Origin of the sequence: Bradyrhizobium icense (assembly GCF_001693385.1) — a bacterium.
In the GTDB taxonomy this organism is placed as follows: Bacteria; Pseudomonadota; Alphaproteobacteria; order Rhizobiales; family Xanthobacteraceae; genus Bradyrhizobium; species Bradyrhizobium icense.
Map to the genome: position 1 here is coordinate 6,872,195 of NZ_CP016428.1, position 111,812 is coordinate 6,984,006.

Annotated in this window: 113 protein-coding genes, 3 pseudogenes and 1 riboswitch (2 of these 117 running past the window's edge); of the genes and pseudogenes, 45 read left to right on the forward strand and 71 right to left on the reverse strand. The window is 62.4% G+C overall.

Annotated features, from left to right (window positions below; genetic code table 11):
* Both LMTR13_RS31745 and LMTR13_RS31750 read left to right on the forward strand, forming a co-directional pair.
* Positions 1–139 carry the 3' portion of a L,D-transpeptidase gene (locus LMTR13_RS31745; RefSeq protein ID WP_065731201.1) on the forward strand. 536 nt of this gene lie to the left of the window's left edge, so the window shows 139 of its 675 coding nt (coding positions 537–675); its start codon lies off the left edge, out of view; it ends in the stop codon at positions 137–139.
* A 150-nt stretch (positions 140–289) separates the two neighbouring features.
* Positions 290–1,858 carry a DUF4403 family protein gene (locus LMTR13_RS31750; RefSeq protein ID WP_065731202.1) on the forward strand — a complete coding sequence of 523 codons (1,569 nt, stop codon included), beginning with the start codon at positions 290–292 and terminating at the stop codon, positions 1,856–1,858.
* 128 nt (positions 1,859–1,986) lie between these two features.
* Here the strand turns inward: LMTR13_RS31750 and LMTR13_RS31755 are convergent, their stop codons facing one another.
* The 4 genes from LMTR13_RS31755 to LMTR13_RS31770 all read right to left on the reverse strand — a co-directional run bounded on the left by LMTR13_RS31755 (position 1,987) and on the right by LMTR13_RS31770 (position 3,754).
* Entirely contained in the window at positions 1,987–2,202 is a 216-nt protein-coding gene (locus LMTR13_RS31755; protein ID WP_065731203.1) for a dodecin family protein, read from the reverse strand.
* Positions 2,203–2,400: 198 nt separating this feature from the next.
* A complete protein-coding gene (locus LMTR13_RS31760) occupies positions 2,401–2,928 on the reverse strand; it encodes a PRC-barrel domain-containing protein (protein ID WP_065731204.1) in 528 nt (175 codons plus the stop codon).
* 97 nt (positions 2,929–3,025) lie between these two features.
* Complete coding sequence (locus tag LMTR13_RS31765) at positions 3,026–3,403, reverse strand: PRC-barrel domain-containing protein (protein ID WP_065731205.1); 378 nt, start codon at positions 3,401–3,403, stop codon at positions 3,026–3,028.
* A gap of 156 nt (positions 3,404–3,559) precedes the next feature.
* Complete coding sequence (locus tag LMTR13_RS31770) at positions 3,560–3,754, reverse strand: hypothetical protein (protein ID WP_057854958.1); 195 nt, start codon at positions 3,752–3,754, stop codon at positions 3,560–3,562.
* 352 nt (positions 3,755–4,106) lie between these two features.
* Between LMTR13_RS31770 and LMTR13_RS31775 the strand changes: the two genes are divergently transcribed.
* From LMTR13_RS31775 to LMTR13_RS31820, 10 genes are all read left to right on the forward strand, one after another.
* Complete coding sequence (locus tag LMTR13_RS31775; protein ID WP_065731206.1) at positions 4,107–4,625, forward strand: lytic transglycosylase domain-containing protein; 519 nt, start codon at positions 4,107–4,109, stop codon at positions 4,623–4,625.
* 227 nt (positions 4,626–4,852) lie between these two features.
* Positions 4,853–4,996: riboswitch (TPP riboswitch) on the forward strand.
* Complete coding sequence (locus LMTR13_RS31780; protein ID WP_065731207.1) at positions 4,984–5,997, forward strand: FAD-dependent oxidoreductase; 1,014 nt, start codon at positions 4,984–4,986, stop codon at positions 5,995–5,997. (Overlaps the previous riboswitch by 13 nt.)
* Positions 5,988–6,185 (forward strand): sulfur carrier protein ThiS, encoded by a 198-nt coding sequence (gene thiS / locus LMTR13_RS31785; protein ID WP_065731208.1) that lies wholly within the window; start codon positions 5,988–5,990, stop codon positions 6,183–6,185. The genes LMTR13_RS31780 and thiS overlap by 10 nt, the downstream gene beginning before the upstream one ends.
* Before the next feature lie 154 nt (positions 6,186–6,339).
* A complete protein-coding gene (locus LMTR13_RS31790) occupies positions 6,340–7,122 on the forward strand; it encodes a thiazole synthase (RefSeq protein WP_065731209.1) in 783 nt (260 codons plus the stop codon).
* On the forward strand, positions 7,109–7,717 hold the full coding sequence (locus tag LMTR13_RS31795) for a thiamine phosphate synthase (RefSeq protein WP_065731210.1): 609 nt from the start codon (positions 7,109–7,111) through the stop codon (positions 7,715–7,717). Before LMTR13_RS31790 ends, LMTR13_RS31795 begins: the two co-directional genes overlap by 14 nt.
* Before the next feature lie 232 nt (positions 7,718–7,949).
* Positions 7,950–9,848 carry a phosphomethylpyrimidine synthase ThiC gene (gene thiC / locus LMTR13_RS31800; RefSeq protein ID WP_065731211.1) on the forward strand — a complete coding sequence of 633 codons (1,899 nt, stop codon included), beginning with the start codon at positions 7,950–7,952 and terminating at the stop codon, positions 9,846–9,848.
* Between the two features lie 25 nt (positions 9,849–9,873).
* A complete protein-coding gene (locus tag LMTR13_RS31805; RefSeq protein WP_065731212.1) occupies positions 9,874–10,272 on the forward strand; it encodes a hypothetical protein in 399 nt (132 codons plus the stop codon).
* A gap of 276 nt (positions 10,273–10,548) precedes the next feature.
* Positions 10,549–10,830 carry a helix-turn-helix domain-containing protein gene (locus LMTR13_RS31810; protein ID WP_083219309.1) on the forward strand — a complete coding sequence of 94 codons (282 nt, stop codon included), beginning with the start codon at positions 10,549–10,551 and terminating at the stop codon, positions 10,828–10,830.
* Positions 10,831–11,368: 538 nt separating this feature from the next.
* Positions 11,369–11,911, forward strand: coding sequence for an SPFH domain-containing protein (locus tag LMTR13_RS31815; RefSeq protein ID WP_065731213.1), 543 nt, complete (start codon positions 11,369–11,371; stop codon positions 11,909–11,911).
* Positions 11,912–12,106: 195 nt separating this feature from the next.
* The gene (locus LMTR13_RS31820) at positions 12,107–13,207 is read left to right on the forward strand and encodes an alkene reductase (RefSeq protein ID WP_065731214.1); all 1,101 of its coding nucleotides are present in this window, start codon (positions 12,107–12,109) and stop codon (positions 13,205–13,207) included.
* Between the two features lie 211 nt (positions 13,208–13,418).
* Here the strand turns inward: LMTR13_RS31820 and LMTR13_RS31825 are convergent, their stop codons facing one another.
* The 8 genes from LMTR13_RS31825 to LMTR13_RS31860 form a co-directional block, all read right to left on the reverse strand.
* Entirely contained in the window at positions 13,419–15,161 is a 1,743-nt protein-coding gene (locus LMTR13_RS31825; protein ID WP_065733127.1) for an ABC transporter substrate-binding protein, read from the reverse strand.
* A 129-nt stretch (positions 15,162–15,290) separates the two neighbouring features.
* Positions 15,291–15,617, reverse strand: coding sequence for a DUF2160 domain-containing protein (locus tag LMTR13_RS31830; RefSeq protein WP_065731215.1), 327 nt, complete (start codon positions 15,615–15,617; stop codon positions 15,291–15,293).
* Between the two features lie 2 nt (positions 15,618–15,619).
* Positions 15,620–16,426: a carbohydrate ABC transporter permease gene (locus LMTR13_RS31835; RefSeq protein ID WP_065733126.1), complete on the reverse strand. Its 807-nt coding sequence runs from the start codon at positions 16,424–16,426 to the stop codon at positions 15,620–15,622.
* The gene (locus tag LMTR13_RS31840) at positions 16,426–17,328 is read right to left on the reverse strand and encodes a carbohydrate ABC transporter permease (RefSeq protein ID WP_065731216.1); all 903 of its coding nucleotides are present in this window, start codon (positions 17,326–17,328) and stop codon (positions 16,426–16,428) included. The genes LMTR13_RS31835 and LMTR13_RS31840 overlap by 1 nt, the downstream gene beginning before the upstream one ends.
* Complete coding sequence (locus LMTR13_RS31845) at positions 17,328–18,413, reverse strand: ABC transporter ATP-binding protein (RefSeq protein WP_065731217.1); 1,086 nt, start codon at positions 18,411–18,413, stop codon at positions 17,328–17,330. The genes LMTR13_RS31840 and LMTR13_RS31845 overlap by 1 nt, the downstream gene beginning before the upstream one ends.
* Positions 18,414–18,425: 12 nt before the next feature.
* Entirely contained in the window at positions 18,426–19,508 is a 1,083-nt protein-coding gene (locus tag LMTR13_RS31850; RefSeq protein ID WP_065731218.1) for an ABC transporter ATP-binding protein, read from the reverse strand.
* On the reverse strand, positions 19,505–21,049 hold the full coding sequence (gene glpD, locus LMTR13_RS31855) for a glycerol-3-phosphate dehydrogenase (protein WP_065731219.1): 1,545 nt from the start codon (positions 21,047–21,049) through the stop codon (positions 19,505–19,507). Before glpD ends, LMTR13_RS31850 begins: the two co-directional genes overlap by 4 nt.
* A gap of 180 nt (positions 21,050–21,229) precedes the next feature.
* Positions 21,230–21,613: a RidA family protein gene (locus LMTR13_RS31860; protein ID WP_065733128.1), complete on the reverse strand. Its 384-nt coding sequence runs from the start codon at positions 21,611–21,613 to the stop codon at positions 21,230–21,232.
* 128 nt (positions 21,614–21,741) lie between these two features.
* On the opposite strand from LMTR13_RS31860, the gene LMTR13_RS43245 reads away from it, so the two are divergent.
* A complete protein-coding gene (locus LMTR13_RS43245; protein ID WP_083219522.1) occupies positions 21,742–22,335 on the forward strand; it encodes a LysR family transcriptional regulator in 594 nt (197 codons plus the stop codon).
* A gap of 7 nt (positions 22,336–22,342) precedes the next feature.
* Here LMTR13_RS43245 and LMTR13_RS31870 read toward each other — a convergent pair.
* Positions 22,343–22,567, reverse strand: a pseudogene (locus LMTR13_RS31870) (DeoR family transcriptional regulator); the annotation flags it as partial.
* A 40-nt stretch (positions 22,568–22,607) separates the two neighbouring features.
* Complete coding sequence (locus tag LMTR13_RS31875; protein WP_065731222.1) at positions 22,608–23,534, reverse strand: DMT family transporter; 927 nt, start codon at positions 23,532–23,534, stop codon at positions 22,608–22,610.
* Positions 23,535–23,607: 73 nt separating this feature from the next.
* Here LMTR13_RS31875 and LMTR13_RS40045 point away from each other — a divergent pair, with 73 nt between their 5' ends.
* Positions 23,608–24,228 (forward strand): CGNR zinc finger domain-containing protein, encoded by a 621-nt coding sequence (locus LMTR13_RS40045; protein WP_156795873.1) that lies wholly within the window; start codon positions 23,608–23,610, stop codon positions 24,226–24,228.
* Here the strand turns inward: LMTR13_RS40045 and LMTR13_RS31885 are convergent.
* Positions 24,225–25,067 carry a DeoR/GlpR family DNA-binding transcription regulator gene (locus LMTR13_RS31885; protein WP_065731224.1) on the reverse strand — a complete coding sequence of 281 codons (843 nt, stop codon included), beginning with the start codon at positions 25,065–25,067 and terminating at the stop codon, positions 24,225–24,227. The two genes, LMTR13_RS40045 and LMTR13_RS31885, sit on opposite strands and share 4 nt — an antisense overlap.
* Positions 25,068–25,295: 228 nt before the next feature.
* Between LMTR13_RS31885 and LMTR13_RS31890 the strand changes: the two genes are divergently transcribed.
* Positions 25,296–25,751, forward strand: a complete 456-nt coding sequence (locus tag LMTR13_RS31890; protein ID WP_065733129.1) for a nuclear transport factor 2 family protein — start codon at positions 25,296–25,298, stop codon at positions 25,749–25,751.
* 24 nt (positions 25,752–25,775) lie between these two features.
* Here LMTR13_RS31890 and LMTR13_RS31895 read toward each other — a convergent pair whose 3' ends face one another.
* Entirely contained in the window at positions 25,776–25,964 is a 189-nt protein-coding gene (locus LMTR13_RS31895; protein ID WP_065731225.1) for a hypothetical protein, read from the reverse strand.
* 141 nt (positions 25,965–26,105) lie between these two features.
* On the opposite strand from LMTR13_RS31895, the pseudogene LMTR13_RS31900 reads away from it, so the two are divergent.
* A pseudogene (locus tag LMTR13_RS31900) lies at positions 26,106–26,405 on the forward strand (glycine zipper domain-containing protein); the annotation flags it as partial.
* Positions 26,406–26,543: 138 nt separating this feature from the next.
* Here the strand turns inward: LMTR13_RS31900 and LMTR13_RS31905 are convergent.
* From LMTR13_RS31905 to LMTR13_RS31930, 6 genes are all read right to left on the reverse strand, one after another.
* Complete coding sequence (locus LMTR13_RS31905; protein WP_065731227.1) at positions 26,544–26,972, reverse strand: acyl-CoA thioesterase; 429 nt, start codon at positions 26,970–26,972, stop codon at positions 26,544–26,546.
* Entirely contained in the window at positions 26,969–29,062 is a 2,094-nt protein-coding gene (locus LMTR13_RS31910; RefSeq protein ID WP_065731228.1) for a 3-hydroxyacyl-CoA dehydrogenase NAD-binding domain-containing protein, read from the reverse strand. Before LMTR13_RS31910 ends, LMTR13_RS31905 begins: the two co-directional genes overlap by 4 nt.
* A gap of 2 nt (positions 29,063–29,064) precedes the next feature.
* The gene (locus LMTR13_RS31915; RefSeq protein WP_065731229.1) at positions 29,065–30,348 is read right to left on the reverse strand and encodes an acetyl-CoA C-acetyltransferase; all 1,284 of its coding nucleotides are present in this window, start codon (positions 30,346–30,348) and stop codon (positions 29,065–29,067) included.
* Complete coding sequence (locus LMTR13_RS31920) at positions 30,348–32,615, reverse strand: acyl-CoA dehydrogenase (RefSeq protein WP_065731230.1); 2,268 nt, start codon at positions 32,613–32,615, stop codon at positions 30,348–30,350. Before LMTR13_RS31920 ends, LMTR13_RS31915 begins: the two co-directional genes overlap by 1 nt.
* A 254-nt stretch (positions 32,616–32,869) precedes the next feature.
* Positions 32,870–33,136, reverse strand: coding sequence for a hypothetical protein (locus LMTR13_RS31925; RefSeq protein ID WP_065731231.1), 267 nt, complete (start codon positions 33,134–33,136; stop codon positions 32,870–32,872).
* A 197-nt stretch (positions 33,137–33,333) separates the two neighbouring features.
* The gene (locus LMTR13_RS31930) at positions 33,334–34,572 is read right to left on the reverse strand and encodes an SMP-30/gluconolactonase/LRE family protein (RefSeq protein WP_065731232.1); all 1,239 of its coding nucleotides are present in this window, start codon (positions 34,570–34,572) and stop codon (positions 33,334–33,336) included.
* A gap of 374 nt (positions 34,573–34,946) precedes the next feature.
* On the opposite strand from LMTR13_RS31930, the gene LMTR13_RS31935 reads away from it, so the two are divergent.
* The gene (locus LMTR13_RS31935; protein WP_065731233.1) at positions 34,947–36,161 is read left to right on the forward strand and encodes a serine hydrolase domain-containing protein; all 1,215 of its coding nucleotides are present in this window, start codon (positions 34,947–34,949) and stop codon (positions 36,159–36,161) included.
* A gap of 16 nt (positions 36,162–36,177) precedes the next feature.
* Here LMTR13_RS31935 and LMTR13_RS31940 read toward each other — a convergent pair whose 3' ends face one another.
* The 9 genes from LMTR13_RS31940 to LMTR13_RS31980 all read right to left on the reverse strand — a co-directional run bounded on the left by LMTR13_RS31940 (position 36,178) and on the right by LMTR13_RS31980 (position 46,297).
* Positions 36,178–36,954 carry a potassium channel family protein gene (locus LMTR13_RS31940; protein ID WP_065731234.1) on the reverse strand — a complete coding sequence of 259 codons (777 nt, stop codon included), beginning with the start codon at positions 36,952–36,954 and terminating at the stop codon, positions 36,178–36,180.
* An 89-nt stretch (positions 36,955–37,043) separates the two neighbouring features.
* The gene (locus LMTR13_RS31945; protein ID WP_065731235.1) at positions 37,044–38,036 is read right to left on the reverse strand and encodes a L,D-transpeptidase family protein; all 993 of its coding nucleotides are present in this window, start codon (positions 38,034–38,036) and stop codon (positions 37,044–37,046) included.
* A 108-nt stretch (positions 38,037–38,144) separates the two neighbouring features.
* Positions 38,145–38,777: a flavin reductase family protein gene (locus LMTR13_RS31950; protein ID WP_065731236.1), complete on the reverse strand. Its 633-nt coding sequence runs from the start codon at positions 38,775–38,777 to the stop codon at positions 38,145–38,147.
* A 137-nt stretch (positions 38,778–38,914) separates the two neighbouring features.
* Positions 38,915–39,523, reverse strand: coding sequence for a TetR/AcrR family transcriptional regulator (locus tag LMTR13_RS31955; protein ID WP_065731237.1), 609 nt, complete (start codon positions 39,521–39,523; stop codon positions 38,915–38,917).
* 19 nt (positions 39,524–39,542) lie between these two features.
* Positions 39,543–42,695, reverse strand: coding sequence for an efflux RND transporter permease subunit (locus LMTR13_RS31960; protein ID WP_065731238.1), 3,153 nt, complete (start codon positions 42,693–42,695; stop codon positions 39,543–39,545).
* A 177-nt stretch (positions 42,696–42,872) separates the two neighbouring features.
* The gene (locus tag LMTR13_RS31965; RefSeq protein WP_065731239.1) at positions 42,873–43,979 is read right to left on the reverse strand and encodes an efflux RND transporter periplasmic adaptor subunit; all 1,107 of its coding nucleotides are present in this window, start codon (positions 43,977–43,979) and stop codon (positions 42,873–42,875) included.
* A 253-nt stretch (positions 43,980–44,232) separates the two neighbouring features.
* Positions 44,233–44,739, reverse strand: coding sequence for a hypothetical protein (locus LMTR13_RS31970; protein ID WP_065731240.1), 507 nt, complete (start codon positions 44,737–44,739; stop codon positions 44,233–44,235).
* 69 nt (positions 44,740–44,808) lie between these two features.
* Positions 44,809–45,987, reverse strand: a complete 1,179-nt coding sequence (locus tag LMTR13_RS31975; protein WP_065731241.1) for a winged helix-turn-helix domain-containing protein — start codon at positions 45,985–45,987, stop codon at positions 44,809–44,811.
* 79 nt (positions 45,988–46,066) lie between these two features.
* Entirely contained in the window at positions 46,067–46,297 is a 231-nt protein-coding gene (locus LMTR13_RS31980) for a hypothetical protein (protein ID WP_065731242.1), read from the reverse strand.
* Between the two features lie 716 nt (positions 46,298–47,013).
* Here LMTR13_RS31980 and LMTR13_RS31985 point away from each other — a divergent pair.
* On the forward strand, positions 47,014–47,646 hold the full coding sequence (locus LMTR13_RS31985; RefSeq protein ID WP_065731243.1) for an OmpA family protein: 633 nt from the start codon (positions 47,014–47,016) through the stop codon (positions 47,644–47,646).
* A gap of 89 nt (positions 47,647–47,735) precedes the next feature.
* On the opposite strand, the gene LMTR13_RS31990 is transcribed toward LMTR13_RS31985, so the two are convergent.
* Together LMTR13_RS31990 and LMTR13_RS31995 are read right to left on the reverse strand one after the other, a co-directional pair.
* Positions 47,736–48,995 carry a phospholipid carrier-dependent glycosyltransferase gene (locus tag LMTR13_RS31990; protein ID WP_065731244.1) on the reverse strand — a complete coding sequence of 420 codons (1,260 nt, stop codon included), beginning with the start codon at positions 48,993–48,995 and terminating at the stop codon, positions 47,736–47,738.
* Between the two features lie 546 nt (positions 48,996–49,541).
* Positions 49,542–49,973, reverse strand: coding sequence for a VOC family protein (locus LMTR13_RS31995; protein WP_065731245.1), 432 nt, complete (start codon positions 49,971–49,973; stop codon positions 49,542–49,544).
* A gap of 861 nt (positions 49,974–50,834) precedes the next feature.
* On the opposite strand from LMTR13_RS31995, the gene LMTR13_RS32000 reads away from it, so the two are divergent.
* The gene (locus LMTR13_RS32000) at positions 50,835–51,836 is read left to right on the forward strand and encodes an LAPAL motif-containing putative phage structural protein (protein WP_065731246.1); all 1,002 of its coding nucleotides are present in this window, start codon (positions 50,835–50,837) and stop codon (positions 51,834–51,836) included.
* Positions 51,837–51,847: 11 nt separating this feature from the next.
* On the opposite strand, the gene LMTR13_RS32005 is transcribed toward LMTR13_RS32000, so the two are convergent.
* The 5 genes from LMTR13_RS32005 to ggt form a co-directional block, all read right to left on the reverse strand.
* Positions 51,848–52,087: a transposase gene (locus tag LMTR13_RS32005; protein WP_065731247.1), complete on the reverse strand. Its 240-nt coding sequence runs from the start codon at positions 52,085–52,087 to the stop codon at positions 51,848–51,850.
* Between the two features lie 72 nt (positions 52,088–52,159).
* Positions 52,160–52,897 carry an enoyl-CoA hydratase/isomerase family protein gene (locus tag LMTR13_RS32010; RefSeq protein WP_065731248.1) on the reverse strand — a complete coding sequence of 246 codons (738 nt, stop codon included), beginning with the start codon at positions 52,895–52,897 and terminating at the stop codon, positions 52,160–52,162.
* A gap of 45 nt (positions 52,898–52,942) precedes the next feature.
* Complete coding sequence (locus LMTR13_RS32015) at positions 52,943–53,458, reverse strand: cupin domain-containing protein (RefSeq protein WP_028349528.1); 516 nt, start codon at positions 53,456–53,458, stop codon at positions 52,943–52,945.
* Between the two features lie 195 nt (positions 53,459–53,653).
* Entirely contained in the window at positions 53,654–54,055 is a 402-nt protein-coding gene (locus LMTR13_RS32020; protein ID WP_236843515.1) for an FKBP-type peptidyl-prolyl cis-trans isomerase, read from the reverse strand.
* Between the two features lie 199 nt (positions 54,056–54,254).
* On the reverse strand, positions 54,255–55,841 hold the full coding sequence (gene ggt / locus LMTR13_RS32025) for a gamma-glutamyltransferase (RefSeq protein WP_065733130.1): 1,587 nt from the start codon (positions 55,839–55,841) through the stop codon (positions 54,255–54,257).
* A 203-nt stretch (positions 55,842–56,044) separates the two neighbouring features.
* On the opposite strand from ggt, the gene trhO reads away from it, so the two are divergent.
* Positions 56,045–56,797, forward strand: a complete 753-nt coding sequence (gene trhO / locus LMTR13_RS32030) for an oxygen-dependent tRNA uridine(34) hydroxylase TrhO (RefSeq protein WP_065731249.1) — start codon at positions 56,045–56,047, stop codon at positions 56,795–56,797.
* Complete coding sequence (locus LMTR13_RS32035) at positions 56,790–57,005, forward strand: SlyX family protein (RefSeq protein ID WP_065731250.1); 216 nt, start codon at positions 56,790–56,792, stop codon at positions 57,003–57,005. The genes trhO and LMTR13_RS32035 overlap by 8 nt, the downstream gene beginning before the upstream one ends.
* Positions 57,006–57,071: 66 nt before the next feature.
* Here the strand turns inward: LMTR13_RS32035 and LMTR13_RS32040 are convergent, their stop codons facing one another.
* Positions 57,072–57,293: a hypothetical protein gene (locus LMTR13_RS32040; protein WP_065731251.1), complete on the reverse strand. Its 222-nt coding sequence runs from the start codon at positions 57,291–57,293 to the stop codon at positions 57,072–57,074.
* A 132-nt stretch (positions 57,294–57,425) separates the two neighbouring features.
* Here LMTR13_RS32040 and hemE point away from each other — a divergent pair, with 132 nt between their 5' ends.
* Positions 57,426–58,472 carry a uroporphyrinogen decarboxylase gene (gene hemE, locus LMTR13_RS32045; RefSeq protein ID WP_083219312.1) on the forward strand — a complete coding sequence of 349 codons (1,047 nt, stop codon included), beginning with the start codon at positions 57,426–57,428 and terminating at the stop codon, positions 58,470–58,472.
* A 128-nt stretch (positions 58,473–58,600) separates the two neighbouring features.
* On the opposite strand, the gene LMTR13_RS32050 is transcribed toward hemE, so the two are convergent.
* The 3 genes from LMTR13_RS32050 to LMTR13_RS32060 form a co-directional block, all read right to left on the reverse strand.
* Entirely contained in the window at positions 58,601–60,214 is a 1,614-nt protein-coding gene (locus tag LMTR13_RS32050; RefSeq protein WP_065731252.1) for a GMC family oxidoreductase, read from the reverse strand.
* Between the two features lie 108 nt (positions 60,215–60,322).
* A complete protein-coding gene (locus LMTR13_RS32055; RefSeq protein ID WP_065731253.1) occupies positions 60,323–61,096 on the reverse strand; it encodes an enoyl-CoA hydratase in 774 nt (257 codons plus the stop codon).
* Positions 61,093–61,533 (reverse strand): MarR family winged helix-turn-helix transcriptional regulator, encoded by a 441-nt coding sequence (locus tag LMTR13_RS32060; protein ID WP_065731254.1) that lies wholly within the window; start codon positions 61,531–61,533, stop codon positions 61,093–61,095. The genes LMTR13_RS32055 and LMTR13_RS32060 overlap by 4 nt, the downstream gene beginning before the upstream one ends.
* Positions 61,534–61,707: 174 nt before the next feature.
* Between LMTR13_RS32060 and LMTR13_RS32065 the strand changes: the two genes are divergently transcribed.
* Genes LMTR13_RS32065 through LMTR13_RS32100 form a run of 8 tightly spaced genes read left to right on the forward strand, consistent with a single transcriptional unit; the run spans position 61,708 to position 68,457 of the window.
* Positions 61,708–62,463, forward strand: a complete 756-nt coding sequence (locus tag LMTR13_RS32065; protein WP_236843205.1) for a GntR family transcriptional regulator — start codon at positions 61,708–61,710, stop codon at positions 62,461–62,463.
* Between the two features lie 50 nt (positions 62,464–62,513).
* The gene (locus tag LMTR13_RS32070) at positions 62,514–63,485 is read left to right on the forward strand and encodes an ABC transporter substrate-binding protein (RefSeq protein WP_065731256.1); all 972 of its coding nucleotides are present in this window, start codon (positions 62,514–62,516) and stop codon (positions 63,483–63,485) included.
* A gap of 10 nt (positions 63,486–63,495) precedes the next feature.
* The gene (locus LMTR13_RS32075) at positions 63,496–64,251 is read left to right on the forward strand and encodes an ABC transporter permease (RefSeq protein WP_065731257.1); all 756 of its coding nucleotides are present in this window, start codon (positions 63,496–63,498) and stop codon (positions 64,249–64,251) included.
* Positions 64,230–65,027: an ABC transporter ATP-binding protein gene (locus LMTR13_RS32080; protein WP_236843206.1), complete on the forward strand. Its 798-nt coding sequence runs from the start codon at positions 64,230–64,232 to the stop codon at positions 65,025–65,027. Before LMTR13_RS32075 ends, LMTR13_RS32080 begins: the two co-directional genes overlap by 22 nt.
* 7 nt (positions 65,028–65,034) lie before the next feature.
* Positions 65,035–65,835 (forward strand): ABC transporter permease, encoded by an 801-nt coding sequence (locus tag LMTR13_RS32085; protein ID WP_065731259.1) that lies wholly within the window; start codon positions 65,035–65,037, stop codon positions 65,833–65,835.
* Positions 65,836–65,846: 11 nt separating this feature from the next.
* Positions 65,847–66,512, forward strand: coding sequence for a polysaccharide deacetylase family protein (locus tag LMTR13_RS32090; RefSeq protein ID WP_065731260.1), 666 nt, complete (start codon positions 65,847–65,849; stop codon positions 66,510–66,512).
* Entirely contained in the window at positions 66,509–67,378 is an 870-nt protein-coding gene (locus LMTR13_RS32095) for a fumarylacetoacetate hydrolase family protein (RefSeq protein WP_065731261.1), read from the forward strand. The genes LMTR13_RS32090 and LMTR13_RS32095 overlap by 4 nt, the downstream gene beginning before the upstream one ends.
* 38 nt (positions 67,379–67,416) lie before the next feature.
* Positions 67,417–68,457, forward strand: coding sequence for a 5-methyltetrahydropteroyltriglutamate--homocysteine methyltransferase (locus LMTR13_RS32100; RefSeq protein ID WP_197520949.1), 1,041 nt, complete (start codon positions 67,417–67,419; stop codon positions 68,455–68,457).
* On the opposite strand, the gene LMTR13_RS32105 is transcribed toward LMTR13_RS32100, so the two are convergent.
* The 7 genes and pseudogenes from LMTR13_RS32105 to LMTR13_RS32135 form a co-directional block, all read right to left on the reverse strand.
* Complete coding sequence (locus LMTR13_RS32105) at positions 68,450–69,061, reverse strand: nuclear transport factor 2 family protein (RefSeq protein ID WP_065731262.1); 612 nt, start codon at positions 69,059–69,061, stop codon at positions 68,450–68,452. The genes LMTR13_RS32100 and LMTR13_RS32105 overlap by 8 nt on opposite strands.
* 111 nt (positions 69,062–69,172) lie before the next feature.
* Positions 69,173–69,442, reverse strand: coding sequence for a hypothetical protein (locus tag LMTR13_RS32110; RefSeq protein ID WP_065731263.1), 270 nt, complete (start codon positions 69,440–69,442; stop codon positions 69,173–69,175).
* Entirely contained in the window at positions 69,439–70,386 is a 948-nt protein-coding gene (locus LMTR13_RS32115; protein ID WP_236843207.1) for a DUF2778 domain-containing protein, read from the reverse strand. Before LMTR13_RS32115 ends, LMTR13_RS32110 begins: the two co-directional genes overlap by 4 nt.
* 242 nt (positions 70,387–70,628) lie before the next feature.
* The gene (locus tag LMTR13_RS32120) at positions 70,629–71,054 is read right to left on the reverse strand and encodes a DOPA 4,5-dioxygenase family protein (protein ID WP_065731264.1); all 426 of its coding nucleotides are present in this window, start codon (positions 71,052–71,054) and stop codon (positions 70,629–70,631) included.
* A 77-nt stretch (positions 71,055–71,131) separates the two neighbouring features.
* Positions 71,132–71,362, reverse strand: a complete 231-nt coding sequence (locus LMTR13_RS32125; protein WP_065731265.1) for a ferredoxin — start codon at positions 71,360–71,362, stop codon at positions 71,132–71,134.
* A gap of 4 nt (positions 71,363–71,366) precedes the next feature.
* Positions 71,367–71,834, reverse strand: a complete 468-nt coding sequence (locus tag LMTR13_RS32130; protein ID WP_065731266.1) for an SRPBCC family protein — start codon at positions 71,832–71,834, stop codon at positions 71,367–71,369.
* Positions 71,835–71,886: 52 nt separating this feature from the next.
* Positions 71,887–73,088: pseudogene (locus LMTR13_RS32135) on the reverse strand (cytochrome P450).
* Positions 73,089–73,194: 106 nt separating this feature from the next.
* Here LMTR13_RS32135 and LMTR13_RS32140 point away from each other — a divergent pair.
* Positions 73,195–73,881 (forward strand): GntR family transcriptional regulator, encoded by a 687-nt coding sequence (locus LMTR13_RS32140; RefSeq protein ID WP_065731267.1) that lies wholly within the window; start codon positions 73,195–73,197, stop codon positions 73,879–73,881.
* A 10-nt stretch (positions 73,882–73,891) separates the two neighbouring features.
* On the opposite strand, the gene LMTR13_RS32145 is transcribed toward LMTR13_RS32140, so the two are convergent.
* From LMTR13_RS32145 to LMTR13_RS32160, 4 genes are all read right to left on the reverse strand, one after another.
* Positions 73,892–74,452 carry a carboxymuconolactone decarboxylase family protein gene (locus LMTR13_RS32145; RefSeq protein WP_065731268.1) on the reverse strand — a complete coding sequence of 187 codons (561 nt, stop codon included), beginning with the start codon at positions 74,450–74,452 and terminating at the stop codon, positions 73,892–73,894.
* Between the two features lie 95 nt (positions 74,453–74,547).
* On the reverse strand, positions 74,548–75,081 hold the full coding sequence (locus tag LMTR13_RS32150) for a VOC family protein (RefSeq protein WP_065731269.1): 534 nt from the start codon (positions 75,079–75,081) through the stop codon (positions 74,548–74,550).
* A gap of 286 nt (positions 75,082–75,367) precedes the next feature.
* Positions 75,368–76,588 carry a cytochrome P450 gene (locus tag LMTR13_RS32155; protein WP_065731270.1) on the reverse strand — a complete coding sequence of 407 codons (1,221 nt, stop codon included), beginning with the start codon at positions 76,586–76,588 and terminating at the stop codon, positions 75,368–75,370.
* Positions 76,589–76,652: 64 nt separating this feature from the next.
* Positions 76,653–76,862 (reverse strand): ferredoxin, encoded by a 210-nt coding sequence (locus tag LMTR13_RS32160; protein WP_065731271.1) that lies wholly within the window; start codon positions 76,860–76,862, stop codon positions 76,653–76,655.
* 154 nt (positions 76,863–77,016) lie between these two features.
* Between LMTR13_RS32160 and LMTR13_RS32165 the strand changes: the two genes are divergently transcribed.
* Positions 77,017–77,655 carry a TetR/AcrR family transcriptional regulator gene (locus LMTR13_RS32165; protein WP_065731272.1) on the forward strand — a complete coding sequence of 213 codons (639 nt, stop codon included), beginning with the start codon at positions 77,017–77,019 and terminating at the stop codon, positions 77,653–77,655.
* A gap of 89 nt (positions 77,656–77,744) precedes the next feature.
* On the opposite strand, the gene LMTR13_RS32170 is transcribed toward LMTR13_RS32165, so the two are convergent.
* Positions 77,745–78,119, reverse strand: a complete 375-nt coding sequence (locus tag LMTR13_RS32170) for a hypothetical protein (RefSeq protein WP_083219524.1) — start codon at positions 78,117–78,119, stop codon at positions 77,745–77,747.
* 248 nt (positions 78,120–78,367) lie between these two features.
* Between LMTR13_RS32170 and LMTR13_RS32175 the strand changes: the two genes are divergently transcribed.
* Positions 78,368–79,306 (forward strand): hypothetical protein, encoded by a 939-nt coding sequence (locus tag LMTR13_RS32175; protein WP_236843208.1) that lies wholly within the window; start codon positions 78,368–78,370, stop codon positions 79,304–79,306.
* A 79-nt stretch (positions 79,307–79,385) separates the two neighbouring features.
* Here LMTR13_RS32175 and LMTR13_RS32180 read toward each other — a convergent pair whose 3' ends face one another.
* The 3 genes from LMTR13_RS32180 to nirB are packed head-to-tail and all read right to left on the reverse strand — an operon-like array spanning position 79,386 to position 84,846.
* Positions 79,386–82,043 (reverse strand): nitrate reductase, encoded by a 2,658-nt coding sequence (locus LMTR13_RS32180; protein WP_065731274.1) that lies wholly within the window; start codon positions 82,041–82,043, stop codon positions 79,386–79,388.
* An 11-nt stretch (positions 82,044–82,054) separates the two neighbouring features.
* A complete protein-coding gene (gene nirD, locus LMTR13_RS32185; RefSeq protein ID WP_028349497.1) occupies positions 82,055–82,390 on the reverse strand; it encodes a nitrite reductase small subunit NirD in 336 nt (111 codons plus the stop codon).
* Positions 82,387–84,846 carry a nitrite reductase large subunit NirB gene (gene nirB / locus LMTR13_RS32190; RefSeq protein WP_065731275.1) on the reverse strand — a complete coding sequence of 820 codons (2,460 nt, stop codon included), beginning with the start codon at positions 84,844–84,846 and terminating at the stop codon, positions 82,387–82,389. The genes nirD and nirB overlap by 4 nt, the downstream gene beginning before the upstream one ends.
* Positions 84,847–85,496: 650 nt before the next feature.
* Between nirB and LMTR13_RS32195 the strand changes: the two genes are divergently transcribed.
* The gene (locus LMTR13_RS32195) at positions 85,497–86,756 is read left to right on the forward strand and encodes an MFS transporter (protein WP_065731276.1); all 1,260 of its coding nucleotides are present in this window, start codon (positions 85,497–85,499) and stop codon (positions 86,754–86,756) included.
* A 33-nt stretch (positions 86,757–86,789) separates the two neighbouring features.
* Complete coding sequence (locus tag LMTR13_RS32200) at positions 86,790–88,502, forward strand: bifunctional protein-serine/threonine kinase/phosphatase (protein ID WP_065731277.1); 1,713 nt, start codon at positions 86,790–86,792, stop codon at positions 88,500–88,502.
* Between the two features lie 67 nt (positions 88,503–88,569).
* Here the strand turns inward: LMTR13_RS32200 and LMTR13_RS32205 are convergent, their stop codons facing one another.
* The 7 genes from LMTR13_RS32205 to LMTR13_RS32235 form a co-directional block, all read right to left on the reverse strand.
* Positions 88,570–90,006 (reverse strand): NAD-dependent succinate-semialdehyde dehydrogenase, encoded by a 1,437-nt coding sequence (locus LMTR13_RS32205; RefSeq protein WP_065731278.1) that lies wholly within the window; start codon positions 90,004–90,006, stop codon positions 88,570–88,572.
* 95 nt (positions 90,007–90,101) lie between these two features.
* Positions 90,102–90,761 carry an ATP-binding cassette domain-containing protein gene (locus LMTR13_RS32210; RefSeq protein WP_065731279.1) on the reverse strand — a complete coding sequence of 220 codons (660 nt, stop codon included), beginning with the start codon at positions 90,759–90,761 and terminating at the stop codon, positions 90,102–90,104.
* Positions 90,761–91,462 carry an ABC transporter ATP-binding protein gene (locus tag LMTR13_RS32215; RefSeq protein WP_065731280.1) on the reverse strand — a complete coding sequence of 234 codons (702 nt, stop codon included), beginning with the start codon at positions 91,460–91,462 and terminating at the stop codon, positions 90,761–90,763. Before LMTR13_RS32215 ends, LMTR13_RS32210 begins: the two co-directional genes overlap by 1 nt.
* Positions 91,459–92,202: an ABC transporter ATP-binding protein gene (locus tag LMTR13_RS32220; RefSeq protein WP_065731281.1), complete on the reverse strand. Its 744-nt coding sequence runs from the start codon at positions 92,200–92,202 to the stop codon at positions 91,459–91,461. The genes LMTR13_RS32215 and LMTR13_RS32220 overlap by 4 nt, the downstream gene beginning before the upstream one ends.
* A complete protein-coding gene (locus tag LMTR13_RS32225; protein WP_065731282.1) occupies positions 92,193–93,236 on the reverse strand; it encodes a branched-chain amino acid ABC transporter permease in 1,044 nt (347 codons plus the stop codon). Before LMTR13_RS32225 ends, LMTR13_RS32220 begins: the two co-directional genes overlap by 10 nt.
* 2 nt (positions 93,237–93,238) lie before the next feature.
* Positions 93,239–94,159 carry a branched-chain amino acid ABC transporter permease gene (locus tag LMTR13_RS32230; RefSeq protein WP_065731283.1) on the reverse strand — a complete coding sequence of 307 codons (921 nt, stop codon included), beginning with the start codon at positions 94,157–94,159 and terminating at the stop codon, positions 93,239–93,241.
* Positions 94,160–94,225: 66 nt separating this feature from the next.
* The gene (locus LMTR13_RS32235) at positions 94,226–95,521 is read right to left on the reverse strand and encodes an ABC transporter substrate-binding protein (RefSeq protein WP_236843209.1); all 1,296 of its coding nucleotides are present in this window, start codon (positions 95,519–95,521) and stop codon (positions 94,226–94,228) included.
* 124 nt (positions 95,522–95,645) lie between these two features.
* On the opposite strand from LMTR13_RS32235, the gene LMTR13_RS32240 reads away from it, so the two are divergent.
* Positions 95,646–96,482: a MurR/RpiR family transcriptional regulator gene (locus LMTR13_RS32240; protein ID WP_065731284.1), complete on the forward strand. Its 837-nt coding sequence runs from the start codon at positions 95,646–95,648 to the stop codon at positions 96,480–96,482.
* 28 nt (positions 96,483–96,510) lie between these two features.
* A complete protein-coding gene (locus LMTR13_RS32245; RefSeq protein WP_065731285.1) occupies positions 96,511–97,332 on the forward strand; it encodes an SDR family NAD(P)-dependent oxidoreductase in 822 nt (273 codons plus the stop codon).
* Positions 97,333–97,368: 36 nt separating this feature from the next.
* On the opposite strand, the gene ald is transcribed toward LMTR13_RS32245, so the two are convergent.
* Complete coding sequence (gene ald / locus LMTR13_RS32250; protein WP_065733136.1) at positions 97,369–98,484, reverse strand: alanine dehydrogenase; 1,116 nt, start codon at positions 98,482–98,484, stop codon at positions 97,369–97,371.
* Positions 98,485–98,626: 142 nt separating this feature from the next.
* On the opposite strand from ald, the gene LMTR13_RS32255 reads away from it, so the two are divergent.
* The gene (locus tag LMTR13_RS32255) at positions 98,627–99,100 is read left to right on the forward strand and encodes an Lrp/AsnC family transcriptional regulator (protein WP_197520950.1); all 474 of its coding nucleotides are present in this window, start codon (positions 98,627–98,629) and stop codon (positions 99,098–99,100) included.
* 563 nt (positions 99,101–99,663) lie between these two features.
* Here the strand turns inward: LMTR13_RS32255 and LMTR13_RS32260 are convergent.
* Positions 99,664–100,128 (reverse strand): YbhB/YbcL family Raf kinase inhibitor-like protein, encoded by a 465-nt coding sequence (locus LMTR13_RS32260; protein WP_065731287.1) that lies wholly within the window; start codon positions 100,126–100,128, stop codon positions 99,664–99,666.
* A gap of 329 nt (positions 100,129–100,457) precedes the next feature.
* Between LMTR13_RS32260 and LMTR13_RS43475 the strand changes: the two genes are divergently transcribed.
* A complete protein-coding gene (locus LMTR13_RS43475; RefSeq protein ID WP_335622054.1) occupies positions 100,458–101,792 on the forward strand; it encodes a phosphoribosyltransferase in 1,335 nt (444 codons plus the stop codon).
* A 333-nt stretch (positions 101,793–102,125) separates the two neighbouring features.
* Here LMTR13_RS43475 and LMTR13_RS32270 read toward each other — a convergent pair whose 3' ends face one another.
* Positions 102,126–103,007 carry a LysR substrate-binding domain-containing protein gene (locus LMTR13_RS32270; RefSeq protein ID WP_065731288.1) on the reverse strand — a complete coding sequence of 294 codons (882 nt, stop codon included), beginning with the start codon at positions 103,005–103,007 and terminating at the stop codon, positions 102,126–102,128.
* Between the two features lie 253 nt (positions 103,008–103,260).
* Between LMTR13_RS32270 and LMTR13_RS32275 the strand changes: the two genes are divergently transcribed.
* Positions 103,261–103,788 carry a nuclear transport factor 2 family protein gene (locus LMTR13_RS32275; RefSeq protein ID WP_236843210.1) on the forward strand — a complete coding sequence of 176 codons (528 nt, stop codon included), beginning with the start codon at positions 103,261–103,263 and terminating at the stop codon, positions 103,786–103,788.
* 51 nt (positions 103,789–103,839) lie between these two features.
* Entirely contained in the window at positions 103,840–104,649 is an 810-nt protein-coding gene (locus LMTR13_RS32280) for an MBL fold metallo-hydrolase (protein ID WP_065731289.1), read from the forward strand.
* Between the two features lie 135 nt (positions 104,650–104,784).
* On the opposite strand, the gene LMTR13_RS32285 is transcribed toward LMTR13_RS32280, so the two are convergent.
* Together LMTR13_RS32285 and LMTR13_RS32290 are read right to left on the reverse strand one after the other, a co-directional pair.
* Complete coding sequence (locus LMTR13_RS32285) at positions 104,785–105,234, reverse strand: hypothetical protein (RefSeq protein WP_065731290.1); 450 nt, start codon at positions 105,232–105,234, stop codon at positions 104,785–104,787.
* A gap of 72 nt (positions 105,235–105,306) precedes the next feature.
* Positions 105,307–106,461 (reverse strand): S1C family serine protease, encoded by a 1,155-nt coding sequence (locus tag LMTR13_RS32290; RefSeq protein ID WP_065731291.1) that lies wholly within the window; start codon positions 106,459–106,461, stop codon positions 105,307–105,309.
* 437 nt (positions 106,462–106,898) lie between these two features.
* On the opposite strand from LMTR13_RS32290, the gene LMTR13_RS32295 reads away from it, so the two are divergent.
* Together LMTR13_RS32295 and pdxR are read left to right on the forward strand one after the other, a co-directional pair.
* On the forward strand, positions 106,899–107,183 hold the full coding sequence (locus tag LMTR13_RS32295) for a hypothetical protein (RefSeq protein WP_065731292.1): 285 nt from the start codon (positions 106,899–106,901) through the stop codon (positions 107,181–107,183).
* Positions 107,184–107,407: 224 nt separating this feature from the next.
* Complete coding sequence (pdxR, locus tag LMTR13_RS32300; RefSeq protein WP_210184845.1) at positions 107,408–108,943, forward strand: MocR-like pyridoxine biosynthesis transcription factor PdxR; 1,536 nt, start codon at positions 107,408–107,410, stop codon at positions 108,941–108,943.
* Between the two features lie 24 nt (positions 108,944–108,967).
* Here pdxR and LMTR13_RS32305 read toward each other — a convergent pair whose 3' ends face one another.
* Positions 108,968–110,020 (reverse strand): methyltransferase, encoded by a 1,053-nt coding sequence (locus LMTR13_RS32305; RefSeq protein ID WP_197520951.1) that lies wholly within the window; start codon positions 110,018–110,020, stop codon positions 108,968–108,970.
* A 517-nt stretch (positions 110,021–110,537) separates the two neighbouring features.
* Here LMTR13_RS32305 and LMTR13_RS40060 point away from each other — a divergent pair.
* Together LMTR13_RS40060 and LMTR13_RS32310 are read left to right on the forward strand one after the other, a co-directional pair.
* The gene (locus LMTR13_RS40060) at positions 110,538–110,771 is read left to right on the forward strand and encodes a DUF1127 domain-containing protein (RefSeq protein ID WP_083219317.1); all 234 of its coding nucleotides are present in this window, start codon (positions 110,538–110,540) and stop codon (positions 110,769–110,771) included.
* Positions 110,768–111,133: a hypothetical protein gene (locus LMTR13_RS32310; protein WP_065731294.1), complete on the forward strand. Its 366-nt coding sequence runs from the start codon at positions 110,768–110,770 to the stop codon at positions 111,131–111,133. The genes LMTR13_RS40060 and LMTR13_RS32310 overlap by 4 nt, the downstream gene beginning before the upstream one ends.
* On the opposite strand, the gene LMTR13_RS32315 is transcribed toward LMTR13_RS32310, so the two are convergent.
* Positions 111,099–111,812, reverse strand: the 3' portion of a protein-coding gene (locus tag LMTR13_RS32315; RefSeq protein ID WP_065731295.1) for a transketolase family protein. The gene runs 312 nt beyond the window's last position; 714 of the gene's 1,026 nt are visible here — the last part of the coding sequence; its start codon lies beyond the right edge, outside the window; it ends in the stop codon at positions 111,099–111,101. The genes LMTR13_RS32310 and LMTR13_RS32315 overlap by 35 nt on opposite strands.

Consider the following 111,812-nt stretch of genomic DNA (forward strand, 5'->3'; position numbering starts at 1 on the left):
CACCCGCGTTTCCTCGGGCTGCCTGCGCCTCACCAACGAGGACGTCATTGACCTCTACTCGCGGGTCAGCGTCGGAACCAAGGTGATCGTGCTGCCGATGACGGATCGCCGCGCCGATCTCGGCCGGACCATCCGCTGAGAGATTAGCGTTATTAATGCGAGAAACGGCCATGGCGCTCGCCGGGGCCGTTTGCGTTGACCTAAGGTCGCGGCAATGTGCAGTGGCGTCCCCCTCCCCACCCCTGTAAAACGTTGTGGGGCAATTCATTGGGGTCCGGGGGGGGGGACAATGCGTCTGCCGGTGCGGGTCAGGACCATTGCGATCGCGCTTGCGGTCCTCGTCATCTCGTTTGTGGTCAGCCTGAAGGTGATGGACTTCGTCGCGCCGCGCGCCACGAACAGTGTGCCCGCGCTTGCCGAATTGCCGCCGCTGCCGCCGGCGGCGCGCGCATCCACGGTGATGGCGCCGATTGCGGTTGCGCTGTCGGCGATCCGCGATGCCGCCGATCGTGGCGCGCCGCGCAATTTCGCCGGCAAGGCCGACAATCCGATTTCGCAGATCCTGCAGAACGCCGACATCGGCTGGACCGCTTCGCGCGGGCCGATCGTAGCTACCGGCGCGCAGGACGTGCTGTCGCTGGCGACGCCGCTGACGGGCACGCTGAACGTCACCGGCTCGCTGTCGGCCAAGGCGACCGGTGCAGTCGGCGAAGCGCTGGGAGGCCTGCTCGGCGGCAACGTCGCCAAGCAGATCGGCAGCGTGAACATCAAGAACCTCAACGCCAGCGCCGAGATCAAGGGCAACGTCGTCATAACAGCGCGACCACAGATCGCCGCGAACTGGCGCATCGAGCCGAACCTCGCAGGCCAGGTCAATCTCGGCGACAGCAGCCTCAGCGTGGCGGGCGCGCGCGTCAACGTGCCGGCGCAGGTGAAACCGTTGATCGATCAGAACGTCGCCGAGCAGATCGCGCTGGTGCAGGCGCGCATGCGCAACGATCCGACCTTCGAGCGGAACGCACGGGTGCAATGGGCCAGGGCCTGCCGTTCGATTCCGCTGCAGGGCACGACAGCCGGTTCAACGATGCCGGCGCTGTGGCTGGAATTGCGCCCGACGCGCGCGATTGCCGCGCAGCCGCGCGTCGATGCCTCGAACCTCATACTGACGCTCGGGATCGAGGCGGAGACCCGGATCACTCCGAGCGAAACCAAGCCGTCCTGCCCGTTCCCCGCCACGATCGCCATGGTGCCGCCGACGCCGGGACGGGCAGCGATCGGCGTGCCCATCGATATGCCGTTTACCGAGATCAACAGGATCGTGGAGGCGCAGTTCGCCGGGAAGGCTTTTCCTGAAGACGGCTCCGGCGCGGTCGACGTCACCGTCAAGCGCGCCAGCGTGGCTGCGTCCGGCAACCGGTTGCTGATTTCGCTGCTGGTGACCGCCAGGGAGAAGAAGAGTTTTCTCGGCCTCGGCGGCGAGGCCAATGTGCATATCTGGGGCAAGCCTGTGCTCGATCAGGCCGAGCAGACGCTGCGGCTGACAGATACCGAGCTTGCCGTCGAATCGGAGGCTGCTTTCGGCCTGTTGGGCGCCGCGGCGCGCGCGGCCGTCCCGCATTTGCAGAAGACGCTGGCAGAGAAAGCTGTCGTCGACCTCAAGCCGTTCGCAAGCAACGCGCAGAAGAAGATTGCCGCCGCGATCGCCGATCTGCAGAAGAACGAGGACGGCCTGCGAGTCTCGGCCGAGATCCGCAAGCTGCGGCTCGCCGGCATCGCCTTCGATTCCAAAACGCTGCGCGTGATCGCGGAAGCCGAAGGCGCGATCAACGTCCATGTGACCGCGCTGCCGGCGCTGTGATGGCTGCACCCATTTCGATGCCGCAAGGGTAGGCAAAGCGAAAGCGTGCCCACCGTCGAGAGGCGAGCGCGGTGATAGATGGTGGGCACGGCGCAAGCGCCTTTGCCCACCCTACGCTATGCCGCCGGCTACGAACCCTCGAACTTGAACGAGACTTTCAGCTTGGCGCGGTAGGCTTCGACCTTGCCTTGGGCGTCTAGCTGCAGATCAAGCTGGACCACTTCGGCCACACGAAGATCCCGCAGGGTTTCTCCGGCGCGGCTGACCGCGCCCGCGGCGGCCTTCTCCCAGGATTCGCTGCTGGTGCCGATCAGCTCGATGACCTTGTAGACGCTCTCCGCCATGTCGTCCTCCCGTTGATGCCAGGATCCATGCAAGGCAGGAAGCAGGTGCTCCTGCCGCGACACAACCTATCATCGGGACGCGGACGCCGATAGGACATGCGGTACCATTGCACGAACGGGCATCCGCAAAATCAAATGGCCGGACGGCATCACGCCGTCCGGCCATTTTGAAGAAGCCTGGTCGCCAAAGACCGCGGCTTATTCGGTCGAGTACTTGAACTCGGGCATCGCCTTGAGCTGATCCTTGGTCGCGCTGAACACAGCGTGATCCGGATACCACGGATTCCTCTTGGGCGGAGTTGCAGCCGGCGCAGCACCCGTCGTGGTGCCTGCGCCTGTGCGTGCCCCACCGGTCGCGGGCGCGCTCGCGGTGCTAGAGGCAATCGGCTCATCGACGAACTTCACCTTGTCGATGGGCACCGCAACCAGATGCTCGCCGACGCCGAGGAAGCCGCCGACACCGATCACCGCGGCTTTGATATCGCCGCTCTTGTCGGTCAGGAGATCGTTGATCGACCCGAGGCTTTCGTTACTGTCATTGTACACGTTCAGGCCGACCATCTTCGAAGCCCGCCAGGTGCCCTTGAACGACGAGGTATCGGATGCAGCCGCAGGCGCGGCGGTCTTGGCGCTCTCAGTCGTTGCCGAAGGACTTTGTTGCGCAAACGCGACACTCGCCAGCAACGCGGACGCCGCGAGGCCGGCAACGGCAGTTTTAGCTAACATATCGGTTCTCCTCAGTTCAGAAACGCTTTGAGGAAAACCCGGCACTTCAACAAGTGTTCCACCCGTTTCGCGTGGAACACGCCGCTGCGACACTGCATCAGAAACCGCCCCAGTAGGGCGGCATGCCGTAATAGCGATGCAGTTCGGCTTCCTTTGCGCGATCGCCCCAGTCGAAATCCTTGTCCGCACTGAATGACGGCGCGCGCTTCAGCTCTTCGTCGTCGATATCGAGTTCGTAGGCTTCGAACCGTGTGCTGTAGCGAAGCCGTCCCCAGGGCAGCGGAATCAGATTGGCTCCGATGCCCAGAAACCCCCCGAAACTCAGGATTGCATACGATACTTTACCAGTGACCTTGTCGATCATCAGCCGTTCGATGTGGCCGATCATATCCCCGTTCGGCCGGCGTACCGCGGTCCCTTCGACACGGTCGCTCGCGATCAGCGGATGTGGCTTGGCCATGACCTCGCTTGCCATCGCAGCCTCCACCAATGAATGGGGAGTCAACGTGGCTGCGTCCGGCTGGTTCCGCTCTACGACAACCAGCCTGCCCCATTCGGAAAGGGCGAAACGCACGGGGCTCGGCCAACGCCGTCTGGCGATACCGGTGAAGCGTCAATGAAATGTGGGCGGTCAGGCCGCGAGCGCGTCGGGATCCGCTTCCTCGTAGATCGCGATCGCCTCGAACCGATAGTCGCAGGCGCGGCAGAACCAGAGGAAGGACGTGCGGCCCGGGCTGCTCTCGACCCAATCGGGTCTCGGGATCGGCTTGCCGCATTGGGCGCAGGGATTTCCGCGAGGCAGATAGCTGGAATCGAGTCGAGCCATGGCGCATCTCCCTTTGACTTCGGACGTCGTAACGACGCCTCGCTTTTTAAAATTCGTTGAATGAGACAGGATTGTTGTCGGAATGAATTGGTTTTGTCGCGGAAATCTTCTTTACACCTTGACTGCGTCATTTGCACGACATTCCTTGCGCGTCCGCGTGACGCAGTTTCGCGTTGGCAGACGCGATGCATCGCACGCACAACGTCAGCGTCACGCTGGCCCGCGTTTGCCAACACTGCGTCAGCCGCAGGTCTCGCCGCGATGTCGTCCGCTTTTCGCCACATCCTCGCCCGGTAATGGAACTACGCGAAAGCGCAATCGCTAACGCGCCGCTCGCCCAGAGATTGTTTTTATGAAAAGTTTATCGAAGTTCGTCTGGCTCGCCGCTGCGGCCGTGCTGTTGCTTTCACCTTCCGCAATGGCGCAGAGCCGCGCGCAATATGAAAGCATGGTCGCCGCCCATGCCGCCGCCAACAACGTGCCGGAAGCGCTGGTGCACAGGGTGATCGTGCGCGAGAGCAAGTATCATCCGAACCTCGTCGGACGCGGCGGCACCATCGGTCTGATGCAGATCAAGCTGCCGACCGCACGCGGCCTCGGCTACACCGGCGACGCCGCGGGCCTGCGCGATCCCAACACCAATCTCGTCTGGGGCATCAAATATCTTGCCGGCGCCTATCGCGCCGCCCATGGCGATCACAGCCGCGCCGTGCGTTACTATGCGAGCGGCTATTATTACGCTGCAAAGCGCCAGCGGCCGGAAAAGCCACTGCAGATCGCGCCGGTGCTGGCAAGCGGTGCGACACCGAAAATCGTCGCCAGCCCGGTCGGAACGCCGGCTGACGCGAACGCGCTGCAAGCGGCGAAATAGCTAAACCAAGACAGCAAACCTCGTGTCCCGGGGCGCGGTGCGGCGCCGTCCCGGCGATGCGAAGCATCGTCCGGTAGCGCTGCTCCGCAAAACGGGACCCTATTGCCAGCCGTCCTGGGCCCCGGCTCAGCAGCGCATCGCCAAGCGCTGCGCTGCGTCCAGAGCAAGGCAGCCTTGCAAGTTCCAGCAAAGCCGCGTTGACACCTTCGCCCAACCGCCTACATTAGCCCTGTTCCGAGGGGTGCTCCGACGAGGAGCTGAGATACCGCAAGCTTGGGCAGTTACCTCAAAAGGTGGCGTGCTGGGACCGCGGTGACCCTTTGAACCTGATCCGGGTCATGCCGGCGAAGGGACAGGGATGTACCAGAAGTCAGATCTGCACGGGGATTCCCCCGTTTCCATCATCGGCGCGGGCATTGCCGGCGCATGGCAGGCGTTGCTGTTCGCACAGGCCGGCCACGCCGTCACTTTGTATGAGCGCAGTGACGCCGATATGACGCTCTCCACCAGCCACTGGGCCGGCGGCATGCTGGCGCCCTATTGCGAGGCAGAAACGTCCGAGCCCGTGATCGGCCGGCTCGGCTTCCGCTCGCTCGATCTGTGGCGCGAACTTTTTCCCGACACCCCGTTCAACGGATCGCTGGTGGTGGCGCACCCGCGCGACCGCGCCGATTTCGAGCGGTTTGCCAAGCTCACCCGCGGCCATATCAGGCTCGACGCATCCGGCGTCGGCGAGCTCGAACCCTCGCTGGATGGCCGTTTTCGCGACGGCCTGTTCTATGCCGAGGAAGGCCATGTCGAACCGCGCAAGGTGCTGCCCGAGCTGCACGCGCGCATCGAAGCCGCCGGCGGCACGATCAAGTTCGATTGCGACGTCACTGCGGAAGATCTCGACGGCATCGTGATCGACTGCCGCGGGCTTTCGGCGCGCGCCGAGCAGCCCGAGCTGCGCGGCGTCAAGGGCGAGATGATCATCATCGAGACGGGCGAGGTCGAGCTGTCGCGCCCGGTGCGGCTGATCCATCCGCGCTGGCCGCTCTACGTCATCCCGCGCGGCGACGGCAAATTCATGCTGGGCGCGACCTCGATCGAGGCCGAGGACACCGGCGTCAGCGTCCGCTCGGCGCTGGAGCTGCTCGGCGCGGCCTATGCCGTCCATCCGGCCTTTGCCGAAGCGCGCATCGTCGAGTTCGGCTCCGGCTTGCGTCCCGCCTTCCCCGACAATCTGCCGCGGATCACGATCGGCAAGAGCAAGATCGCGGTCAACGGCCTTTACCGCCACGGTTTCCTGGTGGCGCCCGCGCTGGCCGAGCTGACGCTCGCCTATGTGCAGCGCGGCGCGATCGACAATGAGGTGATGCGATGCGTGTGACCGTCAACGGCGAAGTGCGCGAGATCGCCGCGGAGCGCGTCGACGCGCTGCTCTCCGAGCTCGACTACGAAGGCACGCATTTCGCGATTGCGCTGAATTATGACGTGCTGCCGAAAAGCCGCTGGGCGGAGACGCAGCTCAAGGCCGGCGACGAGATCGAGATCATCACCCCACGGCAGGGAGGGTGATGGGGATGATCACGCCGCACACTCCGCTGTCATCGCCCGGCTTGACCGGGCGACCCAGTACGCCGTGGCCTATCCGTTTGACTTCAGCCTTCCCGGCGTACTGGATCCCCGCCTTCGCGGGGATGACAGGATCATTTGAGGAAACACCGTGACCATGCTGAATTTCTACGGCAAGACCTTCCCCTCCCGTCTCCTGATCGGCACGGCGCTCTATCCCTCGCCGGCGATCATGCAGGAGGCGATCCGCGCCTCTGGCGCCAACATCGTCACCGTGTCGCTGCGGCGCGAGGCCGCCGGCGGCAAGACGGGCGACGCGTTCTGGTCGCTGATCCGCGAGCTCGATGTCACCGTGCTGCCGAACACTGCCGGCTGCCGCAGCGTGCGCGAAGCGGTGACCACGGCAAAGCTGGCGCGCGAACTGTTCGGAACGCCCTGGATCAAGCTGGAAGTGATCGCCGACAACGACACGCTGCAGCCTGACGTGGTCGGCCTGGTAGAAGCGGCCGGAATCCTGATCAAGGACGGCTTTGAAGTGTTCCCCTATTGCACCGAAGACCTGTCGGTCGCGATGCGGCTGGTCGAAACGGGGTGCAAGGTCGTGATGCCCTGGGCCGCGCCGATCGGCAGTGCAAAAGGTATCACCAACCGCGACGCCCTGAAACTGATGCGCGAGCGCCTGCCCGACATCACGCTGGTGGTCGACGCCGGCTTGGGTGCGCCCTCGCATGCCGCGCACGCGCTCGAACTCGGCTACGACGCCGTGCTGCTCAATACTGCAGTGGCAAAAGCTGCCGACCCTGTCGCGATGGCGAAGGCGTTTCGATCAGGCGTCGAAGCCGGCCGCACCGCGTACGAAGCCGGGCTGATGGAAGCCCGCGACTTCGCCTCGCCCTCCACCCCTGTGATCGGGACTCCGTTCTGGCATGCCGTATCCTGATCGATTCTATCCCGTCGTCGACAGCGTCGCCTGGGTGACGCGGCTGGCGCTGCTCGGCGTCGGCACCATACAGTTGCGCGCCAAGAACCTCGACGACGCCGAGGCGCTGCAGATCGTGACCGACGCCCTTGAAGTCATCAAGGGCACCGATGCCAAACTCGTCGTCAACGACTACTGGCGCGCGGCGATCGTCGCCGGCGCGAAGCACCTGCATCTCGGCCAGGAAGATCTCGTTGGTGCCGACCTTGCCGAAATCCGCAAAGCTGGACTGACGCTCGGCATCTCCACGCACGACGACGAGGAGCTGGCGACCGCGCTCGCCGCCAAGCCCGATTACATCGCGCTCGGTCCGATCTTTCCGACCACGCTGAAATCGATGCGTTTTGCGCCGCAGGGCATTCCAAAGATCACCGAATGGAAAAAGCGCATCGGCGACATCCCGCTGGTCGCGATCGGCGGCATCAAGTTTGAACAGGCGGCCGAAATCTACGCCGCCGGCGCCGACTCGATCGCCGTCGTCAGCGACGTCACCCAGAACACCGATCCGGATGCGCGGGTGCGGCAATGGCTGGGCCAGGGCGCGGAGGCGGCGTGATGTCCCACTGTTTCCCCGTCATTGCGAGCGCAGCAATCCATTGCCACCGCGCAATCGGTGACAATGGATTGCTTCGTCGCTTCGCTCCTCGCAATGGCCGAAGAAATTTCCACCGGCGTCATTCCGGGGCGCGCGCAAGCGCGAACCCGGAATCTCGCTCAATAACCTCGAGGTTCCGGATCGGTCCGCTTCGCGGCCCGTCCGGAACGACGCCCATAAAACGGAGGATTCCATGAACATTCGCTCCAACCCCGACACCACCCTGCCCGCCGTCACCACCGGCCCGCTGCCCTCGTCGCGGAAAATCTTTTCAACGCCCGACGCCGCGCCCGACCTGCGCGTGCCCTTGCGCGAAATCTTCCTCTCGGAAGGCGCGGGCGAGCCGAACCTCCCTGTCTACGACACCTCCGGCCCCTACACCGACCCCTCCGTCGTGATCGACGTCAACGCCGGCTTAGCCCGGCACCGTCTCGCCTGGGTCAAGGAGCGCGGCGGCGTCGAGGAATATGAGGGCCGCGCGATCAAGCCGGAAGACAACGGCAATGTCGGCGCCTCGCACGCCGCAAAGGCCTTCACCGCGTATCACAAGCCGATCCGCGGCCTCGACGGCCACAAGATCACGCAGCTCGAATTCGCCCGCGCCGGCATCATCACCAAGGAAATGATTTACGTCGCCGAGCGCGAGAACCTCGGCCGTAAGCAGCAGCTCGAGCGCGCAGAAGCGGCGCTTGCCGACGGCGAAAGCTTTGGCGCGGAGGTCCCCGCCTTCATCACGCCAGAGTTCGTCCGCTCCGAGATCGCGCGGGGACGGGCCATCATCCCCTCCAACATCAACCACGCCGAACTCGAGCCGATGATCATCGGCCGCAATTTCCTGACCAAGATCAACGCCAACATCGGCAACTCCGCCGTCACCTCGTCGGTGGAAGAGGAAGTCGACAAGATGGTGTGGGCGATCCGCTGGGGCGCCGACACCGTGATGGACCTCTCGACGGGCCGCAACATCCACACCACACGGGAATGGATCTTGCGCAACTCGCCGGTGCCGATCGGCACCGTGCCGATCTACCAGGCGCTGGAGAAATGCGAAGGCGATCCCGTCAAGCTGACCTGGGAGCTCTACAAGGACACGCTGATCGAGCAGTGCGAACAGGGCGTCGACTATTTTACGATCCACGCCGGCGTCCGCCTGCCCTACATCCACCTCACCGCCAACCGCGTCACCGGCATCGTCTCGCGCGGCGGCTCGATCATGGCGAAGTGGTGCCTGGCGCATCACAAGGAGAGCTTCCTCTATACCCACTTCGAGGAGATCTGCGACCTCATGCGCAAGTATGACGTCTCGTTCTCGCTCGGCGACGGCCTGCGGCCCGGCTCGATTGCCGATGCCAACGACCGCGCGCAGTTCGCCGAACTGGAGACGCTCGGCGAACTCACCAAGATTGCGTGGGAAAAAGGCTGCCAGGTGATGATCGAAGGCCCCGGCCACGTGCCGATGCACAAGATCAAGATCAACATGGACAAGCAGCTCAAGGAGTGCGGCGAGGCGCCGTTCTATACGCTCGGACCGCTGACGACCGACATCGCGCCGGGCTACGACCACATCACCTCGGGCATTGGTGCAGCCATGATCGGCTGGTTCGGCTGCGCCATGCTCTGCTACGTCACGCCGAAGGAGCATCTCGGCCTGCCCGACCGCAACGACGTGAAAACCGGCGTCATCACCTACAAGATCGCCGCCCACGCCTCTGACTTGGCCAAGGGCCATCCGGCCGCCCAGCTCCGCGACGACGCGCTCTCCCGCGCCCGCTTCGACTTCCGCTGGACCGACCAGTTCAACCTCGGCCTCGATCCGGATACCGCGAAGAGCTTCCACGACGAGACGCTGCCGAAGGAAGCCCACAAGGTCGCCCACTTCTGCTCGATGTGCGGCCCAAAGTTCTGCTCGATGAAGATCACGCAGGACGTGCGGGACTATGCGGCGACGCTGAACGATCCGGCGAGCGTCGGGATGTCGGTAAGTGGCACCATCGAGGACGGCATGGCGGCGATGAGCGCCAAGTTCAAGGAGATGGGGAGCAGTGTGTATCTGGATGCGGAGAAGGTGAAGGAGAGCAATCGGGTGTTGTGAGGGCTACGCACGCATCCGGGCCGCAATGACCGACAGTCTGACTGGTGTCTGGCACGGCACCTATGTTCAGCCGCAGGTTGGAATGGTCACGTTTCTGGCGACGCTCATCGAGTCCGGTGGCGCGCTCGGAGGAAACGTGACCGAGCCCTGCATAATGCGCGATTGCCCGTTGCGCACCCACAACGCCTCGATTGCGGGTCATCGATCCGGCAGCGCCGTATCGTTCGTCAAACGTTACGAGCCATCTGGCTGCGGCTATGACACGGTCTTTTATGAAGGCTTGGTCAATGCTGAGGTGACGGAAATCGATGGGCGCTGGAGGCTGCCAGGCACCACGCTCTCGGGAACATTTCTGATGGTCCGTTCGACGAAGACTGCAGAAGCGATCGCAACTGAAAAACGGGCCAAGGAGTCGGCGCGTTAGCCGCATAGCCCGGATGAACGAAGCAAGTAGCCCGGAAGAGCGCAGCGACATCCGGGATAAATCGTTCCGCATATCGCTGTGCAGGTGCGGTGCGCTCATGCGATCATCTGCCCACTGCTCAACATACCTCTAGGTGTGCGAACCCTACGTCAAAACTTTTCCGTGCCCATTAACCTTCCGTTAACCATTCGCGCCCACGCTTCCCTGCGGCAGGGGGTTGTGATTCCTGATGTTTCTGCTCCGCGTTTCGGAGCAAGCGTCGATCGGGAGGTGTTGATGCCCCGGGAGTATAGCGACCTTTACCTTGGCGTGGACCGTGTCCCCGTCCCCGAGATTCCGGTGTCGGATTCTCAGACGCCCTCACCCCACGATATCGTGCCGATGCTGATCGGCTCCACGGTCGAGGCGATCGAGCGCGAGCTCGTGCTGCAGACGCTGGCGAGTTGCCACGGCAATCGCACCCACGCCGCGCGCCTGCTCGGACTCTCGGTGCGCACGATGCGCAACAAGATCCGGCAGTACGCGACCGATGGGGCCGACATACCCGGACATGGCTAGCTAGCGGGTAGGCAAATCGACCTTGTCCCGCCGACTTGTCCGCCGTAGCTCGCCAGAGCGCAGGCGGAAGCTCGGCGAGCGAAGGCGGAAGCGTGCCCACCATCATGAGCGCGGCGCTAAGCTGGTGGGCACGGCGCTTTGCGCCTTTGCCTACCCTGCGGCGGTGTGCGCTGCGGACTGATTGGCCCTTCGTGCAAGCGCAATTCTGACTGCGCGCCTGCGACAAAACAAGCGAGTGGCTGGGTCCCTGCGTTCGCAGGGGCGACGGGGGCCGGCAATTCGTCGCCATGATGCGCCGATCGGAAATCCAAATAGCGGGGAAAGAGCCCCTGCTTTTTTCGATTTATCATTCTACTTCAGATAGCAATGACTTATTTTCGACGCAGGAAAAGCCAAGAGAAGAGCTGGTACCGCGGTATCCGCCAACGAGATAAAAACACGGCAGGGAAGGATAAAAGTGGGTGAACTTCTGGGCTCTATCGTTTTTTCTTTGATTGTAATCGCTCTAATCGCCGGGGCGTGGGCATGGCTCCAGTCGTTGTTCAGGAAGGGGATCACGGGGCTGCTCGGCTTCGATCGGGTCTGCGTTCAGCAGTTCGAAACCGTGCTGCTCTACCGGAACGGGCGTTTTGAAAAAGCCCTCACACCCGGCCGGCACCGGATCCGCGCCGGCAGCCGCCAACTGGCGCGGATCGATTTGCGGCCCGAGGTGTTTCGGTTCACGCAAGGCGCAGTCTCCGCGGACCGCTTTGCGGTCAACCTCATCTATGTCGCGCGCACCCAGATCGTCGATCCCCGGGCCGCTTTCGAAAGCACCCAGAACTATCGCGACGAGATCTACATCCGCCTGCAATCGATCGTGAAGGCGGTGTGCAGCCGAAAACCCCGCCTCGAAATTCAGATGGATCACCAGAGCTTCAGCAATAGCGTCCAGAAGGCCGCCAGCCAAGTGCTTCGCTCGATCGGTTGCGAATGCCTGACGTTCGAGCTGCTGCAGGTGGACTCCACCGGACCCGTCGCGGAGCTGGATAACCGGCGCATGGGATTTACGGCGCACCACAGCATGATGAAGGAAGCCTGAAGGGGGTTTGCCTATGCTGCGCCGGCGCCGATTTGGAAACAATTATCCTACGCCGGCGCGCGACCGCTACTGCTCGACACCGACGCGACCGGGACCGCGCGCAGCTCGTCTGCGCAAGCCGAATGGCTCGGGCATTGCGCAATCGGCGGCAACGCCCAACTCTTCCCTATCATCATCCACCCGGACGTCCCCGACATGAGCCAGACCAAACTGTTCGAGCCCTTCAAGCTTGGCCCGATTACGCTTCCCAACCGCCTCGTGATGGCGCCGCTGACCCGCAACCGCGCGGTGCCGCCCGGCATGGTGCCGAGCCCGCTCGCGGTCGACTATTACGGCCAGCGCGCTTCCGCCGGATTGCTCGTCACCGAAGCAAGCCAGGTCTCGCAGCAGGGTCAGGGCTATCAGGATACGCCCGGCATCTATTCGAAGGAGCAGGTCGAAGGCTGGCGCAAGGTCACCGACCGCGTCCATGAAAAAGGCGGGCGCATCTTCATCCAGATCTGGCATGTCGGCCGCATCTCGCACACCACGCTGCAGCCCGGCGGCGGCAAGCCGGTCGCGCCATCGGCGATCCGCGCCACGGGCAAGACGTTTGTGAACGGCATCTTCACCGAGATCTCCGAGCCGCGCGCGCTGGAGCTGTCGGAAATTCCAGGCATCATCGACGACTTCAAGCGCGGCACCGAGAACGCGCTGGCCGCCGGCTTTGACGGCGTCGAGATCCACGGCGCCAATGGCTACCTGCTCGACCAGTTCGCCAAGGACGGCACCAACAAGCGCACCGATGCTTACGGCGGAGGAATCGAGAACCGCGCAAAACTAATGCTGGAAGTGTCGCAGGCGGTGGCCGCGATCGCCGGCCCCGAGCGCACCGGCATCCGCATCTCGCCGGTGACCCCGGCCAACGACGTCTCCGACTCCAATCCGCAGCCGCTGTTCGATCATATCGTAGATGGGCTCGACGCGCTGAAGCTGACCTACATCCATGTCATCGAAGGCGCGACCGGCGGCCCGCGCGACAACGCGCCGTTCGATTATGCATCGTTGCGCAAGCGCTTCAGCGGAACCTATGTCGCCAACAACGGCTACGATTTCGATCTGGCGACAAAAGTGCTCGAGGCCGGCGCCGCCGACCTGATCGCGTTCGGCAAGCCGTTCATCTCGAACCCTGATCTGGTCGAGCGGCTGAAGAAGGGCGCGCCGCTGAACGAATGGGACAAGGCGACATTCTACGGCGGCGGCGCGAAGGGATATACGGATTATCCGACGCTGGCGGCGGCGCAAGCTGCGGAGTGAGGCGCGATGCTGACCTCCCTCTCCCCGCTCTTCGCGGGGAGAGGGTCGGGTGAGGGGCTCCTTCCACGCATCCGACTCGCGGAGAATCCCCCTCACCCGGATCGCATCTTCGATGCGATCCGACCTCTCCCCGCAAGCGGGGCGAGGTAAAAAAGAAAAAGGCCGGGATCGCTCCCGGCCTTTCGTCTGCATCACTCGGAACGCGCGAAGCTTACTTCGCCTCCGCCCGCTTGGGCGGAGTTGCCGGCCACGACTTGATCAGCGCGTCGTAGTCGACGGTTTCGCCCTTCGGTTTCTCGTTCGCCAGCTTGCGCTGCGGCGCGATGGACTTGTCTTTCTCGGCCTTGGCGAACCAGAACTCGGCCGTCTCTTTCTTGTTCAACTTCGGCCCGCACTCCTTCTGCACGCCGCTCTTCTCGAGACGTTCGAGCACCGAGTCCTGCGCTGCAGCCAGCGCATCCATCGCCTGCTGCGGCGTCTTTGCACCCGACGACGCATCGCCGATGTTCTGCCACCACAATTGGGCGAGCTTCGGATAGTCAGGCACGTTGTTGCCGGTCGGGGTCCACTGCACGCGCGCGGGCGAGCGGTAGAACTCGATCAGGCCGCCGAGCTTGGGCGCACGCTCGGTGAACGACTTGTCCCAGATGTCGGATTCACGCACGAAGGTGAGACCGACATGGCTCTTCTTCAGGCTCACCGTCTTGGAGTTGATGAACTGCAGATAGAGCCAGGCCGCCTTGCGGCGATCCGGCGGCGTCGACTTCAACAGCGTCGCCGAACCGGCGTCCTGGTAGCCGAGCTTCATGCCCTCTTTCCAGTACGAGCCGTGCGGCGACGGCGCCATGCGCCACTTCGGCGTGCCGTCCGCGTTCACGACCGCGATGCCAGGCTTCACCATGTCGGCGGTGAAGGCGGTGTACCAGAAGATCTGCTGGGCGATGTTGCCCTGCGCCGGCACCGGGCCTGCTTCGGAGAAGGTCATGCCCTGCGCCTGCGGCGGGGCATACTTCTTCAGCCAGTCGAGATATTTCGCGATCGCGTACACCGAGGCGGGACCGTTGGTGTCGCCCCCGCGCTCGACCGACGAGCCCACCGGACGGCAGCCGTCCATACGGATGCCCCATTCGTCGACCGGCTTGCCGTTCGGGATACCCTTGTCGCCGTTGCCGGCCATCGACAGCCAGGCGTCGGTGAAACGCCAGCCGAGCGAGGGATCCTTCTTGCCGTAGTCCATGTGGCCATAGACCTTGACACCGTTGATCTCCTTGATGTCGTTGGTGAAGAACTCGGCGATGTCTTCATAGGCCGACCAGTTCACGGGAACGCCGAGCTCGTAGCCATACTTCGCCTTGAACTTGGCCTTGTATTCCGGATTGGAGAACCAGTCGTAGCGGAACCAATAGAGGTTCGCGAACTGCTGGTCAGGCAATTGATAGAGCTTGCCGTCCGGGCCCGTGGTGAAGGACTTTCCGATGAAGTCGTTGACGTCGAGCTGCGGGTTGGTGACATCCTTGCCCTCGCCCGTCATGTAGTCCGACAGGATCACCGTCTGGCCGTAACGGAAATGCGTGCCGATCAGGTCGGAATCGTTGATCCAGCCGTCGTAGACGTTCTTGCCGGACTGCATCTGCGTCTGCAGCTTTTCGACGACGTCGCCTTCCTGGATCAGGTCGTGCTTGACCTTGATGCCAGTGATTTCGGTGAAGGCTTTCGCCAGCGTGCGCGCTTCATACTCATGCGTCGTGATGGTTTCCGACACGACGTTGATTTCCATGCCCTTGAAGGGCTCGGCGGCCTTGACGAACCATTGCAGCTCCTTCATTTGGTCCGCCTTCGACAGCGTGGAGGGCTGGAATTCGCTGTCGATCCACCTTTGATTGACGGCGTCGTCCGCACGCGCAGGTGCGGCAATGGTCACGGATGCGGCGATCAGCGCAGCCGCGCTGGTCATGGTCAGAAAGCTCTCCTTGGTCAAGGGACCGTTTCTTCCTCTCAAGCGTCGCATGTTGGATCCTCCGGTTGCAGCGACAAACACATATTCAGGCCCGGGTTGATCCCGGATCTGTCTTTTTCCGCCGTTTCAGACCGTGCGAAAGATCGCAACGGCCGAGACGAGCGAAATCAGGGTTGCGAGCCACAGGCTCGAAATTTCAACGCCCTCCCCGATCGGCAACGTCAGAAGCGGGTCGGTGCCGGCAAAGGCGATCCACAACAGATGGATGACGGCGGCGAGGATAAGCGAAATGAACAGCCGGTCGCCGCGCGTGGTCGGGATACGCAGGATGCCGACGCGCTCGGCTTCGGGATAAGCGACTCCAAGCCATGTCATCACGCCGAGCGTCAGCGCCAGCATGACAAAGAAGATCGCGGTCGGCAGCGTCCAGGCCATCCATGCGATGTTTTCCATGGCTACACCCTGCCCAGCGCAAAACCGCGCGCGATGTAGTTGCGGACGAACCAGATGACGAGCGCGCCGGGGATGATGGTGAGGACGCCGGCGGCGGCCAAGAGGCCCCAGTCCATGCCGGCGGCCGACACGGTGCGCGTCATGATGGCCGAGATCGGCTTGGCATTGACTGAGGTCAATGTGCGCGCCAGCAGCAGCTCGACCCAGGAGAACATGAAGCAGAAGAACGCGGCGACGCCGATGCCGCTCGCGATCAACGGCACCAGGATCTTGACGAAGAAGCGCGGAAACGAATAGCCGTCGAGGAACGCAGTCTCGTCGATCTCGCGCGGCACGCCCGAGACGAACCCTTCGAGAATCCACACCGCCAGCGGCACATTGAAGATGCAGTGCGCGAGCGCGACCGCCCAAGGCGTATCGAACAGGTTGAGTGCCGAATAGAGGTTGAAGAACGGCAGCGCGAATACAGCGGCCGGCGCCATGCGATTCGACAACAGCCAGAAGAACAAATGCTTGTCGCCGAGGAAACGATAGCGAGAGAAGCCGTAAGCCGCTGGCAGCGCCACCGCGATCGAGATCACGGTATTGATCAGCACATAGGTCAGCGAGTTGATGTAGCCGGAATACCAGCTCTCGTCGGTGAAGATGCGCCTGTAGTTTTCCAGCGTCGGCTGGTGCGGCCAAAGCGTCATCGTGGTGACGATCTCGGCATTGGTCTTGAAGCTCATGTTGACGAGCCAGTAGATCGGCAACAGCAGGAAAATCAAAAACAGAGAGATGATGAGGCGGCGGCCGGGAATCGAGTGCATCACGCGGCTCCCCTCTTCTCGGGACGCTCGGTCCCGACATTGGTCATGACGGTGTAGAACACCCAGCACACGATCAGGATGATGAGATTGTAGACGAGCGAGAGAGCGGCAGCCTTGCCGAGGTCGAATTGTCCGAGGGCGATCTTGACCAGTTCGATCGAAACGAAGGTGGTCGAGTTGCCCGGACCGCCGCCGGTCACGACGAACGGTTCGGTGTAGATCATAAAACTATCCATGAAGCGCAGCAGCACGGCAATCAGCAACACGCGGTTCATCTTCGGCAACTGGATTGCCTTGAATACCGCCCAGCGCGAGGCGCCGTCGATCTGAGCCGCCTGGTAATAGGCGTCCGGGATCGACTTCAGCCCGGCGTAGCACAGTAGCGCCACGAGGCTGGTCCAGTGCCACACGTCCATCACGATGACGGTCGCCCAGGCATCAAACTCGTTGGAGACGTAATTATAATCGAAGCCGAGGCTGTTGAGGGCATAGCCGAGCAGACCGATATCGGGCCGGCCGAAAATCTGCCAGATCGTTCCGACCACGTTCCACGGGATTAGCAGCGGCAGTGCGAGGATGACGAGACATACGGCGACGGTCCAGCCCTCGCGCGGCATCGATAGCGCCACGACGATGCCGAGCGGCACCTCGATCGCCAGAATAATCGCCGAGAACAGCAAATTGCGGCCGAGCGAGGCCAGGAAGCGGCCTCCGAGATCGGTCGAGGGATCGAGCAGCTCCTTGAACCAACCGACGCCATTCCAGAAGAACTGGTTGTTGCCGAACGTGTCCTGCATCGAATAGTTCACGACCGTCATCAACGGCAGGATCGCGGAGAACGCGACCACCGCGAACACCGGCAGCACCAGGAACCAGGCTTTTTGGTTGACGGTCTTGTCCATCAGGCAACCCCCTCGACCAGACGGCTGTCGGCATAGACGTGAACATGCGCGGGATCGAACACCAGCCCGACCATGTTGTCAGGCACGGAGAATCCCGGCGGCACGCGCGCGGCAAACTTGGCGTCGCCGATGCGAACGCGGGCGAAACGGGCGCGGCCGAGATCGTCGATCCGCTCGATCGTGGCCGACAACAGGCCGGACGCGGGGGCCGCGATGTTGACGAATTCGGGGCGCACGCCGATTTCGATTTTCGCGCCCGCCGGCAGCACGCCGTAGTTTCGATGCAGGCCGATGACATGGCCGTCGATCCGGGCCTCATGCCCGCCCACGACAGCCGGCACGATGTTCATTCCGGGCGAGCCGATGAAGTAACCCACGAATGTATGCGCGGGCTTGTCAAACAGTTCGGCCGGCGTGCCGCTCTGCACCACACGGCCGTCATGCATGACGACGACCGTGTCAGCAAAGGTCAGCGCCTCGGTCTGGTCATGGGTGACGTAGATCATCGTGAGATCGAGCTCGCGGTGCAGCGCCTTCAACTTCGAGCGCAACTGCCACTTCAGTTCGGGATCGATCACCGTCAGCGGCTCGTCGAACAGCACCGCTGCGACGTCGGAGCGGACCAGGCCGCGACCCAGCGAAATCTTCTGCTTGGCGTCCGCGGTCAGGCGCGTCGCCTTGCGGTCGAGATAGAACGTCAGATCGAGGAGATCGGCGATCCGCCTCACCCGCGCCTCGACCTCAGCCTTCGGCACGCCGCGATTCCTGAGCGGGAATGCGAGGTTCTGCCCCACCGTCATAGTGTCGTAGATCACCGGAAACTGGAACACCTGCGCGATATTGCGCTTCTGGGTCGACAGCCGCGTGATATCGGCGCCGTCGAACAGGATTTTTCCACGCGAAGGCGTGACGATGCCGGAGATCAAGTTGAGCAGCGTGGTCTTGCCGCAGCCGGAGGGGCCGAGCAGCGCGTAGGCTCCGCCCTGCCGCCAGGTCATGGTCACCGGCTTCAACGCAAAGGATTCGGGCGCAGCGTCATTGCCACCGTAGGAGTGCGCGAGATCGACGAGGTCAATGCGGGCCATGTCGCATCTCCCTCACAGGCTTTCAGACGGCGCGGCGACAAGACGGTCGGCGGCGTCGAACACAAAAACATTGTCAGGATCGAGCACGGCATCGAGCGTCTGGCCAGGCTCGTATTCATGCACGCCCGGCAGCACCGCAACCCAGTTGGAAGCGTCGCGGTTGAGATGCACAAAACTTTCCGAGCCTGTGATCTCGGTCACGGTGACCGTGGCGTGAAACGCGTGACGGCCGGCGATGCCGTTCGCCACTTCGAGCTGGTGGGCGCGGAAGCCGACGCGATAGGGTCCGTCAGCGAGCGATGTATAGAGGCCGGTGGCCGGCGCCTGGATGCCGCCGGCATATGCGACCTGCCCGTTCCTCTTCTCGATACCGACGATGTTGAGCGGCGGATCTGAAAATACCTGGGCGACCCGCAGCGTATCGGGACGGCGATAGACTTGCGATGTGTTGCCGGCCTGCAGAACCTGGCCTTCCCACATGCACACCGTGTTGCCACCGAGCAGCAGCGCTTCCGATGGTTCAGTCGTCGCATAGACGAAGATCGCGCCAGATGCCTCGAAGATGCGCGGCAGTTCGGTGCGCAACTCTTCGCGGAGCTTGTAATCGAGATTGGCGAGCGGCTCGTCGAGCAGCACGAGGTCCGCGCCCTTGACCAGCGCACGCGCGATCGCGGTGCGCTGTTGCTGGCCGCCGGAAAGCTGCAGCGGCGTACGCTTCAGATATGGCTCGAGCCGCAAGAGTTTCGCGGCCTCCTGCACGCGCCGGTCGATCTCCTCGCGCGGCCGGCCCTGCACCCGCAAAGGTGAGGCGATGTTCTCGTAGACCGTCAGGGACGGATAGTTGATGAACTGCTGATAGACCATCGCGACCGACCGCTGCCGCACGTCCGCATCCGTAACGTCCTTGCCGTCGGCCAGCACGCGACCGGTCGTGGGCTTGTCGAGGCCGGCGAGCAACCGCATGATCGAGGTCTTGCCCGACAGCGTCGGCCCGAGCAGCACGCTCAGCGTGCCGCGTTGCAGCGTGAGCGAGACGTCGCGAATGGTCGCCATGCCGTCGACGGCTCGCGTGACATGGTCGAGCGTGACGCTCATGTCCGCGCTCCCGCTTCGCGCAAGGCAGGTTCACCGGAGGCGCTGTTGGCCTTGATCCATTCGTCAAGCACGGCGATTTCATCGGCCGACAGCCGCAAGCCGAGCTTGGACCTTCGCCACACCACGTCTTCGGCGGTGCAAGCCCATTCGTTCAACATCAGGTAGCGGACCTCGCTTTCCGTCAAGGTAGCACCGAAGGACTGACCGAGATCGGCAAGAGACTTCGCGCTGCCGAGCAATTTTGTCGCACGCGTGCCGTAGGCATGCGCGAGTCGGCCAGCATGCGCCGAAGTGAGGAACGGGTATTTCCGCGCCAGTTCCGCCGCCAGCGCCGCGACCGCCGAGACATCCATATCGCCGCCGGGCAGCGGCGCCTTGCCGGTCCAGCCTTCTTTCTCTTTCGCACTGTGCAAGTAGGGCGCGAGTCGCTCCAGCGCTTCTTCTGCCAGGCGCCGATAGGTCGTGATCTTGCCGCCATAGATCGACAGCAGCGGCGCACCGCCTGGCGTATCGAGTTCGAACACGTAGTCGCGGGTCGCGGCCTTGGCCTCACTCGCGCCGTCATCATAGAGCGGACGGACCCCGGAATAAGTCCAGACCACATCCGCGGGCAGCACCGGCTTCTTCAGGTACTCGCTGGCCGAGGCACAGAGATATTGAATCTCCTCGGGGCTGGCCTTCACCTTGGCCGGATCGCCATCGTAGTCGCGATCGGTGGTACCGATCAGCGTAAAGTCGCCCTGGTAGGGGATGACGAAGATGATACGGCCATCGGCATTCTGGAAGATGTAGGCGCGGTCGTGCTCATAGAGCTTGCGCACCACGATGTGGGAGCCCTGCACCAGCCGCACCTTTGCCCGCGCGTTGACGCCTGAGCCCGTCGACAGCACCTGCTCGACCCAAGGGCCGCCGGCATTGACCAGCGCGCGCGCCTGGATGGTGGCACGCTCGCCGCTGATGGCCTTCTCGACGGTCACGTGCCAGATGCCGTCCACCTGCCCGATCTCGACCGCGCGCGAGCGGGTGTGAATTTCGGCGCCACGATCCGCCGCATCCCGCGCCGTGAGCACGACGAGCCGCGCGTCATCGACGAAGCAGTCGGAATATTCGAAGCCTTTTCTGTAGCGGTTGGCGATCAACGGTTTGCCCACCTCGTCGTGAACGAGATCGACCGAACGTGTCGGCGGCAGCAGATGCCGGCCACCAATATGGTCGTACAGGAACAACCCTAGCCTGAGCAGCCAGGCCGGCCGCAAGCCGGAATGGTGCGGCAAAACGAAACGCAGTGGCCTGATAATGTGAGGCGCGATCTGCCAGAGGATTTCACGCTCGATCAGCGCCTCACGGACCAGCCGGAACTCGTAATATTCGAGATAGCGCAGCCCGCCATGTACAAGCTTGGTCGACCAGGACGACGTACCGCTCGCCAAGTCATTCATTTCACAGAGGAAAACGGAATTGCCCCGACCCACCGCATCGCGCGCGATGCCGCAGCCATTGATGCCGCCTCCGATAATGGCGAGGTCGAACGTTCGATCCAAAAGCGCTTCCCCGGCGATCGCCCCTTCACTTCGGCGATTTTGCTTTCGGATCGGAGTTAATCACAAAGAAAAACGAAAGCAAGTCGAAAGCGGGGAACCGGTCTCCTACTTGCGGGTAAGTTCAGGTTTGGCCGCACAGGTCCGCGCCACAGCGCAGACCGCGGCGCATTGGTCTCGGTATCAGCCCGCGGCCACAGCCTCGACTTCGAGAAGCCACGCCTCGTCGAAGATTCCAGCGATAACCACCGTTAGCGCTGTTTCCCGTCCACCAAGGACCTCGTTTCGCACGGCGCGATTGAGAAGAGCGTAGCGCCGGTCGGCAAGATAGGTCCGGTGCATGACCAGATTGTCGAGGGTCATGCCGGCTGCCTTGAGCTGAGCCTCGACGTTTCGCCAGGCGAGCCTGCACTGCGCTTCAAAGCCCTCAGGCACATTGCCATCGATGCCGAGCGGGATCTGGCCACTTACAAAAAGCAGACGCGTGTGACCGCTGACCTCAAGCGCCTGGCTGTAGCCCGTCGTCGGCACGGTTACTGTTTCGGCATTGATGCGTCGGGTGTGCATTGGATTTCTCCTGTCCTCGAACATCACCTCGTGCACCGCTGCACTCGTCGCGCACAAACCATTTTTCCTGGACAGTTGAGTTAGATTTTCTAATCTGCGCGCGCCTAACGCCTATGGATGGAATCCTGGTGAGCTACCGACTGCCTCCGCTTAACGGACTGCGAGCCTTCGAGGCCGCCGGTCGCCATCTCAGCTTCAAACTGGCTGCGCAGGAGCTTTCGGTTACGCCGGGCGCCGTCAGCCAGCAGATCAAGCATCTGGAGCAGATCTTGGGAGTTCCGCTGTTTCAGCGCATGCCGCGCGGCCTCATCCTCACCGGCCATGGCGAGGCAATGCTGCCCACCATCAGCGATGCCTTCGAGCGCATGTCGGCGGCTGCGGACGCTGTCGCGCGCACATTGCCGACAAAGGCGTTGCGGCTTGGCGTTTCTCCGAACTTGACGGACGACCCGCACGGCCTGTTGGCGAAACTGGCAAACAAAGAACAGGCGCCGGACTATGTTCTGATAACCTCCACCGATGATGTCGCGAACCTCCTAAGTGGTGCGCTGGATGCGATTCTGCGTCCGGGACCGGGCCCTTACCCGGGAATGCATGCGGAGGTGCTGAATCTGCACCAGGCATTCTCACCCCATGCGCAGGCTTCTCTTGTCGTTTGGCCTGGCCTCGCCAAGTGTCGTGAGTTCCTGAAAACGAGATCGCTGCTCGGCTCGCTCGGATGATCGCGCGCTACTTCAGCCGCACCACGGTCGAAGCAGGCTCGCCACCGGGCTCGTCGATATCCGCCGCCGGCTTTTCCATCGCCTCGACCACCTCGATGCCGCGGTGGCTGCAGATACTGGCAAGACCCGCCGGCAACGGCGCGTCAGTGACAAAGGTCTGGATCTGGCTGAGATGGGCGATACGCACCGGTGCGCTGCGGCGCAGTTTAGTGGAATCCGCCATTAGCATGACAACGAAAACAAGACGAGGACCAACGACGGGACACTTTGGTCTACGCAGAACCTGATGCCCGTCGCGGCAATGGCCCGCCGCTCACGACGTAAACGCCAGTCGAGATCGAGGCGATAGCGATCCAGTCCAGCATCGCAGGCCATTCGCCGAGAACCGGGACGGCCATCACCGCCGTCATGGCCGGACATAGTGCGGCGAAGGCGGCCCCGCTCGAGGCGCCGAGCAGGCTGACCGCACGCCCGTAAAAAACAAGTGAGGCAATCGCCGTCAGAACACCCTGCACAAATGCCTGAAGAGCAACGTCGCCCAAAGATGCCCTGCCAAGCCCTGCTGCGCCTTCCGCAAGAAGATAGGCGGGTACATAGAGGATCAAGGCTCCGACTGCGGCGATGCCTGCCGCATGCAATCCGTCAAGCCGCGCCCGCCGCATCGCAACGGTGTAGCAAGCCCAGGCAAGCGCAGACGCGAGGAAGAGCGCGTGGCCCGTTGTCTGCTTCGGATCGATCGCGCCGGCCGTGCTCCAGCCGATGCCAAAGACGCCGATCATGATCAGCGCGAAGCCGATCTTTTTCGTATCCGTGAATGCTTCATGCAGGAAGGCTGCGGCGAGAACAGCAACTGCCAGAGGCATCACGCCGGGAAACAGGGCACCAGCGTGGGCCGCAGGAGCGAACAGCAAGCCGGTATTGGCGAGAAGCACGGGGGTGCCACCGCCCAGCACGACCGCCGCCAATCCAATGAAGCCCAGCCGTTTGAGCGCGAGGCCCTTCTGCAGGACATAGGGCAGCAGGAGCAAGCCCGCGACGCCGAAACGAAGCGCCGCGATATCCCACGGCGTGAGGCTCGTCTGTAGCCCAAGCCGAGCCACGACAATCCAACCCGACCAGATGCTGACGGCCGCAAGGCCGTAGAGAGCTCCGCGAACGTAACTCCCGGGAGCGTGCCGATCGGCGGCCAAATCGGGCATGATTCACTTCCACCACGGCCGCAGGAATGATAACCTATTTATAGGCTTTTAAAGGTTACGCCGGAACGCGGCATTGAGCAAGAAAGAGATGCGAAGTCGCGCCGATCGTTTTGAATGGAGCGGTGGCCATCCAGCCCTCGATTTTGTCAATACGTTGGATGAACGGCCTTCTGACGAGCCGATCGAGAATCTTACGACCTACCGCGACCTGGCGCGGTTCACCGAATTGGCCGGATTGGTCGAACCTCGGATTGCCAGACCGCTGCAGCGGTTCCGTGATCCGGCGTCCTTTCGCATCGTGAAACAAGCGCGTCACCTTCGCGAGCACCTTCACGACCTGCTGGCAGCGACAACCTCCGGACGGCCAATGCGGCAGTCGGACCTGGACGCGGTAGCCGCAGCCATCCAGGCCGCCCATGCAGCCCGGGCGCTGGTCGCATCTCGTTCAGCAGGATTAGTCAAATACCGCTGGTGTTTGCATCGGACGCCCGAAATTCCGCTGCATGCCTGCTCGCTTGCGATCGAATCTCTACTGGTCGATGCAGAGCGCAAGAGAATCCGAAAATGCGGGGCTGCTGACTGCGATGCCTACTATCTCGACACGAGCAAGGGCCAACGCCGGCAATGGTGCAGCATGAAGGGTTGCGGAAATCGCGAAAAACAACGGCGACGGCGTTCCACGACGCGAAACTAGCGCACTCGGATGGGTGTTGGGGCGACCGCCGGAGCAGACTCGCCGCCGGAATCGTCGATATCCGCCGCCGGCTTTTCCATCGCCTCGACCACCTCGATGCCGCGGTGGCTGCAGATACTGGCAAGACCCGCCGGCAACGGCGCGTCAGTGACAAAGGTCTGGATCTGACTGAGATGGGCGATACGCACCGGTGCGCTGCGGCGCAGTTTGGTGGAATCCGCCACCAGCATGACGCTGCGCGCATTGGCAATGATCGCTTGCGCCGCCTGCACCTCGCGATAATCGAAGTCCAAGAGCGCGCCCTCCTCGTCGATCGCCGACGCCCCGATGATGGCGTAGTCGACCTTGAACTGACCGATCAGGCTGATCGCGGTCGAGCCGATCACCGCGCCGTCGGCGCGGCGCACTGCGCCACCCGCCACGATCACCTCGATGCGCGGATGACGGTACAAGAGCATCGCGACATTGAGGTTGTTGGTGATGACCAGCAAATCCTCATGCGAGGTCAGCGCGCTCGCGACTTCTTCCGTCGTGGTGCCGATGTTGATGAACAGCGAGCAGCCGTTCGGAATCCGCGACGCGGCGGCGATGCCGATCGCCCGCTTCTCCTCCGCCGCCACGAAACGCCGCGCCTCGTAGGCGAGGTTTTCCACGCCGGAGGCAATGATGGCGCCGCCGTGGATGCGGGTCAGCGAGCGCTGGTCGCAGAGGTCGTTGAGGTCCTTGCGGATGGTCTGCGCCGAAACCTCGAAACGTTTGGCGAGATCTTCCACCATCACCCGACCAAAAGCGCGGGCGATGTTGAGGATTTCAGTCTGACGGTGGGACAGTCCGGCCACGGCTGGCTCCCTCGCGATATGGACTTGGGGCACAAAGTTGCCGTTATGGTGCGGCTGATTGGGGCCGCGGTCAACGAGGTAGATGGGCTGCGGAGGCGTATGGCAGGGCGAAACAACGAACCCTGGTTAAGGGCCCGAAGCCATGCGAGCCGCGTCATGCGCGGCCGCTCGACAAAGCATTTGTGGCTGCACGCTGCCATCACAAACCAGAAACGAATGGAGGAAACCATGAAGATCGATCGCCGTCAGCTCGCCTTGCCCGCACTCGCACTTGGGCTGACACTTGGGCTCATGAGCGTCGTCCCCGCTTTTGCCGGTGCGGACGAGGATGCCATCGCGAAGAAGGTCGAAGCCTTCCGTACGGCGCAGGCGGCTGGCAATGCCGAGGGGATCGCCCCGCTCTGCGCGGACGAGCTGAGCTACAGCCACTCGAATGCCAAGATCGACACCAAGGCGTCGCTTCTCGACGGCATCGCCAAGGCCAACTACAAATGGTCGTCGCTTGAATACAGGGATCCCACGATCCGCGTCGTCGGCCCGACTGCCATCGTGCGCTTCAACTTCGTCGGCGAGCAGGAGTTCACCGACGGCAAGAAGACACCGCAGAACCTGCACATCCTGATGAACTGGCAGAAGCAGGGCAGCGACTGGAAGCTGCTGTCGCGGTCGGCCACGAGGCTCTGACCGCCGGACGACCGGCGCTGGCGGTTATGCCGCCAGCGTCATCCCGCTGGCGAGGCGGCGCGCGGCACGCTCTGCATCGCGCGCGTTGCGAAATATCTGCCCCTCCAGCCGGTTGAAGCGGTGCGAGGCGGCGAAGAACCGATAGCCGCCGGGAGCGCGCACGATAATTCCCGCCGGCTGCGAGCCGACTTCGATGATGTAGGTGTCCGACATGGCCCAGCCTCAGATTTATTCCGGGCCTACAACGGGTTACACCAGCAATTGTTCCCGCTTCCACCATTGCGCCGCGGGGCTGAGCTGTGCCAAAGCTGGTCCCGGAACAAGGCGAATCGCCCAAATGGCCGGAGAACTGACATGATGCCGAAGTTCGCGCTCTCGATGCTGGTTGCCCTTGCGGCTTGCGCACCGCTCCAGGAGGCTGCGGCACAGGAAAGCACGCTCGGCGGCGCACTGTTCGGCGGCGCGGCCGGAGCCATCGTCGGCGGCGCGCTCGGCGGCGGCCGCGGAGCTGCGGTCGGCGCGATCGTAGGGGCCACGACGGGAGCCGCGATCGGCGCCCAGGGCGAGCCGCGGCCCGGCGGCTATCGCTACTATCAGGGCGGCTGCTACGTGGAGCAGCCCGGCGGATGGCAGGAAGTTTCGCCGCGGTATTGCGGCGTCCAGGCGCAATACGCACCGCCGCCGCCCCGATACTATGACAACACACCGCGCTGCATGCGTTCGTCGACCTATGATCCGCGCCGCGGCACCTTCATCGGCCGTGACGGCTACGAACGCCCCTGCCCGTAAGAGTCAGGTCTTGATCACGCCGTCCGGACTGACCGGCTGCGGACGGCCGTTGTCGTCGATCGAGACATAGGTGAAGTTGCCGTCGGTCACCAGGATCTGTTGCAACTCCTTGCGGCGTACGACCCAGGCTTCGAGATGAACCGTGATCGAGGTGCGCCCGACCCGCACCAGATTGGCGTAGACTGAAACGAGGTCGCCGACATAGACGGCCTTGCGGAAATTCATCGCCTCGATCGCAACCGTCACGGTGCGTGACTTGGCGATCTTGGAAGCGAACACGCCGCCGCCGATATCCATCTGGCTGAGCAGCCAGCCGCCGAAAATGTCGCCATTGGCATTGGTGTCGGCCGGCATCGCCAACGTGCGAATACAGAGATCTCCGCGCGTCTCGGTTTCGGTGTTGAGCGGCGCGTTCACATGGGTCTCCGTCACTTGAAAGTCTCCCAGCCGGCATCCGGCACAAATCTTCCGCCGAATTTGTCGGTCAGCGCGTCCAATGTCGAGACCACGTTCTCCACGCCGCGGGTACGCGCATAGTTCAAGGGACCACCGCGGAACGGCGCGTAGCCGGTGCCGAAGATGACCGCACCGTCGACCACGTCGGCATTGTCGACGATGCCCTCACGCAGACATGCGACGCATACATTCGACATCGGCAGAATCAGCCGGTCGATCATTTCCGCCGACGGCTCTGAGATCGCGGACATGGCGCCGGTTTCGGCCTTGCCGCCCTTCCAGGTGTAAAAACCCTTGCCGGTCTTGCGGCCGAGTTCGCCTTTGGCCACTTTTTCGCGCAACCAGGCCGGCGTCGGCGGCAACTGGTCACCGAACTTCGAGCGCAGCATGTCGCCGACATCGAGACAGATGTCGAGGCCGACCTGATCGGCGAGTTCGATCGGCCCCATCGGCATGCCGAATTTCTTTGCGGCCGCATCGATCACCGTCTTGTCGATCTTCTCGTCCAGCATCAGCATCGCTTCCAGCATGTAGGGCGTCAGCGCGCGGTTGACGAGGAAACCGGGTGAGGACTTCACGGGCAGCGGCAGGCGGTCGATGGCGCCGACGAACGCCAGCGCCTCCGCCAGGAGTTGCACATCCGTGCCGTCATGGCTGACGACTTCGACGAGTTGCAGCCGCGATACCGGGTTGAAGAAGTGCAGCCCGACCAGCCGCTCCGGCTTTTGCAGCGTGGTGCGAAGATCCTGCAGCGGTATGCTCGACGTGTTGGTGGCGAGGATCGCGCCCGGCTTCATCTTCGGCTCGATCCCGGCATAGACCTTCTGCTTCAGCTCCAGCTTCTCCGGCACCGCCTCGATGATGAGATCGGCGTTGCGGACGCCCTCGGCGTGCATGTCCGGCATCAGCCGGTCCAGCACATCGCGCATGGCAGTCCGCTTGCGCAGGATCTTGCCGTAGAGATCGGCGGCGCGCTTGATCGCGCCTGCGATCGGCTCCGGCTTCATGTCGGCTAGCGTCACCCGCAAATCCTGGCCGGCGCACCAGGCGGCGATATCGCCCCCCATCGCGCCGGCGCCGATGACGTGGACATGCTCGATCTTGTTGCCTGATCCCGCGAGCTTCTTCATCTGCTCGCGCAGGAAGAACACGCGGATCAGGTTCTGAGCAGTCGGCGTCACCATCAATCTGGCGAAAGACGCTTTCTCCGCATTCAGCATCGCCCGCCGGTCGCCGCCATGCTTTTCCCAGAGATCGATCAGCGCATAGGGCGCGGGATAGTGCTCCTCTCGCGCGGCCTTCGCAGCCTCGCTGCGCATCCGCCCGGCGAGGAATCCTCGGGCAAAGCCGAGGTTGACCAGATTGTTCAGCAGCCCGGGCTTCGCGCGCTTCAAACGGCCGGACACCGCGTCTTTCATGGCATTGCGCACGTGGCGTTCCTGTGTCACGGCATCGACCAGCCCGAGCGATTTTGCGCGGCGGGCATCGATGGTCTTGCCGGTCAGCATCAGCGGCATCGCCTGCATCGGATTGACGAGCTGCGTGAAGCGTACGGTGCCACCGAGGCCGGGATGCAGGCCGAGCATCACCTCGGGAAAGCCGAACCGCGCGCCCTCGATCGCAATCCGCATCTGGCAGGCCAGCGCCACCTCCAGGCCGCCGCCAAGGCAGAAGCCGTGGATTACGGCGACACTCGGAACGCGCAAGGCCTCGAGACGATCGATTACCGCATGCGCGCGGCCGATCTCGGTCTCGACTGCTGCCACGTCGGTCGCGCCGCGAAAGGCGTTGACGTCGGCACCGGCGATGAAGCCGGATTTTTTGGCGGAACGAATGACGAGGCCCGTGGGACGCTGGCCCTCCAGCTCGGACAAAACCTTGTCGAGTTCCTCGATCAGGTCCGCCGACAGCGTATTGGCGCTGGTACCTTCGCGATCGAACAACAACCAGGCGACGCCGTCGCCATCGCGGGTCAGCCGGAAATTCTTATACGGGCTACTGGCGTCAGGCTTCGGCCCGAGTTCGAGCAGGCGATCGCCGAGAACGTTCATGATCTGGCTATCCATGCTCACACCGTCTCGATCAGCATCGCGCCGCCCTGCCCGCCGCCGATACATTCGGTGGCGATGCCGCGCCTGGTGCCCAACCGCTTCATGGCATTGACGAGGTGCAGCACGATGCGGTTGCCGCTGCAGCCCACAGGATGACCGAGGCTGATCGCGCCGCCATCGACGTTCAGCTTCGCCTGATCGAGTTCGCCCGCCGCACCGTCAAGGCCGAGAATCTCCTTGCAGAATTTTTCGTCGTTCCAGGCGGCGAGACAGCCCAGCACCTGCGTCGCAAACGCCTCGTTCAATTCCCAGGTCTCGATATCGGAAAGGGTCAGCTCGTTGCGCTTGAGAAGCTCCGTCGCCGACAGCACCGGCCCCAGGCCCATGATGCCGGGATCGAGCGCCGACCACTGGCTGTCAAGGATGACCGCCTTCGGCGTCAGGCCGTGCCTGGCGACCGCCTCTTCGGAAGCGAGGATCACCCAGGACGCACCGTCAGTGATCTGCGAGGAGTTGCCGGCAGTGACCTTGCCCCAAGGACGCTCGAACACCGGCTTCAGTTTCGCCAAACTCTCCGGCGTCGAGTCCGGCCGCACGCCGTCATCACGATCGTAGAACTTTCCGTCGCGCGCGAATGCGGTCTCTACTTCGTCCTTGAGCCAGCCCTGCGATTGCGCCTTTGCGAGTCGCTTGTGGCTTTCGGCAGCATAGGCATCGGATTGCTCGCGGGTGATGCCGAAGAGATGGCCGACCACTTCGGCGGTTTGACCCATATTGAGTTCGGTGATGGGATCTGTCAGGCCGCGCTCGAGCCCGATGATCGGCTTGAAATAGCCGGGCTTGACCTTCAGCGCCGCCATGATCCTGGCGCCGATGCCTTTGGCTCCGGCGAGGCCGGCAAACCAGCGCACCCCCTGTTGCGGCCAGACCAGTGGGGCATGGCTCAGCGCTTCGGCGCCGCCGGCCAGGATCAGGTCGGAGACGCCTTCGCGAATGTACCGGTAACCCGTATCGATCGATTGCATGCCCGAGCCGCAATTGATCTGCACCGTAAAGGCGACCATCTTCTCGCCCATGCCGAGCCGCAGCGCTGCGACACGGGCCGGATTCATCTCGTCGGCGATGACGTTGACGCAGCCGAGGATGACCTGATCAAAGGCGGTCGGTGCGAACGGCTGCCGCGCCAACAGCGGCCGGCCGCATTGCGCGGCAAGATCGACCGGCGTGAACGGGCCCGGACCGGAGCGCGCCTTCAGGAACGGCGTCCGGCTGCCGTCGACGATAAAGACCGGTCGCGCCATCAGCTTGCTGCCCTCTGTTCACCCAATTCCTGGAAGAACTGATGCACGTCGGCACCCTTCCTGTAAATTGGCGACAACGTCTCAGGGGCGAAATCGTCGACTTCGATCACCTTGGCAACGGCTTCATGTGCAGCCTGCAGCTTCTCGCCCTGCGCCTGGGTGATGACACCCTTCTTCACCGCCTCCTTCCAGTCATGCAGCCGCGCGGCGCGCATCTGCTTTGCGACGTCGTCCGCAGCGGTCACCAGCCGGAACGCCTTCTCCAGCCGCGCGATGCCGCCATCATCATCGACTGCCGACAGATCGGAGGTGAGCCGGTCGCGCGCCGCCGACGGCTCCAGCACGAGCTGCGCGCATTGATGCACGACGCGGTCGGACGGGCCGAGCACGCGCGCACCGAACGGCTGGATCAGGAATTTCAAGATCACAGCGACGAACCGGTTCGGCAGGTTGGCGAAGATTTCCGCAAAACGGTTCTCGATGGTCTTGAAGCCGCTCGCCATGCACCATTCGAGCGCGGCGAAATCTTCCCGCTGCCGCCCCTCGTCCTGCCAGCGTTTCAGCGCTGCCGACAACAGATAGAGTTCGGACAGGATATCGCCGAACCGGGCCGAGAGCATTTCCTTGCGCTTGAGCGCCCCGCCCAGCGTCAACAGCGCCATGTCGGCGCACAGCGCGAAGCCTGCGGAATAGCGCGAGAGCTGGCGACAGAATCGGGTTGCCTCGCCGGCATCGGGCGCCGGCGCAAACAGGCCGAAGGTCCAGCTCCGACCCCAGGCGCGGAACATCGTCTTGAAGCTGTGGCCGACATGACTCCAGAATGCCTTGTCGAAGGCTTCCAAGCCCTTGGCGCGGTCGGCTTCACCGAGCGCATTCATTTCCTCCAGCAGGAATGGATGCGCGCGTATCGCACCTTGCCCGAACACGATGAGATTTCGCGTGAGGATGTTGGCACCTTCAACGGTAATGCCGACCGGCACCGCGCGATAGAGGCTACCCAGGTAATTCTGCGGTCCGTCGATCACGGCCTTGCCGCCATGGATATCCATGGCATCGTCGATCACGATCCGCATCCGCTCGGTGGCGTGCAGCTTCATGATGCCGGAGATGACGGCCGGATGATGTCCCTGGTTGAGCGCCGCGCAGGTCAGCCGCCGCGCGGCATCGAGCAGATAGGCGGTGCCGGCGATACGGGCGAGCGGCTCCTCGATGCCTTCGAACTTTCCGATGGAAATGCCGAACTGCTCTCGGATTCGGGCATAGGCCCCGGTGGTGCGTGCCGCATAGGCCGCCCCTGCGGCCGACAGCGACGGCAGCGAGATGCCGCGGCCGGCAGCCAGCGCCGTCATCAGCATCTTCCAGCCCTGACCGAGACGCTCCTGACCCCCGATGATGTAGTCCATCGGAATGAACACGTCGCGGCCCCAGTTCGGGCCGTTCTGGAACACCTGCATCGCCGGCAGGTGGCGCCGACCGATCTCGACGCCGGGTAGATGGGTCGGGATCAGGGCTACGGTAATGCCGAGGTCTTCCTGCTGGCCCACGAGATGATCGGGGTCATAGGCCTTGAAGGCGAGACCAAGCAGCGTCGAGACCGGTCCTAGCGTGATGTATCGCTTGTGCCAGTTCAGCCGAAGGCCGATGACTTCCTGGCCCTCGAAACTGCCCTTGCAGATGATGCCGGTGTCAACCATCGAGGCCGCGTCCGAGCCGGCTTCAGGACTGGTCAGGCCGAAGCAAGGAATGTCGGCGCCTTCGGCGAGCCGCGGCAGCCATCTATCCTGCTGCTCCTTGGTACCGAAGCGCATCAACAACTCGCCCGGGCCGAGCGAATTCGGCACCATCACGGTGACGGCCGCGGTCAGCGAGCGCGACGAAAGCTTTCGCACCACTTCCGAATGCGCATAGGGCGAGAAGCCGAGCCCGCCAAATTCCTTCGGAATGATCATGCCGAAGAATTTGTGGCGCTTGATGAAGGACCACGCCTCCGGCGGCAGATCGCGCCATTCCCAGTTGATCTTCCATTCGTCGAGCATGGCGCAAAGCTCATCGACGGGGCCGCTGAGAAAGGCCTGTTCTTCTTCAGTCAGCGTCGCCGGCGCGACAGCCAGCAATTTCGACCAGTCCGGATTGCCGGTGAAGAGATCGGCGTCCCACCAGACGTCGCCCGCCTCCAGCGCCTCGCGCTCAGTATCAGACATCGCGGGCATAGCGCCGCGCGCGAAAGAGAAGATCGGTTTGCTGATGAAATTGCGGCGGAAGCTCATGGCGACCTCCTCATGATCGGGGCGCGACGTCTCGCCTCACCTATACCAAACATGGGTTCATCCTAGCGGAAAAGCACGGGTTTCGGAGACGCTTCGCATCGGGAAACGAAGCGAAACTGAACTTGGAGATAACGGCGGAGGCCCGGGCCCCGTTCCCAAAATGCATGCATTGTCCGACGTTTAGAGACCGGCAACGTTGCCGGACGGATGCCGCGCTGGAGTGCCCACCGGTCTCAACCGCGGGCATACCGGTGTTATGAATCACGCTTGCTGCGGCGGCGCTCATTGGGGACGAACACGGCAAATACTTCCCTGACGCGAACGGCAGGCGTGACATCGCGGGTAAAGCGTCGCTCCGCGGTCGCACGGGTTTCCTCCACGCGAGGCGCGTAAAGCGCGCTCCCGTACAGCGATCCATCGAAGCGCAAATTGCTTTCGTCGTCGGTAAGGTAAGCGTTCGAAACAAACAGCAATACGAGCAGTGTCGATCCCACGACGGTAAAATATTTGAAAATGGGCATTGGTGGACGAGTCTCCCTTCTTGCGAAGAAGGGTGGACCGTTCGCAATGAATGCTGAGTTTAACCGTGCCCAGCTTTTGCCGGAGCGGTTGGCTGGCGGTTGCGAATTTATGACGAATTTTAGTGAATAGCCCTCTCGTCATTCCGGGGCTCGCGAAGCGAGAGCCCGGAATGACGTCGTGGAGCAAGGTTAGCCGGTCAGCCCGGCCCCGCACCCTGCGTCGCCGTGTACACGGCGTAGAGCGACTGGCTCGCAGCCATGAACAGGCGGTTGCGCTTGGGGCCGCCGAAGCAGATGTTGCCGCACACTTCGGGCAAACGGATGCGGCCGATCAGCTTGCCTTCCGGGGACCATATCGTCACGCCGCTGTAGCCGACGGCGCGGCCGGCATTGCTGGAGCACCAGACATTACCGTTGACGTCACAGCGCACGCCGTCGGGTCCGCACTTCACCCCGTCGACCATCAAATCGCTGAACCGCTTGTGGTTGGTCAGCTTGTTGTCGGTGCCGACGTCGAACACGAACATGTCGCCCTTGCCGCCCGGACCGGTGTCGCCCGGTCCCTTGCCGGTGGAGGCGACGTACAGCTTCTTGTAGTCGGGCGAGAAACAGAGGCCGTTGGGATCCGGCACCTGTTCTTCGGTCACGACGAGATCGACACGACCGGACGGATCGATGCGATAACAGTTGGTCGGCAGTTCGCGCTTGCCCGGCACGAAGCCTGCCGGCTGGCCGATCCGCGGGTTGAGCTTGCCGGCAGGATTGCTCGGCCCACCCGCAACGTCTGGCTCACCCTCATAGAGCATGCCACCATAGGGCGGATCGGTGAACCAGTAACTGCCGTCGGGATGCGCGACGACATCGTTCGGCGAGTTCAGCTTCTTGCCGTTATAGGAGTCAGCCAGCACGGTAGCGGTGCCGTCATGCTCGTAACGCACGACGCGCCGCGTGAGATGCTCGCAGGAAAGCTGTCGTCCCTGGAAATCGAACGAGTTGCCGTTACTGTTGTTGGACGGCGCGCGGAAGACGCTGACGTGACCGTCATCCTCCGACCATCGCATCTGCCTGTTATTTGGAATGTCGCTCCACAGGAGATAGCGCCCTTGCGCGCTCCAGGCGGGGCCTTCGGCCCACAACAGACCGGTGTAGAGGCGCTTGATCGCCGTGTTGGGCTGGGCAAGATTATTGAAGGACGGGTCGACGGCGATGATGTCGGGGTCCCAGAAATACGTGGTGGGGGCACCGCGCGGGCTGAAATCGCGCGGCGGGCTGGTGACTGTTGACGGTGGCGCCACCGGGCCGGTCTGAGCCAATGCGGTGCCGGCCCCCGCCACGGTGGCACCGGCGCATAGCGCCAACCCCTGCACAAGCGTTCGTCGTGAGATCGCGACTGCTGGATCATGCTGTTGTGAATCGCGCCGCTCCTGGCGTGTCATCGCATCCTCCCAATCTGTTCGCCGGCCGTTGATCCGGCCTGGCAACCTGAGGTTAACCAAGTCCGCACCTGGTTACGAGAGCTGCTTTTCGATTCACCTCTCTGCTCAAGCTTGCAGCCGAAAATGGCATTACCTCGTCCAACGCGTGTCTGTCGGGAAGCTCCGCCATCATCGCGCTTGGGGCAATTGCCCACGTGGCGATAAGGTGCGCAACATGCTAGTCATTCGACAACTGGTCGAATTCTCCGGCAAATCAATCGGCCCGCGGGGCAAATCAAATGAAGATGCCGACTCGACGGATATTGCATTGCACCGCAGGATCTCCCGCCAAACGACTTTTTGCTGCGGCCTTGTCATTGGCAATCTGGACTGAGATGGCCGCGGCCAACCAGGCGGCCAAGGCCCCGGCGCCGTCTCCAAGCAAGCTCGAACGTATCACCGAATTTTTCAACAATGAGGTTACGACGGGGAAATTGCCGGGCGCCGTCGTGTTGATCCAGCAACATGGCAAGCCGGTCTATCTGAAGTGTTTCGGCGTTCAGGATGTCGAGACCAAAACTCCGATGACACCTGACACGATCTTTGCGCTTCATTCGATGACGAAGCCAATCACCAGTGTCGCGGCGATGATGTTGATCGACGCAGGCAAGCTCTCGCCCGCCGATCCCGCGTCCAAATTCATTCCGGAGTTCGCCGACGCGAAGGTACTTGTCGGTTCTGAAACTGTTGACGGCAAGAACGTTTTAACGCTTGTCCCGGCAGATCGGCCGGTGACCATTATGGACCTGTTACGCCATACGTCGGGCATCACATACGATTACATCGGCGGCAAGCTGATCATGAAGGCCTATTCGGAATCAGGCCTTTTCGATGGACGTTATGACAACAAGGTGTTTGCCGATCGCATCGCCAGATTGCCGCTGGCACGACAACCCGGAACGCTTTGGCGTTACGGACATTCAACAGACGTCCTCGGACGCATCATCGAGATCGTATCCGGGCAGACGCTCTATCAGTTTGAAAAGCAGCACATCTTCGATCCGCTCGGCATGACCAGCACGAAGTTCGTGCTGGAAAGTGTCGAGGAACACGCGCGGATGGCGGAGCCGCTGCCAAGCGATACCATCCTGAAACTTTCAGAGGCCGAACGGCGCGCCCATCCGGAATGGGAGTCCGGCGGCGGCGGGCTGGTTTCGACGCTGAACGACTATGCCCGTTTTGCCCAAATGATCCTCAACGGCGGGCAGCTCGACGGCAAACGCTACCTTAGCCCGGCCGCATTCAAGTCGATGACGTCAGACCATATCGGGCCTGGCTCCGGCGTTGCGCGGGATTATTACTACTTTCCCGGAGATGGCTTTGGCTACGGCTATGGTTTTGCCGTGCGCACCGATCCGGGAAATGCCAAGCCGCCTCCGCCAGGTTCAATCGGCGAACTCAAATGGGATAGCGGCAGCGGCACCTATTTCGGTGTCGACCCAAAGCTGGACATGATTTACATCATGCTCGAGCAGACCCAGAACGAACGCGGACGGATCACACCCGCGTTCAGGAAGCTGGTTTACGACGCGTTTGCCACGGACGAATGATCGGGTGGCAGCCGCGCTACGTCAAACCTTCGTCGGGAATATTCAACACCGTCCCGCAGGCCTTGCAGTGAACCGCATCGCTGTCATGGCGCTGTAATCCGCAGGTGGGACAAGCAAACCGCACCTTGTTGGGCGAGAGCAGCGCGCGGGCAAGATTGAAAAACAGGGTGACTCCGAAAATCATGATGACGACCGAAATTATGCGGCCGACAGTCCCGGGCAGGGTGATGTCGCCAAAGCCGGTCGTCGTCAGCGCCGTGACGGTGAAATAGAGCGCGTCCGCATAGTTCGATATCTGAGGGTTACGGAATTTTTGGGTCTCATAGACGATTGCGGTCATCACGAAGATGAAGACCGCCAGATTGGTCACCGCGAAGATCACCTCCTCGTTGCGCCGGAAGAATGAACTGTCCTGGCGCAGCCGCACCAGCATCTGATAGTCGCGCAGCAGCCGCAGCGTTCGCAGGATCCGCAGAAAACCACCGGCCTCTCCGGCCAGCGGCGCCAGAAATGAAATGATCGCGACGACATCCGTCCATGTCGAGAAGCGGGTGAACTCCAGCATTCGATGCCGGCCGACGAGCAGCCGCGCGGAAAAATCCGCCAGGATCACGGTGCCGAACAGGATATCGAGCATTTCAGTAACGTCGTTGGTGGGGAAAAACGACGTCGCGATGATGAACAGGACGGTTACGATGTCGAACGCCAGCAGTGCGTAGCGAAAACGGACGCCTTCCGGCGTTGCACCCTCGTAGAGCTGTCGGACGTTGTTCTGGACGGACGCAAATGACATGACGCATCTTCACCGCTCGCATGCGTCTTTGCAAATGATGATGGTGGCGACCATGAAAAGTCGCCTGCCAGCCCTCCTCCCACCAGACATCACTTCCGGTTCGCCGCCTGCCGTTCGATGAACGCGACCTCGATGCCTTTCTTCAACAGCTTGGCCAGTTTGTCGGCGTCCCAATTGGTGAGACGTACGCAGCCGTGAGATTCCGCCTTGCTTACCTTCGACGGATTGGCCGTGCCGTGAATGCCGTAGCCTTCCGCTGAAAGTCCGATCCACTGCGTTCCGACGGGATTGTTCGGCCCGGGCCTGATCGTGAAGGCGCGCCTGGACCTGACTTCCTTGAACTTATAATCCGGGTTGTAGCGGTAGTGCGGACGGGCATCGATCGACGTCACCTTGAGCACGCCGCTCGGGGTCGGCTTTTCTTCGCTTCCGACGGTTGCAGGAAAGAAGGCGATCAATTCGGAATTCGCGAACGCCTTGACGGTCTGGGCGCTCTTGTCAACCTCGACACGTGTTGCAATTGGCTTCGTCTCTTTCGCGATCACATTGATTACCGAGATCGTCTGGTCGGCCTGGTCGAATTTCTTGCCGGGGTTGAGGGCTGCGAGCAGCGCCTCGCTCATGTGAAATTTCTCGGCGATGGCCTCGCGCGGGCTGGTGTAACTGAGCGCCTTCAGCCGTTTCATGTCTTCCATCCTGGCGGGGAGCTTCTTTAGGAACGGCCCCTTCACGTCTGCCGCTGCGATCTTGTAGTCGACGACGATGGCATCCGCGCTGGTCGCGATCAAAGCGCTCCAGACCTCCGGGGTCAGCGGCTGCTTGTTGACGATGAGGCCTTTGGCTTCGGCGAACGCACGCAAGGCTTTCTGGGCGTTCTCGCCGAGCTTGCCGTCGATCTCGCCCGGCGAGAAATTGGCGCGGTCGAGCAGCACCTGAGCCTTGACGACAATGGGATCGATCTTGTCGTTGGCCGGCGGCTTGCCCCTGAACTCCGCGTTGTTGACCGCCGCCGCATCGGGCCCGGCCATGGCTGGAGCGGCGAAGCAGGCGAGCAGGATCAACCCGGCAAACAAGCGGATCATCGGCAATCTCCGAAATACCGACGATAAGCATTTCGGCGCGTCGGAGTTCCGTGTTGCCGTGGGGAGCGCATGCGCGCGACCCGTTGGCTCCATCCGGACTACATTCGATCAATCCGGCCGGATCATCTCGAACATGTTTTCCGGCTTGATCTCGAAATAGTCGCCGCGGCGGCCGGCACGCACGATCGGGTGGGCCAGCCCGGTCTGGTAGACGCCGTCCTTGATGAAGGCCTTGTCGATGTGGACGGCGACGACTTCGCCCAGCGTCAGCCAGGCCTGCGCTTTTTCGCCGTCCTTGCCCTGCAACTGGATGATCTGCGTCAGCTTGCATTCGAAGGCAACAGGGCTTTCCGCCACCCGGGGAACGTTGACGAGCTTGCAGGATGCTGCAGTAAGGCCTGCTAGCTTGAACTCATCGACATCGGGGGCAACGTGGGCCGCCGTCGCGTTCATCTGCTTTGCCAGATCTATGGTAGCGAGATTCCAGACGAACTCTCCGGTGTCCTGGATGTTGCCTGCGCTGTCCTTCCAGTTCGTCGAGGAGAAGCCGATGATCGGCGGGTGGTAGCAGAAGGCGTTGAAGAAGCTGTAGGGCGCCAGATTGACGTTGCCCTTGCCGTCGCGCGAGGAGATCCACCCGATCGGGCGCGGCGCGATGATGGCGTTGAAGGGGTCGTGCTTGAGGCCGTGGCCGTTTTTCGGCTCGTAGAAATGCAGGTCTTTTTGGCTCTTGGCGTCCATTCCGGCTCGTCCTTTTCGTCACTGCGAAGCAATCCATGTCACAGCACGCGGCGCTATGGATTGCTTCCACCTTCGCTAAAGCTACGGTAGACAAGTCGCTTCGCTCGCAATGGCGGTGGAGTCAAGTGGCGAAGAGCTCAATTCGCCTTGGCACGCGGCGACAGCCCCGCAATGACGAAATCGATCATTTGGTCGATCGTCGGGCCGGGCTTGGTGGCGCATTGGGCGATCATCTGCGGGTGGAAGAACCGCATCATCGCGGTGCAGGCGCAGAGCGAGGCCAGTTGCAGGTCGGGAGCTTCGAATTCGCCGGAGGCGACCCCTTGAGCGATCACCTGGCCGACGGTCCGGGCAATCATCTCCATATGAGTGACGCAGACGCCCCAGTCCTCCTGCATCGCGATCTCGACCATCTCATGCAGTTTGGAGTCGCCGACATAGCGCTCGGTGTTCATGCGGTTGATGGTCTTGATCATTTCGCGGAGGCGGACAGACGCTGGTCCGGCCGCCTGCGCGATCCTTTGCGCTTCGGCCTCGACCTCGCCCATCAGGGTTCGCGCCACGCCCTCATGGATCGCCTTCTTCGAATCGAAGAAGCGATAAACGTTGGCGGGGCTCATCCGCAGTTCCTTGGCGATGTCGGCGACCGTCGTCTTCTGGTAGCCGATCTGCCTGAACAGACGCTCCGCCACCACGAGGATCTTCTCGCGGGTGTCAGTCTCGATGTGTTCCGAAATCAGCGTCATGTCAGCTCTCAATGTTCAATTATTCTGCGGCGTCGGCAAGCGGAATTGCGTGCGGACCCTTGGGATGCTCCTTGGCCTGATGCTGCGCCGCAAGATCAGGCTGCTCGGCCTGACCGCTTTCTTCCAGGCTCTTCCTGAACCACAGGGCGTAAAGGCCCGGCAGGTACAGCAAGGTCAGGAAGGTTGCAACAAACAAGCCGCCCATGATGGTGATGGCCATCGGTCCCCAGAAGGCGGAGCGGGACAGCGGGATCATGGCCAGGATCGCCGCCAGCGCCGTCAGGATCACCGGGCGAGCCCGCCGGACCGTGGCTTCGACGATGGCTTCCTTGCGCGTCATGCCTTGGGAAACGTCGGCCTCGATCTGGTCAACCAGAATCACGGCATTGCGCATGATCATGCCGGCCAGCGCGATCAGGCCGAGCAATGCCACGAAGCCGAACGGCTGGTTGGCAATGTTGAGACCGAGCGAGGCGCCGACGATGCCGAGCGGCGCGGTCAGGAACACCAGGATCAGGCGCGAGAAGCTCTGCAACTGGATCATCAGCAGGGTGAGCATCACCAGCGCCATCAGCGGAAACAGCAACGCGATCGAGGCATTGCCCTTTTCGGATTCCTCGAACGCGCCGCCGGGCTCGATCCGGTAGGCCGGCTCGAGCTGGTTGCGGATTTCCGTTAGCTTCGGCCAGATCTGGTTGGTGACGTCGGGCGCCTGCACGCCGTCGACGACGTCGGTCCGCACTGTGATCGCCATATCGCGATTGCGCCGCCACATGATCGGTTCCTCATGGGAATATTCGATCCTGGCAATCTGCTGCAGGGGCACGGCGACGCCGTTGCGCGACGTCACGGTCAGCTCGCCGACGCGGCCGAGGTCCAGCCGCTCCGACGGAACCGCGCGCGCGACCACGCCGACCTTCTCGATGCCGTCGCGGATGGTGGTGACCGGCGCGCCGGAGATCAGCATGGCAAGCGCCTGCGAGACGTCCTGCGGGGTGAGGCCGAGCGCCCTCGCCCGGTCCTGATCGACCACGAGCTTCAGGTAAGGCGACTGCTCGTTCCAGTCGAGTTGCGGCTCCACGACATTGGGATTTTGCTTCATGACATCGCGGACCTTGTAGGCGATGTCGCGCACGGTATTGGCGTCGGGGCCGATCACGCGGAACTGGACGGGGAAACCGACCGGCGGGCCGAAATTGAAGCGGTCGACGCGAACGCGCGCTTCGGACAGTTCGCCCTCGGCGACCGCCTTCTCCAGCCGCGCCTTGATCCGCTCACGGGCCTCGACGTCCTTGGAGACGATCACGATCTCGGCAAAAGCCTCGTTCGGCAGTTGCGGATTGAGGCCGAGCCAGAAGCGTGGCGAACCCTGACCGACATAGGCGGTGTAGGTCGCGATATCCTTGTCGTCCTTCAACAGCGCCTCGGCCTTCTTGACGGACTTTTCCGTGACGTTGAAGGCGGTACCTTCCGGCAGGCGTAGCTGCAGGAACAGCTCAGGCCGTTCGGAAAGCGGGAAGAACTGCTGCTGCACCTGGCCGAAGCCCACGATCGACAGCGCAAACACGCCGACCGTCGCTGCTACCACCTTGATACGGTGATCGACGCACCACTGAATCACGGCGCGCAAGCCCCGATACATCCGCGTCTCGTAGATCGCGTGCGGATCGTGGTTGTGGTGGACGGCAATGTTGGGCAACAGCTTGACGCCGATATAGGGCGTGAAAATCACCGCCACGAACCAGGAGGCGACCAGCGAAATCGCCACGATCCAGAAAATGCCGCCGGCATATTCGCCGACCGCCGAATTGGCAAAGCCGATGGGGAGGAAGCCAGCGGCCGTGACCAGCGTTCCCGTGAGCATCGGAAACGCAGTTGATTCCCAGGCAAAGGACGCCGCGCGGACGCGGTCCCAGCCCTGTTCCATTTTCACCACCATCATCTCGACCGCGATGATGGCGTCGTCGACCAGAAGGCCGAGCGCGATGATCAGCGCGCCGAGCGTGATGCGGTGCAGGTCGATCGACATCGCATTCATGACGATGAATACGATCGCGAGCACCAGCGGCACAGACATCGCCACGACGATGCCGGTGCGCCAGCCTAGCGCTACGAACGAGACGAACAGCACGATCGCCAAGGCCTCGATGAAGGAATGGACGAACTCGCCGACCGCGCGCTCGACCACTTTTGGCTGGTCGGCGATCTGCTCGACCTCGATGCCCTGCGGCACGGCTTTCATGAAATCGTTAGTTGCCTTCTCGACATCCTTGCCGAGCTCGAGGATGTTGGCGCCCTTGGTGGTGACGACGCCAATGCCGATCGCAGGCTTGCCTTCCTGGCGGGCGACGAAGGTCGGGGGATCGACGAAGCCGTGGGTGACGGTTGCGATATCGCCAAGCCGGAACACGCGGCCGTTGCTCTCGACCGGGGTTTCTGCGACCGCCTTGGCGCCGTCGAGCGCGCCGGTGACGCGCAGCGGCACGCGCTGCGAGGAGGTCTCCACCGTGCCCGCCGGCGTAACGTTGTTCTGCTTGGCGAGCGAATCGAACAGTGCCTGCGGCGTGATGCCGAGCGTTGCGAGCTTGGCGTGGGAGAATTCGACGAAGATGCGCTCGTCCTGGGTACCGTAGAGATTGACCTTGGTGACGCCGGAAACCTTCAACAGGCGCTGGCGCATGCCCTCGGCGGTCTTCTTCAGTTGCGCATAGTCGGCGCCGTCGCCGGTCATCATGTAAAGAATGGAATCGACGTCGGAGAATTCGTCGTTGACGTTCGGGCCGAGCAGGCCTGCGGGCAGTTGGCCTTGCACGTCCACCAGCTTCTTGCGCAGCAGATAAAACAGGTAGGGCACGTCCTTCGGCGGGGTGGAGTCCTTGAACGTCACCTGGAGCGCCGTGAACGACGGCTTGGAATAGGTCTGCACCTTCTCGAAGAACGGCAGTTCCTGCAGCTTCTTCTCGATGGGGTCCGCGACCTGGGTCTGCATTTCCTGCGCCGTCGCGCCCGGCCAGATCGCCGAAACGTTCACCACCTTCACGGTGAAGAACGGGTCCTCGGCGCGGCCGAGCCGCTCATAGGAGAAGAAGCCGGCGACGCCGAGCGCGATCATCAGGAACAGGATCAGGGTCGGATGGCTCACCGCCCAGCCCGAGAGATTGAAGCGCTTCATGTCACTCTCCAACTTCGAAATCTATTTGCAAACTCGCCGTCATTGCGAGGAGCCAACGGGTCGCGCGAAATGTGCGCCCGATGACAGGCTCCGCGACGAAGCAATCCATTCTTTCCCCGCGCCGTGACATGGATTGCTTCGCTTCGCTCGCAATGACGGCGCCGGTTAATTGACGGGCTAGAACGACAGGGACGAGACCACCCGGACTTTTTGGGCCGGATCGAGCTTCTGCACGCCGAGCGCAACCACCTTGGCGCCCTCATTGACGCCGCCTGAAATCACAACGGCATTGCTCTCATAGGATTTCACGACGACCGGCTTCAGTGCGATCGCACCGGCATCGTCGACGATATAGAGCGAGGGATTGCTGCCCTGGCTGAACAGCGCCGACAGCGGCAGTTTTGCCACGCGCTCGCTGGCGGCATCGGCCAGCGTCAGCGTGGCAGTCATGCCGAGCGAAACCTTGTCGTCAGCCTCGGGCAGCGAGAACTTGGCGAGGTAGGTCCGCGTCGCGGGATCTGCGGAAGGGGCGATCTCGCGCAGCTTCGCGGCATATTTCTTTTCCGAATCCGACCACAGCGTCACGGTAGCGGTGCCGGACTTGGCGCGGTCGACCAGCGTTTCGGGGATCGCGACCACGGCCTCCTTCTCGCCAAAGCGCGCGACGCGGACCGCGGTCTGGCCCGCGGCGACGACCTGGCCGGGGTCGATCAGAGTTGCGGTGACGACGCCGCGGGTATCGGCGACCAGCGTGGCATACGACAGCGAATTCTTGGTGAGCTCGACCTGCCGCTCGGCGCGATTGAGGCGCGCGCGGGCTTCATCGGCGGCGGCGCGGCTCTGATCCATCTGCGCATCCGTGGTCCAGCCCTTGGCGCGCAGATCCTTGGCACGCTGCTCGGCAGCACCGGCCTGCGCCAGCACGCCGGTAGCGGCGCGGAATTCGGCCTCGGCCTGCTCGGCCTGCAGCTTCAGATCGACCTCATCGAGGGTCGCGAGCGGCTGACCGACGTCCACGGTCTGACCGACCTCGACCAGACGCCGGGCAACCTTGCCGGGAACGCGGAAACCCATATCGGTCTCGATCCGGGGCCGGATGGTGCCAACAAAACTGCGCTCCGGCGTCTCGGGTGCATAGTGCACGGTGGCGACCAGAACCGGACGTCCGGGGGCGGCCGTTTCGGCCGCCTTTTCGTTACAGCCTGCCAACACGAACACCGCAAACGCCAACAGAGCTCCCGTCAAGAGCCTGTAATAGCTAGCGAAAATAGACCGGGCGAACATCGAAACTCTCCATCGCGGACTCCGATGAAGAGTATTGAATGGCGACTGACGAATGTCAATATTCGTCAGCGATCATGAATTCGTGAAGCGAAAGTGGGTTAATTGCCTTCAAGAAAATTGCCCATCGGACCGGCCCGGTCGGAGCCCGGACGGCGCAGCGAAGCTCGGGTAGGGCTCGATGCAAGTGAGTCTCCCCGGATTGGAGCGTTCCCTCCATTCGACCATGCGGCTTTTGCCTCCCGCCGGCCGCGCATCAGGCGCGTCGAGCTTTCTTGCGAGACTTCTTTGCGGGGGCTTTCTTCGCGCTTCTCGCGGCCTTACTCGCCGGCCTTGATTTCTGGCTGCTCGATTTCCTTGCGGCCGACCTCTTCGCCGTCTTCTTGGTGCTCCGCGCCTGTGCGGCTCGAGTCTTGGCAACTCGAGTCCTGGCAACTCGGGTCTTGGCAGCTCGGGTCTTGGCAACTCGGGTCTTGGCAACTCGAACTTTCACGGCTCCGCCCTTCCTCGCCGTGGCCGCCGGCGCGCCTCGTCGTTTCTTGCCAGCCCGCTTCTGCCGTTCAGGCGCGGCAACGGGTGGCACCATCAGAGGATCGGAAACCAAGCCATCGGCAGCGAGCGGGATATAGGCGGCCGCGCGTTCGTCGACCTTCAAGCTTCGTTCGTCCGGCTTCAGCGCCTGGCTAGCGGCTTCTGTCGCTGTGTTCGCAATGTCCTTCACCGTCTCGGTGAATTTCTCCAGAATCGATTTGTCCTTGCCCATGCCCGCCTCCCAGTGGTTCGCTACATGGCATCAACAAACCCGCCGTTGCCGGGTTCCCGGACGGAAACCTTACTCGCCCAACTGAAACCGCTCGAAGCGATCCAGCTCCTCCTCGATGCGGCGCTTGTAATCCTTGCGCGGCGCCCTCGCGGCGCCCTTGCCGACCCAGCTCCATTTCTGCATCAGGAGTTTCTTGTTCTGGCGGTCGGTTTTGAGATCGACGGCGGCAACGATGTCTTCACCGACCAGCACCGGAAGTGCGAAATAGCCGAAGAAACGCTTCTCCTTCGGCACATAGGCCTCGAAGCGGTGGCCGTAATCGAAGAACAGTTCGGTGCGCTTGCGCTGGATGATCAGGGGATCGAACGGCGAGAGGATGTGCACCGGGCCATCGCCCTCGCCTCCCGGCACCGCCCCATCCGCATCGAGCACTTCGGGCCGCGTCCAGTGCTCCTGCTTGCCGGCGCCTTCGAGCGCAACCGGCACCAGCTCCTTGCGCCGCACCCGCGCCTCGATCAGGCGCCGCACCGCCGGCTTGCTCGGCGCATCGAGATGGCAGACGGAATCGAGGCTGACGACGCCTTGGGAGCGAAGCGCGCGGTCGAGCAGGTAGGCGGTGATCTCCGCCGAGGGGGCCGGCTTTGGCGGCTTGTCCCAACCGAAATGCCGCGTCATCAGCTCATAGGTCTTGAGCATGCCGGTGCGTTCGGAGATCGTCACTTCGCCGGTGTAGAAGGCAAGCTGCAGCGCCCGTTTCGAGGGTTTGCGGCTCTGCCAGAGATGTTCCTTCTCGGTCAGAACGTCGTCGTCGATATCGCGGATGGTCAGTGCGCCGTCGCGCCGCAACAGCCGCATCACCTTGCGGGTGTCCTCCGGCTTGACGGAAGCAAACCATCTGTGGCCGTCGCGCCGGTGCTCTCGCATCGCCGGAACGAAGAAGCGAAAATCCTTCGCCGGTACATAGGACAGGGCGTGGGTCCAGTATTCGAACACGCTTTTGTCCACGCTCTGCGCCTGGCGCAGGTCGGCGCGTGCGTAAGCGGGAATGCGGCTATAGAGAATGTGGTGATGGCACCGCTCGATGACGTGGATGGTGTCGATCTGGACATAGCCGAGATGGTCCACCGCAGCCGCGACGGCCTGCGGTCCGGCGCCGAACGGCTCGCTGGTATCGAGCCGCTGGGCATGCAGCCAGATTCGCCGGGCCTCAAGCTTGGTCAGGGGACGGGGTTCAGTCGCGCGGGGCATCGCGCGGCAATGTAGCGGGATTCGCGCGCGGAGGGAGTCCCCGGGTTCCTTGACCGCCGCCTCGCGCCGCGAACTCACCTCACGGCTTCTGCTGCTCTCCGACGCTGCCGGTTGCGATCTCGGCCTCGCAGGAGGCGCGGCCGGGCTGGGGCGCATGGCATTTGTAGACGTGGCCGGTGAGGCGATCGACCAGCCACGCGTTCTCTTCCGTCGGGCTTTCGAACCCGACATAGCGGCTGCCGAGCGAGTTGATCAGCGTCGACAGCAAGATTGCAGCGGCGATCATCGCCGCGCCGATCAGTGTTGGCATTGAACTTCTGGAACCGGCTGGCTCCGATGCGCTGGTGCGATAACCCAGGTACTCACGCTGACGCTTGACTGATTGTAACACCCGCCCCGCCCGTTTGGTTGTCCCGAACGAATTCTTCTTCCGATTTTTTTGTGAGTCGTTTTGCTAGAGACGCATCTGGCCGATTTGTTGTCCACAGATCGGCGCTGGCGCGACGATCCACTTTTTTCTGTGCGAGGAACGGGAAATGACTCACCTGCCGAATGATATGCAGCGCGCACCGTAAAGTTACGTACTGCAGCGCGTTGGCCCGCCATGCCTGGATGGCCGTCCAGCGCGCGTGGTCCCGATCGACTTGCCGCAAGCGTCGATGCCGGAGTCGGCTCCGGTCAGGCGACGTTCGACGTTGGGGCACCGGCGGACGGTCGAGGTCGGTACGTTTCCGGGTGTTGTCTCTGGAAACGGTCCGCGACCTAATCCGCCCAATCGAACGCGTGATTCAAATCACGCAAGGAAGGTCGAACGAATCAAATCCGCCGACGACACGGCGGCAAGCAAGATGCCATGCCCGGCCTTCAACGCCTTGGAGCGCCTATTGAAAAGTCCGTTCCTTGCGAAGGCCGGCCTTTCCCAATGTGACTTGTATCACATTGCCGGTTTTGAACCCGTCCTATCGTCGCTGCATCAAAACGTCATGCACGCCAGTTTGCAGGCGTTAACAACTGAGGACTAAGACAATGACCCGCTTTCTTTCGATCACGACTATCGGCGCTGCGCTGTCGATGACGGCAGGCATCGCTGTCGCCGGCGACGCCGTCTCGGCCGACAAGATCCTGGACGCCCTGAAGCCGAAGCCGGGCGTGACCCGCGGCCTCTCGACCGGCCCGCAGCAGCCGGTGGACGCTGCCGCAAAGGCCAAGGAAGTCAGCTTCGTCGACACCCTGCGCAACCGCAAGACCCGGTCGCTGTCGCTCGGCGAGCGCCAGGAAATCGCGGAACTTGCCGCGAGCAAGCCGAAGATCGATCTCGAAATTCAATTCGACTACAATTCGGCCGACATCAGCAAGAACTCGGTTTCCGCGGTGCAGGAGCTCGGCAAGGCGCTCTCCGATTCGAGCCTGAAGGGTTCGACCTTCGTGGTCGCCGGTCACACCGACGCGATCGGCGGTGAGGCTTACAACCAGGATCTCTCCGAACGCCGCGCCGATACGATCAAGAAGTACCTGACCGAGAAGTACGGCATCGCCGGTTCCAATCTCGTGACGGTCGGGTACGGCGAGACCAGGCCGAAGGATGTGAACGCGCCGATGGACCCCACCAACCGCCGCGTTCAGGTCGTCAACATGGATAGCAAGACCGCTGCCAAGTGAGGTTCTGAAAGGTAAGGTCTTGAAAGCCGATCCGCCTGCCGCCAGCGGCAGGCGGTCACCCCTCCTTCGCAAGCGGAAGAGGTGCCGCCTCAAATCCAGTTCTGGAAGATCATCAGGCGGCTGAACGTCGCCATCGAAGTACCTATGAACGCGGCCGAGATCGGCAACATTGCGGCAAAGCCGGCAAAGCCGATTGCAACATAGGCCCATAGCACCCAACCGGGCATGCTGCGGCGTTTCAAGGCATACACCAGTGCAAAGCTCGCCGTGGTGGCTGCCGGCAGGTAGTAATAGATGAAGCCGAGCGTTCGCGGCAGCAACGCCCATGCGAGGTATGGGCCGAAATAGAATGCCAGTATCAGGAAGGCATCGAGCCGCCGCGTAGCGATCCAGTCGCGCAGGCAGATCGCGACCGCAATCAACGCCGGCCACAGGATCAGAGGATTGCCGAGGAGGACCACGGCGGCGATACGGTCTTCGTCGACCTTGTCGAAGAGGTACCAGACGGGGCGAACCAGGAACGGCCAGGACGGCCATGAACTCATATAGGTGTGCCCCGCGATTGCGGTCGTGGTGTTGTCGCTGAGGATCCGCCGTTGCGCGTCCACGATATTCGCAACCGACAGTCCGTAGAGCGGAATGAAGGTCGCGAGATAGACGCTCACCGGAACCAGCACAAAGCAGATGGCGAAATGCCACCACCTGAAATCGGGCCAGAGACCGGGCCGATACCAATCCTCCGGCCGGGCATCCGCAAATTGAGTGCGCCAGCTTTGCATCAAGCGGATCACGGCGACGATGATGATGCAGACCGCGAGCGCAAACAGCCCGCTCCATTTGCAGCCGGCCGACAGGCCAAAGCCGATCCCGGCAAGCGCGAACCACAGATGCGGCCGCTCCCTTCGAAAGCCATGCACGAACGCCGCGATAGCGAACAGGCTGAACGCGAGCGCAAAAATATCCAGCATCGCGATCCGCGATTGCACGAACAGCATCTGGTTGAAAAAGGCAAGCAGGCTCGCCGCGATGGCCGGACCCTGGGCTGCGAACAGCGCCAGGCCGCATAGATACACCGCAACAACGGCAAGCGATCCGAACAGAATTCCAGGATAGCGCCAACCCAACGGCCCGTCACCGAATGAATGGATCGACAGCGCGATGAGCTGTTTGCCGAGTGGCGGATGCATCGGGTTGAGCATCGGCTCTCGCATCGCCGGCTCGAGCATCTGGCGCGCCGCCGGGACGTAATGCACCTCGTCGAAATAGAATTTCTCCGGCGTGGTGACGCCGATCAGCATCGCAAAGTGCGCAAGAACAAAAAGAAGTCCCGCGGTGATGCCCGTGCGCATCACCGAATCAGGCAGAACAGAAAATGATCGGGTTGCTGGCTTCACGGACGATTTGGGACGGGATCAGGGACTGACTGACATTGCGGCGAAAATTGAGTGTGATGGCTCTGGATGTTCATGTCCATCGCATCGAAGCGTTTCGATCTCGCAATCACCAACCAGGGGGCGAGTAAGCCGGGCTCCCCAGCAGCACGTTGCCGAGCACGCGGCATCCGGTTCAAGCGCTGTCCGGCCAGGTCGTTGATCGGCGCAGCGTTCGGACCGGGCCCGGCCGCCGGAGGCGTGCGGATGCCCGGCCTTGGGTTGAGGATCAGTTATTAGAGCGCAGCAACATCAAATCCTCCTGGTGAGGAGGCGCCTTAGCGCCATCTCGAACCACGAGGCCCTGCCGGTACCATTCATCCTTCGAGACGCGCGCTCCTCAGGATGAGGTCTGACAAAGGTAGGGGCAAAGGCGCGCTTGCGCCGTGCCCACCATCTCTCCGTGTATCGCGAATGGTAAATGGTGGGCACGCTATCGCTTTGCCCACCCGATTTGCGTTCATATCAGGCGGCGGCCGTGGCGGATTGCGCAGCGGTTGCGGCCGCGACATCCATCCACATCACTTCCCAATGGTGACCGTCGGGATCTTCAAAACTGCGGCCGTACATGAAGCCGTAATCCTGCTTCGGGCCCGGATCGGCGCCACCGCCCGCGCCTTGCGCTTTGCCGACCATGTCGTCGACCGCGTCGCGGCTATCGGCAGAAAGACAAATCAGAACCTGGCTGGTGGCCTTGGCATCGGCAATCTTCTTCGGGGTGAACTGGCGGTACTTGTCGTGCGTCAGCAGCATGACGTAGATGGTCTCGGAGAACACCATGCAGGACGCCGTATCATCGCAGAATTGCGGATTCTTTTCGCCGCCGATTGCCTGATAGAAGGCGGTCGAGCGGGCGAGATCGCTGACAGGCAGATTGACGAAGATCATTTTAGCCATGATGGGCTCCTTTTCGCGGGGTTCAGGCCGAGGACGAGCGGGCGCCGCTCGATCCGACACCCATTTTCAATTTTTTTGGGAGGCTACCTCGGTTCGTCATGGCCAAACTGGTCAGCGCCATCCCGGCCTGCTGTTCCGACGGAACGCACTTCCTGCGTGAAGACGCGCTTGGCGCTCTTGTCCTGCCTGGCCGCTCAGAAACGCGTACCCCCCGCTATACTTGACGTACCGAAAACGTTCCGGACATAGCCGTCAGGCCGTGACAGGGTGGTTGATTCGGGTTCTCGAAAATTTGTCAGGTGACAACATCAAAAGTGTTGCCACATTGGCAACAAAGGTCTTTGAGGCCTAACGTTTTGTGCATAGGGTGTACACGATTCAGGGACAAACTGTCCTAGAAGCACAAGAGCCGCCCCGGATGGACCCGAGACGGCTCTTGCTCCAAGCCCCGACTATGACGCGGGGTGGTCGGTCCCCTTCCAACCGGACGGGATCGCCAGCTAGGGTGCAGGCACGGTGCTTCTTCCTTCGCAGGGCGTGAAGCATTGTGCCGCTCTAACCCTTGCAACATGGCGCAAGGCGTGACTCCAATGCAAGGCAACAACGCCAATAAATTCATGGGGTTGGGAATCTTTTAAATCTTGACCAGAATCAAGACTCAGCGTCAGCGCAGCGCTGACGTCGCCGATTCGCCAACCCGTGATGAGATCTTGAAGCGGATGCTCAAGATGCCTCCGAAGCCGCACAAGTCGCCTGCCAAGTTGGCGAAGCGGAAAGCCGTCAGGCCCAAAAAGGCTCACACGAAAGACTAGGTTGTGTGTGCGCCGGTTTGATGATCAAAGATTGAGCCGGGGCTGATGGATGTCAAAAGTATCTTTCCAGTTGCGGTACGATGGGCCTGCGCTCTCTGAGCACGGGATGGATGTTGCTGATCTTGCGCCCGCTCTCCTAGCACTAGGAGAGTTGATTAAGCGGGCTAACGCCTCACTTAACGGCGACGCCTCCAAAGTTAATCTGATCGTTCAATCAGACTTTGAGCACAAGTGTTTCCAGGTAAATCTGGAATTGGTGCAATCGATCTTGGCAACGATCGGCTCGTTCCTGACGGATGAAAAAGCGCTGAAGAATGCTCAAACGATAGCGGGTTGGCTCGGGCTGATTGGATTGCCAACCACGGCAATCGGTCTCTTCGCTTATCTTGCCCGGCGAAAGGGTAAGGAGATTGAGAGCGTTGTTCCTGTCACTGATGAAACAACTCTTTCGACCAGTGATTCTCAAGGTACTGTTGCAATCAAGTTTAAGGGCGACGGTGACGGTCATTCTATTGTCGTCAACCAGAACGTCTATCTTCTTGGGGAAGATCCAGTAATCCGAGACTATGCGGCAAAAGTAGTCTCGCCCTTAAGGCGCCAAGGTATCGACACTCTCCAGTTCAATCCAGAGAGCGCTTCAAGGGGAGAGGTCATAACTAAGAGTGATGCCGACGCGATCATTTCTGGTCGTGCTGAATTACAGGCACAGGAAGAGGAAACGTTTGAACCGCAGCCTATCGTTGCGCACCTTCAAGTTAGCCGCCCGGATTTTGAACCTAAGGCCCACATTTGGCGGTTCCGATATGGAGATAAAACGATCTCGGTCGATATTAGCGAGACAGAAATAGCGAAACAGGTGCGCGCGCGAGGTTCAGTCGGGCTGGCAGATACTTGGCGTGTTAGGATGCTCGTAACAGAAAAAAGAACCGCCGGCGGCAACTATAAAAATGAATACAAAATTGCCGAGGTTCTGGATTTTATCCCAGCGCCTCGACAAGCCGCTTTCCGTTTCATTTCTGACGACGAAGACGACGTCAGCGAAGGAACTTAAGAGCCAATTGCTTAGGCGACTTCGGCTTCACTAGGTCTGCGATATATCAACCGCTTGCCAACGATTCCCTGCATCGCTTTGTCGGCGCGCATGCCATCGGTGTAGCCAAGCTTCATGCGGTAGGTGTAACGGAAATAGAATTCCGCGAGATAGCGCTTCAAGTGAGCCTCGCGGACGTGGTGATAGGTGCCGTTGATGCCGCGCCTGAGGATCGAGAAGTAGCCTTCGACGCTGTGTGAGTGAGCAGGCACGCACTCCGCCGGTCGAACACGATCGCGCGATCAGACGGGTCGTGCACGAATGCGCGGGCCCCCGCGGCCTGCCTACCTGCCTTTGAAGTCAGGCTTGCGCTTTTCGGCGAACGCCTTGACGCCTTCCTTGAGGTCGTCGCTGTCGCGCACGACGTCGAGCAGCCGGCGCACCTCGGCGACCGTCTCAAGTGGCCCCTTCGGCATCGCATCGCGCGCGAGCTTCTTCAGGGCTCGAACCACCAGGGGCGCGTTGGCGGCAATCTTTGCAGCCATCTCCTGGGCGAGCACGACATGCTGCCCCTTCGGCGCGACCTTGTTGACGAAACCGATCTGATAGGCCCGCTCCGCCGACATTTCCTCGCCGACCAGCAGAAATTCCATGGCAATCTTGTGCGGCATGCGCGCCATCACCGAAGAGACGCCGCCGGCGGTGGTGCCGATCTTGCCCTCGGGGTAGATGAACCGCGTCGTCTCCGAGGCCACGCACATGTCGGCCATCTGCACCAGCACGAATGCGCCGCCGACGACCCATCCCGACGTCGCGGCGATGACGGGCTTGTCGAGTTCGACGCCCAAGCCGGGCACTGCGTGCCACATGTTGACGGGGAGATCCCTGACGTCGGCGCCGACCGAAAAGTATTTTTCTTCGGACGACGCGAGCACCGCGACGCGGTCGTCGCTTTCGTGAAAGCGGAGCCAGGCCTCGCGCAGTTCGTCACATAACGCATTGTTGAGCGCGTTATGCGCCGACGTGCGGTCCATCGTGATGGTGGCGACATGGCCTGCGCTTTCGTAGCGAACAAGCTTCATGGGATTTCCCCCGCGACATCCGCACGACGACGGCGTTTGTTGTTTTTACTTCTTCTCGGCGGGATCCCGGTGCACCGGATCGACCCACAGCACGGTCTCCGGCTTTTCCACCGGCTCGATGTCGAGATTGATCGCCACCGCCTCGCCGTCGGAGCGCACCAGCACGCATTCCAGCACCTCGTCGCGGCTGGCATTGATCTCCTGGTGCGGCACGTAGGGCGGCACGAAGATGAAATCTCCGGGGCCGGCCTCGGCGGTGAACTGCAGATGTTCGCCCCAGCGCATCCGCGCCTTGCCCTTCACGACATAGATGATGCTTTCGAGATGGCCGTGGTGATGCGCGCCAGTCTTGGCATCGGGCCGGATCGTCACCGTGCCCGCCCACAATTTCTGCGCGCCGACGCGGGCGAAATTGATCGCGGCCTTGCGGTCCATGCCTGCGGTCGAGGGCACGTTGGGATCGAGCTGATTGCCGGGAATGACGCGGACGCCATCATGCTTCCAGCGCTCATCGTGATCATGGGAGTGGTGCGAATGAGTGTGGTCATGCGTGCCGGTCATGGGGCGCCTTCTCGAAATATCGCTTGTCCCGAACGGTATCGAAAACCGGGGCCGCAAACCAGAAGATTAAGGGAGCCGGCGGCGCATAGGCGCCCCGGCTTTCGTCATGGCCGAGCGTACCCCGCCCATTCAACGCCGCCTGGACATCACATCCAGGATCGAGACCTTCACGATCCGCTCTCTCGTAGTGTGCGGTTACTTCACCGCCAGCAATTCGACGTCGAACATCAGCGTCGCGTTCGGCGGAATGACGCCGCCGGCACCCCGCGCGCCATAGCCAAGCGCGGGCGGAATGATCAGCGTGCGCTTGCCGCCGACGTTCATCGACGCGACGCCTTCGTCCCAGCCGGCAATCACCTGGCGCTGGCCGATCTTGAACTCGAACGGCTCGTTACGGTCGACGGAGGAATCGAACTTCTTGCCCTTCTGGCCGTTCTCGTAGAGCCAGCCGGTGTAATGCATGACGCAGGTCTGGCCGGTCTTGGGCGAGGCGCCGGTGCCGACCTTGCTGTCAATGATCTGCAAGCCTGAAGCTGTGGTCATGGGTTTTCCTGCGGTCTGGGCCGATGCCATCCTGATGGCAGCGGGCGTGGAAATCGCGGCCGCCATGGCGGCAAATGCGGTCCGGAAGATCGTGCGTCGCGAGAAGCGCATCTATTGAACCTCTTTCTGGAGAGACGGAGCTTCTAGAGCCTTATCGGTTCTGATTGAATCAGAACCGGGCCCTAGTCTTTTGTCTTGACGCGTTTTCTTCACGCGAACCGGTATCCACTTCGCTCGAAAACGCTATAGACGCTCAGTAGCCGAGCGCGCAACCGTCCTTGCGGGGATCGGAACCTCCGGTCAGCGTGCCCTTGTCCCAATCGATCCAGATCGCCTGGCCGCCGCCGAGCGGACCGACCACGCTGGTGGTCTTGTGGCCGATCTTCTTCAGGCCCTCGACGATCTCGGCCGGCACGCTGTCCTCGAGTTGGTAGACACCCTCGTAGTGCAGGCCGCGCGGCATATCGATGGCTTCCTGCACATCGCAACCATAATCCAGAATATTGGTCAGCACATGCGTCTGTCCCACCGGCTGATATTGCCCGCCCATCACGCCGAACGGCATCACCGCGCGGCCGTTTTTGGTGGCGAGCGAGGGGATGATGGTGTGCAGCGGCCGCTTGCCCGGCGCGATGCAGTTGGGATGGCCGGGCTGGATCCGGAAACCGCCGGCGCGATTCTGCATCAGGATGCCGGTCTTGTTGGAAACGATCGCCGAGCCGAACGAATGCGCGATCGAGTTGATGAACGAGCAGACGTTGCGGTCCTTGTCGACCACGGTGATGTAGACGGTGGACGGATTCATCGGCGGCGCGACGTTCGGCAGATCGAGCAGCCGGTCCATCCTGATGTTCTTGATGTGCTCGTCGGCGAACTCCTTTGCGAGGATGCCAGCGACGTCGACATGGACATGTTGGGGATCGGCGATGTGCTGCTCGCGCATCATGTAGGCAATGCGCGCGGCCTCCGCCTCGAGATGAAAGCGCTCGACACTGAGCGCGGGAAACTTCGTCAGATCGAAGCGGGAAAGGATATTCAGCATCACCAGCATGGTGATACCAGGACCGTTCGGCGGGCACTGCCAGACATCGTGGCCCTTGTACATCGTGCCGATCGGGGACGTCGTCTCGGTCGAATGTGCGGCGAAATCCTCCAACGTGTGGAGGCCACCGATGCCGCGCAGGGTTTCCACCATGTCGGCAGCGATCTCTCCGGTATAAAACGCATCGCGGCCGTTCTTGGCGATGGCGCGCAAGGTCTTGCCCAGTTCGGGCTGGTGGATCACGTCGCCGGCGATGGCTGGCTTGCCATGCGGCAAGAGATAGCGCTCGGTGTTGGTGCCGTTCTTCAGCTTTTCGAACTGGTTCTTCCAGTCGAAGGCGATGCGCGGCGCGACGACATAGCCTTCCTCGGCGGCCTTGATCGCCGGCTGCAGAAGCGTGTCGAGCCCCATCTTGCCATGGTCACGCAGGATCGTATCCCAGGCGTCGATCGCGCCGGGAATGCTCACCGCATGTGCCGAGGTCAGCGGTACCGAATGGATCTTGCGTTCGAGGTACCATTCGGCCTTGGCCGCCATCGGCGCGCGGCCGGAGCCGTTATAGGCAACGATCTTGCCCTCGCCCCTGGGCTGGATCAGCGCGAAGCAATCGCCCCCGATACCGGTCGATTGCGGCTCGATGACGCCGAGCAGCGCGCAGGCCGCAACCGCGGCGTCCGCCGCCGTGCCGCCCGCCCGCATCACGTCGATTGCGGCCAATGCGGCCTCCGGATGCGACGTCGCCACCATCGCGTTCTGGGCATGGACCGTGGAGCGGCCGGCGAAATGGAAATTCCTCATCGCGAGTTGCTTTCTTTGCAGCGTTTCTTGAGCATCCCGCGGGAGCATCGGGCGGGTTTACAGACGGTTCTTTGGCATATTCATCCCCGGCAGGGCAATGGCTGGCATGCCAGCCATACCCCAATGTCGTCCCTGCGAACGCATGCGAACGCAGGGACGACCATGGGGTTTCCCCTGCCCGGCCCGCCTGATAAACGGTCGCCATGCCACTCAAAGTCGCCGCCTTCTATCAATTCGCCGCGCTGCCGGACTTCCGGGAGCTGCGCGAACCGCTGCGCTCGTTTGCTGCAGGCCTTGGGCTGAAGGGCAGCGTGCTGCTGGCGCATGAGGGCATCAACGGCACGGTTGCGGGCGGAGATGCGAGCATCGACGCGTTCGTCGGCGAATTGCAGCACGGCGCCCTTTTCAACGGCCGGCTCGGCAATCTCGAACTCAAGTTTTCGACCGCTTCCGAGATGCCGTTTCGGCGGCTGAAGATCCGGCTGAAGAAGGAAATCGTCACGCTCGGAGATACTGCGGTCGATCCGACCCGACAGGTCGGCACCTATGTCGAGCCGTCAGACTGGAATGAGCTGATCGCAGCGCCCGACACGCTGGTCATCGATACCCGCAACGTGTTCGAGGTGGCGATGGGGACCTTCGAAGGCGCGCTCGACCCCGGCATCAAGAGCTTTGGGCAGTTCAAGGAATTCGCCGCGCAGAAGCTCGATCCGGCGAAGCACAAGCGGATTGCAATGTTCTGCACCGGCGGTATCCGATGCGAGAAGGCGAGCGCCTATCTGCTGGCGCACGGATTTGACGAGGTCTATCATCTCAAGGGCGGCATTCTCCGCTACCTCGAGGGCGTACCGGAGAATGAAAGCCGCTGGCGCGGCGAATGCTTCGTGTTCGACGAACGCGTGGCGCTGGGCCACGGCCTGCGGCAGCGACAAGGGAACGATGGCGCCCATGAATGACGTCACCGCACTGAGCGAGCGCATCGACGCACTGGAAGTGCGGGCGACGTTCCAGGAGGACACGATCGAGGTGCTGAACCAGACGATCACCGCACAGTGGCACCAGATCGATGTGTTGACGCGCCAATTGGCCGAACTGAAGGAGCGGCTGCGGGAAGCCGAAAGCAACTTGCCCGGCCCGGCGAACGAGCCACCGCCGCATTATTAAGCAGAAACGGCCTCCCTTGGGGAGGCCGTTTGCCAGTGCGAAATGGATTAGCGTTGTCGTTTTGCATTAGCGGAAAACGGCACGAACCTTGTGCCACAGCGATGGTTTCTCATGTTCGTGATCGGCTTTCGATGGCGCCGGTTGTGCAGCGCTCACGGGATCTGATGCCGGAAACGTGTCGACCAGCCCGGCCTCGAGCTTTTCCTGGATTTCCCGGTCGGCCTTCAGCGCTTCGCGGGGATCGTCGGCGTGCTTGTCATGCGCAGCAGGATTGAACTTCTGGGCCATAGGTACCTCCATGAATGAGATAACGGCCCCGTTTTATGCCGGTTCCACGTTCGCCCTCGGTATCCGTCCTTGGCCTCGAGGGAACCTGCGTGTATCAGAGGCGCATCAGCCGCGCCCGCAGGAATCTACGTTTTGTCCCAGAAATCAGCCGTGAAACCTTTTATCGAAGTGCTCTCCGGCCACAGGCAGAAGGTGCCGCCGGTATGGATGATGCGACAGGCCGGTCGCTATCTGCCAGAATATCGCGAGCTGCGCGCCAAGGCGGGAAGCTTTCTCGACCTGTGCTTTACGCCGGAGCATGCCGCCGAGGTAACGCTGCAGCCGATCCGCCGTTTCAACTTCGATGCGGCGATCATCTTCTCCGACATTCTCGTCGTTCCCTATGCACTCGGCCGCTCCGTGCGCTTCGAGGCCGGCGAAGGTCCGCGGCTCGATCCGCTCGATACTCCGGAGCAAGCGGCGGCGCTCGCGCGTCATGCCGATTTCACCAAGCTCGAACCTGTCTATGAAGCGCTACGCCGCGTGAAACGCGAGCTCGCACCTGAGATCGCGCTGATCGGCTTCTGCGGCGCGCCGTGGACGGTCGCAACGTACATGGTTGCGGGACAGGGCACGCCGGACCAGGCGCCGGCGCGGATGATGGCCTATCGTCATCCCGAGGCGTTCGCTGAAATCATCGACGTGCTGGTGGAGAATTCAATCCAGTATCTGCTCGGCCAGCTCAAGGCCGGCGCCGATTGCTTGCAGATCTTCGACACCTGGGCCGGCGTGCTGCCGCCGCGCGAATTCGAGCGCTGGTCGATCGACCCGGCGAAACGCATCGTTGCCGGCGTGCGCGCGCAAGTACCGGATGCCAAGATCATCGGCTTTCCCCGCGGCGCCGGCGCGCTGCTCCCGGCCTATGTCGAAGCGACCGGCGTCAATGCCGTCAGCATCGACTGGGCGGCCGAGCCGTCCTTGATCCGCGAGCGCGTGCAAAACCGCGTCGCCGTGCAGGGTAATCTCGACCCCCTGGCGTTGATCGCAGGCGGCGCTGCACTCGACCGCGCCGTCGACGACGTGCTGGCGAACTACGCAGCGGGACGATTGATCTTCAACCTCGGCCACGGCATCCAGCCGGAAACCCCGATCGCCCATGTCGAGCAGATGCTCGAGCGGGTGCGGGCGTACAGGGGATAACGAAAGCCCCGCCGTCATGCCCCGCGAAGGCGGGGCATCCAGTAACCACCGCCTTACGTTAGAATCGAGAGTTCACGGCGTACTGGATCATCCGCCTTCCGCGGATGATGACATCGGCGTACGCCTAACTACCGCGCATCCTCCAAAATCATGTCGGACGCCTTCTCCGCGATCATGATGGTCGGCGCATTGGTATTGCCCGACATCAGGTCGGGCATGATCGAGGCGTCGACCACGCGCAAGCCCTCGATGCCGCGCACGCGAAGCCGCTGGTCGACGACCGCGAGGTCGTCGCTGCCCATCCGGCAGGTCGAGGTCGGGTGATAGACCGTACTGCCGGTGCGGCGGCAGAAGTCCAGCAGTTCGTCGTCGCTCTGTACCTTCGAACCCGGATCGACTTCCGAGACCGCGTAAGCCTTCAGCGCAGGTGCTGCGAGGATCTTGCGCAGGATGCGGATGCCGTCGATGAAAGCGCGGCGATCGGTTTCGGTGGCGAGGTAATTGATGCGGATTTGCGGCGGCACCGAAGGGTCCGCGCTCCTGATACGCAGCGAGCCGCGGCTTTCGGGGCGTAACTGGCAGACGGAAGCGGTGAAGCCGGAAAGCGCATGCAGCTTCTCGCCCATCTTGTCGGTCGAGAACGGCAGGAAGTGGATCTGAATGTCGGGTGACGCCAGCCGCGGGCTGGTCTTGAAGAAAGCCCCCGACGTGCCGGCCGCGATCGTCAGCGGTCCCTTGCGCAAGGCGGCGTACTGAATGCCGGCCATCATCTTGCGGATCGGGTTGTTGACGACATCGTTGAGCGTGCATTTTTGCGAACAGCGCGTGATCAGGCGGACCTGCATGTGGTCCTGCAGATCGTTGCCGACGCCCGGCGCGTCGAGCACGACCTCGATGCCGTGCTGCCTCAGGAGATCCGCCGGTCCGACACCGGAGAGCTGCAGCAGTTGCGGCGAATTATATGCGCCGCTGGAGACCAGAATTTCCTTTCGCGCGCGCGCCGTGCGCACGCGGCCTTCCTGCTTGTATTCGACCGCCTTGGCGCGGCGGCCTTCGAACAGGAGGCGCTGCGCCAGCGCCGAAGTCTCGATGTGCAGGTTGGGCCGCTTCCTGGCGGGACGAAGATAGGAGAACGCCGTGCTGGCACGACGGCCGCGCCTTGTCGTGGTCTGGAAAAATCCCGCGCCCTCCTGGGTCGCGCCGTTGAAATCGGGGTTGGTCGGAATGCCGGTCTCGGCGGCGGCGACGACAAACGCTTCCGACAACGGATCGTGATGCCGCCAGTCGGATACCGGCAGCGGCCCATCGGTGCCGTGATATTTGTCGGCGCCACGCTGCTGGTTCTCGGCCTTCTTGAAATAGGGCAGCACGTCGTCATAGCCCCAGCCGGCATTGCCGCGCTGCCGCCAGCGATCGTAATCCTCATGCTGGCCGCGCACATAGAGCAGGCCGTTGATCGAGCTGGACCCACCAAGCACCTTCCCGCGCGGCTGGAACACCTGCCTCCCGTGCAGACCCGGTTCCGGCTCGGTCTGGTACATCCAATTGACGGATTTTTCCTTGAACAGTTTTCCGTAGCCGAGCGGCACGTGGATCCAGAGATTGGTATCCTTCGGTCCGGCCTCCAGCAGCAACACGGAATGCTTGCCGTCGGCGCTCAGGCGATTGGCGAGCACGCATCCGGCCGATCCGGCGCCGACGATGACGTAGTCGAATTCGGAAGCTTCATTATTCTTGTTCATTTGTTTCCCCCGCAGGCGGCCCAAAGAGGTAGCTGGGCCGCCACGGGCGGTCAATTGCCTCGCAGTCGCAGGCGGGGAAAAACGATCTTCAATTGCAGCCGGCGCCGGCTAGCTGGCCAGTTTCAAAAAGTCCGGCGGCCGGCGCTCGGCGAACGCGACAAAGGCCTCTCGCGCCTCCATCGTCTTCAGGCGAGCCGCGAACTGCTCGCTCTCCGCCTTGATCTGCGCCATCAGAAGTTCCGGATTGCGCATCAGCTGTTTGGTCGTGCTGACGGCGCCCGCCGGCTGTTTCGCCAGACGGGACGCGAAAGCCTTCGCTTCCGCATCGAGCTTGTCGAGCGGCACCACACGGTTGGCAAGTCCCCAGGCGAATGCGGATTTGGCATCGACCGCCTCGCCGAGCGCGAACATCTCGAAGGCGCGGGCATAGCCGATGCGGAGCGGCATCAACAGGCTGGAGGCGGCTTCCGGCACCAGCGCGAGATTGACGAACGGCGTCGACAGCAGGGCATTCTCCGCCAGCACGACGAGATCGCAATGCAGGAGCATCGTGGTGCCGATGCCAACGGCGCGCCCCTGTACGGCTGCGACCAGCGGGCGGCTCGAATGTGCAAGCGCCTGCAGGAAGCGGCCGACATGCCGCTCGCCCTGAAGTGCGCCGGTCGCAATGGCTGCAAACTCGCCGACGTCGTTGCCGGCGGTGAACATGTCGCCCTCGCCGCGGATCAGCAGCACGCGCACGGAAGGATCGGTCTCTGCAGCCTCGATCGCATCCGCCAGCGCGCCGTACATCGCATTCGTAAGTGCGTTTTTCTTGTCGGGCCGAGCCATCGTCAGGCTCAAAATCCCGTCGCTCTTCTCGATCTTGATATGCTCGGTCATTCGTCTTCTCCTCTGGGAAATCTGCTTTGCATTGTGGTGAGCCAGCGCGCGACGACATCGATCTCGGCTTCGGTAAATCCTTCCGTGAGCCGCGCATTGACCTCGGCGAGCCCCGCTTTCGACTGAGCCATCGCTGTGCGGCCAGCCGGCGTCAACCAGAGACGCCACGCGCGCCCGTCATCCGGATCGGCCCGCCGCTCGATGAGGTTCGCCGCCGTCATCCGGTCCACCAATCCGCTGATGCCGGGCGCGCCTAGATCAAGCGCCGCACCCGCCTCGCCCATCAGCACGCCGTCGCGCTGGCCCAGGATAAACAGCAAGCCGACCTGCGTGGCAGTCACGCCGCTATTCTGCCTCCGCGCCGCCATCCAGCGCTGCAGCCGGCGCTGCGCGACGTTGAGCAGGAACACCAACCGGTGCTCGCGACGCGGGCTCATATCGATGAAGCGAATTTATTTCGCATGCGAACTATCTAAACCAAGCGTAGGGCGGTGTCACGATGATTTTGATCCGGCTCGTCGCGAGATAATCGGGGCTCGTAGGCCTAAAGCGAACAGGCGGAGAAGAAAATAACGGATAGACAGCGACTTAGCAGAAAAATCGATTTTCGATTGACGATCTCATCTACTCGCGCCAAGCTGCCCGCCATGAGCAGTATCGGGTTGAGTTTTGGCGAGCGCCTCGCCGACGAACGGCCGCGAAGCCTGACCTCCGCCGTTCAGGAACGGCTGCGCGCGGATATTCTCTCGACCCGGCTCCTGCCCGGCCAGAAGCTGCATATCGCCGGACTCGCCAAGCAGTTTTCGGTCAGCCTCGCCGCGGTGCGCGAGGCACTGTCACGGCTGGTCGCGGATGGTTTGGTGCAAGCGTCCGACCAGCGCGGCTTTCGTGTCAGCCCGGTATCGCCCGCCGACCTCAGGGACGTGACGCAGACCCGCGTCGATATCGAAGGTCTGGCGCTGCGCCGCTCGATCGAGCGCGGCGACGCGGCATGGCTTGCCTCGGTCGAGAAATCTTTCGCAGCCCTCTGCGCCGTGCCCTACACCTACCCCGACGACCCGACCCATCATTACGAGGAATGGGTGGTGCGGCACCGCATCTTCCATCGCACGCTGGTGAACGCCTGCGGCTCGCAATGGCTGCTCGGCTTCCGCGACGTATTGCACGAGCAGAGCGAGCGCTATCGAAGGCTTGCGATCCGGCGCAACACCGAACACACACGCGACGTCGGGGCCGAACACGCGGCAATCGTGCGTGCCGTGCTCAAGCGCGATGCCGATGCCGCGGTCGGGGCGCTCTCGAAGCATTTCATGACGACCATGCACCTCGTCGAGCTCGCTACGTTCGGAGGTGGCGACACTGTCTGATCGACCGTTCGAAGACCAGATCAAATCAAGAAAACAAAGGGAACGTCACAATGGAAATCACGCGACGCCACATATTGGGAACGATTGCCGCCGCCGCCGTGCTAAGCGCATCAGGCACGGTGCAAGCTGCCGATACCGTCCGCATCGGGCTTCCGACGAAAACCTACTGGCCGACGACGATCGCGGAAACCGCGGTGCGCCAAAAACTGTTCGAGAAGGAAGGCATCTCCGCGGAACTTACGATCTATCGCGGCGGCGCCGAGACCTTCGAGGCAATGGCAGCGGGCGCCGCCGACGTCATTCTCGATGCGACCTCGCTGGTATCGGCCGGGCGCAAGAAGGGCGTGAATTCCAAGGTGCTGGCGAGCGCCGCCACGGGCTATTACGGCTGGCAGTTGATGACGCTTTCGAAATCGACGCTTGGGGTGAAGGACCTGAACGGCAAGAAGGTCGCCATCACTTCCGCCGGCTCCGGCTCCGACCTGCTGGCGTTGTGGACCCAGCAGGACAAGAAGATCGAATTTACCCGCGTCCCCGTCGGCGGCGGCGGCCTGGTACCGAACCTGCTCGCCGGCAATGTCGACGCTGCCGTCGTTTATTCGCCGCTGAGTTTCCAGATCTCCAAATCGGGCGAAGCGCGCACCGTCCTCGACTTCTCCAAGGAAGTGCCGCCGAACCTCGCCGCCGGCTGGATCGCGCTCGACAAATACGTGCAGGAGAAACCGCAGTTGGTGCAGAAGACGCTGAATGCGCTCTATGGCGCGCTGATGTTCATGCGTGCCAACAAGGATGCTTCCGTCAAGCTGATCACCGAACTCTATGAAATTCCCGCCGAGATCGCCGCGCTGGAATATGAGAACACGATCATGAAGCTGGAAACCGACGGCAGCATGGATGGGCCGAAGATCGCGGAGCAGCTCCAGCTCGCGCTCGACATGGCCAAGGCCGGCGGCATGAAGGACCTTGGGCCCGCTGCCGAGATCATCTCGACGCAGTTCAAACCGGTTCCGACCAAGTTCTGAGGCAGGCGCGATGCGAGCAGGCCTTGGCGTAAAGGCGGCGCGGGTCGCCATCGTGGTGGCGCTGTTTGCGATATGGGAGATCCTGTCGCGGACCGGCATCGTCAATCCGCGCCTGCTTCCCTCCGCCACCGATACGCTCGCAACGCTGGGCGATCTCCTGCAGCGGGCGAGCGTGCGCAAGGATCTCGCGGTCACCGCGAGCGAGGTGGTGACCGCGTTCGCGCTCGCCGTTCCCGTCGGCGCGCTGATCGGCTTCCTGATCGCGGAGAATCGCTATTTTGCCGAGGTGGCAAAGCCGCTGCTGTTCTTCGCGTTCAGCATTCCGAAGTCAATCTTCCTGCCGATGTTCATCCTGGTGTTCGGAGTCGGCTTTTCGCAGAAGGTGGGCTTCGGTTTCTTCTCGACGATCTTCATCGTGATCATGTCGACCACGACCGCGGTGGAGTCGGTCAAGGTCGAGCATTTGACCGTGGCGCGTTCCTACGGCGCGACGCCTGTCCAGACCGCGTTCCGGGTATATCTGCCTAGCATGCTCCCCGTTCTGCTGGAGGCGTTGCGGATTTCGATGATCTTCAATCTTACCGGCGTCATCCTCGCCGAAATGTACGCCTCGCGCGACGGGATCGGGCACCAGATTGCGACTTGGGGCGAGAACTTCCAGATGAAGCAACTGCTGGCCGGCGTGGTGATGATCGCGGCCATCGCGATTGCCTTCAATGAACTGGTCAGATGGGTGGAGACACGATGCAGCCATTGGCGAACATAACTCCGCTGAAGCCGGCCGGCGCGATCGAAGTCCGCAATGTCGGGCAGATCTTCAAGACCACGACACAGGATGTCGTGGCGCTGGAAGACGTTTCGCTCGACGTCAAGCCCGGCCGCTTCGTCGTGCTGGTCGGCCCGAGCGGTTGCGGCAAGTCGACGCTTCTGATGATGATGGCGGGTTTGCGCCAGCAGACCTCCGGCACGATCACCATCAGCGGCGCGCCGATCCCCGAGCCCGATCCGAACCGGGTCGGCGTGGTGTTTCAGGAGGCCAGCCTGTTTCCCTGGCTGACGGCGGAAGAGAATGTCGAGTTTCCGCTGGCGCTGCGTGGCGTCACAAAAGCCGATCGCCGCGCCAGGGCGCAGGATGCGTTGAAACTGGTCGGCCTCGACGGCTTTGGCAAGCGCCATCCGCATGAACTGTCCGGCGGCATGAAGCAGCGCGTCTCGATTGCGCGCGGCCTGGTGCAGGACCCGCCGGTGCTGTTGATGGACGAGCCGTTCGCCGCGCTGGACGAACAGACCCGGATGACAATGGGCGACGAGCTGCTGCGCATCTGGGCGGCGACCGGCAAAACGGTGGTGTTCGTCACCCACAGCCTGACGGAGGCGGTCTATCTCGCCGATGAGGTGATCGTGATGTCGCCGCGCCCCGGCCGCATCGTCGATCATCTGCAGGTCTCGCTGCCCCGCCCGCGTACCTACGAGATGCTGAGCGGCGACGCCTTCGGCAGCCTGCGCGACCGCATCTGGCGACACATCCGCAAATCGGCGTGAGGCAGAGATGAGCGCGGCAACGCTTCGCAGATTGATCGTGATCGGCCTGATCGCGCTGTGGGAAATCCTGCCGCGCGCCGGCTTGATTCCGGAACTGTTTCTGCCGTCGCTATCATCCACGCTCGCGGCCGGATGGAACGAGGCGGGCGAATACGGCCACGCCCTTGCCGTCACGCTCTACGAAGTCGCGATCTCGATGGCGTTCGCCTGCGGCGGCGGCATCCTGCTCGGCGCCATCGTCGGCAGCCTGCCGCGGCCGCGCATCCTGATCATGCCGATGGTCTCGAGCCTCTATGCGGTGCCGCTGGTCATCCTCTATCCCGTCTTCACGGTCTGGCTCGGCATCGGCTCGGAATCCAAGATCGCATTCGCTTCGATCTATGGTTTTCTGCCGACAATGCTGGCGACTGCCGCAGGCATCCAGACCATCGATCCGCAGTTGCTGCTGGCCGCCCGCAGCATGGGCGCGACGCTGAGCCAGCGGCTGGTTCGCGTCATCATTCCGGCGGCGATCCCGACGGTGCTGTCGGGACTGCGCGTCGGCGGCGCGCTCGTGATCGTCGGCGTGGTGGTATCGGAAATGCTGATCTCGTCCGCGGGCATCGGCTATCTGATCTCGCGCTACCGCACCATTCTCGACAGCCCGCACGTGTTCGCCGGCGTGCTGTTGGTGCTGGCGATGGCGGTCGCCTTCAACGCCGCCATCAAATGGATCGAGCGCAAGGCCGCGATTTGGCAGACCGGCACACGCGCCGGCCAAGAGTCCGCGGGCGAAGTCGCGCCGGCTGCCCTGCAGCCTGCGACCTGACGGAGGGCTGCGTGTTCGACCTGACGCTGACATTCGACAACGGTCCCGAGCCCGGTGTCACGCCGCGCGTGCTCGATATCTTACGCGAACGCGGCATCAAGACGACCTTCTTCGTGATTGGCGAAAAGCTCGGCGATGGTGAACGCCGCCGGCTGGCCGCACGCGCGCATGATGAAGGCCACTGGATCGGCAATCACACCTTTACGCACACCGTGCCGCTCGGGCAGCAACGCGATCCGAACGCGGCACAAAGCGAGATCGGCCGGACGCAGGACGCGATCGGCGATCTTGCCCACGCGCAGCGCTGGTTTCGGCCGTTCGGCGGTGGCGGCAATCTCGATCAGCGGCTGTTGAAGCCCTCCGCGGTCGACTATCTCATCCGCAACAGGCATAGCTGCGTGCTCTGGAACGCGATCCCGCGCGACTGGGACGATCCCGACGGCTGGGTCGACCGAGCCCTCGAGCTGTGCGGCTCGCAGCCGTGGAGCCTGATGGTGCTGCACGATCTTCCGAGTGGCGCCATGGATCACCTCGAACGCTTTCTCGACCGCGCAGCGGAAACCGGCGCGCACTTCCATCAGGACTTCCCGCCGGACTGCGTCCCGATCCGGTCGGGCGAGATCGTGCTGCCCATCCAGCCCTACGTTTCCAACGTCGAAGAGAGTGTCACAACATGAGGATCGCGAGTTTCAAGGCAGGTCAGACGGCAACCTACGGCCTGGTCACGAACGCAGGCATTATCGATGCCGAAAAACGGCTTAAGGCTTATCCGACCCTGAAGTCGCTGCTCGCCAGGGGATCGCTCGACGAACTGAAAGCACTGCAGAGTGAGCGTCCCGATTACGCATTGGCCGAAATCGAGCTGCTGCCGACCGTGCCCGATCCCGACAAGATCTTCTGTATCGGCGTCAACTACGCCACGCACCTTGCCGAGAGCGGCCACCCCACACCGCCGCACCCGATGATCTTCACCCGTTTCGCCAATAGCCAGGTCGGCGGCGGCCAGCCGATGATCCGGCCGCTGGAATCCGAACGTTTCGACTTTGAGGGCGAGATGACCGTCATCATAGGCAAGGCCGGCCGCCGGATTTCGCGCGAAGAGGCGCTGGCGCATGTCGCGGGCTATGCCTGCTACAATGACGGCAGCATCCGCGACTGGCAGCGCCACACATCGCAGTTCGCGCCGGGAAAGAATTTTGTCGGCACCGGAGCGTTCGGGCCGTGGATGGTCACGACGGACGAAATCCCCGATATCAGCAAGCAGGCCATTACGACCCGTCTCAACGGCGTCGAAGTGCAGGCCGCGCCGATCTCGGACCTCGTGTTCGATGTCCCAGCCTTGATCGCCTACTGCTCGACCTTCACCGAACTGGTTCCGGGCGACGTCATCGTCACCGGCACGACCGGCGGCGTCGGCGCCTATCGCACGCCGCCGCTGTGGATGAAGGATGGCGACGTGGTCGAGGTCGAGGTATCCGGCATCGGCGTGCTGCGCAATCCCGTGAAGGACGAGGTCGCAGCGGCCGCAACGCGCGCGGCTTGAAGATCGAAGAGCGCAATAACAAGAACACGGAGACGATCATGAACCTGCCAAAACACCTGCTTCCCACCACCGTCGTCGGCAGCTACCCGCAGCCGGAATGGCTGGTCGATCGCGCGATGCTGTCAAAGGTCGTGCCCCGCACGCGCCTGCATGCGATGTGGCGGCTGCCCGCGGAGCATCTGGAGGAAGCGCAGGACGACGCCACCATCGTTGCAATCAGGGACATGGAGCGCGCCGGCATCGACATCGTAACCGACGGCGAAATCCGCCGTGAAAGCTATTCCAATCGCTTCGCCACTGCACTTGAAGGCATCGATGACGAAAATCCGGCGATGATCACGTCGCGCAGCGGACACGAGACGCCGGTGCCGCGTGTGGTCGGTCCGGTAAGGCGCCGCGGCCCGGTCGAGCTGCACGACATGGAATTTCTGCGGCAGAATACCGATCAGGCGGCCAAGATCACCCTGCCCGGCCCGTTCACGATGAGCCAGCAGGCGAAGAACGAGTACTACAAGGACGATGAAGAACTGGCGATGGCATTTGCCGAAGCCGTCAACGCCGAAGCGCTGGATTTGCAAAAGGCCGGCGCTGACGTGATCCAACTCGACGAGCCCTGGGTGCGCAACAACCCGGATCTCGCGCGCCGCTACGCCGTCAAGGCGATCAACCGCGCCCTGCACGGCATCACGGTGCCGACCGTGGTGCATCTGTGCTTCGGCTATGCCGCAGTCGTCCCCGGCTCGACCAAGCCGGCCGGCTATTCCTTCCTTGCTGAACTTGCCGACACAAGCGCCGAACAGATTTCGATCGAGGCGGCGCAGCCGAAACTCGACCTCGGCGTGCTCAAGGACCTGTCGTCGAAGAAGATTATGCTCGGCGTGCTCGACCTCGGCAATCCCGAGATCGAATCCGCGGATCTGGTAGCGGACCGCATCCGCAACGGCTTGAAGCATGTCGCGGCCGACCGGCTGGTCGTCGCGCCCGATTGCGGCATGAAATACATGCCGCGCCACGTCGCGTTTGGGAAGCTGAAGGCGATGTGCGACGCGGCAGCAACCGTACGCAAGGAGATCAGCTAAGCGGCTTGCCTTGCAGCCACGCCGCGCCGCGCGCATACAAAGCCTCGACCTCGGGTCCCTTCAGGCCTGGCATGTCTCGCTTCACCGTATAGCCGATGCGGGTCTGCAAATAGGCGAGATGGCGGTAACCCGGCGGGAATTGCTCGAGGAGAGCCTTGTCCAGCACCGGCGCCGTGCCCGGCGTGACGGGGTCCATGCGGTCCTTCTCATAGATCGGCTGGCGCAGCACGATACCCCAGCGCCCCTCCCGCTTTTCGAGAAAGTCGTAGAATCTCCCGGTGCAGAGCACGTCGCACAGGACGCCCTCGACCTCGGCACGCTGTGAGATCGTCATCTTGGTCTGCGCAATCGCGCGGGCGCCCGCGAGGTCGACCGAGATGCCGCCGAGGAAATGCAGGATGCTGATCCCCTTGGCCCAGGCCTGCTTGCTGATTTCGATGAACTCGTCGCCGGTGCCCTGCGTCCAGGTCGCCATCATGCGGCCGTCCGGATGCCAGACCGTGCGAAAACGCTCCCAGTCTCCGGCATCGCGCCAGATCGCCCAGTTCTGCAACAATTCCCGGATCCGGCGATCGTCTTCAACCTCGGCGTGACTTGCAGGCATGCGGGCACTCCCCTTGGGACATATTTTCTCAAGCGTCCATGATGCATAGCCGCGGGAAGGCTCCACCGACAAGCCGGGCAGACCAACGCGTCACGGGCAGCCTGGCGGGCCTCACAACAGTTTCGCGCGGACGAACAATGCACGTAGCGCGTCGGTCGCCTGTACGGTCAGCATCGCGTTATCAGCGGCGCCCTGCAGTGCTTGCACCGCATGGGCATGCAGCGCGCGGAATTCGATCCATTCGATCGAGGAGAGAGTGGTGATGAAGCGATAGGCCTGGCCGACGGTCGCGATCGACTCCGTCTTGCCGTTCAGGCTGATCTTGAAGATGGCCCGCAACGGCGTGTCGGAATCGGCGGCATCGCCCGCAACTGCGGTCATGACGGAGATGGCGAACGCCGCGACGCGGTGAGGCCTTCGCGCAGACTCGGCACGACGACAAGCCGCTTGACCTCGCCGTTCCGGTAAGCCTGCAGGAACCTGTCGTAATCCTTGATCGAGACGCAGCCGTTGGAATCGCCGTTGGGCCCGAGCAGGTAACTGTGCACGAGCAGGCCCGTTCGCCCGTGCATTTCGTTCTCGCCAATCGGCGTCATGCGCAGCGCCGCGACACCGTGAAACAGTTTTTCGCGCGGCTTCAAATCGTAGACGTTGGGCGGCGTCGCGCCGACCATGCGCTGGTCGACATGCGCCGGATTGTCCATCAGGCTGCCCAGGCCCGAGTGTGCCTCGAGTTTGGTGCCGCTCGGCAGGTAAACGGCGCGGGCCGAAATGTCGTAGACAGCGGTCTGACTGTCATAGCCCAGCGCCGCCAGATCCTTGCGCTCGCTGAGCAGCCCATCCGCCGGCGTCAGCGACGCCAGCGAGAAGCGCATCGGCACCAGATCGGCGAGCTTCTCGAACATGGTGCGGTTGTCGGACGAGGCCGGTGGCGGATCGTTTCTCGTCGACTGAAGGTTGGCCAGGACCGGCCGGGACCTCGGGAGCGGGATGGCCGCTTCGACCGTCGGGGCCGGCGGCGGGGGCTGAACGTTCTCCTCGCGCGATTGCTCCTCTCGCGATTGTCCGCCCAACAGGATTTCGATGTACGCGAACTCCGCATCGAAGTCTGCGCGCTGCGGGCGCGCGGCGGCACGCCAGGGGTAGTTGATGGCCAGCGAACGGCGCACCGAGCCCGGGCCGAAGCGCTCGTCGAACGAGGATGTGCTGCCGACATTCGCGGAAGCGGGCTTGACTAGGCCGACCACGTCGAAATCGGTCACCCAGGCGGCCAACCCCAGCGCCATGGCGAGCGCCGCCGTGCCGAATGCCGTCTCACGGAGCAATCGGCTACCGCGACTTGACGCAAGCCCGGCTGTGCTGGTCTTCGCTCTATCCATCCGTCCCCGGCTCGGCGCTTCGGAATCGAATGATTCCTAAGGGATTCACCGAATAATTCCCACCATAATGCAAACCAAAGTAAGGCATAATCGAGACAGGCGCTCCCGGCCATCATGACCGGCCAAATCCGCAGGTTCAAGCCTTGGGTTGGCAAGCCGGACGGGGCTTCCGACCGGCGGAGCCGCGCTCAAGGCCGGAGAATTGGACTGGTATTCGGCGCGGGCGCCTCCTCCATCTCGGCGTGCTCCGGCAGCTTATCGCCATGTACGGCCAGCGCCGGCCCGATCCAGACTGGATCGGCCAGATGATCCCGGCGCGGGTTGGTCGTATTCGGATGGACCAGAACGCTCAATTTGCCATGGTTGAGCATCAGCCAGGGCACCAGTTCGGGGAACACCTCGCGGGCGAAGGCGACCTGGTACATGGCCTGATCGTGCGGCCCGATCTTGACGTCGTGCCACCGTCCGAGCGTGACCAAAAAGCGCTCCCCGATCCAGGTACGCAACTGCTCGGCCTCGGCCCGCGTGGTCGCTGGGTCGTAGTAGATGTGGGCGTGATAGCTGGCGATTTCGCCTAATGGTCGCGGACCGCTCGAACCGGGCTCACCTGTCATTGTTTTCGCTCCACGCCATCGTTGCGCTTGAACCGTCGATGATCGCTGCAACAGGCGGAGCGGTCAATGCGCAGCTATCAGTCCGGAGCCTTCGCCTGTTCGACGATCTCGACCGCCAGTTCGGGACAATTGGCTCTCGCAATCCATGCCTGGTCTTCGAGCGAGGGTGGAATTTGGCCGGAGCCGCGGACGCGTGCGTTGCCGAATTCGTCCAGCTCGAACAATTCAGTCGCCAGGGCATGGCAGCGCGCATGGCCCTGACACTTTTCCGGATCGATTTTCACGATGAGAACGCGGTTTTCGCTCATGCGGTTATGCCCGGCCGGTTTCGAACAGCGCAAGGAAACGCTTCTCGACGTTGCATTTGATGTTTTGAAGTCCGATCGCCGCCTCTTCATCCATCCGGGCGATCTGCGCAGGGCTTGGCGCCGACGGCCGGTCGGGGTTGCATAACGTCCGCGTATATTTCGTGCCGGTTGCGGTCGCCTCAAAAATGTAGCGGATGACGATCTTGCCGATGAAATCGGTATCGGCTTCAACGGTCCAGGCCCTGGACGGATCGCTTTCGGTCACGACCCACGCCAGATTCACCTCGCCGCGCTTGATGTGCCACTTCTCGCGAAAGGTCTCGCCGCGCAGCAGGGGGCGGTTTTCGCCGTCGATGTGATGGGAGGCGGCGAGCCACTCCGGCCAGGAATTCGGATTGCAGACATAGTCATAGACCGCCGAGGGCGGAGTCTCGATCATGATATCGTGGCTTCGTTCAAACGATACGCCCATGGCTGGTCCTTCTCTCAAGTTCTTACTGTATACAAACCGACGAACGTTCGGCTCATCCGATCCTAATCGGCAGATTGCGCGGGCCTCGAACCGTACCTTGCGACCAGGTGGTGGGCTTCGAAATATCGAGGCTGAAGACAGGAATGCGTTTCAGCCATTCCTGCAACGCCACCACCATTTCCATCCGCGCGAGATTCGAGCCGATGCAGCGGTGAATTCCGAGACCGAAGGCGGCATGCGGATTGTGCTTGCGATCGATCACGACCTTGTCCGCATCGGGAAATTTTCCGGGATCGCGATTGGCGGCGGGAAACGACAGCAGCACCATCTGTCCTTCCCGCAGTTGACAGCCGCCGACATCTGTCGTTTTCGCGATCTCCCGTGCCATCGTCACCGGCGCATAGGCACGCAACAGTTCTTCCACCGCGGTTGGAATCAATTCCGGGTCCGCCACGAGCCTTGCCCGATCCTGCTCGTGCGTCGCCAAATGCCACAGCGATGATCCGATCGCGCTCCAGGTGGTATCGATGCCGGCCACCAGCAGCAGGCGTAATGCACCAAGAACCTGGCGGTCCGAGAATGGTTTGCCATCGGGCGAACGCGCTGCGATCAGGAAGCTGACGAGATCCTCGCCCGGATCTTCGCGGCGCGCCTTGATTTGCACCTCGAAATAGGCGGCGATCGCCTCCTCCGCCTGCCGAAGCGCCGCTTCGTCGGTGACGCCGGTCTGCAGCGCCATCGTGATCCATTCGCGAAACTGATCGCCGTGCTCGGCCGGAATCCCGAGCATGTGACTGATGATCAGCACGGGAATGTTCTGGGCGTAGTCGACCGCACCGTCGCATATGCCATTGGCGACGAAGCGGTCGATCAGCTCATTGCAAACTGCCCGCGCCTTTGCTTCGAGCTTCGCGACGGCCTGCGGCGTGAAGGGCGGGATCAGGACCATCCGCATCGGGCGGTGGTCAGGCGGATCCGACGTGATCGGCGGCGAATTCACCCGGTAGTCGCTTTCGCGGACCACCACGCGGCGCGACGAAAATTTTCGTAATCGTAGGCGATGTCGCGGATGTCCTGATAGCGCGTCGGGAAGTAGACCCCCCTATAGCGGTCCGTATGGGCGATCGGACATCGCTGCCGCAGACCGTCCCAGATCCCATAGGGGTCGGTGGTCCAGGCCGGATCGAGATGATCCCAATCCGTGGCCCAGTCAGAAACCGGAGGACGTGCGGTCATTCTCGCTCCCGGATACATTGCCCGCCATGCCTACCCGACTCATTCGGACGGCACGGCATCTGATATATCAGATAATATATCAGATGCACTTCGTCAACCGTGATTCGAGCCGGAACCAGACGCCTTGTCCAAAGCCTCAAGGAAACCCAAAGCGCGCAAACAGCAGCCGGCGGAAGCCGAAAGCCTGACGGATCGGGCCTATAACCTGCTCGAAGAGATGATCGCCACGCTGCAATTGGCGCCGGGCACGCCGGTGTCGGAGGCCGAGCTTTCAGCCCAGCTTGGAATCGGCCGCACTCCCGTGCGGGAAGCCATGCAGCGGCTGGCGCGGGAACGGCTTCTGCTGGTCCTGCCCCGCCGCGGCTGCATCGTCACGCCGATCAGGCCCGAGGAAGAGGTGATGCTGATCGAAACGCGCCGCGCGATCGAGACGTTGGTGATAAAGACGGCGGCCGTGCGGGCCAGCGAATCCGAACGCAGGCGGTTTGGCGAGATCGCCGCCCGAATGAAGACTGCGCTGCGCACGCATGACTTCGACGCCTTCGCTCGGCTCGATGCAGAATTCAATCGCCTTTGCGTTGCCGCTTGCCGGAACGAACTTGCGGGTTCGATGATGCAGGTGATCGCTCCGCTCAATCGCCGCTTCTGGTTTACCCATCACGGTCGAACGTTGTCGCAGGAAGGCGTGGAGGCGCACATCGACATCGCGCTAGCGCTGTCGCGCGGTGATGCCACGGCTGCGCTGGCTGGAACCGAGCGGCTGCTGCGCTATGTCGAGAGCCGCGTCGGTCAATCCACCGTGACCGCCTGAAAGGACCTTCTCAACCCGATCGCTTCTGGCCGCCTTCGAAGACGGTCATCCCAGCGGCAGGATCGAGGTCAACTCCGGTCGCTTCCGTCAGCCGCGCCATTGTCATGTAGAAGCCGATCGCGAGTATCGATTCGACGATCTCCTGCTCGCTGAAATGCTTGCGCATGGCGGCAAAAACAGGTTCGGCAACGCGCACGTTCTCGATCACTTCGCGGCCGAAACCCAGCAGCGCCGTTTCGGCGGCATTGAAGGCGGCGTCCTCGTATTTGCCCTGTTCGATGCAGTCGATCTGCCGCTGGGTAACTCCGACGCCGAGCGCGATCGGAACATGCTGCCGCCACTCATATTCGCCGTGCTCCCATTGTGCGACCTGGAGGATCAGCAATTCGCGATTGACGTGGCTGAGCTTCTGGCGGTGCAGGATCGAATTGGCGAACCGCATCGCCGGAATGAAATTGGCCTCCGCATGCGCCATCATCCGGAAGATGTTCAGCACGACCGGCATCCTGTCGAAGGACGCGCGTATGTCGCCACTGGTGGCCGCTGGGTCGATCAGGGGAAGTCTTGCCATCCGCTTTTCCTTACGTTCCTGTTCTTGTTGCCCCGTGCGGACGCCTCCGCGCTCTGGTCCTAAACTTACCTCACAGTTGCCGGATCGCGGATCGCTCAGCGGCCGCCGACTTCGCGGATCGGATCGGAGCCGTCCCAATCTTTCGCAACCCGGCGGATGTGCTCGAAAAAACTTCCCTTGCTGCCGCTGATGTCGGAAATCTCTACCACCGTGCCGGGATGGGCTTGCGTATCGAAATAGGCGAAGCGGCCCTGCTCGCCGCCGATCTGGCCCTCGTGTCCCACTTTATAGCCAAGCGACAATGCGCGGTCGTAGAGAGCCTGGTAGTCCCGGGTCCAGTACGACATGTGCTGCAATCCTTCGCGCCCGGAGTCGAGAAACTCCTTGTACATCGAGGGCGCATTGTTGCGCTGCTGGATCAGTTCGATCTGGAGATCGCCGGAATTGGCGAGCGCCACGCTCATCTCCATGGCGGAGTCCTGTCCGCGATGGCGGAAGTAGTCGGTCTTGACCTTCTCGATATAATACCAGGGCCCGACGCCCATCACATTGACCCAGTGATCCATGGCGGCACGGATGTCCCGTACCACGTATCCATTTTGGCAAACCGCGCCAAAGATACGGCTCATAACGATCTCCCGTCTGCTGCCGGCGGTATCTCTTCGCCTCTTGTTTCTTATAAATCCCACCGTTCAGCGACGCGAAGATCGAGGTCAAGTGGCAGCAGCGCATTAGATCGAAGAGCCGCCGCGTCGGAACTCCACTCCCTCTCCCGCTTGCGGGGGAGGGCTGGGGTGGGGGCGTCGCCGCGAGTCACGCTGTTCGTATGGAGAGAGCCCCCACCCGGATCGCATCTGACGATGCGATCCGACCTCCCCCGCAAGCGGGGGAGGTCGGGCCACGCCGGTGTTGCAATCAGTTCGCCTTCCCGAACAGCAGCGGCAATTGGCGCGGGCCGCGAACGGTGCCTTCCGACCAGGTGACCTTGCCGGCCGGATCGAGCCTGAAATCCGGAATCCGCTTCAGCCATTCCTCGATCGCAACCGTCATTTCCATGCGCGCGAGGTTGGAGCCGACGCAGCGGTGAATACCGAGGCCAAATGCAGCATGGCGATTTTCCTTGCGGTCGATCACCACCTTGTCGGCATCGGGGAACATGGCGGGATCGCGGTTGGCGGCCGGAAACGACAGCAGCACCATGTTGCCGGGCTTGACCGGGCAGCCGCTGATCGTGGTCTCCTTCATCACCTCGCGCGCCATCGTCACCGGCGAATAGGCGCGCAGCAACTCTTCGACGGCGAGCGGCATCAATTCCGGCTCCTTGACGAGGCGTTCGCGGTCCGCCGGTGTCTTGGCCAGATGCCACAGCGAAGATCCGATCGCGCTCCAGGTGGTGTCGATGCCGGCGATCAATAGCAGCCGCAGCGAGCCCAGCACATGTTCGTCCGCCAACGGATTTCCATCCCTGTCTTTCGCCTTCATCAACGTCGAGATCAGATCGTCGGTCGGATTGCTCTTGCGCTGCTCGAGATGGCCGGCGAAATAGCCGGTCATCTCCCTCACCGCCTCCATCAGCGCATTGTCGTCCTTGATGCCGAGCTCGAGGATGCCGTGAATCCATTTGATGAAGAGATCGCCGTCCTTCTCGGGAATCCCAAGCATGTGCGCGATCGCACGCACCGGAACGTGCTTGGTGTAGCGCGCGGCGGCGTCGCATTTGCCGTCGGCAATGAACTCGTCGATCAGCTCATTGCAAATCGCGCGTACACGCGGCTCGAGCTTCTTCATCGCGTCCGGGGTGAACGGCGGGAGCAGAATTTGCTTGGCCGGCTTGTGCTCGGGCGGATCGGAGGTGATCGGTGGCGCGCGGGCCGTGATCTCCGGGCGAACGTCGCGCACGATCACGCGGCGGGAAGAGAAGTGCTCGGTGTCGTAGGCGATTTCCTTCACCGCCTGGTAGGTGGTCGGCATGTAGCAGCCGAGAAAGCGCTCGGTGTGAACGACGGCCGAAGCCGCGCGCAGCTTTTCCCAGATCGGAAACGGGTTCTCCGTCCATGTCGGATCGGTGTGGTCGAAATCGTTGACCCAGTCGGTGACCGGCGGATGTTCGGGCATGATGCTGGCGGAATCGGACATCGGAGCAAATCCTCTGTTTGGTTCGTTCAGATCCAGGTGGAATCAAATCGGTATTGGGACCGGGCTATTCCTCGGTCACCTCGATCGCGATCTCGGGACAGTTGCTCTGAGCAAGCCAGGCCTTGTCTTCCAGACCCGCAGGCACGGAGCCGTCGCCGACTTCGTGCGCGTTGCCGAATTCGTCGAGCTCGAACAGTTCCGGTGCCAGTGATTTGCAGCGTGCGTGGCCCTGACATTTGTCCTGGTCGACGCGGATCTTCAGCTTTCCGGCCATCGCAGCGTTTCCCCTCTTTGTGGCGCGCATTGTCTCGCGCTGCCTTTCCGTCGGCGCAGCGGCACAGACCCGCCAGAGCACCGCGAAGTTATATCATATTACATTCGCGCCGCCGTTGTGCTGTCAAGTCAAAAGTTATAGAGCATGATGCTGAATGCCGCCTCGACCTGCACGCAAAGCGCTGAATGCCTATCACCACGGGGATCTTCGTGATGCCCTGGTCCAGGCCGCGTTGCATGAAGTGGAACTGGGTGGTCCCGAAGCGATCAGTATCAGCGCGCTGGCCAAGAAGCTCGGCGTCTCGCAGCCGGCGCCCTACAAGCATTTTGCCGATCGCGAGACGCTGCTGACGGCTGTCACCGCCGAAGCGTTCCGCCAGTTCAGCGCCATGATGCGTGCGGCGATTGAAAAGCCGTCGAAACAGTCGAAGCTGTCACGCTTCGCGCAGCTCACGCTCGATTTCGGCCTGCGCCGCAACGGCATCTATCGCCTGATGTTCGCGTCGCGAACCATGGCGTGCGCGCCAAAAGGCAGCGAACTGCACAGCGCGGCAATGGAGACGTTCGAGCTCCTGGTGGAAGCGCTTGAAGCGCCTGCCGTCGGGCTCTTGCGCGAGCGTAGCGCCTTGAAGATTTGGGCCTCGCTACACGGCGTGGTCATGCTCGCCGAACAGGGATTGCTCACCGGCCAGGCTGCGCATGTCAGCCGGGAAGAACTGGTCGAGGACATCGTGGAGGAAACCAAACTCGCGTTGTCCGTTGCAATCGAGAAGGCCAGCAAGATCGGCTGCTGACAGCCAACACTCTGGCAGCCGACGCTGCCGACAACACGGGCTCCATGGCGGCGCCGTTCTCGGCTTGGCCGCCATCGCGGCGCTCTGTCCTAGCGCGGCGCGAACGATTGATTACCGAAAGGCGACGCCGTGGGGACCGTCATCACGATGAAGCTGCGGCCGACCGATTGATGGCAGGAATTACATCCGGCAGTGAGTTCGCCAAACGCCTTGCCGAATGCTGCGCCATTGCGGGCCGTGATCGCACTGTCGAGTGATTTGATGGGTCGATCGACCATCGCGATATTGGGTACGGGTATGTCGGCATACAGCCCGACCGCATCCGTGAGGCCCGCCTTCAACAGCTCCAGTTCGTAAGCCGCCAGCTCCCAGTTTTGCTGCCGAGCCGCGGTCCACAGCTTGACCGCGCTCATGATGGCGGCAAGCCCAGGCGAGATTTTTTGCGATGTCTGGGCGGCGACCATGAAGGGGGACGCGCGTCCGACGGCGATTGCGGCGGCCGCTGCGAGACATTTCGTGCTTTTCGCATTCTTCATTCCTGAGTTGCTGTCTTTTTCCTAAGCCGTTGTCGCCGGAATCCCTTGACCTGGGTCAATTTGTCCAGACCGCGCAAACACGCCACAGTTGCCGCGAGATCGCCCCTCGTCTGGCGGCGGCTTCTTGTATTCTCCGCGGCCAAATGGTCATCTCGGCTGGTCAAGGGCGTCATCGATTGAGCACGAGTCTTACCAATCCCCCTGCACGTGGCCGCCTGCCATTCGGGCCGGCGCGAACTGTCAGACGCGTGGTGCTCGGCGCGCTGGCGTCAATGTGCCTGTCCGGTCTCGCCCTTGGTAATGACGAGGCCGTAGACGACGAGGATGGGGCCACAGCCAAGCCGGCCCTGCCGAATTTCTACCTCGATATGAGAACCAACTACTCGACGCTGCCCGCCGGCGCGCTCTCGATCGGATTCAGTACGCCGCCATTGTTGTCGACATTGGAGAACTTGTCCTCGCTCCGAACCCTCACCTCGCCGTCCAGCCGAAGCCTCTCTGTCGATCTCCCGGTGACGGTCGATGTCAACGATCGGCTCTCGGTCTATGGCGGCGTCAGCGGCGGCTCCTCGCAGACCGGCACCGGTCCCTGGACTGATTTCACGATCTACAGCTTTACCGTCGGATTCCAGGCCGACATCTATCAGCAGAACGGCGGAATGTTTCCGACCATCACCGTTCAATCCAACGCGACACGATCGATTTCGGCCGCGCCGCTCGCCACGACGGCCTACAACACCATTCTCGAGGCGGGCTACGCGCTGAACGCGGACGAGACGCGCGGGCTGCTCGCTGGCGCGCAATACACGAGAGTCCTGGTCGATACCCCGTTCGCCCGCGTGAATCCCGATATCATCGGTTATGTCGGCGGCTATTATCAATGGGACAACAACTGGAAGCTCACTGGCCGCTTCGGCGTGCAATCCTTTGGCGGTGCGCAGCTTCTAAATCTGACGCCGTTTCCTGCATTCACGCAGCCGATCGTCCGGTTCGACCTCGACCGGATGGACGACAACGACAACCGTTTGTTCGGCGTCACCGCGCAGATCGCATGGGCTCCGAAACCGTCCTATCAGCTCACGCTCCGAACCCCGCTTTATGCGATCAGAAATTAGCGACGAAGCCGCAAGAGCCCGGACCATCGTCCGGCAAGGGACTTTTGATTGATCGGAACGCGCCGACCTGTGGGCCGCTTCATGCCGGATGCGGGTCGCGTACGGCCGCGCCACGCAATAGCTTCCCGATCTCCGGCTTGCAGGCGCCGCAATTGGTGCCGGCCTTCAGGCGTCGGCCGACGTCGTCGACGCTAGCCGCCCCTTTATGGATTTCGGCCGAGATCTGGTGCTGGCCAACGCCGAAGCACGAGCAGACGATCGGCCCGATGTCCTGGCCGGCATCCAACGGCTGGCCCGTCAGCAGCGACATCCGCGCATTCGGCGACAATTCCTGCTCCGCGAACAGGCCGGAGAGCCACGACCGCGAAACCAGCCTGTGATCGGGCGCGATGAACACGCAACCTTCCAGCCGGCCGTCGCGAACGGCGGCGTAGCGGAAACGGCCTGCCTTCGGATCGCGATAGGCGATCCATTCGATGTCGTGTCCGACGCGGAGTTGCGCCCGCGCCCAATCGCGCCAGCTCGGCGGCCGCTCGTCGCCGGCGAGCTCCATCCGCCAGCACGTCCCTGAAAGGCCGCCGACCCAATACCCCGCGGCTGGGCGCTCGATCTCCCGGCGGCTGAGGATGAAGGCATGCCATTTCGGCAAGTAAGCGGCCGCCTTGACCGGCGTGTGCTTGGACTCAGGCTGTCCAGAGATCGGATCGGTGGCCGGATTGACCAGCGCGTTGACCCGGCCGTCGCCGGCATACTCGCCGTTCCAGTGCATCGGCACGAACACGCAGCCGCGCCGCTGCTCGGCAGTGACGACGACGCGCGCCACCATCTCGCCCCAAGGGCTGGTCAGCCGCGCGAGCCCGCCATTCTCGACGCCGGCCGCGCGTGCATCGTCGGGATGAAATTCCGCGCAGGGCTCGAAGATGTGCGCCAGCAGCCGCGGCGATTTCCCGGTGCGCGTCATGGTGTGCCATTGATCGCGGATCCGCCCGGTATTGAGCACCAGCGGATAGTCGCGGCTGGTCGCGTTGACGGCAGCACGCGGCGTCACCGGCACGAAACGGGCCTTGCGGTCGGCTGTGAAGAACTCGCGCGTCTCGAACATCCGCGGCGTGCCGGTCGGATATTCGCGCGTCACCGGCCACTGGATCGGGGTGAGCGTATCATAGGCGCGATCGTCCAGCGTGTTCAGGGCGGACAGATCGAAATCGCGCGTCCCGTTGTTCTCGAAACTCGAAAGCCCGGCGTGCTCGCGGAAGATCGCCGCAGCGCTCGGGTAGTCGAACCCCGAAAAACCCATGCGCCGGGCGACGTCGCAGACGGTCCGCCAATCGGCCCTTGCAGCGCCGGGCGCCGGCAGGAACTGTCGTTGCCGGGAAATGCGGCGCTCGGAGTTGGTGACGGTGCCGTCCTTCTCGCCCCAGGTGAGCGCGGGCAGCAACACATGGGCATGGCGCGTGGTGTCGGTATGCCGCATGCAGTCGGAGACGACGACGAGCTCACAAGTCTCGAGCGCGCGGCGTGCGCGGTCGGCATCCGGCAGGCTGACCAGCGGATTGGTCGACATGATCCAGACCGCCTTGATGCGCCGATCGGCGATCGCGTCGAACATGTCGATGGCCTTGAGGCCCTGCTTGTCCGCAATCACAGGCGATTGCCAGAAGCGTTGAACGATGTCGCGGTGCTGCGGGTTCTCGATCTCCATATGGCCGGCAAGCTGGTTGGCCAGCCCGCCGACTTCCCGGCCGCCCATGGCGTTGGGTTGTCCGGTCAGCGAGAACGGCCCCATACCGGGCCGCCCGATCCGTCCGGTCAGCAAATGACAGTTGATGATCGAATTGACCTTGTCGACGCCGCTGCTCGACTGGTTGATCCCTTGCGAATAGAGCGTGACGACCCGCTCGGTTTTGGCAAACCAGTCGAAGAACAACGCCACTGCGCCCTCGGCCAGGCCGCAGACGTCGGCGGTCTGCGCGACCGTCTGGCCGGCGACCTGCCGCAGCGCGGCTTCGGCTCCGGTGGTGCATCCCTCCACGAATGCGCGATCGATAGCGTTGCGCGATGCAAGATGCGCCAGCAACCCGTTGAACAGCACGGAGTCGCTGCCCGAGCGAAGCGGCAGGTGCAGATCGGCGCCGTCGCATGTGGCGGTCCGCCGCGGGTCGATCACGACGATGCGGCACGCCGGGTTGCTGGCCTTGGCGGCCACCATGCGCTGGTAGAGGATCGGATGGCACCACGCGGCATTGGAGCCGACGAGAACCAGGAGATCGGCGGTTTCAAGATCCTCGTAGCAGCCCGGAACGGTATCGCTGCCGAACGCACGCTTGTGGCCCGCCACGCTCGACGCCATGCATAGCCGGGAATTGGTGTCGATGTTGGCGGTGCCGATGAAGCCCTTGGCGAGCTTGTTGATGACGTAATAGTCCTCGGTGAGAATCTGTCCGGAGACATAGAAGGCGATCGAATCGGGTCCGTGCTCGCGGATGATCCTGCCAAATCCGTCCGCGACATGATCGAGCGCCGTATCCCAGTTCGTTTCCTGCCCGTTGACCACAGGGGCGAGCAGCCGCCCTTCGAGGCCGATGGTCTCGGCGAGCGCCGAGCCTTTCGCGCACAGCCGCCCGAAATTGGCGGGATGAAGCGGATCGCCCCGGACCGTCACGGCTCCGGCTGGGCCCGTGTCAGCGACAACGCCGCAGCCGACACCGCAATACGGACAGGTTGTCTTCACTGCCACGGGCGATCACCTCACTCGGCGGGCACAACCGCCGCCGTTTGGACGCTAAGCCAGACCATGCCGTTCTCCACCTTGGTCGGATGCGCGCGCGTGCATCCCTCGTCGGGCGCGACTGCCATGCCGCTCCTGAGCTCGATGACGAAATTGTGCAGCGGACAGGTGACCCGCTTGTTGTGAACAATGCCTTGCGACAACGGACCGCCCTTGTGCGGGCAGCGATCGTCGAGCGCGAACACCTCGTCTTCGCTGGTCCGGAATACCGCAATGTCTCCGGAGGCCGTCCGCACCACGCGCGAGCCGAGAACGGGAATATCGTTCAGCGCCCCGATTTCGATCCATTTGGTCATGCCAGCTCCAGCTCCGCCAGCGGGGTGAATTCGTTGCGATCGACGCCGCGCTGGGCCCGCGCCGCCCAAGGATCGCTCTGCGAGAATTGCTGCGAATAGGCGAAGCGGCTGAACAGCGCCTTGCGGTTGGCGACATCGTCGACCACCTGCTTGCGGATCGCATCGAGACCGACCCGGTCGCACCACTTGTACATGCGCTCCAGATACCAGCCCTGTTCGCGATAGAGCTGCGTCAGCGCAGCGATGATTTCGAGCGTCTCCTCCTCCGTCGCTGCTTTGGTCAGGAATTCGGTTCCCTTGATGTGAAGGCCTGCAGCGCCGGCGAAATGGATCTCGAACCCGGAATCGACGCAGACGACGCCGACGTCCTTGCAGGTCGCTTCCGCGCAATTGCGTGGGCAGCCGGAGACGGCGAGTTTCACCTTGGCGGGCGTCCACGAACCCCACATGAACTTTTCGAGCTTGATACCGAGGCCGGTCGAATCCTGCGTGCCGAAGCGGCACCATTCCGAACCGACACAGGTCTTCACCGTGCGCAATCCCTTGGCATAGGCATGGCCCGACACCATCCCAGCATTATTGAGATCGGCCCAGACCGCGGGCAGGTCCTCCTTCTTCACGCCCAGAAGATCGATGCGCTGTCCGCCGGTCACCTTGACGGTCGGAATCTTGAATTTGTCCGCGACGTCCGCGATGGCGCGCAATTCATCCGGCGTCGTGACGCCGCCCCACATCCGCGGCACCACCGAATACGTTCCGTCCTTCTGAATATTGGCGTGAACGCGCTCGTTGATGTATCGCGACTGCTGATCGTCGCGGTACTCTCCGGGCCAGGTGGCGAGCAGATAATAGTTCAGGGCAGGTCGGCAGGAGTGGCATCCGTTCGGCGTCTTCCAGTCCATGAACTTCATGACATCGGGAATGGTCTTCAATCCGTTCTCGACGATGACGCGGCGCGCGTCGTCATGGCTGTGATCCGTGCAGGCGCACATCGGCTTGACCTTCGGCGCCGCCGAATAGTCGCCGCCGAGCGTGAACGCGAGAACCTGCTCGACCAGGCCGGTACAGGAGCCGCACGACGACGAGGCCTTGGTGTGGGCACGCACGTCGTCGATCGTGAACAGTTTCTTTTCGCTGATCGCCTTGACGATCGTCCCCTTGCAGACGCCGTTACATCCGCAGATTTCCGTATCGTCGCTCATGGCGGCGACCGAGTTCTTGCCGCTATGGCCGCCATCGCCGAGATTGGCGGCGCCAAACACCAGCCGCTCGCGCATCTGCGAAACGTCGGTGCCGTCGCGCAGATGCTGGAAATACCACGGGCCGTCGATGGTATCGCCATAGAGCACGGCGCCAACGATCTTCTTGTCGCGCAGGATGATGCGCTTGTAGACGCCGCGGGAGGCGTCCTGCATGACGATTTCTTCCTTGTCCGCGCCCGGCGCGAAGTCGCCGGCGGAGAACAGGTCGATCCCGGTCACCTTCAGTTTGGTCGAAACCACCGACCCGTCATAGGTGGCGAAGCCTTTCATCGCGAGGTGGTTGGCGCAGACCTTGGCCTGGTCGAACAAGGGAGCCACGAGCCCGTAGGTCTGGCGCCGGTGCTGCACGCATTCGCCGACGGCGTAGATTCGCCCGTCGTAGGTTTGCATGGTGTCGGAGACCACGATGCCGCGCTCGCAATAGAGGCCTGCCTTGCGCGCCAACTCGACATTGGGGCGGATGCCGACCGCCATCACGACCAGATCCGCAGGGATCTCCTCGCCGTCGGCGAAGCGCACCCCGGTTACGCGATCCTCGCCGAGAATAGCCTCCGTTTGCGCGGGCATCTTGAACACCATGCCACGCTCTTCCAGCGACTTGCGCAGCAATCCGCCCGCGACCTGATCGAGCTGACGCTCCATCAGCGTGTCGAGCAGATGCACCACGGTGACGTTCATGCCGCGCTTCATCAAGCCGTTGGCAGCCTCGAGGCCGAGCAAGCCGCCGCCGATCACGACGGCGTTCTTGAAGCTCGTCGAGGCCTGAACCATGTGCTCGACGTCCTGGATATCGCGAAAGCCGATGACGCCCCGGAGATCCTTTCCCGGAAGCGGCAACATGATCGGGTTCGAGCCGGTGGCGATCAGCAGGCGATCATAGGGCACCCGCGCGCCCTCTGTCGTGACGACTTCACAGGTACGCCGATCGATCATCTCGATCATCTCGCCCTTGCGCAGCGTGATCCCGTTGTCCTCGTACCACTGCTCCGTGTTGAGCATGATGTCGTCGACGGTCTTCTCGCCGGCCAGCACGGGCGACAGCAGAATTCGGTTGTAATTGCCGTAAGGCTCGGAGCCGAAGACGGTGATGTCGTAGAGATCGGGCGCACGGTCCAGCAGCAACTCCACCGTGCGGATGCCGGCCATGCCGTTGCCGATCACCACCAGCTTTGGCTTATTTACTTTGTCGAGCATGCTCTGCCTTCTGATCCAGGTTCCGATGGCCCCGCTCGGCGACGCAACTCCGCATCGTCGATCGGCGAGATTAGTGATGATTGAGGAATGCCCATCGGCGGGCAGAGTATCGTCGACTATGACGATCGATATCCCGCGTATTCAAGAGACGTGCCAACGCCGAGGCTCGTAATTTTCCGGGCGCAACACGCGGCTTCAGCGGTGAATCGTTAACTGGCTGCACCTGTGCGTGCATGAATGCCCAAAAAATCATCCACCAGGGCTATCCGTTGTGCACAACCCGAATGCTTCACCATCGCCAAGCGGCAATGTGCCCGCGGAAATGGCACGGCACGGATAAGCGGATTTTCAGGGACGGCTTTCCGTTAAGACTTCGCACAGCATAATAAAACACCACACTGCACGTTCGAGCGGCTGGTTTTGCCATTAAACGGAGCAGCGGCTGTACTCGCGGCAGTTTGGCCGCGCCTGGCAAGGCACTGCAAACACACGCAAAGTGGCGCGCTTGCTTTTCTGGCACACGAATTGCTGACGTTGAGACCTAGAGTGCGTCTCAACGACGAGCCGACTCGCTTCCCAAATTCCGTCTCTTTGTGCCGAGATACCGCGCGGCCCGCACGGTATCACACGCCGCTGTTCGAGGCTGCTCGATGAAGTTTGCTGAATTCAAGAAGGCCGGCCATTGGCCCACGCTGCTCGCCGCCTTTCTCTATTTCGACATAAGCTTCATGGCTTGGGTCGCGCTCGGTCCGTTGATCGTCTACATCGTGCATGACATGAACCTGGCCGTCGACGAGAAGTTCACGCTCGTCGCCATTCCGGTTCTGGCCGGCGCGCTGCTGCGGGTGCCGATGGGCATACTCGCCGATCTGTTCGGCGCCAAGCGGACCGGAATTGTCGCGCAACTCGTCGTCATCGCCGCGACGTCCTGGGTTTGCTATTTCGGACTCCCGAGCAAGCTGTCGGTGGAAATCTTCGGTCTCGCGCTCGGCATCGGTGGTGCCTCGTTCGCGGTAGCGCTGCCGCAGGCGAGCCGTTGGTATCCGCCGCAATATCAGGGCGTGGTGATGGGGATCGCCGGCGCCGGCAATATGGGTGTCGTGCTCGACACGATGTTCGCGCCGACGATTGCCGAGCTTTGGGGCTGGCAAGCCGTGTTCGGCGTGCTGCTCGTTCCGATGGTGCTGATCCTCGCCTACTACGCCTATGCCGCCAAGGATGCGCCCGGAGAGCGCAAACCGATCTCGCTGAGGGCCTATGGCGCATTGCTGCGCGATCCCGACAGCCGCTGGTTCATGTTCTTCTACTTCATCACCTTCGGCGGCTTCGTCGGACTGGCCAACGCGTTGCCGCTGTATTTCACCGTGCAGTATCACGTATCAGGCGTCGCAGCGGGTCTGCTGGTTTCCTTGATCGTTGCTTTCGGTTCGGGTTTCCGCCCGGTCGGCGGCATGATCGCCGACCGCATCGGCGGCATCCGCTCGCTGTCGATGTTCTTTGGCGTCGTCGTGGCGGCGTATCTCGTCATCGCCTTCATGCCGGAGGGGCCGGCGGCGCCAGCAGCTACGGGTTGGGCACTCACCGAGATGCCACGGATCGCCTGGATGTCGGTGCTTTTGTTCTCCATCGGCGTGCTCGCGCTCGGCATGGGTAACGGCGCCGTGTTTCAGCTCATCCCGCTTCGCTTCCGGCAGGAGATCGGCCTGATGACCGGCATGGTCGGTTGCGCCGGCGGCATCGGCGGCTTCTTCCTTGCCAAGGCCCTCGGCGTCGCCAAGGGAATGACCGGCGGATTCGGCGCAGGATTCCTGTTTTTCGGCCTGCTGGCGTTGCTTGGTTTCCTGGGACTTGCCATGGTCAAGGTGCGCTGGCGCACCACATGGGGCGCCGCATCGGGAGCGCGGGTCTGACGGCGCGCGCTGTAAAATTGACAGGTCGCGCGGGTGACAATCGGTTCGCAACGGAATCTCGGGGTTCGCGTCGGCTTCGTCAGCGAGACCGGCAAGCGGTCCGCCAATGAGGATTACGTCGGGACCTGCCTCGGCCGGTCCGGGGTGAGCAACCGCGACATCGTTGCCGCCGTCGCCGACGGTGTCGGCGGACACAAGGGCGGACGCGAAGCCGCCGAGCTCGCAGTTCGCTGCTTCATCGACGCCTATTATTCCCTCCCCGAGACGCTCGGCGTGCGTCGCCGGGCGTCGCGCTCGCTGGAAGCCGCCAATAGCTGGATCTATACGCAAGGCCGCACCGATCCTCGCCTCAGCGGCATGAGTTGCGCTTTCTCGTCGATTATCTTGTCGCGCCGGCTTTGCCACGTCATTCACATCGGTGACACCCGCGCCTATCGCCTGAGCGAGGGGCGGCTGGAACGGCTGACCACGGACCACATCGCCGGACGCGGCGATCTGGCTCACCTGCTCAACCGCGCCATCGGCTTCGAGGATTTTGCCCGCTTCGACTACGCCACCGTCGGGCTGCGTCAACATGACCGGCTTCTGATCTGCAGCGACGGCGTCCACGGCGTGCTGACCGATCACCGCCTGCAGCTATTGTTGAGCGAGCGCACCTCGCCGGAAGAATCCGCCCGCGCGCTGGTCGACGCGGCGCTGGATGCCGGCTCTACCGACAACATGACCGCGCTCGTGCTCGATGTCGTCGACCTGCCACCCGCCGACCGCGACGAGCTCACCCATTCGATCGCGACGCTTCCGATCCTGGATTTGCCCGAGACGGGTGACGTGGTCGACGATTTCGCGCTCGGCGAAGTACTGTCGGATGGCCGCTACAGCCGGCTGTTCAAGGCGATCGACAAGCGGCAGGGCCGTGACGTCGTGCTGAAATTTCCGCATCCGCGCGTCGCCAGTGAGGGCTCCTATCGCCTCGCCTTCGTCCGCGAGGCATGGGTCGCGGCGCGCGTGCGCAGCCTTTGGATCGGAGAGATCATCGAATTGCCTGCCGAACGGCAGACGCGTCTCTATTCGGTGATGCCCCTCTACGAGGGCGAGACACTGGAACAGCGCCTGAATCGTTCGCCGCAACTTTCGCTGGCCGAAGGCATCGGCATCGCAACCAAGCTGGCGCGCGCAGTCGCCACCCTGCATCGCGCCGGGATCATTCACCGCGACATCAAGCCCGACAATGTGATCCTGTTGAAGGCCGGCGGATTGCGGTTGGTCGATCTAGGCGTCGCGCGCGTGCCGTTACTCGAGGATTTCCCGGCCGAGGATATTCCGGGCACGCCGAGCTACATGGCGCCGGAGCTTTTCGGCGGACGGCCCGGCGACGAGTTTTCCGATCTCTATGCACTCGGCGTCACCGTGTACCGGATGTTCACCGCCGCCTATCCCTATGGTGAGATCGAGCCGTTCTCGCGGCCCCGCTTCGGCAAGCCGGCCTACCTCTCGCGCTATCGCCCCGACCTGCCGGCCTGGCTGGACGCGGTAATCGGCAAGGCGCTCAGCGTCGATCGTGCGCAACGCTATGGCGACGTCATCGAATTCTCGCACGAGCTCGAAAACGGCGCGATGTGGGCAAAGCCGGCCGTCACGTCACGGCGCTCGCTTTACGAGCGCGATCCGCTGGTGTTCTGGAAGAGCCTGTCGGCGGGCCTGATCGTGCTCGTCATCCTGCTGGTTGCATGGATAGCAAAAAATTAGCCCGACGCTCCGGTGCAGCGTCGGGCCATATCATGAGCGAGCAAACAGGCTCGTTTCGAAGCCTGGTTCACACCCCGGTCTGGGTGATGAACTTGGTGTTGAAATAGCCCTCCATCGCCTCGGTGCCGCCCTCCGAGCCGTAGCCGGAATCCTTGACGCCGCCGAACGGCACTTCGGGTAGCGCCAGACCAAAGCTGTTGATCGAAACCATGCCGGCCTCGATGGCCGCGCCGATCGCGGTCGCCGTCTTGGTCGAGCTGGTGAAGGCGTAGGACGCGAGACCAAACGGCAAGCGGTTGGCTTCCTCGGCGACCTCGTCGAAGGTCGAGAACCGCGAGATCAACGCCAGCGGGCCGAACGGCTCCTCGTTCATCGCGCGCGCATCCTTCGGCACGTCGCTGACCACCGTCGGCTCGAAGAAATAGCCCTTGTTGCCAACGCGATGGCCGCCGGTCTCGAGCTTGGCGCCCTTGCCCACAGCATCCTGCACCATGCCTTCTATGGCAGTGACGCGGCGCGGATTGGCGAGCGACCCCATCTTCGAGTCGGGATCCAGGCCATTGCCGACCTTCATCGACTTGGCGCCTTCGACGAACTTGTCGACGAACTCACGGAACACGTCGTCCTGCACCAGCATGCGCGTCGGCGAGATGCAAACCTGGCCGGCATTGCGGTATTTCGCCGCCGCCAGAATCTTCGCAGCCGAGGAGACGTCTGCGTCCTTGAACACGATCGCCGGCGCATGGCCGCCCAATTCCATGGTGGCACGCTTCATGTGCAGGCCGGCCAGCGCGGAGAGCTGCTTGCCGACGACGGTCGATCCGGTGAAGGAAATCTTGCGGATCACCGGATGCGGAATGAGATATTCCGAAATCTCCGACGGTACGCCATAGACCAGGTTGATAACGCCGTCAGGCACGCCTGCATCGACGAATGCCTTGATCAGTTGCGCAGGCGATGCCGGGGTTTCCTCGGGCGCCTTGACGATGATCGAACATCCGGCCGCGAGCCCCGCGGAGAGCTTGCGAACCACCTGGTTGATCGGGAAATTCCACGGCGTGAAGGCCGCGACCGGACCGACCGGCTCCTTGACGGCGATCTGGTAGATGCCGGGGCCGCGAGCCGGGATCACCCGGCCATAGGCGCGCTTGGCTTCCTCGGCGAACCACTCGATGACGTCGGCGGCAGCCATGGCCTCCATCTTCGCTTCCGCCAGCGTCTTGCCCTGCTCCATCGTCAACAGCGGCGCGATCTCGTCGTTGCGCTCGCGCATGATTTGAGCCGCCTTGCGCATGATCCTGCAGCGCTCGAACGGTGCCACCGCCCGCCAGACCTTGAAGCCCTTCGCGGCGGCTTCCAGCGCTTCGTCAAGATCGGCACGGTCGGCATGCGCCACGGTACCGATCGTCTCCTCAGTCGCCGGGTTGAGCACGGCGATGGTCCTGCCCGACTGGCTCGGACGCCATTTGCCGTTGATGAAGAGCTGGGTATTTGAATATGCCACGAGACTTTCTCCCTGAGCTTATTAGCCGCCAAATGGCGCGCGGCGGAAAATCAGGCGCCTATATGATGGAAGCCCGATCGAATTGCAAAGCCGATTCAAGAGTGTGCGGCCGCGCGGCCGACGCATAGCGCCTCCGCGGCCCGCGTCAATTCCGGGCCCAGGTAGCTCCGGAACCGGGGCTCGCGGGTGAGTGTCGCAAAATCCGGCTGTCGCGTGACGCCACCGTCCGCGACGAACAGATATTGTTCGGCGATTTCGGCCAGGATTTCCAGGTGCCAGGCCGCAGTCGGATGCAGGCACAACACCACGAGCCGCCCCTCGGCGCGCAGTTTGCGGAAGAAATCGAGCATAAAGCCGATATAGCCGTCCTGCAGGTTGAATTGCGGCTCGTCGAACAGATGCACCATCGGCGTCGGCGTCGGCGACTTTTCGAGGAATATCGATGGCACCAGCTTGCGGAAGCGGCGTACCTGATAGGTCTGGTGATAATGGATCGCGAGGCGGTCGCGTTCGCGGTACTTGACCTTATGGATATCTGTGCCGGCGACGTAAACGCGGCCGGACGATGGCGCGTTCGAGCCAGTCATCATTTCGAACAGCGTCGTCTTGCCAGCCCCGTTCGGGCCGACCACGCCGATAACAGCGGGTTGGTCGATCACGAGATTGGCTTCAAGTGTGAACGTCGGGCGGCGCACCACGCGGCCACGCGTGTAGACCTTGCGGACCTGATCGAGGACGAGCAGCGGCGAGGCCATCAGTGAACTCCAAGCAGGCGTTGGCGCAAGCCGCGGTCGTCACGAAGTGTCGCGGCCTCGCCGCTCCAGGCGATCCGGCCGCGGTCGATAACGGCCGCTTGGTCGGCGACCGACAGCGCGATCTCGGCATTCTGCTCGACCACGAGCGAGGCGACGCCCTCGTTCCGCAGCCTGCGGATGGTCGCAAGCACGTCACCAACGATTTTCGGCGCGAGCCCCTGGCTCGGCTCGTCGAACAGGATCAGTCCGGGCGATCCGACGAGCGCGCGCGCGATCGCCACCATTTGCATCTCGCCGCCCGACAGGTTTTCGCATTCGCGCTCCATGAGGTACTCGAGCGGCGAGAAGATTTCGCACGCCTCCTTGACGGTCCAGTTCCGGAACTTCGTCCGCTTCTGCGCAATGCCGAGATTGCGCGCCACCGAGAGTGTCGGACACAGCCGCCGGTCGTCGGGCACCCAGCCGATCCCGCCGCGCGCGATTTCATGCGTCGGGCTATGCGTGACCTCGCGGCCGTCGAACCTGACGGCGCCTCGGCGCGGACGGGTCAATCCCAGAATCGAGCGCAGCATCGTGGTCTTGCCAGCGCCGTTAGGGCCCAATAGCGCAAATACCTTGCCGCGCTCGACAGATAGCGACGCCCCGAACAGCGCCTGCGTCTCACCGTAAAACGTATCGACCGCCTCTACCTGGAGAATCATGCGAACCTCCCGAGGTTAGAGCGCTTGACCCATTCGTTCTGCTGCAGCTCGTGCGGCTCGCCGCGCGCGACCACTTGGCCCCAATGGATCACGGAAATGCGGTCGGCCAGCGAGAACAGGAATTCCATGTCGTGCTCGATGGCCACGATCGTGAGCTTGCCCTTGAGCCGCCCAACCAGCGTCGCGAGGCGCTGTACGCCGTCCGAGCCAAGCCCGGAGGTTGGCTCGTCCAGGCACAACACGCGGGGTCCCTGCCCCAGCGCGACTGCGATCTCGAGCGCACGGCGGTCGCCATAGCTGAGATCCTTGGCGCGGGTATCGCCCTTGTCGGCGAGGCCAACGGTAACAAGTATCTCGGAAGCCTTCTCGGCAAACAAGCGATCGCCGGCAGCGGCGTGGCGTATATCGAATCCGCGGGCGCGAAAGCCCGGCAGGCCGACCATGACATTCTCGCGCGCGGAAAACTCGTCGAACAGTGTCATGATCTGGAACGAGCGGGCGACGCCTTTGGCTGCAATGCGATGCGAGCTCAACCCCGTCACATCCTCGCCGTCGAACCGGATCGAGCCACGGCTCGGCTTGACGCGGCCGGTGAGCACGTTGAAGAATGTGGTCTTACCGGCGCCGTTCGGCCCCATCAGGCCGTGGAACTCCCCCTCGGGCACTGTCAGGTCGATGCTTTCAAGCACGACGCGGTCGCCGAAGCGAACATGAACGCCGGAAACTTCGATCAGCGCCATCGTCCGCCTCCGAACAAGAGACGCAGCGCAGTGCCGCCTTGCTGCCGCATCGAATTCAGCGACCGGTTCTGCCACGTGGCCATGATGGCTCCGGCAACGCCCTCAGGCCGGAAGAGCACGACCGCGATGAACAGCAGCCCGAAATAAAGCATCCAGGCGTTCGTCATGGCGCCGATCACGTCGCGCGCGATCAGGAACAGAAACACGCCGATGACGGGACCCCAGAAGCTGACGAGGCCGCCGCCGACCAGCGTCATCATCACGACGTAGCCGGACTGATGCAGACTCATTACATCAGGGAACGCCGCAAGCTGCGCCATCGCGAACAGGCCGCCGGCAAATCCTGATATCGCCGCCGACAGCGCGAAGATCGACGCCTTGTAGAGCCACACGTTATAGCCGAGATGCGCAGCGCGGGTTTCGCTCTGCTTGATCGCCGCGATAGCCCGGCCATAGGGCGAATGCACCAGCCGCCACAGCGCGATAACAGCGATTCCAAAGACGATGAGGACAAAATAGTAGAATGCCACATTGCCAGCGAGATCGAACGACGCAAACCCAAAATCGGCGGGCAGCCGCGCGATCTTCAATAGTCCATCCTCTCCTCCCGTGACCTTGTGCGACTTGATCGCGAGCGTCCAGAAAATCTGGCCAAAGGCGATGGTCATGAAGGCATAGTAGATGCCCCGCCGGTGCGAGATGAATAGCGCGACCAGCGCGCCGGCCAAACCCGCGACAGCAAATGCAGCCACAAGGCAGATCCAGAGATTGGCGACGACATTGAACTGGCAGAGGCCGAAAGCATAGGCTCCAATGCCGAAATAGGCGCCGTGGCCGAACGACGGCAGGCCGGCGGTGCCCAGCACGAGATTGAACGCGAGCGCATAGAGCGACCAGATCAGGATCTCGATCCCGAGATAGGGATAGAGGCCGACACGCGCGATCCAGAGCGGCACGGTGGCCAGCACCAGCCACAGCACCAGCATGGTCGGCGTGATGAGCCGCGTGGAATCGGATTGCGGAGCTGGGATCATCTTCAGGCCTCGAGCACGCTTTTCTTGCCCCAGAGCCCGCGCGCCCTGAACGTCACGACCGCCACCAGCAACACGTACATCGATAGCAACGACCACTCGGAGGCGTAGGCGCCGGACAGACCGACGGCGAGCCCGACCAGAAGGCCGGCAACGACCGCGCCCCAGAAACTGCCGACGCCGCCGAGCACGATTACCAGGAATGCCGGAATGACGGCGTCGACGCCCATGTGCGGGCGTATGCCCCAGATCGGCGCCACGATAATGCCGGCGACGGCCGCCAGCATAGTGCCGAACACGAAGACGAGCAGCCGCAGCCGCGTCAGGTTGATGCCGAGCGCGCGCACGATTTCGCTGTCATGCGCACCCGCCTTCACGGTGGCGCCGAACGAGGTCTTTTCAATCAGGAGCCAGACCAGTCCGATGACCGCGGCTGCAATGCCCGCAGCATAGAAGCGGTAGGTCGACCAGATCAGATCGCCGAAGATAAAACCGCCACTGACCGCTTGCGGCACCTGCACCACGTAGTCGCGCGTGCCCCAGGTCAGGCGGATCATCTCCTCGATCACCATGGCGGCGCCAAAGGTCAGCAGCAAACCGTAAAGCGGATCCTTGCCGTAGGTCCGGCGCATGCAGAATTCGATGGCGATCCCGACAAGGCCGACCGCGGCCGGCGCCAGGATCAGCGTCGCGGCGTAGCGCCAGCCGAGCGGCAATGCCAGCCAGGACTGCGCAAGGTCAGCCGGGAGCGGCGGGCGCGGCCCCATCAGTTGCATGGCGAAATAGGCGCCGAGCGCGAACAGCGAGCCGTGCGCGAGATTGATCTGCTCCATGAGGCCTACGATCAGCATGAAGCCGAGCGCGATCAACGCGAACAGGAGGCCGAGCGTGAGGCCGTTGAGGATGTGCGGAAGAAGATCGAACAAGCTGCATTCTCGTATTGCTGTTGCAGGGCAGCGGGCACGCGACGCGCCCGCTGCGAAGCGGCGAACTCAGGAATCAACCGTGGGAACCTGCTCGTAGGGGACCAGCTTGCACTTGGCCTGCGCATCGGTATCGGCCACAGCCTTTGGCTCGGTCCAACTGATGATTTCGTACAGATCGGTCTTGTCCGCAGGCTTGGGATTGCGCCGCGCCAGATAGATCGTCTGCTGCATCTGGTGCGTCACCGGATCCATATAGGCATCGAAATGCTGCATGCGGTCAGTTGCCGAGACTTTCAGATTCTCAAGCTCCTTGATGATCTTGACGTTGTTGGTCGAGCCGGCGCGCTCGATCGCGCGCAGCAATTCCCGTGTGGCCATGTAGCCGTTGTAGGAAACATTGCCGGGCACCGGAATCGAGCCCTCCTTGTTGGTGGCCTGCCATTTCTTGACGAAATCAGCGACGCCAGGCAGCGCCAGCTTGTGATACCAGGTGGTGCCGAACACGCCGAACAGGCTGTCGGGCGAGCCCCAGACGTCAGGCCAGTCCTGCTGGTTGTTGATCCAGGCAGGTTTACCGTCGAGCTTGAGCTGGGCGACCTGCTCGCGCAGCGCCTTGATGTCGTCGCCGCCGACCGCGGTCGCCACGACATCCGGCTTCGCCTGCTGGATCTTCAAGAGGTAGGCCGTGAAGTCGCGGGTGTTCTGCGGCACCAGCAGATTGTCGACGATCTTGCCGCCGGCGCCTTCGACCTGCGCTTTCGTCGCCGCCGAGGTGGTGTGGCCCCACACATAATCATTGGTGAGCAGCATCCATTTCTTGCCGATCGAGTTGACGGCGTTCGCGACCGAGGCCTTGGAGAAATTGGTGCCGTTGCCGTCCCAGACGAACTTGATGCGTGAGCAGTTCTCGCCCGCCTCGCTGGGTGCGGACGAATTCGTGTTCAGGTAGATGACGCCATTCTTGGCAGCGACCTGGGTGATGGCATTGGCGACGCCTGAATGCACCGCGCCGATCAGGATGGTGCAGTCTTCTCTTGTGATGAACCTCTCGGCGAGGCGGCTGCCGGTGGCCGGCGTTGTTTCGGTATCCGCCGTGATCCAGGTGATCTTGCGGCCGAGCACGCCGCCTTTGGCGTTGGCCTCGTCGATCGCCATCTGGATTCCGCGCAAATCGTCCTGCCCGCTGTTGCCGTATTGACCACTGGCATCGCAGGTCAGGCCGAGCTTGATCGGCTTGGCGGCGCCTTGCGCCCAGACACGGTTTTCCTTCCACGGCCCGAAATAGCTCGCCGTACCCGCCAGGGCGCTGGCCATCAGGCTGCCCTGCAAAACGCTTCGCCGCGAGATCTCACGCTGTTTCATGGCTCCCTCCCGAGCAGGCTCGTTTTCTTGTTGCAGTGCCTAGAATGAACGTTCTATTCTTCCCTGTAAAGTGGAATGTTTGAACCGGTCGGCAGAACGGCCGCGATGGGATAGAGCTGACGCCATGGACAAACCTGCCGGCACGGCGATGAGTTATGACGAACTGCGCGGCGCGATTGCCCAGCGGCATCGCGCTTTATCCGGCCGTCTGCAGCAGATCGCCGAATTCGTCCTGGATCATCCGACCGACGTCGCGTTGGGCACGGTGGCGGAGATCGCCGAGCGTTCCGGCGTGCCTCCCTCGGCCATCGTTCGCTTCGCTCATGCTTTCGGCTTTGGCGGCTTCACCCAGATGCAGCAGGTGTTTCGAACGCGCCTCGTGGCCGGCGTGGCGCCAAGCTACAAGGCGCGGCTGGCGCGCATGAAGAGCGAGGAAAAATCGGTCCTCGGCCGCAAACCAGCGGCAGTACTGGGCCGCTTCGTCGCGGAAGCCCAATCAAGCCTGGTGACGTTGAGCCAGTCGGCCCATGAGCGGCAGCTCGAAGCCGCCATCATGATATTGGCGAAGGCGCGCGACATTTATCTGCTGGGCCTCGGCGGCTCGTTTCCAGTAGCAACGCATCTGGCTTATGTGCTGCGGAAACTCGGGCGGCGCGTGGTGTTGCTGGACGGCACCGGCGGCAGCATCCACGAACAATCGCATCCGGCCACTTCCGAAGACGCGCTGGTCGCGATCAGCTTCCGCAACTATTACCCTGATACGGCGCGGCTATTTCCCGAACTAGTGGCCCGCAACGTGCCGGCGATCTCCATCACCGACAGTCTGCTGAGCCCGATCGTTGAGGGCGCCTCGGTCGTGTTCGAAATCCAGGACATGCCGGAGCCGGCGCTACGCACTCTGGTCGCGCCTATGTGCCTCGTGCAGGCGCTCGCGATCGGCCTCGATCTCGCCGCAGACTGACATTTCGGGAAAATCAGGAGAGAACGTCATGGCATCACAGGACGAGCGGTCGCTGAAGGGCAAGGTTGCGCTGGTCACCGGCGCGGGCCGCGGGCTCGGCCGCGCCTTCGCTGAACGGCTGGCGGCGATGGGTGCCGATGTCGCCATCCATGGCATGCGCGAACACGGCCCAGCCGAATATGGCGAGGGATCGACGCTGACGGCGGTCGCGGAAGCGGTGGCGTCGGCACATAGAGTACGCACCATCCGCGTACTCGGCGACCTTACGCAAGGCGCCGACATCGCGCGTGTCGTCGAGACCACGACGAAGCAACTGGGTCCGATCGACATTCTCGTTCACAATGCAGGTGGCGACATTGCGGCCAAAGGCGGCAAGCCGGATCCGAACGACGCCGTCGGCATTCGCGAAGAGGATGTTCGCGCGGTGCTCGATCGCAACCTGCTCTCAACCATCCTGACCTGCCAGGCTGTGGCCAAGGAAATGATGCCACGGCGTCAGGGCCGCATCGTCACCATCGGTTCGGTCGCAGCCTTCAAGGGCCGCACAAACGGCTCGATCTATGCGGTTGCGAAAGCGGGCATGACGCATTACACGCGCTGCCTCGCCGATCAGCTCCGATCCTACGACATCACGGTAAACTGCATCGCGCCCGGCGACACCCGTACCGGACGCTTCATGGGCACGCGCGCGGTGGATCAGAACCGGATGGTGGAAACCGGCACGCTCGATCGCATCGCGACCGTCGACGAAGTCGCGCGCGTCGTCGAAGTGTTCGCAGGTCCGTTGGGCGCGTTCGTCTCGGGCCAGGTGCTGCGCGTTGACGGCGGAGGACAGTGCTGGGCAGCGTGAAGGCGGGGCCAAGAATCTTCGCAAGGCGAGTCGGCGTCACGCCGCCAAAATCGCTTCGGGTGCAGCTGCAGGCAAATTCTGGCTATCGGCGACCGCGCGATTGGTGATCTGTCCGCGGTGCACGTTAAGTCCGGCGCGCAGATGCGGATCCTCGATCAGCGCGCGGATGCCCTTTTCGGCCAGCGCAAGGCCGAACGGCAGCGTGGCATTGTTGAGCGCGTGGCTCGACGTCACCGGTACCGCGCCCGGCATGTTGGCGACGCAATAGTGCACGATCTCGTCGACGAGATAGGTCGGCGCCTGATGGGTGGTCGGCCGCGACGCCTCGAAGCAGCCGCCCTGGTCGATCGCGACATCGACCAGCACGGCACGGTGTTTCATGCGGGCGAGATGCGCGCGCGAGACGAGCTTCGGCGCGCTGGCGCCCGGCACCAGCACGGCGCCGATGACGACATCGGCCCCGATCACTTCCTCTTCGATCGCTTCCAGCGTTGCATAGCGCGTGCGCACGCGCCCCTGGAACATCTCGTCAAGAACGCGAAGGCGCGGCAGCGAGCGGTCCAGGATAACGATATCGGCACCGAGGCCTGCGGCCATCCGCGCGGCATGCGTGCCGACCACGCCGCCGCCGATCACCGCGATCCTGCTCGGCGCCACGCCGGGCACCCCGCCGATCAGCTTGCCCATGCCGTCCGCCGATGTCCGCAAGGCCGCGCCTGCCGCCTCGATCGCCAACCGTCCTGCCACTTCGCTCATCGGCGCGAGCAGAGGAAGCCCTCCATGGGCGTCCGTCACCGTCTCGTAAGCGATCGCAGTGCAGCCGGATGCCAGAAGCCCCTTGGTCTGCGCCGCATCCGGCGCAAGGTGCAAATAGGTAAAGAGGATCTGATTGTCGCGAAGCTGGCGCCATTCGCTCGGCTGCGGCTCCTTGACCTTGACCACCATGTCGGCGGTCGCGAAGATTTCCGCGGCCGTATCCACGATTGCGGCGCCGGCCGAACGGTAGAAATCATCGCTCGCGCCAATGCCGATCCCGGCACCCTGCTCGACGATCACGTCGTGTCCCCGCGTCACGTATTCCCGCACCGAAGCCGGCGTCAGACCAACGCGATATTCCTCGACCTTGATTTCCTTGGGCACACCGATCCGCATGGCTTGCTCCTCCATCCGAGGTTGTCTGACCTGCAGATAAGATACGTCTGAGCCGGCAACGCTTCTCGGCGAATTGCGGCTTGCTGGGCACGATCTGCGCATATATTCTGCATGTTAGCCTCATAAATTAGTGACTTGTCGCGTGAATGAGCTGGATCGCATTGATTATCGGATCCTGACCGAGCTCCTCGCTGACGCCCGGGCGAGCCAGATCGAGCTCGCCGAAAAGGTCGGACTATCGCCGACTGCCTGCGCGCGCCGCATCCGCCAACTCGAGGAAAGTGGGATTATCAGGGGCTATCGCGCCGATCTCGAGCCGACCGCGCTCGGGCTCGTCACGACCGTCGTCGTCACCATCACGCTGGAAAAACAGAGCGAGGATTACCTGGCGGCGTTCGAAGCGGCGATCGCCCGCTGTCCGGATGTCGTGTCCTGTCACTTGATGTCGGGCAGCGACGATTATCACTTGCAGGTCATCGCACGCGACATTGCGGACTTCGAGCGCATCCACAAGCAACATCTTTCACGGATGCCCGGGGTTGCGCGCATCCACTCGAGCTTTGCGATGCGCGAGGTGGTGCGCAGGGCCATCCCCGAGACAGCGTTGCGGCGCTAGCCTGTTCGATCAGCTCGACGCAGTCGGCGCATTCCCCCGATGCTGCCCACCAGACCAAACGCGACTTGACAAGAACCCAACCCGCCGTATGTTACATTATAACATAACACGAAGAATAACGCCTTCCCGATGGGGCCTGCGAGCTGTTGATCTCGATGCGAAAACGGATCGTTTCCATGAGGATGAGGATCGGGCCTTTGTCGTGCAGGGCATCACTCCGCCGGCGGGTTTGGCAGCCAGCATCGTCCTAGATCGCCATCCAGATAAGCAAATCACCTAACTGTGGAGCGCACATGGGCGAGATCGTTCGACTTGTTCCGAAGCCAGAGCTTGAGCGGGCTCGTTTAATTCGAGAGGCTCGCGCGATATACGACAGCATATTTCCGCCGACTGATGCGGTCAGCGAGCATCCGGACAGTCGCCTCAGCCAAGCGACGCAACCGGGAAGAGAGCGTAGTTGCTCGGTTCGGGCAGCACCTGGCAGCCATCATTCCGAAACCGGAATGCGCGCGCGGCCACGAAGGCTCGTCTGATCCCCGCTCGTTCTGTGCCATGCATCGCCACTACCTGCGGTACGTCCCGACGAGTTCGGCCTGGCCGATCGCGTGCTTCTCCGCTGCGTTCCAGATGTCGAGTACCGGCATGCTGGGCGAACGCGACAGTTCGTCGACGTCCAAAGCTGCCAGCTTGAAATGATAGTGATGCACACCATGGCCCTTGGGCGGAGCGGGCCCACCATAGCCCAGTTCGCCGAAATCGTTCACGCCCTTGCCGAGACGCTCCGTCTTTGGCCCGTGACCGATGGCTTCCGGCAGCATCGTACGCTCGCCCATGATGTTGTAGAGGCCCCAATGCCGAAACGTGCCGGACGGTGCGTCCGGGTCCTCGACGATAAGGGCGAAGCTCTTCGTACCCGGCGGCGGATCCGACCATTGAAGTGGCGGAGATACATTCTGGCCATCGCAAGTGTATTTGACCGGAATCGGCTGGTCGTCGTCGAATGCAGGACTCGTCAACTTGAATACCATGTGCAGACTCCCGTGCTTATAGGAATGCGAAGGGTCGCAGCGGCGGGCTCGCTCGGTACTCGGGGTGCAACGACACGCCTGGCCGGCCGATTCCGCCGATACGAAGGAACGTCGGACCGGCGCTTGAGTTGCTTCGACGAGGCACGCTGATCGGTGTTTCCGGCGCCCGCTCAGGACGATCCCCCTGCCGTGCGCCAGCGCGCCGATGCCGGACAAGCGCCCCCGAACAGTTCGACGCGTTGGTCTGGTTCGAGGAAACCAAGGCGGTGACGCCGCTTGCGACACGGGCCGCAGGGGCGCGCAGATACCTATCCCTTTGGGTTCTGATCATGGCGAGTGCACGGGAACAGCTCAGCGAGGTCCTGGCCGGTCCGCACCACCTTGCGGGCATTTTGGGCGTGCCTCACGATGCGGCCGGCATCGTGATTTTTGCGCATGGCAGCGGTAGCGGCCGTCTAAGCCCCCGCAACAACCAGGTCGCAGCGGCTCTCCGTGAAGCCGGCTTTGCCACGCTGCTGCTCGATCTCCTCAGCCCGGAGGAGGAACAGGACCGCGGCAATGTATTCGATATCCCGCTGTTGGCATCACGGCTTGCAGATGCCGCGGACTGGACCCGCGACAGGCCGGAGCTCGCGAAGTTTCCGATTGGCTATTTCGGCGCCAGCACCGGCGCAGCGGCCGCGCTGGTCGCGGCTGCCGACCGGCAGAACGTTCAAGCTGTGGTTTCGCGCGGCGGTCGCCCGGACCTCGCCGGAGAAGCGCTGCACGGCGTCAGGGCGCCGACCCTGTTGATCGTCGGCGGAGCCGACCTGCCGGTGATTTCGCTCAACCGTTCGGCTTTTGCGGAGCTCTCTTGCGAGAAGGACCTCGTGATCGTGCCGAACGCGACGCACTTGTTCGAAGAACCCGGCACGCTCGAGCAGGTGACGCAACATGCCACGCGCTGGTTCCGGCAATTCCTGGCGTCGCCCCTCTCGGATGAGGTGATCGATGCCGATACGGTTTTCAACGACCGGCAAGATGCCGGACGCCGGCTGGCCTCGGCGCTCATGAAGTTCAAAGACAAGGACGCGGTCGTGCTCGCGCTGCCGCGCGGGGGCGTACCCGTCGCGTTCGAGGTTGCGCAAGCGCTGCACGCCAAGCTCGACGTAGCGCTCGTGCGCAAGATCGGCGCGCCGGGACATGAGGAGCTCGGGCTCGGCGCGGTCGTCGACGGCGCCCACCCGCAGGTCGTGCTCAATGAAGACATCGTTCGCGAGATTCAACCGGGCGCCGCCTACCTGGAAGCCGAGACTGCCCGCCAGCTTGCCGAAATCGAACGCCGCCGGCGCCTTTACCGCGACGATGATCCGCCGCCAGAGATCGCCGGCCGCACGACCATTGTGGTCGACGACGGCATCGCCACCGGCGGAACCGTGAAAGCCGTGCTGAGAGCGCTCGCACGGGCGAAGCCCGGCCGTCTCGTTCTTGCGGTGCCGGTCGCGCCACGCGAGTCGCTGGACGAACTGAGTGCGGAGGCAGACGAGATCATTTGTCTCATGAGCCCCGATCCGTTCTTTGCAGTCGGCATGCACTATAGGGATTTCCGCCAGACTTCGGATCAGGAAGTTACCGAGCTGTTGCATCGTTCCAAGGCCAGCAGCCCGAACCAGGCGCGTGCGTGAGGAACATGTGAACAGCGATCAGTGATGGCCTCCAGGTTTCGTCGTGATCTTCTCGGCACCGGATCCCATCCGAGCCGAAAGCCTCCTAACTAAAATACGGAAAACAACCCCATGCAAAGTAGCAGGTAGTCGCTGGCATGCCCTGAGCGATGGCGCAAAACCATTTGACACGTCGGGCAAATCAGCGGCACAACTCCATCATCGCGCAATCGGTACGAATAGCCGTGCTCCGCCCCACTGGGCCCTTCGGCGCGATTACACGCAAAAAATCCTTCTGACAGTTGAAGTTGCACCGGCACACCGCAGTGGCCTAATCGCCTCGGTGTTGCATTGCTAGGAGGCTCGCAGCGCTTTCGTTAGTGCAGACAGCGCAGCCGGCTGATGCTGGCGACTGGGGTAATACATGAAGAATCCAGGAATTGGCGGCGTCCAGTCCTCCAGCACACGAATAAGGCGACGCTTCGCAACATACTCTTCGACCTGCTCTTCGAATGCGAGTCCTAGGCCGGCGCCAGCGAGTGCCGCCTGAATCACGAGGTGGGTATCATCGATTATAAGGGGACCATTCACACCGACCGTGACCGCCTTTCGTCCTTTCTCGAATTCCCACCGATAAGGACCGCCCGGAAGACGCAGGCCTATGCATCGATGATCATTTAGATCCTGGGGCTTCCGCGGAATGTTTCGTGATGAAAAATAGCCAGGCGATCCGATCACCGCCAATCGCAGCTCCTGGGTGACCCGTACTGCGATCATGTCCTTTTGAATGTACTCACCAAGTTGAATACCGGCGTCGAACTCGCCCGCAACGAGGTCTACAGGGCCAGTGACAGTAACAACGTCAAGAACGATGTCAGGGTAGGCTTCCGCGAATGCCGTGAGCCGCGGCAGCAATACCATCACAGCAGCCGACCGGGACATTACAATTCGAAGGCGCCCTGCAGGTCGGTGCCGAACGCTTCGGGCTTCATTGATAGCACGAGCAATTTGCTCAAGTGCCGGAGCCAATTCTTTCAAGAGAGCTGCCCCTGCAGCGGTTGGTGCGACGCTCTTGGTTGTTCGAGCAAGAAGCTGCAACTCGAGCCGCTGCTCAAGTCCCCGGATCGTGTGGCTCAGGGCAGACTGAGACACACCAATCTTTGCCGCAGCCCGCGTAAAGCTTCGTTCTCTGGCGACGATTGCAAACGCAGCGAGTTCGTTCAGTTCGTTTCTCATGATTTATGAATACTACTCATAACCCCATATTGTGCAACATGCCTAGTCTCATAAGCCGCTTCATCCTATGTTCGGCGGACAAGGAGACTTGAGGCAACCTTCTGCGGGTTTCGGCCGGCTTGACGCTCAGCACATGTAGCTTGGGCCTATGAAAGCGGTTCGGTGTAACAACTTTTTGGGATGGCTATACCCGGCGATTTTAATCTCATCTGAAGAACGCAACTCAAACCCACAGGGACTTTTGGAGAGCAGAATGTCAAAAATGGATCGACGAGCATTTTTGAGTCGATCTGCCAGCGTGACTATTGGAGCTACGCTCGTCAGTGCTCCTGGTTTGATGCTTGGAGATCGGACTTTCAGCCATGCGCAGTCTCCTCCCGTTCCAAATAACAACCTTATGGATGACAAGCTTATGGATACCGATGCTCGTGCCTTGCACTCCCTAGCGCAGACCTATTTCGACGGTGCCTATGAAATGGATGCTGACAAATTTGCGTCCATATTTCATCCCTCGAGTTCCGTGACCAAAGTCGGCGACGACGGCAACGTGAACGTGACGCCAATTGGGACATGGCTAGCGGCCGTCCGTAATATGAAAGCTCCGAAACAACAGGGCCTGGAGCGCCGCGATCAGATCCTATCAATAGACGTTGATGGAGAGCTCGCGCTTTTGAAGTTGAAATTGCAAATTCCACCGCGCTACTTCACCGACATGTTGTCATGCTTAAAGGTCAACGGAACCTGGAAGATCGCTCAGAAAGTCATGACTTCGAAAACCTAACGGCTTCGGTGCTGTTTTACAAAAGTGCATCATACGCTTGGCAGGTTGTCCGTGGAATTTCTGTCACAAAGCCCCAATGCCCTGGGCTGTGCTTCGGGATCATGGAAGATTTGGTCACTCTCTGACGGACATGTCGACCTGCCCGCCGAATCCCTCAGATACCCCGACAACAAAATAGGTAGGCAGACCGAACCGCCTCAGCGAGACGATTTGCTGGTTCGATTGTCGGTCAACTGCTTCCTATTCGATCGCTCCGGCATCGACCGCGTTTTGATTGATTGTGGAGCGGGCGGGAGTTGGGAGCCCTCCATGGGCCACCTCGGGGAGGCGATGGCGGAGGCAGGCATCGACACGTCATCAATCACGATGGTCGCCCTCACTCATGCTCATGGCGACCACATCAATGGTCTTCTGACGCCTGACGGTCGACGAGTATTTAACAACCTGAGCAAGATCGTGATAGGGGAGGACGCCGTTGAGGGGTTCCTTGCCGAGCCAAATCTAGCTGAGTTTCGTCCGCTCCTTGCCCCAGTTAACGGAGGAGACCGGCTGGCCGATCATTTGCTGGCGGTGGCAATACCTGGGCATGCTCCGGGCCATATGGGTTATCTCCTCGGCACTGACGAGGACGAGATCTTATTCTGCGGCGACCTGATCCACGTTCCTGCTGCACAGTTTGCCCGTCCCGAGCTCACTTGGGCCTATGACGATGACGAGTCTATAGCGAGGGCTAGCCGGATCAAGCTGCTCCAAAACGCAGCGGATGCACATACGTGGCTAGCCGGCGCTCACCTAGATCGACCAGGCATTGGTAGAATTGTCAAAGATGGGCAGGGATATGCATTTATTTCGGCCGCGTAGCGGCACCGAAGACCAGGATCGGCGGCTGCGCAAGGTATCGAGCGCGACGGCTGGCACCGACGGGCCGGAAAGCCAAGCCCAGGTAATCATGATGTAACCGCGATGTAACCACGATCGGCTGAGTTGCCGGCAAATTCAAACTGTCCGCTCTTCCGGGGGAGTGACAAGCGATGTCTGTGCTTCCGCCTCCAACGGCTTCTTGTCGGGTTTGTATTGTGCAGGAAGCTGCAGCACGGTTGCGGTTTGACCGGGGCGCAGCCTTGTAAGAGTCACGATCCTGCCGTTCGCAAACTCGAGCGCGTCGTGGTGCCTGTCGCTCAGTTCCTGATTGACTTGCCTGAAGCGCGCGAGCCGCGCCCCAATGCTGCCGAACCGCATGCCTGGGAATAGCTCCGCGAACGGATGATCACTGACTGCGTCTTCGCTGAACACAAGCTCGGTGCCCGGCGAGAGGCACACGGCAACTCCTGGCTCTCCGACCGCGGAGAAGCCGCGTGTCACGGTATTGGGAAATTCGCTCGTTATCAGCAATTCTCCCGACCTTGCAGCACGTGATTGGACGCAGTGCAGGCTGTAGTCGCACATTGACCGCTCCCTTCTGTATTTCTGTCCTTGGTGTGGACCTGCTGGGACGATGACTGAAGGATTCCGGCCCGACTACCTGCGAATGGCCGGAGGGACCTTGGGCTGATCAGGCATCTGACCCAATGCCACATTCAATGAGTTCTCCCTTCCTTCGCGAAGCATGCCGAGCCGGATCGAGGAGCCTGGCGCCGTCGCATGGATCTTCTTGGTCAATTCTTTGGCGTTCTTGATCGGCTGCCCCTCCGCCGCGGTGATCACGTCCCCGCGTCTCAATCCGGCCTTGGCAGCCGGACCGTCGTCCTGAACGCTGGCCACGATCGCACCGTGCAGATGGTTCACGCCGAGGCTGTCGGCAATGTCCGGAGTGACCGGTTGAACTTTAGCGCCTATCCATCCGCGCGTGACAGCTCCCTTGTCTTTCAGTTGCGATACCACTGCCTTGACCGTGTCTGCAGGGATCGCAAAAGCAACGCCCACCGAGCCTTCCGAGGATGAAAGGATCATGCTGTTGACGGCGACGACGTCGCCGCGGGCATTAAAGGTCGGGCCGCCAGAATTGCCTTGGTTGATCGGCGCATCGATTTGGATGAAATCCATCGCGGAGCCCGTTTCGATGTCGCGCTCGCGCGCTGAAACGATGCCGGCCGTGACCGTGCCTCCTAGCCCGAACGGGCTGCCGGCAGCCAACACCCAATCGCCGACGCGCGGCAGTTGATCGACGAGTGTTACATGACTGAAGTCGCTGCGCCCATCGACTTTGATCAGGGCGACGTCAGTCAATGAATCCTTTCCTATGACTTTTGCGGGGTAGGTCTTGTTGTCATTGGTGCGGATCTCGGCCGTATCGCCGTCTTCCACGACGTGACTGTTCGTCACGGCATAACCGTCCGGGGAGATGAAGAAGCCAGAGCCAAACGAGACCAGTTGATCACGGACATTCGGCGCTGGAATCTGCTTGTTCGGAGGCCCCTGATCAGGTGTACCGAATAATCGGTCGGAAAGGCCTCTGGAGGTCGCAGCAGCTTTGGAGCTGACCCCGATCACGGCCGGTTGAACTCTTTCGGCGAGATCTGCAAAGTCGCCAGGTCCACCGCCACCTCTATTATCGGCAACCCGATGCATCAATGTCGAGGGCTCGCCCGCGAAAGGAGTCTGCCACCGCGTATTGATGGTCTGTGCGTGTGCAATGCTCGCGATCACCACGATCGCGGCGATGGTGCCGCTCATGACCGAAGTCCGGCGGCAGCTCAAAGGTACGCTTCCATGAGCCATTTCCGCTTCCATAGCTTGTCATCGCCTCACCGCGGTTTTGACGTCAGACGCTGGGGCGTTCTAGCTCGCCGTCAGTTCCTGTGAGAGACACTGAGACGCTCGCGGCAACTCTGGGCTCAACAATCTGCTGCGCCGGCAGTTCCACTCCACCGTGGCTAAGGAGGACATCCAAATGCCGGCAAACCGCCGCGCCACCGAAAATCCGGCAAGGCTCCCAACGTGATCTTCCGCGCGGTTGTAGTTCCATCCGAAAGCGCGCTCGGCTTCACTACGATCGGGGCGTGAAACGAAACTTGCGGTGAGCCTCTGCAACTTTCTTTGAACCATCGTCCCATGTGTTAGGATGGATCTACCACGACAAACGAATGAACCGATTACGGTGAGAGCAGGCTTTGATCAAGGTCGAGCGAACCGGCGAAGGCGATCCACTTGAATTCGAGGTCACCGTCCGTGGGGCAAGCGGCGAAACCCATCATCACGTCACGATGGCAAGAGAGACTTGCGAACGACTGACGATGGGCGTTCACACGCCTGAGCGTTGCATCGAGACAGCATTCCGATTCCTGCTTGATCGCGAGCCCCAGGAATCCATCCTGCGGCGTTTCGACATCACGGTGATCTCCCGTTACTTTCCCGAGTTCGAGCGCGAGCTGCCACGCTACCTCTCTCGATCGTGACAACTTCGGCCAAAAGACAGCTTTGATAGCGGGGAGCGCTACCGCTCTTCCCCACACCAACCGTACTTGCGATGCTGCTTCCGGTTCTCCGCCTGACCTCATCGACTGCACGATCACGACATCGATGACATGTTCCAGGCTCCCTGGACGGGCGCCCACGGAACCTGCGTCGCGGTCACCACATCCGTGACGTGGTATGATGGAACATTCACCTTTGTGTAAGGTTGCCGGTCCAATTCGAAGGAAGAGAAGAGAAGATTCGAAGGAAGAGAAGAAGGGCCATGACTGTGGCTTTTCATATCAGTCTTGTTGGTCGAAGTGACCTCAGTGGCGAGATCTACCGTCAGATCCGCCAGGCAATTCTGGACGGGCGCCTTCGGCCAGGAGAGCGCCTGTCATCCACGCGAGAACTGGCCGCCGCGCTGACGGTTGCGCGATCGACGGTAACGATCGCTTATGAAAGCCTTGTCGCGGAAGGATTCGCAACATCCCATACGGGCGCCGGGACGTTCGTCAGCCATCAGCTTGAGGCAAAACGTCCGGCATCGAAAACAAGACGATCGACGGTCCGCGCAATTCGGGTGCGCGGAGTTTGGGAGACGATAGCGCTTCCGATAGGCTTTGACCGCGCGGCGCGTTTCGACTTCAGAACCGGGCTTCCGGACGCTTCGTTGTTTCCACACCGAGCCTGGCGGCGGGTCGTCGCCCGTGCGCTGCGCTCGCGCGAGATGGCGACAGGCGTCTACGAGAATCCTGCGGGCATTTGGGACCTGCGCACGGCGATCGCTCGCCAGATCGGCATCTCACGCAGCGTTGCCGCATCGCCCGACGACGTCATTGTGACGAATGGCACCCAACAAGCACTCGACATCGTCGCTCGCGTGCTTCTCGGACCCAGTGATGTCGTTGCGATGGAGGATCCGGGCTATCGGCCTCTAAAGGAGTTGCTCAAGGCGCTGGGCGCGCGCGTGATCGGTGTGCCGGTCGACCGCGAAGGTCTCGTCGTGGAGGCGCTGCCAGCCGAGGCCAGGGTGGTCTACGTGACGCCGTCGCATCAGTTTCCCCTCGGCGTGGCCATGAGCCTGTCGCGTCGACGTGCGCTGCTTGCCTGGGCCGAGCGCAACAACGCGGTTGTCGTCGAGGACGACTATGACAGCGAGTTTCGCTTCGGCGGGCGTCCGCTCGAGCCGCTTCAGACCATCGATTCGACCGGTCGCGTTGTGTATGTCGGAACGTTCTCAAAGACGTTGCTGCCAGCTCTCCGGCTGGCCTTCATGGTCGTGCCGCCGTCGCTGCGAGAGGCGGCGCACAAGGCGAAGTTCGTCACCGATTGGCATACAGCGACAATAGCGCAGAGCGCGCTGGCGCAGTTCATCGACGAGGGCGCGTTTGTGCGCCACATTCGCAGGGTGAGCCGCATCTACAGCGAACGGCATGAGATGCTGACCGCGGAGATCAGGAGGAACTTCGGCGATTACCTCGACCTCGTTCCATCGAGCACCGGGCTGCACATCACCGCTTGCGCCCGAGGCGCGTCGGCCGATCATATCGATGCGATTGTATCACGAGCCTTTGATCTCGGCGTTGCCGTTGATCCGATGTCGCGCTGTCAGGTGGACAGAAAGCCTCCGGCCGGCATCATCCTGGGATATGGGGCGATCGAGACGGCGCGGATTGCCGAAGGGCTGAGGCGGCTGCGCAGATGCTTCGATGAACGTATGTCTCGACGCCCGAACTATCTTGAGCATAGAATTATGTAGAGCCATCGACCTGCGACTTCTTACTTATGGTTTGCGGCCGATTACGGCACCGTTCGCGGCTGGTGCGTCGAACCAGACCGTCTCGATGTGCCGGAATCCGGTTTCCTCTAGCCACGCCGAATATTCGGCCGGCGTGTAGTTTCGTCCTTCCGTCTCGATCAACATGTTGAGGCTCATCAGCGCGGCCGGCGCTGGTCCGGTCTTTTCGTCATTGACGAGAAGCTCGCTGATGACGACTGCGCCGCCGCTCGGCAAAGCCTCGAAGGACCGGCGCAGCAGGGCGCGGTTCTTCGCCTCGTCCCAATCGTGCAGGATCATCGACAGGAGATGCGCGTCGTGATCTTTCGGAAGCTGCTCGAAGAAGCTGCCGCCTGCGGTCTCGATCCGACCGGTCAAACCGGCCTCGGCAATCTTTCCCGCCGCGATCGCGGCCACATGCGGCAAGTCAAACACGGTCGCACGCAGCATCCCGTACTGTTTGCAAAGCTCGATGTCGTACGCGCCCGATCCGCCGCCGATGTCCAGGAGGCGGCGGAAATGACTGAGATCCACGGCTTCGCCGAGCTTGCGCGCGGTCATCGTGGAGACCGAATGCATCGCCTCCCAGAAGAGCGCCAGCATCATCGGATCCTCGCCGTCGAAAATCGAGGATTGCGCCGCCGGGTCCCACGTGGTTGGCCGGTTCGTGCGCAGCGCTTCGGTAAGTCTGCCCCAGCCGGGATAGAGCCGCTTGTCGAGCATCTGCACAAAGCCGCCGAAGTAATACGGCTTGCCCTTCACGAGATAGGCTTCGCTTAAGGGCGTGTTGCGATAGCGGCCGCCCGTTTTCTCCAGGAGCCCGAGTGCAGCGCAGCCGGTCAACAGCATCTCGGCGGGGCGTTGATGCAGGCCGAGCGCTTCCGCCAGCTCCGCAACCGTGGTGCCGGCGCCGCCCGCAAGGCTGCTGAAGAGGTCCAATTCGTGCGCAGCGGCCAGAGTCTTGAAGGCCCAGAAACCGGTCGAAAGCGCCATCAGCGGGACGGCGGAAGGAAGCTCCGCCGCGATCGCTGTGCGCCTTACACGGATTGTCGTTTCCATGATCTTCTCCCGCAAATTGATTCGACGACACGCACATCGTCAAAGAGCGCCGTTGCAGGATGATTTCGCGGCCAGGAAATTCGGTTACATCTGAAATCGTGGGCTCCTACGCGGCCTTCGCATCGTAGGAGAACATGAGAACTGGCAGAAGTGCCAATTCATACATTTGCGGGCAGACCAATTTCGTTTGCTCCGCCTGAATTGGACTGATTGATTATCCGCAGATTGGACCTTCCGTCATACCGCTTCGCTTTCTAATGTTGGGCCGCTGACGCGCGCGGCGTCAGATAGCTGCGCCGATGTTGACCAAACGGCGAGCTACGCGGAACGCGATGCGCGCCGTGCGCGGGTACGCCCGCCACGACGATGGCCGCTTGCGTTGAGACCGCAAGCACACCTTGACCGCCGGCCATGGCTCGTCATCGCACGGCTGCGTGAGAGGTGAACAAGCTCACACGCCAGCGACGCGGATGCCGATAGTTGTATCCGCAACTTCTGCATATCAGGAGGACTCACCATGTCCGTTATTGTCAACACGCTCACGAGTTGGAAGGAAACCGCGAGCGGAACCGCGGCGTCCAGCCATCGTCGACCTGGATGGGGATTACGGTTCCTACACTGGTGTATCCAGTGTTCGGAGCGGTCGCAGCAGCGACAAGCCTTGGCGGAGCTCGATGACCACTTTCTCAAGGACATCGGCAAGACGCGGCAAGAGGCCATGGCCGAAGCAGCCAAGCCATTCTGGAAATGACGTCGTTTATCGCGCACTTGCTGCCGGCGGTGGCGCTGGGCTTGTGCGTCGCTGTCCCGTTCGGCCCGTTTGGCTTGATGTGCGTGCAGCGGACGCTGGGATTCGGAATCTGGTTTGGGATCGCGAGCGGCATGGGTGCGGCAACAGCACACGCGATGTTCAGTTTCCTGGCCTTGGTGAGCGGGACCGCGTTGATGCAGATGACGTTCGCCCTGCATACGCCGCTGCGCATCGCCAGCGCGCGATCCATGATCAGCGGTTTGCCGGTTTCCAGCACGGACGTCACGCCCAGGTACGGCAATATCGTCATCGGGTTGGCGGCAGCGATCAACAGGGTCGTGAGCGCCCTAGCCACTGCTTGATCTGCCTTGACACTTCCGCGGTCGAAATTCCGTAGCGGTCGTGCAACGTCGGCAGTGCGCCGGCAGCGAGAAATTCGTCGGGCAGCGCGATCTGCCGGAACACCGGATGGACGCCCGAACGCATCAATAAACCCGCGACCGCTTCGCCGAGGCCGCCGATCACCGTGTGGTTCTCGGCGACGACGACCAGGCGGCCCGGCTTGCGGGCTTCGCGCAGGATCGTCTCGGCATCGAGCGGCTTGATGGTAGGAACGTGCAGCACGGCGGCATCCACACGATCGCCGGCAAGCTCCTTCGCGGCTTCGAGCGCACGCATGGTCATGAGGCCGGTGGAGATGATCAGGACATCGCTGCCGTCACGAATGAGGGCCGCCCTGCCGAGCTCGAACTTGTAGCCGTACTCGTCCAGCACCACCGGTACCTGGCCGCGCAGCAGCCGCACATAGACCGGACCTTGATGGGCGGCGATGGCCGGCACCAGTTGCTCGATCTCCTGCGCGTCGCAGGGATCGACTACGGTCATGTTCGGCATGGCGCGGAACAGCGCGAGATCCTCGGCCGCCTGATGGCTCGGGCCATAGCCGGAGGTCAGGCCGGGCAAGGCGCAGACGATCTTCACGTTGCGGTCTTCCTCCGCAATCGTTTGATGGATGAAATCATAGGCGCGGCGGGAAGCAAA

Excerpts from the sequence above, each read along its gene's own strand:
- LMTR13_RS31750 (WP_065731202.1), top strand. The coding sequence starts at position 290 with ATGCGTCTGCCGGTGCGGGTCAGGACCATTGCGATCGCGCTTGCGGTC.
- LMTR13_RS31755 (WP_065731203.1), bottom strand. The coding sequence starts at position 2,202 with ATGGCGGAGAGCGTCTACAAGGTCATCGAGCTGATCGGCACCAGCAGC.
- LMTR13_RS31760 (WP_065731204.1), bottom strand. The coding sequence starts at position 2,928 with ATGTTAGCTAAAACTGCCGTTGCCGGCCTCGCGGCGTCCGCGTTGCTG.
- LMTR13_RS31765 (WP_065731205.1), bottom strand. The coding sequence starts at position 3,403 with ATGGCAAGCGAGGTCATGGCCAAGCCACATCCGCTGATCGCGAGCGAC.
- LMTR13_RS31770 (WP_057854958.1), bottom strand. The coding sequence starts at position 3,754 with ATGGCTCGACTCGATTCCAGCTATCTGCCTCGCGGAAATCCCTGCGCC.
- LMTR13_RS31775 (WP_065731206.1), top strand. The coding sequence starts at position 4,107 with ATGAAAAGTTTATCGAAGTTCGTCTGGCTCGCCGCTGCGGCCGTGCTG.
- LMTR13_RS31780 (WP_065731207.1), top strand. The coding sequence starts at position 4,984 with ATGTACCAGAAGTCAGATCTGCACGGGGATTCCCCCGTTTCCATCATC.
- thiS (WP_065731208.1), top strand. The coding sequence starts at position 5,988 with ATGCGTGTGACCGTCAACGGCGAAGTGCGCGAGATCGCCGCGGAGCGC.
- LMTR13_RS31790 (WP_065731209.1), top strand. The coding sequence starts at position 6,340 with ATGCTGAATTTCTACGGCAAGACCTTCCCCTCCCGTCTCCTGATCGGC.
- LMTR13_RS31795 (WP_065731210.1), top strand. The coding sequence starts at position 7,109 with ATGCCGTATCCTGATCGATTCTATCCCGTCGTCGACAGCGTCGCCTGG.
- thiC (WP_065731211.1), top strand. The coding sequence starts at position 7,950 with ATGAACATTCGCTCCAACCCCGACACCACCCTGCCCGCCGTCACCACC.
- LMTR13_RS31805 (WP_065731212.1), top strand. The coding sequence starts at position 9,874 with ATGACCGACAGTCTGACTGGTGTCTGGCACGGCACCTATGTTCAGCCG.
- LMTR13_RS31810 (WP_083219309.1), top strand. The coding sequence starts at position 10,549 with ATGCCCCGGGAGTATAGCGACCTTTACCTTGGCGTGGACCGTGTCCCC.
- LMTR13_RS31820 (WP_065731214.1), top strand. The coding sequence starts at position 12,107 with ATGAGCCAGACCAAACTGTTCGAGCCCTTCAAGCTTGGCCCGATTACG.
- LMTR13_RS31825 (WP_065733127.1), bottom strand. The coding sequence starts at position 15,161 with ATGACCAGCGCGGCTGCGCTGATCGCCGCATCCGTGACCATTGCCGCA.
- LMTR13_RS31830 (WP_065731215.1), bottom strand. The coding sequence starts at position 15,617 with ATGGAAAACATCGCATGGATGGCCTGGACGCTGCCGACCGCGATCTTC.
- LMTR13_RS31835 (WP_065733126.1), bottom strand. The coding sequence starts at position 16,426 with ATGCACTCGATTCCCGGCCGCCGCCTCATCATCTCTCTGTTTTTGATT.
- LMTR13_RS31840 (WP_065731216.1), bottom strand. The coding sequence starts at position 17,328 with ATGGACAAGACCGTCAACCAAAAAGCCTGGTTCCTGGTGCTGCCGGTG.
- LMTR13_RS31845 (WP_065731217.1), bottom strand. The coding sequence starts at position 18,413 with ATGGCCCGCATTGACCTCGTCGATCTCGCGCACTCCTACGGTGGCAAT.
- LMTR13_RS31850 (WP_065731218.1), bottom strand. The coding sequence starts at position 19,508 with ATGAGCGTCACGCTCGACCATGTCACGCGAGCCGTCGACGGCATGGCG.
- LMTR13_RS31860 (WP_065733128.1), bottom strand. The coding sequence starts at position 21,613 with ATGCACACCCGACGCATCAATGCCGAAACAGTAACCGTGCCGACGACG.
- LMTR13_RS31875 (WP_065731222.1), bottom strand. The coding sequence starts at position 23,534 with ATGCCCGATTTGGCCGCCGATCGGCACGCTCCCGGGAGTTACGTTCGC.
- LMTR13_RS31890 (WP_065733129.1), top strand. The coding sequence starts at position 25,296 with ATGAAGATCGATCGCCGTCAGCTCGCCTTGCCCGCACTCGCACTTGGG.
- LMTR13_RS31895 (WP_065731225.1), bottom strand. The coding sequence starts at position 25,964 with ATGTCGGACACCTACATCATCGAAGTCGGCTCGCAGCCGGCGGGAATT.
- LMTR13_RS31910 (WP_065731228.1), bottom strand. The coding sequence starts at position 29,062 with ATGGATAGCCAGATCATGAACGTTCTCGGCGATCGCCTGCTCGAACTC.
- LMTR13_RS31915 (WP_065731229.1), bottom strand. The coding sequence starts at position 30,348 with ATGGCGCGACCGGTCTTTATCGTCGACGGCAGCCGGACGCCGTTCCTG.
- LMTR13_RS31920 (WP_065731230.1), bottom strand. The coding sequence starts at position 32,615 with ATGAGCTTCCGCCGCAATTTCATCAGCAAACCGATCTTCTCTTTCGCG.
- LMTR13_RS31925 (WP_065731231.1), bottom strand. The coding sequence starts at position 33,136 with ATGCCCATTTTCAAATATTTTACCGTCGTGGGATCGACACTGCTCGTA.
- LMTR13_RS31930 (WP_065731232.1), bottom strand. The coding sequence starts at position 34,572 with ATGACACGCCAGGAGCGGCGCGATTCACAACAGCATGATCCAGCAGTC.
- LMTR13_RS31935 (WP_065731233.1), top strand. The coding sequence starts at position 34,947 with ATGGCCGCGGCCAACCAGGCGGCCAAGGCCCCGGCGCCGTCTCCAAGC.
- LMTR13_RS31940 (WP_065731234.1), bottom strand. The coding sequence starts at position 36,954 with ATGTCATTTGCGTCCGTCCAGAACAACGTCCGACAGCTCTACGAGGGT.
- LMTR13_RS31945 (WP_065731235.1), bottom strand. The coding sequence starts at position 38,036 with ATGATCCGCTTGTTTGCCGGGTTGATCCTGCTCGCCTGCTTCGCCGCT.
- LMTR13_RS31950 (WP_065731236.1), bottom strand. The coding sequence starts at position 38,777 with ATGGACGCCAAGAGCCAAAAAGACCTGCATTTCTACGAGCCGAAAAAC.
- LMTR13_RS31955 (WP_065731237.1), bottom strand. The coding sequence starts at position 39,523 with ATGACGCTGATTTCGGAACACATCGAGACTGACACCCGCGAGAAGATC.
- LMTR13_RS31960 (WP_065731238.1), bottom strand. The coding sequence starts at position 42,695 with ATGAAGCGCTTCAATCTCTCGGGCTGGGCGGTGAGCCATCCGACCCTG.
- LMTR13_RS31965 (WP_065731239.1), bottom strand. The coding sequence starts at position 43,979 with ATGTTCGCCCGGTCTATTTTCGCTAGCTATTACAGGCTCTTGACGGGA.
- LMTR13_RS31970 (WP_065731240.1), bottom strand. The coding sequence starts at position 44,739 with ATGGGCAAGGACAAATCGATTCTGGAGAAATTCACCGAGACGGTGAAG.
- LMTR13_RS31975 (WP_065731241.1), bottom strand. The coding sequence starts at position 45,987 with ATGCCCCGCGCGACTGAACCCCGTCCCCTGACCAAGCTTGAGGCCCGG.
- LMTR13_RS31980 (WP_065731242.1), bottom strand. The coding sequence starts at position 46,297 with ATGCCAACACTGATCGGCGCGGCGATGATCGCCGCTGCAATCTTGCTG.
- LMTR13_RS31985 (WP_065731243.1), top strand. The coding sequence starts at position 47,014 with ATGACCCGCTTTCTTTCGATCACGACTATCGGCGCTGCGCTGTCGATG.
- LMTR13_RS31990 (WP_065731244.1), bottom strand. The coding sequence starts at position 48,995 with ATGCGCACGGGCATCACCGCGGGACTTCTTTTTGTTCTTGCGCACTTT.
- LMTR13_RS31995 (WP_065731245.1), bottom strand. The coding sequence starts at position 49,973 with ATGGCTAAAATGATCTTCGTCAATCTGCCTGTCAGCGATCTCGCCCGC.
- LMTR13_RS32000 (WP_065731246.1), top strand. The coding sequence starts at position 50,835 with ATGTCAAAAGTATCTTTCCAGTTGCGGTACGATGGGCCTGCGCTCTCT.
- LMTR13_RS32010 (WP_065731248.1), bottom strand. The coding sequence starts at position 52,897 with ATGAAGCTTGTTCGCTACGAAAGCGCAGGCCATGTCGCCACCATCACG.
- LMTR13_RS32015 (WP_028349528.1), bottom strand. The coding sequence starts at position 53,458 with ATGACCGGCACGCATGACCACACTCATTCGCACCACTCCCATGATCAC.
- ggt (WP_065733130.1), bottom strand. The coding sequence starts at position 55,841 with ATGAGGAATTTCCATTTCGCCGGCCGCTCCACGGTCCATGCCCAGAAC.
- trhO (WP_065731249.1), top strand. The coding sequence starts at position 56,045 with ATGCCACTCAAAGTCGCCGCCTTCTATCAATTCGCCGCGCTGCCGGAC.
- LMTR13_RS32035 (WP_065731250.1), top strand. The coding sequence starts at position 56,790 with ATGAATGACGTCACCGCACTGAGCGAGCGCATCGACGCACTGGAAGTG.
- LMTR13_RS32040 (WP_065731251.1), bottom strand. The coding sequence starts at position 57,293 with ATGGCCCAGAAGTTCAATCCTGCTGCGCATGACAAGCACGCCGACGAT.
- LMTR13_RS32050 (WP_065731252.1), bottom strand. The coding sequence starts at position 60,214 with ATGAACAAGAATAATGAAGCTTCCGAATTCGACTACGTCATCGTCGGC.
- LMTR13_RS32055 (WP_065731253.1), bottom strand. The coding sequence starts at position 61,096 with ATGACCGAGCATATCAAGATCGAGAAGAGCGACGGGATTTTGAGCCTG.
- LMTR13_RS32060 (WP_065731254.1), bottom strand. The coding sequence starts at position 61,533 with ATGAGCCCGCGTCGCGAGCACCGGTTGGTGTTCCTGCTCAACGTCGCG.
- LMTR13_RS32070 (WP_065731256.1), top strand. The coding sequence starts at position 62,514 with ATGGAAATCACGCGACGCCACATATTGGGAACGATTGCCGCCGCCGCC.
- LMTR13_RS32075 (WP_065731257.1), top strand. The coding sequence starts at position 63,496 with ATGCGAGCAGGCCTTGGCGTAAAGGCGGCGCGGGTCGCCATCGTGGTG.
- LMTR13_RS32080 (WP_236843206.1), top strand. The coding sequence starts at position 64,230 with ATGCAGCCATTGGCGAACATAACTCCGCTGAAGCCGGCCGGCGCGATC.
- LMTR13_RS32085 (WP_065731259.1), top strand. The coding sequence starts at position 65,035 with ATGAGCGCGGCAACGCTTCGCAGATTGATCGTGATCGGCCTGATCGCG.
- LMTR13_RS32095 (WP_065731261.1), top strand. The coding sequence starts at position 66,509 with ATGAGGATCGCGAGTTTCAAGGCAGGTCAGACGGCAACCTACGGCCTG.
- LMTR13_RS32100 (WP_197520949.1), top strand. The coding sequence starts at position 67,417 with ATGAACCTGCCAAAACACCTGCTTCCCACCACCGTCGTCGGCAGCTAC.
- LMTR13_RS32105 (WP_065731262.1), bottom strand. The coding sequence starts at position 69,061 with ATGCCTGCAAGTCACGCCGAGGTTGAAGACGATCGCCGGATCCGGGAA.
- LMTR13_RS32110 (WP_065731263.1), bottom strand. The coding sequence starts at position 69,442 with ATGACCGCAGTTGCGGGCGATGCCGCCGATTCCGACACGCCGTTGCGG.
- LMTR13_RS32120 (WP_065731264.1), bottom strand. The coding sequence starts at position 71,054 with ATGACAGGTGAGCCCGGTTCGAGCGGTCCGCGACCATTAGGCGAAATC.
- LMTR13_RS32125 (WP_065731265.1), bottom strand. The coding sequence starts at position 71,362 with ATGAGCGAAAACCGCGTTCTCATCGTGAAAATCGATCCGGAAAAGTGT.
- LMTR13_RS32130 (WP_065731266.1), bottom strand. The coding sequence starts at position 71,834 with ATGGGCGTATCGTTTGAACGAAGCCACGATATCATGATCGAGACTCCG.
- LMTR13_RS32145 (WP_065731268.1), bottom strand. The coding sequence starts at position 74,452 with ATGGCAAGACTTCCCCTGATCGACCCAGCGGCCACCAGTGGCGACATA.
- LMTR13_RS32150 (WP_065731269.1), bottom strand. The coding sequence starts at position 75,081 with ATGAGCCGTATCTTTGGCGCGGTTTGCCAAAATGGATACGTGGTACGG.
- LMTR13_RS32155 (WP_065731270.1), bottom strand. The coding sequence starts at position 76,588 with ATGTCCGATTCCGCCAGCATCATGCCCGAACATCCGCCGGTCACCGAC.
- LMTR13_RS32160 (WP_065731271.1), bottom strand. The coding sequence starts at position 76,862 with ATGGCCGGAAAGCTGAAGATCCGCGTCGACCAGGACAAATGTCAGGGC.
- LMTR13_RS32165 (WP_065731272.1), top strand. The coding sequence starts at position 77,017 with ATGCCGCCTCGACCTGCACGCAAAGCGCTGAATGCCTATCACCACGGG.
- LMTR13_RS32170 (WP_083219524.1), bottom strand. The coding sequence starts at position 78,119 with ATGGTCGCCGCCCAGACATCGCAAAAAATCTCGCCTGGGCTTGCCGCC.
- nirD (WP_028349497.1), bottom strand. The coding sequence starts at position 82,390 with ATGACCAAATGGATCGAAATCGGGGCGCTGAACGATATTCCCGTTCTC.
- nirB (WP_065731275.1), bottom strand. The coding sequence starts at position 84,846 with ATGCTCGACAAAGTAAATAAGCCAAAGCTGGTGGTGATCGGCAACGGC.
- LMTR13_RS32195 (WP_065731276.1), top strand. The coding sequence starts at position 85,497 with ATGAAGTTTGCTGAATTCAAGAAGGCCGGCCATTGGCCCACGCTGCTC.
- LMTR13_RS32210 (WP_065731279.1), bottom strand. The coding sequence starts at position 90,761 with ATGGCCTCGCCGCTGCTCGTCCTCGATCAGGTCCGCAAGGTCTACACG.
- LMTR13_RS32215 (WP_065731280.1), bottom strand. The coding sequence starts at position 91,462 with ATGATTCTCCAGGTAGAGGCGGTCGATACGTTTTACGGTGAGACGCAG.
- LMTR13_RS32220 (WP_065731281.1), bottom strand. The coding sequence starts at position 92,202 with ATGGCGCTGATCGAAGTTTCCGGCGTTCATGTTCGCTTCGGCGACCGC.
- LMTR13_RS32225 (WP_065731282.1), bottom strand. The coding sequence starts at position 93,236 with ATGATCCCAGCTCCGCAATCCGATTCCACGCGGCTCATCACGCCGACC.
- LMTR13_RS32235 (WP_236843209.1), bottom strand. The coding sequence starts at position 95,521 with ATGAAACAGCGTGAGATCTCGCGGCGAAGCGTTTTGCAGGGCAGCCTG.
- LMTR13_RS32240 (WP_065731284.1), top strand. The coding sequence starts at position 95,646 with ATGGACAAACCTGCCGGCACGGCGATGAGTTATGACGAACTGCGCGGC.
- LMTR13_RS32245 (WP_065731285.1), top strand. The coding sequence starts at position 96,511 with ATGGCATCACAGGACGAGCGGTCGCTGAAGGGCAAGGTTGCGCTGGTC.
- ald (WP_065733136.1), bottom strand. The coding sequence starts at position 98,484 with ATGCGGATCGGTGTGCCCAAGGAAATCAAGGTCGAGGAATATCGCGTT.
- LMTR13_RS32260 (WP_065731287.1), bottom strand. The coding sequence starts at position 100,128 with ATGGTATTCAAGTTGACGAGTCCTGCATTCGACGACGACCAGCCGATT.
- LMTR13_RS43475 (WP_335622054.1), top strand. The coding sequence starts at position 100,458 with ATGGCGAGTGCACGGGAACAGCTCAGCGAGGTCCTGGCCGGTCCGCAC.
- LMTR13_RS32270 (WP_065731288.1), bottom strand. The coding sequence starts at position 103,007 with ATGAGAAACGAACTGAACGAACTCGCTGCGTTTGCAATCGTCGCCAGA.
- LMTR13_RS32275 (WP_236843210.1), top strand. The coding sequence starts at position 103,261 with ATGTCAAAAATGGATCGACGAGCATTTTTGAGTCGATCTGCCAGCGTG.
- LMTR13_RS32285 (WP_065731290.1), bottom strand. The coding sequence starts at position 105,234 with ATGTGCGACTACAGCCTGCACTGCGTCCAATCACGTGCTGCAAGGTCG.
- LMTR13_RS32290 (WP_065731291.1), bottom strand. The coding sequence starts at position 106,461 with ATGAGCGGCACCATCGCCGCGATCGTGGTGATCGCGAGCATTGCACAC.
- LMTR13_RS32305 (WP_197520951.1), bottom strand. The coding sequence starts at position 110,020 with ATGGAAACGACAATCCGTGTAAGGCGCACAGCGATCGCGGCGGAGCTT.
- LMTR13_RS40060 (WP_083219317.1), top strand. The coding sequence starts at position 110,538 with ATGTCCGTTATTGTCAACACGCTCACGAGTTGGAAGGAAACCGCGAGC.
- LMTR13_RS32310 (WP_065731294.1), top strand. The coding sequence starts at position 110,768 with ATGACGTCGTTTATCGCGCACTTGCTGCCGGCGGTGGCGCTGGGCTTG.